The 115,343-nt window shown below is 37.4% G+C and carries 103 protein-coding genes and 1 tRNA gene (1 of these 104 only partly in view); 67 read left to right on the plus strand and 37 right to left on the minus strand.

Going from position 1 to position 115,343, the window contains the following annotated elements:
• Both A3EE_RS21995 and A3EE_RS21495 read left to right on the plus strand, forming a co-directional pair.
• On the plus strand, window positions 1-1,104 hold a 1,104-nt coding region (locus A3EE_RS21995), incomplete at its 5' end, for a choice-of-anchor D domain-containing protein (protein ID WP_018344290.1).
• Between the two features lie 239 nt (window positions 1,105-1,343).
• Window positions 1,344-4,217, plus strand: a complete 2,874-nt coding sequence (locus A3EE_RS21495; RefSeq protein WP_018344291.1) for a glycoside hydrolase family 9 protein — start codon at window positions 1,344-1,346, stop codon at window positions 4,215-4,217.
• 83 nt (window positions 4,218-4,300) lie between these two features.
• Here A3EE_RS21495 and A3EE_RS0115175 read toward each other — a convergent pair whose 3' ends face one another.
• The 7 genes from A3EE_RS0115175 to A3EE_RS21500 all read right to left on the minus strand — a co-directional run bounded on the left by A3EE_RS0115175 (window position 4,301) and on the right by A3EE_RS21500 (window position 10,300).
• Window positions 4,301-5,329 (minus strand): DUF2931 family protein, encoded by a 1,029-nt coding sequence (locus A3EE_RS0115175; protein ID WP_033418154.1) that lies wholly within the window; start codon window positions 5,327-5,329, stop codon window positions 4,301-4,303.
• Window positions 5,329-7,407, minus strand: coding sequence for a PAAR-like protein (locus A3EE_RS0115180; RefSeq protein WP_018344293.1), 2,079 nt, complete (start codon window positions 7,405-7,407; stop codon window positions 5,329-5,331). The genes A3EE_RS0115175 and A3EE_RS0115180 overlap by 1 nt, the downstream gene beginning before the upstream one ends.
• A complete protein-coding gene (locus A3EE_RS0115185; RefSeq protein ID WP_018344294.1) occupies window positions 7,374-8,168 on the minus strand; it encodes a hypothetical protein in 795 nt (264 codons plus the stop codon). The genes A3EE_RS0115180 and A3EE_RS0115185 overlap by 34 nt, the downstream gene beginning before the upstream one ends.
• Before the next feature lie 220 nt (window positions 8,169-8,388).
• The gene (locus A3EE_RS0115190; RefSeq protein WP_018344295.1) at window positions 8,389-8,862 is read right to left on the minus strand and encodes an OsmC family protein; all 474 of its coding nucleotides are present in this window, start codon (window positions 8,860-8,862) and stop codon (window positions 8,389-8,391) included.
• Window positions 8,863-9,038: 176 nt separating this feature from the next.
• Window positions 9,039-9,272: a hypothetical protein gene (locus A3EE_RS0115195; RefSeq protein ID WP_018344296.1), complete on the minus strand. Its 234-nt coding sequence runs from the start codon at window positions 9,270-9,272 to the stop codon at window positions 9,039-9,041.
• Window positions 9,273-9,286: 14 nt separating this feature from the next.
• Entirely contained in the window at window positions 9,287-9,697 is a 411-nt protein-coding gene (locus A3EE_RS0115200; protein WP_018344297.1) for an acyl-CoA thioesterase, read from the minus strand.
• Window positions 9,698-9,715: 18 nt separating this feature from the next.
• Window positions 9,716-10,300 carry a hypothetical protein gene (locus tag A3EE_RS21500; RefSeq protein ID WP_018344298.1) on the minus strand — a complete coding sequence of 195 codons (585 nt, stop codon included), beginning with the start codon at window positions 10,298-10,300 and terminating at the stop codon, window positions 9,716-9,718.
• 88 nt (window positions 10,301-10,388) lie between these two features.
• Here A3EE_RS21500 and A3EE_RS0115210 point away from each other — a divergent pair, with 88 nt between their 5' ends.
• Window positions 10,389-11,210: a hypothetical protein gene (locus tag A3EE_RS0115210; RefSeq protein WP_018344299.1), complete on the plus strand. Its 822-nt coding sequence runs from the start codon at window positions 10,389-10,391 to the stop codon at window positions 11,208-11,210.
• A gap of 180 nt (window positions 11,211-11,390) precedes the next feature.
• Here the strand turns inward: A3EE_RS0115210 and A3EE_RS0115215 are convergent, their stop codons facing one another.
• From A3EE_RS0115215 to A3EE_RS0115225, 3 genes are all read right to left on the minus strand, one after another.
• Window positions 11,391-12,638, minus strand: a complete 1,248-nt coding sequence (locus A3EE_RS0115215) for a 3-phosphoshikimate 1-carboxyvinyltransferase (protein ID WP_018344300.1) — start codon at window positions 12,636-12,638, stop codon at window positions 11,391-11,393.
• Window positions 12,625-13,674 carry a 3-dehydroquinate synthase gene (gene aroB, locus A3EE_RS0115220; protein ID WP_018344301.1) on the minus strand — a complete coding sequence of 350 codons (1,050 nt, stop codon included), beginning with the start codon at window positions 13,672-13,674 and terminating at the stop codon, window positions 12,625-12,627. The genes A3EE_RS0115215 and aroB overlap by 14 nt, the downstream gene beginning before the upstream one ends.
• 86 nt (window positions 13,675-13,760) lie before the next feature.
• Entirely contained in the window at window positions 13,761-14,867 is a 1,107-nt protein-coding gene (locus A3EE_RS0115225; protein WP_018344302.1) for a chorismate mutase, read from the minus strand.
• Between the two features lie 60 nt (window positions 14,868-14,927).
• Here A3EE_RS0115225 and A3EE_RS0115230 point away from each other — a divergent pair, with 60 nt between their 5' ends.
• The 15 genes from A3EE_RS0115230 to A3EE_RS0115300 all read left to right on the plus strand — a co-directional run bounded on the left by A3EE_RS0115230 (window position 14,928) and on the right by A3EE_RS0115300 (window position 27,192).
• The gene (locus tag A3EE_RS0115230; RefSeq protein WP_018344303.1) at window positions 14,928-16,103 is read left to right on the plus strand and encodes a proline dehydrogenase family protein; all 1,176 of its coding nucleotides are present in this window, start codon (window positions 14,928-14,930) and stop codon (window positions 16,101-16,103) included.
• Between the two features lie 218 nt (window positions 16,104-16,321).
• Window positions 16,322-17,524: an SGNH/GDSL hydrolase family protein gene (locus A3EE_RS0115235; RefSeq protein ID WP_157447051.1), complete on the plus strand. Its 1,203-nt coding sequence runs from the start codon at window positions 16,322-16,324 to the stop codon at window positions 17,522-17,524.
• 2 nt (window positions 17,525-17,526) lie between these two features.
• A complete protein-coding gene (locus A3EE_RS0115240) occupies window positions 17,527-17,865 on the plus strand; it encodes a hypothetical protein (RefSeq protein ID WP_018344306.1) in 339 nt (112 codons plus the stop codon).
• A 19-nt stretch (window positions 17,866-17,884) separates the two neighbouring features.
• A complete protein-coding gene (locus A3EE_RS0115245) occupies window positions 17,885-19,228 on the plus strand; it encodes an MATE family efflux transporter (RefSeq protein WP_018344307.1) in 1,344 nt (447 codons plus the stop codon).
• A 202-nt stretch (window positions 19,229-19,430) separates the two neighbouring features.
• Window positions 19,431-20,210 carry a hypothetical protein gene (locus A3EE_RS0115250; protein ID WP_018344308.1) on the plus strand — a complete coding sequence of 260 codons (780 nt, stop codon included), beginning with the start codon at window positions 19,431-19,433 and terminating at the stop codon, window positions 20,208-20,210.
• 161 nt (window positions 20,211-20,371) lie between these two features.
• On the plus strand, window positions 20,372-21,139 hold the full coding sequence (locus tag A3EE_RS0115255; RefSeq protein WP_018344309.1) for a YHYH protein: 768 nt from the start codon (window positions 20,372-20,374) through the stop codon (window positions 21,137-21,139).
• Complete coding sequence (locus A3EE_RS20825; RefSeq protein ID WP_018344310.1) at window positions 21,140-21,736, plus strand: toxin-antitoxin system YwqK family antitoxin; 597 nt, start codon at window positions 21,140-21,142, stop codon at window positions 21,734-21,736.
• Window positions 21,705-22,352 (plus strand): SCO family protein, encoded by a 648-nt coding sequence (locus A3EE_RS0115265; protein WP_018344311.1) that lies wholly within the window; start codon window positions 21,705-21,707, stop codon window positions 22,350-22,352. The genes A3EE_RS20825 and A3EE_RS0115265 overlap by 32 nt, the downstream gene beginning before the upstream one ends.
• Window positions 22,353-22,376: 24 nt before the next feature.
• The gene (locus tag A3EE_RS0115270; RefSeq protein ID WP_157447052.1) at window positions 22,377-22,814 is read left to right on the plus strand and encodes a hypothetical protein; all 438 of its coding nucleotides are present in this window, start codon (window positions 22,377-22,379) and stop codon (window positions 22,812-22,814) included.
• 31 nt (window positions 22,815-22,845) lie between these two features.
• Window positions 22,846-23,580, plus strand: a complete 735-nt coding sequence (locus tag A3EE_RS0115275; protein ID WP_026209806.1) for a phosphodiester glycosidase family protein — start codon at window positions 22,846-22,848, stop codon at window positions 23,578-23,580.
• A gap of 140 nt (window positions 23,581-23,720) precedes the next feature.
• Complete coding sequence (locus A3EE_RS0115280) at window positions 23,721-24,833, plus strand: lipase family protein (RefSeq protein ID WP_018344314.1); 1,113 nt, start codon at window positions 23,721-23,723, stop codon at window positions 24,831-24,833.
• Window positions 24,834-24,966: 133 nt separating this feature from the next.
• Entirely contained in the window at window positions 24,967-25,287 is a 321-nt protein-coding gene (locus tag A3EE_RS0115285; RefSeq protein WP_018344315.1) for an ArsR/SmtB family transcription factor, read from the plus strand.
• Complete coding sequence (locus A3EE_RS0115290) at window positions 25,284-25,787, plus strand: SRPBCC family protein (protein ID WP_018344316.1); 504 nt, start codon at window positions 25,284-25,286, stop codon at window positions 25,785-25,787. Before A3EE_RS0115285 ends, A3EE_RS0115290 begins: the two co-directional genes overlap by 4 nt.
• Before the next feature lie 30 nt (window positions 25,788-25,817).
• Window positions 25,818-26,198, plus strand: a complete 381-nt coding sequence (locus A3EE_RS0115295) for a DoxX family protein (RefSeq protein WP_026209807.1) — start codon at window positions 25,818-25,820, stop codon at window positions 26,196-26,198.
• 28 nt (window positions 26,199-26,226) lie between these two features.
• Window positions 26,227-27,192 carry an SRPBCC domain-containing protein gene (locus tag A3EE_RS0115300; protein WP_018344318.1) on the plus strand — a complete coding sequence of 322 codons (966 nt, stop codon included), beginning with the start codon at window positions 26,227-26,229 and terminating at the stop codon, window positions 27,190-27,192.
• A 58-nt stretch (window positions 27,193-27,250) separates the two neighbouring features.
• On the opposite strand, the gene A3EE_RS0115305 is transcribed toward A3EE_RS0115300, so the two are convergent.
• Both A3EE_RS0115305 and A3EE_RS0115310 read right to left on the minus strand, forming a co-directional pair.
• On the minus strand, window positions 27,251-27,673 hold the full coding sequence (locus tag A3EE_RS0115305) for a c-type cytochrome (RefSeq protein WP_018344319.1): 423 nt from the start codon (window positions 27,671-27,673) through the stop codon (window positions 27,251-27,253).
• 64 nt (window positions 27,674-27,737) lie between these two features.
• On the minus strand, window positions 27,738-29,015 hold the full coding sequence (locus tag A3EE_RS0115310) for a PQQ-dependent sugar dehydrogenase (RefSeq protein ID WP_018344320.1): 1,278 nt from the start codon (window positions 29,013-29,015) through the stop codon (window positions 27,738-27,740).
• A 181-nt stretch (window positions 29,016-29,196) separates the two neighbouring features.
• Here A3EE_RS0115310 and A3EE_RS0115315 point away from each other — a divergent pair, with 181 nt between their 5' ends.
• From A3EE_RS0115315 to A3EE_RS0115325, 3 genes are all read left to right on the plus strand, one after another.
• Window positions 29,197-31,245, plus strand: coding sequence for a TonB-dependent receptor (locus A3EE_RS0115315; protein ID WP_157447053.1), 2,049 nt, complete (start codon window positions 29,197-29,199; stop codon window positions 31,243-31,245).
• Between the two features lie 8 nt (window positions 31,246-31,253).
• Window positions 31,254-32,108, plus strand: a complete 855-nt coding sequence (locus tag A3EE_RS0115320) for a hypothetical protein (RefSeq protein WP_018344322.1) — start codon at window positions 31,254-31,256, stop codon at window positions 32,106-32,108.
• A gap of 99 nt (window positions 32,109-32,207) precedes the next feature.
• A complete protein-coding gene (locus A3EE_RS0115325) occupies window positions 32,208-34,550 on the plus strand; it encodes a transglycosylase domain-containing protein (RefSeq protein WP_018344323.1) in 2,343 nt (780 codons plus the stop codon).
• A gap of 477 nt (window positions 34,551-35,027) precedes the next feature.
• On the opposite strand, the gene A3EE_RS0115335 is transcribed toward A3EE_RS0115325, so the two are convergent.
• The 5 genes from A3EE_RS0115335 to A3EE_RS0115355 form a co-directional block, all read right to left on the minus strand.
• A complete protein-coding gene (locus A3EE_RS0115335; RefSeq protein ID WP_018344325.1) occupies window positions 35,028-38,129 on the minus strand; it encodes an efflux RND transporter permease subunit in 3,102 nt (1,033 codons plus the stop codon).
• A 3-nt stretch (window positions 38,130-38,132) separates the two neighbouring features.
• Entirely contained in the window at window positions 38,133-39,212 is a 1,080-nt protein-coding gene (locus A3EE_RS0115340) for an efflux RND transporter periplasmic adaptor subunit (protein WP_018344326.1), read from the minus strand.
• 2 nt (window positions 39,213-39,214) lie between these two features.
• Window positions 39,215-40,459 carry a TolC family protein gene (locus A3EE_RS0115345; RefSeq protein WP_157447054.1) on the minus strand — a complete coding sequence of 415 codons (1,245 nt, stop codon included), beginning with the start codon at window positions 40,457-40,459 and terminating at the stop codon, window positions 39,215-39,217.
• A 79-nt stretch (window positions 40,460-40,538) separates the two neighbouring features.
• Window positions 40,539-41,903, minus strand: coding sequence for a sensor histidine kinase (locus A3EE_RS0115350; protein WP_018344328.1), 1,365 nt, complete (start codon window positions 41,901-41,903; stop codon window positions 40,539-40,541).
• 3 nt (window positions 41,904-41,906) lie between these two features.
• A complete protein-coding gene (locus A3EE_RS0115355; RefSeq protein WP_018344329.1) occupies window positions 41,907-42,590 on the minus strand; it encodes a response regulator transcription factor in 684 nt (227 codons plus the stop codon).
• Window positions 42,591-42,811: 221 nt separating this feature from the next.
• Here A3EE_RS0115355 and A3EE_RS0115360 point away from each other — a divergent pair, with 221 nt between their 5' ends.
• From A3EE_RS0115360 to A3EE_RS0115385, 6 genes are all read left to right on the plus strand, one after another.
• Window positions 42,812-43,243: a hypothetical protein gene (locus tag A3EE_RS0115360; protein ID WP_157447055.1), complete on the plus strand. Its 432-nt coding sequence runs from the start codon at window positions 42,812-42,814 to the stop codon at window positions 43,241-43,243.
• Between the two features lie 250 nt (window positions 43,244-43,493).
• Window positions 43,494-45,221 carry a lysine--tRNA ligase gene (gene lysS / locus A3EE_RS0115365; RefSeq protein ID WP_018344331.1) on the plus strand — a complete coding sequence of 576 codons (1,728 nt, stop codon included), beginning with the start codon at window positions 43,494-43,496 and terminating at the stop codon, window positions 45,219-45,221.
• Between the two features lie 258 nt (window positions 45,222-45,479).
• Window positions 45,480-46,799: a TolC family protein gene (locus A3EE_RS0115370; RefSeq protein WP_018344332.1), complete on the plus strand. Its 1,320-nt coding sequence runs from the start codon at window positions 45,480-45,482 to the stop codon at window positions 46,797-46,799.
• A 19-nt stretch (window positions 46,800-46,818) separates the two neighbouring features.
• Window positions 46,819-47,883: an efflux RND transporter periplasmic adaptor subunit gene (locus tag A3EE_RS0115375; RefSeq protein ID WP_018344333.1), complete on the plus strand. Its 1,065-nt coding sequence runs from the start codon at window positions 46,819-46,821 to the stop codon at window positions 47,881-47,883.
• Between the two features lie 15 nt (window positions 47,884-47,898).
• A complete protein-coding gene (locus A3EE_RS0115380; RefSeq protein ID WP_026209811.1) occupies window positions 47,899-51,087 on the plus strand; it encodes an efflux RND transporter permease subunit in 3,189 nt (1,062 codons plus the stop codon).
• Between the two features lie 41 nt (window positions 51,088-51,128).
• A complete protein-coding gene (locus A3EE_RS0115385; RefSeq protein ID WP_018344335.1) occupies window positions 51,129-51,317 on the plus strand; it encodes a YgaP family membrane protein in 189 nt (62 codons plus the stop codon).
• Between the two features lie 86 nt (window positions 51,318-51,403).
• On the opposite strand, the gene A3EE_RS0115390 is transcribed toward A3EE_RS0115385, so the two are convergent.
• The 4 genes from A3EE_RS0115390 to A3EE_RS0115405 form a co-directional block, all read right to left on the minus strand.
• Entirely contained in the window at window positions 51,404-52,447 is a 1,044-nt protein-coding gene (locus A3EE_RS0115390) for a TQO small subunit DoxD (RefSeq protein ID WP_018344336.1), read from the minus strand.
• Window positions 52,448-52,471: 24 nt separating this feature from the next.
• Window positions 52,472-52,951 carry a DsrE family protein gene (locus A3EE_RS20830; RefSeq protein WP_018344337.1) on the minus strand — a complete coding sequence of 160 codons (480 nt, stop codon included), beginning with the start codon at window positions 52,949-52,951 and terminating at the stop codon, window positions 52,472-52,474.
• Window positions 52,952-53,073: 122 nt separating this feature from the next.
• The gene (locus A3EE_RS22000; protein WP_018344338.1) at window positions 53,074-53,439 is read right to left on the minus strand and encodes a hypothetical protein; all 366 of its coding nucleotides are present in this window, start codon (window positions 53,437-53,439) and stop codon (window positions 53,074-53,076) included.
• Window positions 53,440-53,627: 188 nt separating this feature from the next.
• Window positions 53,628-54,074, minus strand: a complete 447-nt coding sequence (locus A3EE_RS0115405) for a hypothetical protein (protein ID WP_018344339.1) — start codon at window positions 54,072-54,074, stop codon at window positions 53,628-53,630.
• A gap of 169 nt (window positions 54,075-54,243) precedes the next feature.
• On the opposite strand from A3EE_RS0115405, the gene A3EE_RS0115410 reads away from it, so the two are divergent.
• The 15 genes from A3EE_RS0115410 (at window position 54,244) to A3EE_RS0115490 (ending at window position 67,936) form a co-directional block, all read left to right on the plus strand.
• Window positions 54,244-55,125 (plus strand): class I SAM-dependent methyltransferase, encoded by an 882-nt coding sequence (locus A3EE_RS0115410; protein WP_026209813.1) that lies wholly within the window; start codon window positions 54,244-54,246, stop codon window positions 55,123-55,125.
• A gap of 213 nt (window positions 55,126-55,338) precedes the next feature.
• On the plus strand, window positions 55,339-56,376 hold the full coding sequence (locus tag A3EE_RS0115415) for a hypothetical protein (RefSeq protein ID WP_018344341.1): 1,038 nt from the start codon (window positions 55,339-55,341) through the stop codon (window positions 56,374-56,376).
• A gap of 70 nt (window positions 56,377-56,446) precedes the next feature.
• Window positions 56,447-56,520: transfer RNA gene (locus A3EE_RS0115420), tRNA-Arg, on the plus strand.
• A gap of 626 nt (window positions 56,521-57,146) precedes the next feature.
• Window positions 57,147-58,481, plus strand: a complete 1,335-nt coding sequence (locus tag A3EE_RS0115430) for a sugar MFS transporter (RefSeq protein ID WP_018344343.1) — start codon at window positions 57,147-57,149, stop codon at window positions 58,479-58,481.
• 114 nt (window positions 58,482-58,595) lie between these two features.
• Entirely contained in the window at window positions 58,596-59,027 is a 432-nt protein-coding gene (locus A3EE_RS0115435; RefSeq protein WP_018344344.1) for a hypothetical protein, read from the plus strand.
• Between the two features lie 58 nt (window positions 59,028-59,085).
• A complete protein-coding gene (locus A3EE_RS0115440) occupies window positions 59,086-60,057 on the plus strand; it encodes an RHS repeat domain-containing protein (protein ID WP_018344345.1) in 972 nt (323 codons plus the stop codon).
• A gap of 110 nt (window positions 60,058-60,167) precedes the next feature.
• Window positions 60,168-60,881 carry a DUF4328 domain-containing protein gene (locus A3EE_RS0115450; RefSeq protein ID WP_018344346.1) on the plus strand — a complete coding sequence of 238 codons (714 nt, stop codon included), beginning with the start codon at window positions 60,168-60,170 and terminating at the stop codon, window positions 60,879-60,881.
• A gap of 163 nt (window positions 60,882-61,044) precedes the next feature.
• On the plus strand, window positions 61,045-61,641 hold the full coding sequence (locus A3EE_RS0115455; RefSeq protein WP_018344347.1) for a hypothetical protein: 597 nt from the start codon (window positions 61,045-61,047) through the stop codon (window positions 61,639-61,641).
• A gap of 107 nt (window positions 61,642-61,748) precedes the next feature.
• Window positions 61,749-62,783, plus strand: coding sequence for a uroporphyrinogen decarboxylase (hemE, locus tag A3EE_RS0115460; protein WP_018344348.1), 1,035 nt, complete (start codon window positions 61,749-61,751; stop codon window positions 62,781-62,783).
• Between the two features lie 8 nt (window positions 62,784-62,791).
• Window positions 62,792-63,727, plus strand: a complete 936-nt coding sequence (locus A3EE_RS0115465; protein ID WP_018344349.1) for a CPBP family intramembrane glutamic endopeptidase — start codon at window positions 62,792-62,794, stop codon at window positions 63,725-63,727.
• Between the two features lie 10 nt (window positions 63,728-63,737).
• Entirely contained in the window at window positions 63,738-64,595 is an 858-nt protein-coding gene (locus A3EE_RS0115470) for a DMT family transporter (RefSeq protein ID WP_157447056.1), read from the plus strand.
• Between the two features lie 78 nt (window positions 64,596-64,673).
• Window positions 64,674-65,753 carry an NHL repeat-containing protein gene (locus tag A3EE_RS0115475; protein ID WP_018344351.1) on the plus strand — a complete coding sequence of 360 codons (1,080 nt, stop codon included), beginning with the start codon at window positions 64,674-64,676 and terminating at the stop codon, window positions 65,751-65,753.
• A gap of 57 nt (window positions 65,754-65,810) precedes the next feature.
• Window positions 65,811-66,644 carry a formylglycine-generating enzyme family protein gene (locus A3EE_RS0115480; protein ID WP_026209815.1) on the plus strand — a complete coding sequence of 278 codons (834 nt, stop codon included), beginning with the start codon at window positions 65,811-65,813 and terminating at the stop codon, window positions 66,642-66,644.
• Between the two features lie 80 nt (window positions 66,645-66,724).
• Window positions 66,725-67,555, plus strand: coding sequence for a formylglycine-generating enzyme family protein (locus tag A3EE_RS0115485; RefSeq protein ID WP_157447057.1), 831 nt, complete (start codon window positions 66,725-66,727; stop codon window positions 67,553-67,555).
• Window positions 67,556-67,603: 48 nt separating this feature from the next.
• Entirely contained in the window at window positions 67,604-67,936 is a 333-nt protein-coding gene (locus A3EE_RS0115490; RefSeq protein WP_018344354.1) for a DUF6984 family protein, read from the plus strand.
• A gap of 190 nt (window positions 67,937-68,126) precedes the next feature.
• On the opposite strand, the gene A3EE_RS0115495 is transcribed toward A3EE_RS0115490, so the two are convergent.
• Window positions 68,127-70,319, minus strand: a complete 2,193-nt coding sequence (locus A3EE_RS0115495) for a glycoside hydrolase family 9 protein (RefSeq protein WP_018344355.1) — start codon at window positions 70,317-70,319, stop codon at window positions 68,127-68,129.
• 172 nt (window positions 70,320-70,491) lie between these two features.
• Window positions 70,492-71,340: a type IX secretion system membrane protein PorP/SprF gene (locus A3EE_RS0115500; RefSeq protein WP_245553851.1), complete on the minus strand. Its 849-nt coding sequence runs from the start codon at window positions 71,338-71,340 to the stop codon at window positions 70,492-70,494.
• A 115-nt stretch (window positions 71,341-71,455) separates the two neighbouring features.
• Between A3EE_RS0115500 and A3EE_RS0115505 the strand changes: the two genes are divergently transcribed.
• From A3EE_RS0115505 to A3EE_RS0115515, 3 genes are read left to right on the plus strand one after another with little or no spacing between them, the layout of a single operon-like run.
• Window positions 71,456-72,034: an RNA polymerase sigma factor gene (locus tag A3EE_RS0115505; protein ID WP_018344357.1), complete on the plus strand. Its 579-nt coding sequence runs from the start codon at window positions 71,456-71,458 to the stop codon at window positions 72,032-72,034.
• The gene (locus tag A3EE_RS0115510; protein WP_018344358.1) at window positions 72,034-73,143 is read left to right on the plus strand and encodes an anti-sigma factor; all 1,110 of its coding nucleotides are present in this window, start codon (window positions 72,034-72,036) and stop codon (window positions 73,141-73,143) included. The genes A3EE_RS0115505 and A3EE_RS0115510 overlap by 1 nt, the downstream gene beginning before the upstream one ends.
• The gene (locus A3EE_RS0115515; protein ID WP_018344359.1) at window positions 73,144-74,760 is read left to right on the plus strand and encodes a leucine-rich repeat domain-containing protein; all 1,617 of its coding nucleotides are present in this window, start codon (window positions 73,144-73,146) and stop codon (window positions 74,758-74,760) included.
• A 74-nt stretch (window positions 74,761-74,834) separates the two neighbouring features.
• On the opposite strand, the gene A3EE_RS0115520 is transcribed toward A3EE_RS0115515, so the two are convergent.
• The gene (locus A3EE_RS0115520) at window positions 74,835-75,851 is read right to left on the minus strand and encodes a bifunctional heptose 7-phosphate kinase/heptose 1-phosphate adenyltransferase (protein WP_018344360.1); all 1,017 of its coding nucleotides are present in this window, start codon (window positions 75,849-75,851) and stop codon (window positions 74,835-74,837) included.
• Entirely contained in the window at window positions 75,830-77,041 is a 1,212-nt protein-coding gene (locus A3EE_RS0115525; RefSeq protein ID WP_018344361.1) for a pyridoxal phosphate-dependent aminotransferase, read from the minus strand. The genes A3EE_RS0115520 and A3EE_RS0115525 overlap by 22 nt, the downstream gene beginning before the upstream one ends.
• A 365-nt stretch (window positions 77,042-77,406) precedes the next feature.
• On the opposite strand from A3EE_RS0115525, the gene A3EE_RS0115530 reads away from it, so the two are divergent.
• The 6 genes from A3EE_RS0115530 (at window position 77,407) to A3EE_RS0115555 (ending at window position 83,002) form a co-directional block, all read left to right on the plus strand.
• Window positions 77,407-78,282: an ROK family protein gene (locus tag A3EE_RS0115530; RefSeq protein WP_026209816.1), complete on the plus strand. Its 876-nt coding sequence runs from the start codon at window positions 77,407-77,409 to the stop codon at window positions 78,280-78,282.
• A 94-nt stretch (window positions 78,283-78,376) separates the two neighbouring features.
• Window positions 78,377-79,939: a hypothetical protein gene (locus A3EE_RS0115535; protein ID WP_018344363.1), complete on the plus strand. Its 1,563-nt coding sequence runs from the start codon at window positions 78,377-78,379 to the stop codon at window positions 79,937-79,939.
• A 105-nt stretch (window positions 79,940-80,044) separates the two neighbouring features.
• Window positions 80,045-80,668 carry an LURP-one-related/scramblase family protein gene (locus tag A3EE_RS0115540; RefSeq protein WP_018344364.1) on the plus strand — a complete coding sequence of 208 codons (624 nt, stop codon included), beginning with the start codon at window positions 80,045-80,047 and terminating at the stop codon, window positions 80,666-80,668.
• Window positions 80,669-80,697: 29 nt separating this feature from the next.
• Window positions 80,698-81,198 (plus strand): META domain-containing protein, encoded by a 501-nt coding sequence (locus A3EE_RS0115545; RefSeq protein ID WP_018344365.1) that lies wholly within the window; start codon window positions 80,698-80,700, stop codon window positions 81,196-81,198.
• A 193-nt stretch (window positions 81,199-81,391) separates the two neighbouring features.
• Window positions 81,392-82,465 carry an acyltransferase gene (locus tag A3EE_RS0115550; protein WP_018344366.1) on the plus strand — a complete coding sequence of 358 codons (1,074 nt, stop codon included), beginning with the start codon at window positions 81,392-81,394 and terminating at the stop codon, window positions 82,463-82,465.
• Between the two features lie 27 nt (window positions 82,466-82,492).
• Window positions 82,493-83,002: a hypothetical protein gene (locus tag A3EE_RS0115555; RefSeq protein ID WP_018344367.1), complete on the plus strand. Its 510-nt coding sequence runs from the start codon at window positions 82,493-82,495 to the stop codon at window positions 83,000-83,002.
• 54 nt (window positions 83,003-83,056) lie between these two features.
• On the opposite strand, the gene A3EE_RS0115560 is transcribed toward A3EE_RS0115555, so the two are convergent.
• A complete protein-coding gene (locus tag A3EE_RS0115560) occupies window positions 83,057-83,881 on the minus strand; it encodes a phosphodiester glycosidase family protein (RefSeq protein ID WP_018344368.1) in 825 nt (274 codons plus the stop codon).
• A 187-nt stretch (window positions 83,882-84,068) separates the two neighbouring features.
• Here A3EE_RS0115560 and A3EE_RS0115565 point away from each other — a divergent pair, with 187 nt between their 5' ends.
• The 3 genes from A3EE_RS0115565 to A3EE_RS0115575 all read left to right on the plus strand — a co-directional run bounded on the left by A3EE_RS0115565 (window position 84,069) and on the right by A3EE_RS0115575 (window position 85,725).
• Entirely contained in the window at window positions 84,069-84,875 is an 807-nt protein-coding gene (locus tag A3EE_RS0115565; RefSeq protein ID WP_018344369.1) for a hypothetical protein, read from the plus strand.
• A 129-nt stretch (window positions 84,876-85,004) separates the two neighbouring features.
• Complete coding sequence (locus A3EE_RS0115570) at window positions 85,005-85,376, plus strand: acyl-CoA thioesterase (protein ID WP_018344370.1); 372 nt, start codon at window positions 85,005-85,007, stop codon at window positions 85,374-85,376.
• A gap of 94 nt (window positions 85,377-85,470) precedes the next feature.
• Window positions 85,471-85,725, plus strand: coding sequence for a (2Fe-2S) ferredoxin domain-containing protein (locus A3EE_RS0115575; protein WP_026209817.1), 255 nt, complete (start codon window positions 85,471-85,473; stop codon window positions 85,723-85,725).
• Window positions 85,726-85,918: 193 nt separating this feature from the next.
• Here the strand turns inward: A3EE_RS0115575 and A3EE_RS0115580 are convergent, their stop codons facing one another.
• From A3EE_RS0115580 to A3EE_RS0115600, 5 genes are all read right to left on the minus strand, one after another.
• Complete coding sequence (locus A3EE_RS0115580) at window positions 85,919-86,446, minus strand: ferritin (RefSeq protein ID WP_018344372.1); 528 nt, start codon at window positions 86,444-86,446, stop codon at window positions 85,919-85,921.
• Window positions 86,447-86,568: 122 nt separating this feature from the next.
• Window positions 86,569-86,904 carry a hypothetical protein gene (locus A3EE_RS0115585; protein ID WP_018344373.1) on the minus strand — a complete coding sequence of 112 codons (336 nt, stop codon included), beginning with the start codon at window positions 86,902-86,904 and terminating at the stop codon, window positions 86,569-86,571.
• A 371-nt stretch (window positions 86,905-87,275) separates the two neighbouring features.
• Window positions 87,276-89,141: a ribosomal protection-like ABC-F family protein gene (gene abc-f / locus A3EE_RS0115590; protein WP_018344374.1), complete on the minus strand. Its 1,866-nt coding sequence runs from the start codon at window positions 89,139-89,141 to the stop codon at window positions 87,276-87,278.
• A gap of 517 nt (window positions 89,142-89,658) precedes the next feature.
• Window positions 89,659-90,852 (minus strand): glycoside hydrolase family 57 protein, encoded by a 1,194-nt coding sequence (locus A3EE_RS0115595; protein ID WP_018344375.1) that lies wholly within the window; start codon window positions 90,850-90,852, stop codon window positions 89,659-89,661.
• A 4-nt stretch (window positions 90,853-90,856) separates the two neighbouring features.
• A complete protein-coding gene (locus A3EE_RS0115600) occupies window positions 90,857-92,146 on the minus strand; it encodes a glycosyltransferase (RefSeq protein ID WP_018344376.1) in 1,290 nt (429 codons plus the stop codon).
• A 235-nt stretch (window positions 92,147-92,381) separates the two neighbouring features.
• Between A3EE_RS0115600 and A3EE_RS0115605 the strand changes: the two genes are divergently transcribed.
• From A3EE_RS0115605 to A3EE_RS0115650, 8 genes are all read left to right on the plus strand, one after another.
• Window positions 92,382-94,778, plus strand: a complete 2,397-nt coding sequence (locus tag A3EE_RS0115605; RefSeq protein ID WP_018344377.1) for a glycoside hydrolase family 31 protein — start codon at window positions 92,382-92,384, stop codon at window positions 94,776-94,778.
• A 391-nt stretch (window positions 94,779-95,169) separates the two neighbouring features.
• A complete protein-coding gene (locus A3EE_RS0115620; RefSeq protein ID WP_083921285.1) occupies window positions 95,170-95,919 on the plus strand; it encodes a GH25 family lysozyme in 750 nt (249 codons plus the stop codon).
• A gap of 15 nt (window positions 95,920-95,934) precedes the next feature.
• Entirely contained in the window at window positions 95,935-96,396 is a 462-nt protein-coding gene (locus A3EE_RS0115625; RefSeq protein ID WP_018344381.1) for a hypothetical protein, read from the plus strand.
• Window positions 96,397-96,481: 85 nt separating this feature from the next.
• Window positions 96,482-96,988 carry an SH3 domain-containing protein gene (locus A3EE_RS0115630; RefSeq protein ID WP_018344382.1) on the plus strand — a complete coding sequence of 169 codons (507 nt, stop codon included), beginning with the start codon at window positions 96,482-96,484 and terminating at the stop codon, window positions 96,986-96,988.
• A gap of 71 nt (window positions 96,989-97,059) precedes the next feature.
• On the plus strand, window positions 97,060-97,356 hold the full coding sequence (locus A3EE_RS0115635) for a hypothetical protein (RefSeq protein ID WP_018344383.1): 297 nt from the start codon (window positions 97,060-97,062) through the stop codon (window positions 97,354-97,356).
• 280 nt (window positions 97,357-97,636) lie between these two features.
• Window positions 97,637-98,047, plus strand: a complete 411-nt coding sequence (locus tag A3EE_RS0115640; RefSeq protein WP_018344384.1) for an SRPBCC family protein — start codon at window positions 97,637-97,639, stop codon at window positions 98,045-98,047.
• 91 nt (window positions 98,048-98,138) lie between these two features.
• Entirely contained in the window at window positions 98,139-98,882 is a 744-nt protein-coding gene (locus A3EE_RS0115645) for an isocitrate lyase/PEP mutase family protein (protein ID WP_018344385.1), read from the plus strand.
• 52 nt (window positions 98,883-98,934) lie between these two features.
• Window positions 98,935-99,414 carry a group II truncated hemoglobin gene (locus tag A3EE_RS0115650; RefSeq protein WP_018344386.1) on the plus strand — a complete coding sequence of 160 codons (480 nt, stop codon included), beginning with the start codon at window positions 98,935-98,937 and terminating at the stop codon, window positions 99,412-99,414.
• 76 nt (window positions 99,415-99,490) lie between these two features.
• Here the strand turns inward: A3EE_RS0115650 and A3EE_RS0115655 are convergent, their stop codons facing one another.
• From A3EE_RS0115655 to A3EE_RS0115665, 3 genes are all read right to left on the minus strand, one after another.
• The gene (locus tag A3EE_RS0115655; protein ID WP_245553852.1) at window positions 99,491-101,107 is read right to left on the minus strand and encodes a leucine-rich repeat domain-containing protein; all 1,617 of its coding nucleotides are present in this window, start codon (window positions 101,105-101,107) and stop codon (window positions 99,491-99,493) included.
• A 22-nt stretch (window positions 101,108-101,129) separates the two neighbouring features.
• On the minus strand, window positions 101,130-102,053 hold the full coding sequence (locus tag A3EE_RS0115660; RefSeq protein ID WP_425386839.1) for a T9SS type B sorting domain-containing protein: 924 nt from the start codon (window positions 102,051-102,053) through the stop codon (window positions 101,130-101,132).
• A gap of 182 nt (window positions 102,054-102,235) precedes the next feature.
• The gene (locus A3EE_RS0115665; RefSeq protein ID WP_018344389.1) at window positions 102,236-102,814 is read right to left on the minus strand and encodes an RNA polymerase sigma factor; all 579 of its coding nucleotides are present in this window, start codon (window positions 102,812-102,814) and stop codon (window positions 102,236-102,238) included.
• Between the two features lie 109 nt (window positions 102,815-102,923).
• On the opposite strand from A3EE_RS0115665, the gene A3EE_RS0115670 reads away from it, so the two are divergent.
• A complete protein-coding gene (locus A3EE_RS0115670) occupies window positions 102,924-103,811 on the plus strand; it encodes a type IX secretion system membrane protein PorP/SprF (RefSeq protein WP_018344390.1) in 888 nt (295 codons plus the stop codon).
• Window positions 103,812-104,156: 345 nt separating this feature from the next.
• Here the strand turns inward: A3EE_RS0115670 and A3EE_RS0115675 are convergent, their stop codons facing one another.
• Together A3EE_RS0115675 and A3EE_RS0115680 are read right to left on the minus strand one after the other, a co-directional pair.
• A complete protein-coding gene (locus A3EE_RS0115675) occupies window positions 104,157-105,125 on the minus strand; it encodes a YitT family protein (protein ID WP_018344391.1) in 969 nt (322 codons plus the stop codon).
• Window positions 105,126-105,227: 102 nt separating this feature from the next.
• Window positions 105,228-106,271, minus strand: a complete 1,044-nt coding sequence (locus tag A3EE_RS0115680; RefSeq protein ID WP_018344392.1) for an agmatine deiminase family protein — start codon at window positions 106,269-106,271, stop codon at window positions 105,228-105,230.
• Window positions 106,272-106,595: 324 nt separating this feature from the next.
• On the opposite strand from A3EE_RS0115680, the gene A3EE_RS0115690 reads away from it, so the two are divergent.
• On the plus strand, window positions 106,596-107,846 hold the full coding sequence (locus tag A3EE_RS0115690) for a metallophosphoesterase (protein WP_018344394.1): 1,251 nt from the start codon (window positions 106,596-106,598) through the stop codon (window positions 107,844-107,846).
• A 124-nt stretch (window positions 107,847-107,970) separates the two neighbouring features.
• On the opposite strand, the gene A3EE_RS0115695 is transcribed toward A3EE_RS0115690, so the two are convergent.
• Window positions 107,971-108,357: a hypothetical protein gene (locus A3EE_RS0115695; RefSeq protein WP_018344395.1), complete on the minus strand. Its 387-nt coding sequence runs from the start codon at window positions 108,355-108,357 to the stop codon at window positions 107,971-107,973.
• Between the two features lie 232 nt (window positions 108,358-108,589).
• Here A3EE_RS0115695 and A3EE_RS0115700 point away from each other — a divergent pair, with 232 nt between their 5' ends.
• The 3 genes from A3EE_RS0115700 to A3EE_RS22300 form a co-directional block, all read left to right on the plus strand.
• On the plus strand, window positions 108,590-109,546 hold the full coding sequence (locus tag A3EE_RS0115700; protein ID WP_018344396.1) for an SDR family oxidoreductase: 957 nt from the start codon (window positions 108,590-108,592) through the stop codon (window positions 109,544-109,546).
• A 285-nt stretch (window positions 109,547-109,831) separates the two neighbouring features.
• On the plus strand, window positions 109,832-112,597 hold the full coding sequence (locus tag A3EE_RS0115705; protein WP_018344397.1) for a beta strand repeat-containing protein: 2,766 nt from the start codon (window positions 109,832-109,834) through the stop codon (window positions 112,595-112,597).
• Between the two features lie 1,322 nt (window positions 112,598-113,919).
• Window positions 113,920-115,343, plus strand: part of the annotated coding region (locus A3EE_RS22300; protein ID WP_483782819.1) for a beta strand repeat-containing protein (this coding region is incomplete at its 3' end). 843 nt of the annotated region lie beyond the right edge of the window; 1,424 of its 2,267 annotated nt are in view.

Below are 115,343 nucleotides of genomic sequence, written 5' to 3' on the forward strand. Positions count from 1 at the left end.
CAATTAACAGCGCCTGCTTCAACTTCGATAGCAGCCGGTGCTTCAACAACGTTCTCTGTAGTATTTGCACCAACAGCAGCCGGTGCGTTTACAGGTACAGTAACAATACCGAACAATGCAACAGGTTCTCCTTTTGTATTGAATCTCTCCGGCACGGGCACTGCTCCTGCAATCGCAGTGAGTCAGGGAGCAACAGCGTATACAAGTAATGGAACAGCGTATGCGTTTCCTGCAACGGTACAAGGAAGTCAAAGTGCATCGGTTGTATTCACGATAAAAAATACAGGCACCGCAACACTTACACTTGGTACTGCAACACTCACTGGTGCGTTCCAATTAACAGCACCTGCTTCAACTTCGATAGCAGCCGGTGCTTCAACAACGTTCTCTGTACTATTTGCACCAACAGCTGCCGGTGCGTTCACAGGTACAGTAACGCTACCGAACAATGCTGTCGGTTCTCCTTTTGTATTGAATCTTTCCGGAACGAGTACTGCTCCAGCAATTGCTGTGAGTCAGGGTGCTACAGCATATACAAGCAGCGGAACAGCGTATGCATTTCCTGCAACTCTACAGGGAGGTCAGAGCACATCGGTTGTATTTACGATAAACAATACGGGTACTTCAACTCTTACCCTTGGTATAGCAGCAATTACTGGTCCGTTCCAATTAACAGCACCTGCTTCAACTTCAATAGCAGCGGGTAGTTCAACAACATTCTCTGTGGTATTTGCACCAACCACTACAGGCACTTTCTCAGGTACAGTAACGCTACCGAATAATGCAGCAGGTTCTCCGTTTGTATTGAATCTTTCCGGAACAGGAACATTAGCAACAGGTACGACCGGTACATTAGATGCATCAGCAATTACCATCAGTCCGAATCCGTCTAACGGAAATGCATTGCTTAAGATGAACGGTATATTTAGTAATGTGTCTATCAATGTATATAATGCTCTGGGCGAACGTGTGGCTGCAGATAAATTGGGCAATGCGAATGATACCTCCTTCCCGATAGTGCTGACAGATGCAGCATCGGGAATGTACATCGTCGAAATTATTACCGATCAGGGAAGCAGCATGAAACGACTGATTAAAGAGTAGAGGTAAATTAAAAATCTTATAAACACAAAAGGAGAGGCTGAATAACTTCTCCTTTTGTGTTTATAAGAAGATTGAGTTTATGATTCGCTGTAGTTTTCGTATCTTTCAGGAATTGTTTGAACAGTCTTTTGCAAACGTTTATATTCAGTTATTTTAATAACATATATTTTATACCCATGTTACATTCCTCTTTATTGTCCACATCAAATCATTGTCGAATATTTTTGATCCGTTGTTTTTTGATACTCTGTATTTCATTCCTGTCTGTACGTGCATACACGCAAACGATCAATTATGATATACGTTTGAATCAGATTGGGTATTATCCGAATTTAGATAAAAAGGTTGCTGTTGTAGGGAATTATACACTGAGTAATTTCTCCGTACAATCACTGGATCATGCAACCACATTTTATACGGGCACATTTGGTACTTCATATATTGCGGACTTTAGTTCGTTTACAACACCAGGTAATTATGTATTGTATGTACCCGGTGTTGGTTACTCTGCTCCATTTAAAATCAATGCAGAAGTATTCAAAGAACTTTCAGCTGCTTCGATGAAAGGATATTATTACAAGCGTGCATCAACAGCTATAACTGCTGCAAATGGCGGTGTGTATGCACGGGCCGCCGGTCATCCGGATACACAGGTGATGATTCATGCATCTGCTGCAAGTGCCGGTAGACCTGCAGGTACAATCGTATCGTCGCCTAAGGGTTGGTACGATGCAGGCGATTACAATTGTTATGTTGTAAATTCGAATATTTCAACCTACACCTTATTAGCAGCATACGAACATTTCTCTTCATACTACGATACGTTAAACTTAAACATTCCGGAAAGCGGCAATGGCATGCCCGATATTCTGAATGAAATTAAATGGAATCTGGATTGGATGTTAACCATGCAGGACCCATATGATGGCCGTGTGTATGATAAAAAGACTACAGCAGCATTCAGTGAATTTATAATGCCGGAAGCAGATCAGGCACAGCGCTATCTGGTTGGGAAATCTGCTGGAGCAACCTATGGTTTTGCAGCGGTAATGGCTGTGGCATATAGAGTGTATCTTCCTTATGATGCAGCTTATGCAAATCAATGTTTAGCAGCTTCAATAAAAGCGTATTCAAGTGGAGCCTCGGGTGGATCTAGCAATCCCTCGGATATATCTACAGGAGTGTATAATAGTCAGTCTAATGAAAGTGCATGGGCTGGAGTAGAATTATATATATCTACAAAAAATGATGCGTATTATGTGACCAACTATCAAAACTTTTGTCAATATGTTCCGAAATGGTATCAGGTAAATACGGTAGGACTGATGTCATTGGTGCATCACAGAAAAAACCTTACAGCAATTGGTTTTGCAGATACCACAACGATAAAAAATAGTTTACTTGCATTTGCGAATCCTGCCCGATCAAGTATGGGGTTGACATCTGTCTTTTCAGGAGAATGGGGCGACAATTCATTTGCTTTGAATGCAGGTATGATGGATATGTGCGCTTATTTAACAACGAAAGATCAAAGATATTTAAATTCAGCTATTTATATATTGGATTTTGTATTGGGTAAAAATGGATCAGGTTATTGTTATGTAACCTCATTTGGAAGTAAAAAAGTAATGCATCCACACGACCGTATTTCAAGTGCCGATGGCATTGCAGATCCTATACCAGGATGGGTTGTAGGAGGCGGTAATTCTTACGTCGACGTTGAAGAACGATATGATCTGAATGAAGTTGCAATTAATTGGAATGCACCGCTGGTGTTTTTAACAGGAGCAGTACAATATGTAAACCGAAATGATATTCATGCAAATATAGAAGTGTCAAATGGTACGACGTCTCTTTCTTCAGATAATACGTATGCAATATCATTAGGCGCTGCTAAGATAAATGAATCCGCGGATGTAGTATTTATCACAGTGAAAAACTCAGGAGGGATTGCATTAACAATTACCTCAATAACTGGAACATCGGGATTTGACGTGGATGCAACGAATGCTTTGGGTTCTCTTGCTCCCGGAGCGAGTGCTGTATTTACAATTCAGGCAACTCCGATTCAGGCAGGATTGAATACCGGAACAATAAAAATTATGTCAAATGATCTTGTGCATCCTGTGTTTACCTTGAATGTAAGTGTGAAGGGAAAAGTAGACGGACAATCTTTATTGGAAGTTTTAAAGGGTACAGATGAATTATCTTCAGATAACGATCCGTTTCTTTTATTGGGATCGGCGAATACAAATGTTTCTGCAGCTCCAGTTACAATTACACTTAGGAATGCAGGTGATGCACCCTTAGTAATTAATTCGATAACAGCTACAACAGGATTTGATGTGAGTGCATTAAGTCCTGTTGGATCTATTGCAGTTGGTTCTTCTTCAACCTTTACCATTACTGCTACTCCGAAGAATGTAGGTAGTAATACCGGAACAATTACTATTCAAACAAATGATCCTGTAAATCAAACATTCCTGTTGAATGTAAACGCGACAGGAATTGGTCCGTTGCTAAAAATTTATCAAAATGGAATACTTTACAATGACGGTTCAGAGTATGTGTTTTCTTCTTCAACAACGATAGGAGCTCAGGATGCAGTTGCATTTACAATCAAGAATGAAGGGACTGCTGTACTTACACTTGATCCGATTCTTTTTCAAGAACCTTTTGAAGGCGTTGGATATATCCCGGCTTCTTTGAATATAAATCAAGAAGCAAGTTTTACACTTGTATTTAAACCTGTAACGCCTGGTTTGAATCAGGGCACAATTAGTTTCTCCGGTAATGCAGACAAAGTGACTGTGTTACATCTTTCCGGTACAGGAGTATTGGCAACAGGCACTGTAGGGAAATTGGCAGCAGACGCTATTCTGATTAGTCCGAATCCAACGAAGCAGGATATTGCCATTAAAATGAATGGCTCGTTTAATAATGTATCGGTAAATGTGTACAATACATTAGGAGAGCAGATCTATTCAACTGCATTAGGAGATGTGAATGATACATCATTTCCGTTATTGCTTGCAGATGCTGCATCGGGAATGTACATCGTTGAGGTCATTACCGATCAGGGGAGCAGCATGAAACGGGTGATCAAAGAATAGATGTACATTTAAATTTATATAATAAAAAAGAGCGGCTTAATTGAGCCGCTTTTTTTATTTTCTGTATTGTTGTGTATTAAATATTAATCACTCGATCTGTTAATCTTTCCTCTGCACTTTAATAGTTCAATCTGTTCAGTAGCATTTTTTAGATAAATAATAAATTTTGTTTTGTCTGCACTTAATTCAAACACAAATTCCACTTCCTGATCCGGATTATTTTTATAAATCTCTTTATAAGCATTAAAGATTTCTTTTTCATCAAAAAAATATTCGCCGGCGAATTTATTTCCTGCTGCATCGTAATATCTAAAAAGAATATCATGCGGAATAGCTCTTTTTAGAAATGCATTTATGCTTAATTTTTCTTTTGTTATATGTTCGAATTCTGCATTGAATTGGATAAGAAACACTTCATGCAAACGTGAGTTTTCTTTTAATTCAATCTTAGGTCTCCAGTTGTATTTTATACGATAGCTATCCCATAAACCAAATTCAACACCTTCTTTTTTGTGTTTCAATGTTTCTGGTCTTCTTTCCAATACACCATTTACATATTTATTTCTATCTTCTTCTCCTTGTGGATTAAAAAACTCCCAGTCCATATCTGTTTTTGTTGCCTGATATCTGCCAATTTCAATTTGTCTTTCAGATGATCTAAGCCAAATAACAATCATTCCTCCAGGTGCAAATCCTAAAACAATAGATCGAAACGATTCCTTAGGATTGTAAGGACTGTTGTTAAATTCTTCTTTAAACAATGCAACTACACTATCATGAGGAAATGCGAACTCGCCTGTGTAAAACTGATTCTCTATAAAAGAGAGGTAAGTGATTTTAAAACGCTCAGGTATAGGTTTGAAATCTTCGCCTACAGCCATGGTCATACCATCTGCGCCCCAGCCTTCTTCTAAAATTCCGCCGTTGGGAATACTAACCCAGGTATTGCCGTTATAAAAATCTCCGCTGTATATTTCTACGGGATATCCTTTAGGCGCACCTACACCTGGCAGCCATTCAAATTTTTCTGTTTCCATTGTTGTTGTCTGACATGAAGTAATGGTTATTTGTAAAAAGATAAATAACCCTGTTAATGCAATAGTTTTTTTCATTATCCTGGATAGTTGACTCTTCTTCGTTTTCCTGATTGTATGCTTGGGTCCATTCCAATGCCATCGTAATTGGCCGACCAGTGTAAATACTTATTCCGTAATTCCACTAACATGTAATGATCCTCAATTCGCTGTTTTAAAACCGGATGATCGTTAAACTCTTCGGCATTCATTGGCATACGTATAGTTGGTTGTATTCTAGGTGATACGGATGTAGAATATCCTTGAGAACCAGAGCGCATCGGAGTAGTATCAAATGTTTTTGGTTTAAAATCCGGTCGTGCTACTTTTATTTGTCTATCCAATTCATCACGTGTGTAAAACTCCAAAGCAGTAGCACTATTTAGCCTTGTTGAAACCTTGTTTAAAAAATCCCCTTTGATTTCGAATTTCGTTTTAAAGTCTTCTTTAAAACGTAGATAAACAGGTTTTTGGGAAGCATGATTTCGCATAACGTGTAAGGCTATAAAACTATACATATTACTTAAGTTGCGTGTTCCAGACAATTTGCCAACTACATTATGTACTTCCAGTTCGCTGTGTAGGTACCAGCCTTGTTCAATCAATTGTTTTTTTCCTGCTTTGAGTTTATCTTCATCACCAACAACCAATTCATCTACATATTCGGTAGCATTGTCAACATAACAACCACCAATGTCGCTATGCGCACCGGGCAGGTATTTGGTTACTCCTTTGATGCCTGCGCTTTGGATCTGGATCAATGGAAAATTCTCCCGATGTTCATCCGCAGCAACTAGGTGCAGGCTTGATTTAGAAAGGCTCACTGCAGTAAGATGTAAATCTGTAACGTCGTTTGATTTATTTGTACCATGCGATGAAACGGTGTCAAACAAACCTGCAAAACGGATTTCTAATATCTCAAATTCGATACCGTATTTCTGCATGTATTTTCCTAATGCGCCATTAGCCGGTTCTGCAGCTACTTCATATGATCCCGTTACTCCATAGCCGGTATTGTAATAGCATGTATAAGCTGGTTTGCCAGGTTTATTTATTTCATAGATAAAATTGCGGGCCGCGGCAGCGCCTCGACTAAAACCAAATACATCAATGGTAAGTTTAGGAATTTTTTTCCCCTTTAAATTTATTGAATTGATTTTCTCAGCAGCTTGTTTGCAACCCCTCTCTACCTTAGCAAGAATCCCTGTTTTACCTTCGCCCAATGCAGCACCAGGAAATATATCGTCTGATTTATAATCAAGTGTACCAATACCTTCAACATATACAGAGCCTCGTCTGTTTGTAGCATGTGTTGTGTCTTCTTCGTAATACTTAAATAAGCGGGCAACATTGGATAAATCATTTTCATAGCTGTCATTGGTCTTATTGCTGCTTGCTTCGTAGTAGCTCGCCTTCGTTGCATCATAAGGCCAGACCTTATCGTTATATGGCTTGTGCCGCATTTTCTTGTCGTATTCCAAACGGGCTTCGGTATTGTTTTTATTATTACCTGTTCCATCAAAAAATACGCTGATCGCAATGGATACTTTTTCTTCTATATCTTCTTCTACTTGAGTAGGAAGATCGTATGCAAAATTATTCCGTTGTCCGCTATCGGTTATTTTAATATCTACACCACCATACAAGCATTTGATAGTACTTTTATATAATAATGGAGATTCATTTTGTATTTTAAGACTACCCGTATTTTGCCATTTATCTAACTGTATTACCGAAGCACATGCCGAAGAGGAATTGAAGCTTTTAGAACAGGTGCCAGCAAAAAGTAAATTTGGTTTGCCTTTATCTTTCACTGTTGCTGCCAGTTTGCCTTGTATGCTTGGTGTATCATATGTTACCTTTAATAATCCTTGTTGATTGCTACATAATTTGCACTGCAATTTTGCGCCATCTACAACAAGCTTTTGTTTTTGATCTGATTTACGTGCCTCTTTTTTTGCTTCAACTTTTTTTGCTTGTTCTGCTACAATTGCTTTTTCTTCAGATAAAGCATCGGGCCCAGCGGGAGCATATGCATTACCAACCGGTTTTGTTTTCGTATCTGAGAACATCAAAAGGGAAACTATTGAAGAAAGGATTTTTTCAAACCAACCCATTTTGCTGAATAGTTAAAAGTTGAAAATTCTGTTTTGATTTCTTTGGAACAAATATCAAGCTGTCCGTCTAAATACACGCAGCTACCTCTGTAGTACATGTATTCATCTGTTGTTGATCCTGTGATTTGAAATGTTACAAGCTGTTGCGTTTTTGTTTTAGTTACTTCAATATTTATTTGTTCTTCAACGTTCATGTTTGAAAGTTCTTCGCCATATGCCACATTAAAAGAATGTATTGGTTCATCTAAATTGGAATTTTTGTACCCATTAAAGTACAATCCATAATTGGACGGCAGCGATAAGTACTTAACGACGCTTTCATGATTTTGCATCAATACATCCATTTCATAAACAAGCATGAGATACGATGCGTCATCATAATCCTGTAGAATTTCAGTACGAAGACTCTTCCATACTTCTTGCAAATAACCAAAATTATGAATCTGAATAAGCGTTTCTGTTTTGTTTGTACTTACAACCAATAAATCAAACACTTCTAAAATGAGTAGTTGTAATCTCATTGAAGGATCCGGCTGGCGTATATGTGAAAAATCGGCTTCAAGACAGGTGAAACAGTATTTGTGTCTCCCTGCAACTTCTCCAAGGGAAATTATTTCAACGGTTTTTTGAAAAGTAGTTGAAGTAGGTTTGCCTTTTTTATCAATTTTTTCTTTCGTATTCGTAAAAATAATCGTTTGTGCATTGCCAAACGGTAAAGATTGTATGTGTGTTTTTTCCTGAATTACTGGCTGGAGAATCATGAATTTTGTTAATCTAAAAAAGCAATGAAAAATAATTCTTGTAAAGAAGTTGATCAAACCTCAATAGTGCAAGATAAGATGAATGAAATAAAAACGAATTACTTGAATGCAATAAAAAACTTTAATCGACTGAATATTAACTTATGTTAACAAAACCGAATGTTGTAACAACGAATGCATTTTACTTAGCGCATTCTTAAAACATAATACTTAAAACGTATTACCCATTACTTGTACAGCTCGGTTGATGCTTCACTTCAAAATTGCAGGAGTTTGCAATGAAACACATTTTATTTGCTTCGTGATGTAAGGCATTTGCTTTGTCGATCTGTGTTGTATCTGTAATCAGTACTGCAGGGTGTAACGTTACTTCTGTGAACTTTCCGCTCCCGTTATAAGACTCTTCCATAATACCGACGGGATTATCTTCGTAGGATAAAACGTTTATGCCGGCTGTTGTACATAAGTGTAAATACCACAACATATGGCAGGAAGAAAGAGCAGATAAAAATAAATCTTCCGGATTGTGTTTTGTTTTATCACCTCTGAATGCAGGATCAGACGTAGCTTGTATGTCTGCTTTGTTTTGTATTGAAATAATATGACTGCGTTCATACGTTTTATAATCTGCAGTACCTGTTCCTGTATTGCCCGTCCAGGTGATTTTTGATTTGTATGTGTGAAGGGTAGACATAGAATATATTTTATGTTCTAAGAAGTATGTAACTATTGAGATTATTGGTTGTTGGTGGTCCGCGTTACCCTTTGTTTTCTATACTATTATTCGTACTGGCGGAAACACCAACAACAGCGAGGAAAAATTTCACGTCTAGAAGCTAGCACCTAGAAACTCGAAACTAAGTTTACTTACTACTTAATTGCAGCATATCGATTACTCAAGTACTGAATGATCTCTTCATCCCATTTGGTGCGATGCGAAAAGTATTTTATTAAGCGGTCGTACGCGGCTATCTTCTTTGCTTTTGTTTCCGCTTCTTCATTGATGATAAACAGATCTCCGAGCAAGGGAGCTTTGTCTTTTACATCTCGGTCTTTTTTGATCTCGTCGAAGAGAATATCGTATAGGTCGTCTTGTTGTGGCATGGTATAGTTAATAATTATAAACCGATTGCTTTAAGCCATTCGGGAGTGGGTAATACAAGTTTGCGTTCTTTTACACTAAACAATGCTACAGTAAATTCAGCAATGCAGCATTCCTCGACGTTGCGAAGCATCTTCTGTTCGATCTTTCCTATTTTTCCTTCATAAGAAATCATACGCGATTCAATAACGATCTCCTGGCGCAGACGAAGTTCTTTTAAGAATTTAATATTGATCTCCAGAATGGTTGGACCTAGTCCTGTTTCACGGATATAAGATAATCCATAACCATTTTGTGTGATCAGCTCCCAACGTGCTTCTTCAAACAAGGTTAAATACGTAGCATTGTTTACATGCCCGAATGTATCCAGATGTTGTTCGCGAATGGTAAGCGCGTAGTTGAAGATAACTGCGTTGTCTATGTTCATAATAATAAATGATTGAGATTACTTCCAGTTTATTTTGATCATTTCACGTTCTTCCGGTTCATGGGCGTTTGGGTCAGAAAGATTTATGAAAACAAAATATAATGGCTTCGTTATTTTTTCGATTAAAATAGGCTCTTGTTTATCTATAATATAAACCTGTTTAATTGTTCGTGTACATACTAAACTATCTCTGGATTTAATAATTGTATTAAAGCGATGTTCTTTATCCGTATCATAAAACCAATAGGACGGAGCTTCATCACTGATCATAACTTCATTGTCTTTATTAAAAAGACCTTCTGCCATTCCTGTATTTTGGTAGCATGGAAGCTTCGATAAGGCTTCTTTCTTTAACGCTTTTTCATACGTTATTTTATTAAAGGATGAACTGACTAGAACACCATCGGGTTTCTTGAGTACGAAGACAATGTTAAATGTTTTTTTATCCAGTGTAACTTCATTATTTGTTATTGTCTGTCGGATTCCATTCTGTTCAATATAAAATTTGAGCGGAACTTGTTTTTCAGTTGCGCGCTGATCAGAGAAAATTGCGCTGCTAAATAAAAGCGTACAGGCGAAAATAGGCAGAAGAATGATTTTCATAAAATTACAGATATTGTATAATATTAGTATAAATCGATGTTACTTCAAAAGATATTTAGGTATATAGCATATAGAAAATATAGAAATTATGCGCCGGATTATTCTTTTATTCGTATTCGTTCTTTCAGCAGCATTTGCATTAAAAGCAGAACGTATTATTGTTCGGGAAAGGTATACAATTACAATTCCTTATGATACCGTTTTTGCTTCAGAAGCGTATGATTTATATGTAAAAATCAAATCAAAAGATTCTGTAAAAATTTATTTTGATAAGTTAGATACCTATACTTCTACCTATCAGAGAGAAGAACCACCAATGAATAATGGTGTAACGTATTTCAAAACAAGAACGAAAGGGGATATGTATTCGAGTAATAATCATACAGAGTATATAAAAATTCAGATTTCATTTTCTGACACAATGTTCATAGAAAATATGGAATGTTATGTTAAAGAGTTTAACATGAGAAAATTCGGAATTCAAAATGTTATTGACTCGCTGCATAGATTTACTTCTACAGATCCAAGATTTAATTCTTTAGGTGATTTGAATGCATCTAGGGGTCACAATAAAAAATACGGAAGAATTTCGGATTATATAAGCGATAAGTTTCATTTGAGGGATAGTCTTGGTCAGCTTTCTATTGCTTTAATTGTTGATCCGGAAGGGCGGGTAGTTACCATTGAAGTAATTACCAATACCTATAAGGCTGTTGATATAGCTGAATTAAATGCGGCTATAAAAGCGTATCGTTTTAGCAAGAAGCATCCACAAAGTCCCTTTCAAAGAAACGTTTATGTAAAGGATAAAAATAATGTAGAGTTTAGTATGTATTTTAAAACAGTTCAGCTTATACGTGGTAAAGCGCTCCGCGGTCAATCCTTTGTGGGATATAATGACTGGTTATAATTTTGTATAAACTTTATGATCTAAAATAAAAATGCTCCTTACATTTCTGCGAGGAGCATTTCGTAGAGACGCAATTTATTGCGTCTGGAATGAATTCAATGATTATTCAAGACGTAATAAATTGCGTCTGAATATGGGATCAATTATAAGACGCAATAAATTGCGTCTCTACCGTTAGAATTAGAATACAAATCCTACCTTTTTCAAATCTTCCCAATACAACGGATACGATTTATTGACTACAGATGGTTCTTCGATTGTTACTTTACCTAATAAAGCAAGCGGCGCGAACGCCATTGCCATGCGGTGATCTTCGTAGGTATGTACCGATTGTCCGTCTACCTTAAATGTTCCCGGAACAACTTTGTATGTAATGTCTTTTTCGATCTCGATCATGTCTGCACCAAACTTGCGTAGCTCATTTTGGATTGCAGCAATACGATCTGTTTCTTTGATACGTAAGCTTTGTAAACCGCTTAATGTTCCTTCCACGCCTTTGGCAGCAAGGATTACAGCAACCGTTTGTGCCAAGTCCGGACAGTCGGTAAAATCCCAAACAAGATTTCCTTTAACAGGCTGCTTGGTTAATTTTAACCCGTCTGAAGTGAATTCAGTTTTTACACCCAATTGGTCCATGATGTCAACGATCACGTGATCACCCTGAAGTGACTCTTTTACGTAGCCTTTTAATTCAATTGTAGCTTCTTTTGCAAGCGCTGCAATGCTGAACCAGTAGCTTGAACCAGACCAATCCGATTCAACGGTATACTGTGCAGGTTTATATGTCTGATGTGAAATTTTAATAATGTTGTCTTTCCATTCCGATGTTACACCGAAGCGTTCCATCAAACGTAACGTCATTTCAATATAAGGCTTCGAACCTACGTGCCCTAACAATTCGATCGTTAAACCTTTAGGCAGCACAGGCGCAATCATCAACAACGCGGTGATGTATTGAGAACTCACATCCCCTTTGATCTTGATGTAATCTGTTTTTGCTAATTCGGGTTTGAATGGATGAATCAAGATAGGAGGGTAGCCGTCTTTTTCTTTGTATTCAATCACTGCACCCAATTCACGCAAGGCATCAACCAATAATTTAATCGGACGTTCTTTCATGCGTGGTGAACCTGTCATTTCACGAGGCTTACCGTTGAATGAACTGAAGGCTGTTAAGAAACGCATTGTTGTACCGGCATCCAATACATCCCAAACCGGATTGCTATCAGAGTCTAGTAAACGGATCATCGTTTGTGTATCGCGCGCGTTGGATAAATTATCTAACTGAGATTTTCTTCCGGTAAGTGCATCAATTACCAACACACGATTGCTCTCGCTTTTAGAAGCAGGAGGTGTGATGGTATGATTAATAATACCCGAGGTATGTGTCAGATGAAATGCTTGTGCAGTTGTATCAGAGGCTTGCATAATAGTGTAAAGATGCGGTGATCTCTTCTTTGGTTAAGGATATATTGAAATTTGCTGTGCCAACTTTTTCTAATAAAGAAAATTGTATGGCACCGCTTTCGTTTTTCTTGTCTTGTAATGTAAGCGGAACAATCAGATCGATCTCTGTAAACAAGATGTGTGTATGTCCGTAAATCGAAAGAATATAATTTTCGATTTCTTTGTGTTCTGCTTCAGTAATAAATCCTTTTTGTACAGACAACCAGGATTCGCAGATCATACCGGCAGCAATGGCTTCGCCGTGTAGCAGACGTTTGTGTGGAATAAATAAGAAATGACTTTCGATGGCATGTCCTACGGTATGTCCGAAGTTTAATATTTTTCGAAGACCTTTTTCTAACGGATCTTCAATGGTAATTTTTTCTTTGATCGCTACAGAATGTTTTGCCAAGGCCATCCAATCTAATTGTGTCAGATCGGTTACCGTTTTTATTTCATTCCATTTTGCTTTATCAGCAATCAGACAATGTTTGATGATCTCTGCATAACCCGAACGCAATTCTTTTTCATCAAGCGTATTCAAAAACGTTGGATCAATAATTACTGCAAGGGGTACATTAAATACACCAATGTGATTTTTGAAAACGTTTTCGTGTGCATCGGTAAAGTCGATCCCCAGCTTGCCGCCAACACTTGCATCAACTTGCGATAATAAGGTTGTAGGGATTTGTATGAAATCGATTCCTCTTTTATACGTAGACGCACAGAAGCCACCCATGTCACCAATTACACCACCGCCAAGATTTACAAGCAATGCTTTGCGATCCAGCGCAAGCTCAGTCATCTGTGACCATATTGCAGAGCACGTCTCTAATGTTTTTTCTTTTTCACCGCTGTTAATCTCAATGATATGCTCTGTTGAGAATAGGTCAGCGATAAGCGGAAGGCAATGTTTTTTTGTATTCTCGTCCACCAACACACACACCGTTGAGTACTTTCCAAGGAAAGGCTGCAGCGTTTGTTTTGTATTGGTTGTAAAAAGTATTTCAGAAGCCATATTCAGCAGTCGCTTTAAAATCCAAACCCCCAACGTATAGCTGAGGGTTTGGGTATTGTATGATTGTGAATGTATTAAGAATCAAATTATGCTTTTGATTCAACCGCTTTCATAATTTCTGTTTGTCTGCGGATAGATTCTTCGTGAACCAATTTGAATACGTCAACAACGAATTCTTCATTGATACCTAATTTCTTCGCTAACTCAGAACGGTTTTTCATAATATCATCCCAACGTTTCACTTGAAGTGTAGTAACGTTGTTGTCTCTTTTGTATTCGCCGATCTTCTCAACAACAGCCATACGTGTAGCAAGTGTTTCCACTAATTCACGGTCAATGTTGTCAATTTTCTCACGCAACTCTTCTAAGTGATCGTTGAAGTCAACATTTGTTGTAGACTGCGTACGGATCTTAAGATCGTTTAAGATTTCGCCTAAACGTTCAGGAGTTACTTGTTGGTCTGCATCAGACCATGCTTTGTCCGGATCGATGTGTGTTTCAATCATCAAACCATCAAAACCAAGATCCATTGCTTTTTGAGATATTTCAAATATCAAATCTCTCTTACCACCGATGTGACTTGGATCACAGATGATTGGAATTTGAGGAGCGATACGTTTTAATTCAATTGGAATAGACCAGGTAGGTACGTTACGGAACTTAGATTTATCGATCGTAGAGAAACCACGGTGGATAGCAGCAAGATCACGAACACCTGCGCGATAGAAACGCTCAAATGCACCGATCCATAAGCCAAGCTCAGGGTGCGTAGGGTTTTTAATTAATACAGCTTTGTCTTTAACGCCTTGCATAGCATCTGCCATCTCTTGAATAGCAAATGGACTCACTGTTGTACGAGCACCTACCCATAGAACGTCAACGCCATATTTCAACGCTAGTTCAATGTGTTCCGGGTTCGCAACTTCAGTACCGATCTGGATACCTAGTTCTTTTTTAACTTCTGCCAACCATTTCAAACCTTCTTCTCCTGATCCTTCAAAAGCGTTTGGTCTTGTTCTTGGTTTCCAGATACCGGCACGTAATACATCAACTTTACCTAAGTCTTTTAAAAGCTTAGCTGTTGACATCAACTGCTCAGGTGTTTCGGCGCTACAAGGGCCTGCGATGATCAAAGGCTTGTGGTTAGTTTTTGCCCAAGATTCAATCGGATTTACGTTTAATTCTACTTTCATATTCTACGCTTTTATCATCTTCCTAACAAAAACAGATTGCTTTCCGTTCTATATTGTAAGATGAAAACCTTACACTCTATTAATTTCAGCGATACTGCTATCGCATTTGCTTCAAAATCAACGAAAGAATTGAAACACATGAGGTTTCTTTTCCGCACAATGGCTTGGAGCAAGATGACAAATATAAGTGTTTCTTTCCTAAAATTCGCATTAAAGTACCATTTTCCCATCAAAAATATTGTCCGAAAAACGCTCTTTAACCAGTTTTGCGGAGGCGAAACCTATTGGGAATGTGGTACAACGATGGATAAGCTTCATGAAAAAGGCATTTTTTCGATACCGGATTACAGCGTGGAAGGCAAGGAAGATGAAGTATCTTTTAATCAGACAGTCAAAGAGTTACTGAAAGGAATTGAACTGGCAGCTGGCTTGCCGATGGTGTCTTTTTCGGTCTTTAAAATGACCGGAATTGCACGTTTTGCCTTGCTTGAAAAGATCCAGCGCGGCGATGAACTTTCTTCTGAAGAGAAGAAAGAATTTGGTCGCGTGAAAGAGCGTGTAACCCGTTTGTGTTTTGAAGCCGAAACGCACAATGTTCGCCTTATGGTAGATGCAGAAGAAACGTGGATACAGACTGCAATCGATGAGTTGTGTATTGAATTTATGAAACGTTTTAATACACAGAAACCGATTCTTTTTTTTACGATTCAATTGTATCGCAAAGATGGTTTGGAACGCTTGAAGAAGATGTATGCAGATGCGCAGCGCGATGGCTATTTCACAGGCTTTAAACTGGTGCGCGGTGCCTATATGGAAAAAGAACGAGAGCGTGCAAAGACATTAAATTATCCATCGCCGATTCATGATACAAAAGAAAATACCGATGCGATGTACAACGAAGCCGTATCGTTTTGTTTGCACGAAGACATTGCAACTTGCGTCGCTACACACAATCAGTTCAGTATTGAAAAAGCCGTTCGCGAAATGGATCCGAAAGACATGCAGATCTCGGGCTTTGCACAGCTATATGGGATGGGCGATTTCTTAAGCTACAACCTGGCACATGCAGGTTATAAAGTTTCGAAGTATTTACCCTACGGACCGCTGCGTGAAGTAATGCCGTATCTGTTCCGAAGAGCAGAAGAAAATAAATCCATCACGGGTGAAACAACACGTGAGTTATCTTTTATTGAGAAGGAATTGAAACGCAGGAAAGCTGCGTTAAATTCCAAATGACTGGTATGAAATTCCAAATAATAAAAAACAAATCTCAAACGGATAGAATAGCTTTCTTATCTTGGGGCGATGCCCCAAGTTTAAATATGTCAGGCTTACAGCCTGAACATTCGACATGAAACGAATAAGCCTGTAAGGCTTTAATAAACTAGCTTGGGGTATCGCCCCAACACTGGACAGGTTAACTATACTGACCACGATTTTAAGTATATTTGAATATGAAATCCGTTTATTACTTTTTATCAATACCGGTCATCGTACTGTTATGTACTGCTATGGCTTATCGATACTGCTCTTCGGAGGAGAAAAAATTTATAATGTTTTCAGGAAGAAATCATTATGTGTATGGAAGATATGAATACAAAGACGATTATGTTTCGTTTTCAAACTCAGGGTCGAGTATCACATTTGGTACCAGCACACCGGATGTTTCAGTTCTTATTGAAAGCCTGTCAGAACCCACAAATCCAAATCTAAACTGGTTATTAGTTCTTGTTAATGATTCGTGCCATACAAAATTCTCTTTAAAGCCCGGCAAACATTCATATGCGCTGGATCTGCCGTCTACCAAATCAAATACGTGGACGATTACTTTGGTTAAAATTACTGAAAGCCATATTGGACGAGTTAATTGCTATGGATTTGAAATACCGGAAAAGGAAAGTGGCATGGAATTTCGTCCGATGGTTACTTATTGGGGGAAAGAGTATTATGATAAAAATACGATTATTCAGTTTATAGGTAATTCAATTACGTGTGGGTATGGGAACATGCTTTCTATTGCACCACCGCCTAATGGAACCCCACTTACCGGATTTCATTCTGAAAATGAAAATGCATACATGTCTTATGCCATGCAAACTGCGCGAAACCTGAGGGCAATTCCCATGCTTGTATCATTTTCAGGAAAAGGAATGTATCGAAATTTTGATAGCGATACGAATGAAACCATGCCTAAGATCTATGATCGTATTCACTTGCAAGACAGTGTAAGTGCAATTTGGGAAGGCGATCCGGTAAGAGAAACAGCTACCAGTTTAATTGTTATTAATCTGGGAACGAATGATTATTTTGGTGAATCAAGGAACGAACATTTAAATGATGCTGTTTTCGTTAAGACATACATAAAATTTGTATCCAAGATTATAAATTTGTATCCGGATTCGAAGATTATTTGTGTCAATGGTCCGATGTTAAATAATAATTTTCCGGCAGGGAAAAAGTGCTGGACGAGGATTCAGGCAAGCATAATAAAAGTGCAGGAACACTTTTATGCAATGGGAGACAAGCGAGTCTATACGTTTTTCTTTACACCTCAATCCGCTCCGTATGGAGAAGATTATCACCCTTCTTTGGCAACACATACAAAAATGGCCGAAGAACTTACTACCTTTATAAGAACCGTAGTTTATAAAAAATAACCGTGAGAAAAGAAATTAATATTGCTGTCATCGGATTGATCATTGCATCGATCCTTATTCAAATGTTTAGCCTTGGTAATTTTTATATATACAGAACCTTGTTGGGTTTGTACTCGCTTACCTGTTTGTATTTGCTGTATGCATTTTATATTGAAGGTAAAAAGAAAAGCGGAAGCGGTATGCTTAATTCGCTTTCTCTGATCTTTACCTGTCTGGTTATTTGTATACAGATCATGTCTATAACCGTAGACTTATCAGGTGTTGAATATGTACTGCTTTCAGTAGCCTTTACAGGTATCTCACTTTCCTTGTTGTTCATGAACGACTTGCTGAAAGATTAATTTTAGAACAGATACCTGCGTGCTGAATAAAAAACACATTAAAGAAACATTGGTTTTAGCTGGTCCCGTTGCATTAAGTCAATTGGGACATATCTCTGTGGGCGTAGTCGATACGCTTATGGCCGGACAGATCGATAAAGATGCCCTGGCTGCAGCGACGGTTGCATTGAGTGCCTTTTATCCGATCTTCATGCTGTACATGGGTTTTAGCTATGGCTTTACACCACTTATTTCACAGGCAGATGGAGAGGGAGACGAATTAAAAATTGCTCGTATCTTAAAACATGCATTGGTGTTAAATATCGTAGTCGGTTTATTTTTGACCGCAATTTTATGTTCCTGTATTTATGCCATTCCATATCTCAAACAGCCTGCACACATTGTACAGCCTGCCATTGAATTCTTTGCGATCATTGCCTTATCACTTGTTCCGGTTATTATTTTTCAGGTATTCAAACAATTCATCGAAGGACTTGGCAATACCAGACAAGCAATGGTGGTGAGTATTCTGGGGAATGTTGTGAATATTATACTCATCCTGGTATTGGTGTATGGCTGGTATGGTCTGCCAAAATTGGGATTGAATGGTATTGCCTATGCAACGCTTATTGCTCGTGTATTTATGGCAGTAACGATGTTGTTATTCTTTTTATTTAATAAAGATTATGCGCACTACCGCAGTGCATACAAACAAATAAAGATTGAATGGGAACAGCTTGTTGAAGTATTTAAGAAAAGTTATCCTGTTGGTTTGCAGATGTCGTTTGAAGCCGGAGCGTTCAGCCTGGCTGCTATTTTTGTCGGCACCTTTGGTACGGCACAAATTTCTGCGCATCAGATCGCATTGAATCTTGCTTCGGTAACGTATATGATCGCGACAGGTATTGCCGCAGCTGCAACGGTACGTGTAGGTTTTGAATACGGAAGAAAAGAAAAAACAGAACTGCAGCTTGCCGGAAGAACGGCTATTATTTTGGCGGTTGCTTTTATGAGTACAACGGCAGTGATGTTTGCCTTGCTGCATAAAGTCTTACCTTCGTTTTACACCGGTGATCTGGAAGTGATCCACATCGCAGGTTTGCTGTTGTGGATGGTTGCCTTCTTCCAATTATCGGATGGTGTGCAGGTGGTGAGCATGGGTTCGCTGCGCGGTATGGGGGATGTGGTGATTCCGTCAAGCGTTGCTTTTACAGCGTATTGGGTATTGGGTTTGCCGTTGGGTTGGTTTTTAGCATTTGTTGTCGGCTGGGAAGTTTACGGTATCTGGGTTGGCTTAACGGTCGGACTAGTATTCGCTTCGATAGTGCTGTTGGTACGTTTTTTAAGAAAATCGAAGAGTGTTGTTTTTGAGGAAGAAGCGTAGGGCCTAAAGCTGAATGCTTAAAGTTTTTTCGTAGGATATAGTTCGTGTAAGTGACAGTTAATATTGCATAGTCGTTGGACCACTTTTTTCAGTGGTCCAACGACTTGTTGAATAAAGAATAACATTCAAAAAAAATAATTATCATAATTATCATAATTCATAATTCATAATTCATAACTCATAACTCATAATTTTAAAACGTATGTCATACAGATCCTCCGGTTCTCTTCCTGCATTAGTTGCGATCAGCGTTATACTGATCGGTGTATATGTTGTTTTAACCATGCTGCAGATTCCTGCCGGCACCATGATCGATTGGATCACAGGTATCGTTGCTTTCTGGTGGCTTACGGGTATTACCACCTTGCCATGGAACATGTATTTTACGGCAAAAGATTTACTGGACGATGCAGAAATTTCTCAGAAGAAAGGCATTACCGTTGATCAGGAAGATATAAGCTATGCACAAAAGAAAGCAAAACTGTTTTTGCGTATTGCAATAGCATTGCATGTTGTATCTGCGGCAGCATTGTATCTACTTGCCTTTTTCGGGATCAGCTCCATCGGTTATTTTGCTGCAATCATTGCGGTTGTATTAACCTTCGTTCGTCCTTCTTATCGTTTGTATGATTACATCATTGCACGTTTGCAAAACATGCAGCGTAAAATTTTGTATCCGAGAGAAGATGTACAGGAATTGCGCACTGATATTCTAGTAGAGAAAAAACGTATAGACGAACTTGTTGCCTTGCTGAATCTGAAAGAAGAAGATTCATGGGCGGCTCAAACGATACGTGAATTAAGAAAAACAACGGCACAAAGTAAAAAACTTGAACAGGATCTGGAACAATTAATCGTTGCAAACGATAAAGCGCATGCAGATCTTTCTACCAAAACACAACAGGAAATTTCAAAATTATCGGAAGATGCACAATTCCTGAATCAGGCAAGAGAGGTGATTAAATTCTTTAAGAATGCTTGAGTGTGAGAAGCTATTGTTTCTGAAATACAATAATGTGTAAATAACTCCGAATCAAAAAGTGATTTTTGTTAGCATGTGAAATATTTATAAACAGCACATCCAACAAATTCCCCTTTCGGCCGTTGTATGTTAAAGTTCTGAACCATTAAAACCCCTCTGAAATGATTCACCTTAAAAAACATGTATCGATTGCAGCTGTGATTGCTCTTAGCAGCAGCATTTTCTTTTCCTGCAAGAAAGACGATACAACACCTGCCGGTTCGAATACTTCCGTTCCGGCTATATATACTAAAATATATGGTGCAACCAGTATTACCAATGATGGCACGTATATCACCATTAAAACACAAGGGCTGCCGGATCATAAAAGTGTGTATTATCCAACAACCAATGCCTTGTATGAAAGCTATTCAGGTACCACATTTGGTGGCAATACATTTGCAAAGAATCCAAATACCATTTCAACTCAAAGTTTAACATTTAAAATCCCTGTAAATCCAACTGTGGCATCAACCCATGCAGCAACAGCTCTGGGGCCTATAGGTGTGGCTTTAAACGGTGTTCCATTATACAACCAATATGCCGGTCCGAATAACCAGGCATTGACGGGAGAAGTTGCAAGTTTTGATAAATATTACGGTCACCCACAGATGACAGGACAATACCATTACCATGTTGAACCTTTGTATTTAACTACTGTTGTCTCAACGAAGTCGGGCTTGATGGGTTTTTTACTGGATGGTTTTCCGGTATACGGTCCTGAAGAATCCGGAACGACTCTTGTAAGCAGTGATCTGGATGCATATCATGGACACACACATGCTACAGCAGATTATCCTTCCGGCATCTATCATTATCATTTCACAGCGGATGCTCCCTACATGAATGGCAATGGGTATTACGGAACTGCAGGAACGGTTACACAATAAATGCGGATTCCTGTACTGATATCTCTTAGCCTGTTATTGCTCGGATGTGACGTTTCGTCGGTTCATGATGAAGCTTGCGAAGAACGTGATATTCCTGTTGTTTATACTTTATACAATGAGGGAGATGATATCTTTCATGGAGATACATTGTATCATCAGAATAAAAAATATTCAGGGTATCTTTATGCACTGTATCCATCGACTTCTGATACGGCCGCACTCATTGCTTATTACAATGGCTTGCAATCGGGTATATCAAAAAAATGGTATTCTGCTAAAAAGCTTATGGAAGTACGGTATTATTGTGCGGGTCAAAAAAATGGTAAGCAGATCTCTTATTGGGAAAACGGAAATAAGCGATTCGAATTTACTGCGGTGAATGATGCTTATGAAGGTAAAATGGAAGAGTGGGATGTAAACGGACACTTATTTCATCTTGCTCATTTTGTAAACGGACAGGAAGAAGGCGAACAGAAATTGTGGTACGACAATGGCAAGATCCGCGCGAATTATGTGGTTAGAAAAGGTAAAAGATATGGTTTGCTGGGAACAAAAAATTGTACAAATGTTTCGGATAGTATCTTTACTGTTAAGTAGCAGTGTTCTTTTTTCCTGTATACAAAAGCAGGAAGAAGTTCTGAAGCTGCCGTATTATAATACGGCAGACTTTACTCCATTATTTATGTCTGAAGAGGAAGCGGCTCAGAAAATAACTCATACCATTTCTGATTTTCGTTTTTTGAATCAGGATAGTGTATGGATTTCCAATACATCCATTGAAGGGAAAATACATGCAGCCAATTTTATATTCACCCGCTGTGGAAGTATTTGTCCGGTTATGACAAATAATTTTAAATTTGTCGCAAATGAATTTAACCACGATTCAACGGTTGCATTGCTTTCCTATTCTGTAACACCGTGGATTGATGAACCACATGTATTAAAAAAATATAGAAGGGATAATAGTATTCAGAATCCAAATTGGCATTTTCTGACAGGCGATAAAGCTGCAATATACACGCTTGCCCGTACCTCGTATTTTGCTGAAGAAGATATAGGTTTCAGCAAAGACAGCAATCAGTTTTTACATACCGAACACGTGATATTGGTTGATAAGAATAAACGAATCCGTGGCGTATACAATGGTACACTTGAGCTTGAGATGCAACAACTGATGGATGATATCAATGCATTAAAGCGGGAAGAAGATTAATAGTTGGTTCCAGAAAATATGAATGTGAAAAAGTTATTTGCAATAGGAGTGCTGATTAGTTTTATCGTCGGACTTGTTTTAGTAAAAGCATTGCCGGTTTATAAAATGGGAATCTTTCTGAGTACACAAACGCATCAGGTAGTTGATACTATTTTTTTATATGCAACGATTGTGTATTATGCTTCTATACTTTGGGTTTACATGCACCATAGATTTTGGATTAAATTAATGGTGATTCCGCTGATTTTGTTCCTTTCCTATTTCTTTGGCATGATGCTTAATTACTGGGTGTTTAAACCGGTTGTAATATCCATACCTGCATTGTATGCAGTAATTGATCATTGGGAGTATAATATGGATTGGTTTAGAGCATTTAGTATTGCTATAATGACGATCATTATTTATTATATAGAACAATATTTTTTTTACTGGGTGCGTTCAGGTAGCAAGACACAATCGTAATTAGAAATAAGTGATTTTGTATATTCAACACATGGGGTTCAAAAGAAAGTTATTTTGTAGTGTCGCTTCGATCTTATTGTTAATGGGATTGGCTGCATTTACAATTCAATTAAACGCAGACGACGACACGATTATCTCCTACACGGTTGACCCTGCCAAACAAGACATACAACTGTATTGGAAGAATGATCAGGGGCAAACTCTTAAAAGCATTCAGAATTTAAAAACATTTGTTGAAAGTAAGAATAGCAAATTGATATTTGCTGCAAATGCCGGAATGTATAAAGAAGATAATACACCTCTGGGACTTTTTATTCAGAATGGAAAAATACTTGCGCCTTTAAATACGAAGAATGCCAGCGGAAATTTTTATTTAAAACCCAATGGCGTATTTTATATTACCACAGATAAGAAAGCAGTTGTTTGTGAAACGGATAATTTTTCAAATACCGGTAATGTAAAATTTGCAACGCAGTCAGGGCCTATGTTGCTTTTAGATGGGCACATTCATTCTGCTTTTGTAAAAGGATCAAACAATCTAAATATTCGCAACGGTGTTGGCATTCTTCCGAATGGGAATATTGTTTTTGCGATGACTAAAACTCAAATTAATTTCTATGATTTTGCTTCCTACTTTCAACGCTTGGGTTGTAAAAATGCCTTGTATCTGGATGGCTTTGTATCACGCACCTATTTACCTGAAAAACATTGGATGCAGACCGATGGAAATTTTGGGGTGATGGTTGGAGTGACAGAAAAAAAGTAACAGACTTCTGATTTTTAAATAGACCAATTGCATCTTATTAATATAGTGTTATCAGTCAGTTGCAATTTTAAGTACTTTGGACGATATTTAATAAAGGCATAATATCTAAGGGTATTTTATTAATTCATCTGTTACATAGTATGAGAACATCTATCTTCATTCTTTTTTTAGCGAGTACATTTTTAGTATCCAATAATATAAAAGCCCAGGAGTTAAAACCGGGTTTTAGCAAAGAAGAATACATCGAAACATTAAAGATCAATTACAAAGCGCATATAGCAGTTAATAAATGGATGGATCATACAGGGGTTTCAGATCCCCAGGATTTTAATTTTGTCTATCGTTCACCGCTTGTTGCGTTTGATAATATCTGGGATCTGTGGAAGCACAAAAGTAAATCCATTGCATTGATCGCTGTGCAGGGAAGTGTTCAAACAGACGCAAGTTTTCTTGCAAACCTATACGCAGCTATGATTCCTGCAAAAGGTACATTGCAGCTTGATAAAGATTTTTCTTTTACGTACAATCTTGCTGACAATCCAAATGCTGCTGTTCATGTAGGCTGGTTTGTAGCCATGGCATATATGTCAAAAACAATTGTTCCTAAAATTGATTCCTGTTACAAAGCAGGTGTTAAAGATTTTATATTGACCGGGCATAGTCAGGGTGGAGGCATTACATTTTTATTGAATTCCTATTTAGAAAATTTGAAAAAACAAGGTAAGCTTCCTGCTGACATTCGCTTTAAAACTTACTGCAGTGCCGGACCTAAGCCTGGTAATCTGGCCTATGCATATGAATATGAAAACATGACTGCAGGCGGCTGGGCATACAATGTAGTCAATACCGCAGATTGGGTTCCGGATGTCCCGTTCTCTGTGCAAACAGTAAATGATTTCACAGCAGTTAATCCCTTTCGTGGTGCAAAAAAAGCAATCAAAAGAATGGGCTTCCCGCAAAATATTGCTTTGAAGCACATCTATAATAAGATGAGTAAACCAAGTTTGCGTGCGCAGAAAAATTACCAGAAGTATTTGGGAAAGATGGTTTCACATGCTGTAGAAAACCAAATCCCGAATTTCATTACACCGGAATATTACAACAGTAATTATTATGTGCGCACAGGCAACACGATCATTTTGTTTCCCGACGAAGCATATTATAACGTATACAGCAATGATTCAACGAATCCGAATATCTGGACACACCATTTCCCTGAACCGTATATGATGCTTGCGGAGAAACTTAAGTAACACCTATTAATCTTAACCCCCTTTTTTTAGCTATGGGAGGTTTTTTTTAAAATAAATCGAAATAAATTTGCGCAACTAAATGGTTGCGTATATATTTGCAATTGATTGGTTGCGCAACTAAAGAAATTAAAAAATGAAAAGAGATGTATTTCAGGCCATAGCCGACCCTACACGAAGAGCTATTATATTACTTATAGCATTTCAGGCGATGACTCCAAATGCCATTGCGGAACACTTTGACACAAGCAGGCAAGCGGTTTCCAAGCATCTTCAAATCTTAACAGAATGCCAGCTTGTAAAACAAGAGCAATCCGGCAGAGAAATTTACTATACGCTTGATGGTACCAAAATGAAAGAAATCGACAAATGGCTCGAACAATTCAAGAAGATTTGGGAAAGCCGCTTTAATGAACTGGATAAAGTATTATTGAAACTTAAAAGCACAAAAAAATGAAACATATTTTAGAAAATGATTTTATTGTTGACAAGGTAAATAATAAGATCACAATCAAAAGAGAATTTGCAGCAAATCAGGATCTGGTTTGGGATGCATTTACAAAAAAAGAAATCCTGGATCAGTGGTGGGCACCCAAGCCATGGCAAACAAAAACAAAATCAATGAATCTGAAAAGCGGAGGAACCTGGCTATATGCAATGGTTAGTCCGGATGGAGACGAACATTGGGCTTATATAGAATATATTCTTGTTGAACCAACAACACGTTTCACAGGAAAGGATGCTTTCTCCGATTCAGACGGAAACATAAATAAGAATATGCCCCGATCAAAATGGGAAGTAACCTTTACAGGCAAAGGAGAAACGACTCATGTTGAATTACACATTTCCTATGATGATCTGGCGCAGCTGGAAGCAACAATTCAAATGGGCTTCAAAGAAGGTATCACAATGACATTAGATTATTTGAATGAATTATTACCTTCATTAAAAAAATAAAAACTAAACTATAACTAAACTATACAGATCATGAAAAACAAAATTTTATTTGTCCTATGCTTACTTGTTGGATTGTTATTTATTAACGGAGGTCTGAACAAGTTTTTTAATTACATGCCTGCACCGAAAGATATGCCGGAAGATATGGTAAAGATTATGACCGCATTTATGACGATCACCTGGCTGATGCCGTTGGTAGCGACTGCGGAACTTATCGGTGGTGTACTTTTCATTATTCCAAAATACAGAGCTCTTGGCGCGATCATTCTTTTTCCGATAACAATCGGAATCGTCTTGCTGCATAGTATAAACGCTCCAGATATGTTGCCAATGGCGCTTGTAATATTTGCAATCATTCTTTGGGCGATCTATGAAAACCGTGCTAAGTATCTGCCAATGATAGAAAAATAATCTATAGAGTTTCATTTGAACAATTGACATGAAAAATATTGAAAATATGCAGATTGAAAAAGATCTGCCAAATAAAAAACTTATTGTTACACGCTTGTTTGATGCAGAGCCTGGACTTGTTTGGAGAACATGGACAGAATCAGAATTGCTTGATCTGTGGTGGGCACCGAAGCCCTACAAAGCTCAAACAAAAGCAATGAACTTTAAGGAAGGTGGTACCTGGTTGTATGCAATGGTTGGTCCGGATGGCTCCAAGCACTGGTGTAAAGCAAACTACAGCAAGATTGATCCGATTAAAAGCTATCAGGTAGACGATTGTTTTTGTGATGAGAACGGAACGCCTAATCCGGATTTTCCAAGTACGCACTGGACAAATTCATTTTATAAAACGGAAACAGGAACCAAAGTTGTTATAGAACTTTCTTATAAGACTATTGAAGACCTTGAAAAAATAGTTGAGTTAGGCTTTGAAGTTGGTTTTACAGCTGCACTTACAAATCTGGAAGAGTATTTACGTGCACAGTTTCAATTGCGTAAGGAGATGAAAACATCTAATAAGGTACGTGTTACGTCGTATCTGAATTTTCCGGGTAATACAGAAGACGCATTCATCTTTTATCAAAAGGTATTTAAAGGAACCTTTACAGGTTATGGCTTACAGAGATTCGAAGATGTCACTATGCCGGAAGGTGCGCCGCCGATGGATGCAGCAACAAAAAAACTGATCCTTCATGCGGAGCTTACGATCCTAGGTGGGTATGTATTGATGGCCACAGATGCTCCGGAGAGTATGGGCTTCAAGCTGGATCATGGTAATAATATGCACATCAATCTGGAGCCGGAATCAAGAGAAGAAACAAAAAGATTGTTTGATGAATTGTCTGAAGGTGGCAAAATTACAATGCCTTTAGAAGATATGTTTTTTGGAGCATACTATGGCAGCTGTACAGATAAGTATGGTATTAACTGGATGCTGCATTTCCAAACTGCTTAATAAGGAGATGGCTGTAGAATACTACCTACGAGGTTTTTTTTAACCTCGTAGGTAGTATTTATTTTGCTGCTCGAACGGTCTGTACTTCTGCAGTCGTTATCGCTGAAGCTTTATTTCCGAAATTCGAACGCACGTATGTCAATACGTTTGCGATCTCCACATCCGTTAAAAATGCATGCGAAGGCATGGGATTCCGATACGTTTGTCCGTTGACGTTGATCGGCGTATTTAATCCTTTTAATACAATGTTTATCAATCGATTTTTATCCCCCAGCACCCATTCTGTTTTTACAATCGGTGGATTTAATCCCGGAACGCCATACCCATCTGCCTGATGGCATGTTAAACAATAGGTTTCGTAAACAACTTTTCCGGGATGTACACCGGTAATTATGTTTGAAGAAACTGTTTCAGCATTCAGACTTTGATAACTAATTATAAGAATAAGGCAAGTTGTTATAACTATTAACGATTTATACATATTCGTTTTTTTTAATCCTGAAAATCTTTGAATCCTTTAATCCTGATTCAGACAAAAGGAATAATTATTTATTTACGTAAATGATTCTATAAATCGTTCCTGCTACCGAATCTGAAATATACAACGAACCGTCCGGGCCTTCTGCAAGTCCCATCGGGCGGTGTTTCGCATCATTCGGACTTGTTATTTCTTTTCCTCCCGCAAAACCTTCTGCAAAGACTTCCCACGTTCCTGTTGGCTTACCATCTTTCATTGGAACAAATGCAACAAAATAACCACCTTGCTTTAACGGTGCGCGGTTCCATGATCCGTGGAAGGCAATGAAAACACCATGCTTATATTTCTCCGGAAACATATTTCCATGATAGAATAACAGATCGTTCGGAGCCCAGTGTCCGGGGAAAGCAATAATGGGCTTAGGCATGGTATCGCAGCGACCGGTGATCTTGCTGTCTCCACCATATTCCGGAGATAATAATTTTTTATTCTGTAAATGATCGAAATAACAATATGGCCAGCCGTACGAAGTTCCTTTAGTAATTTGAAACAACTCTTCGGAAGGAAGTTCTGCATTTTGTTCGTTGCTGTAAAATTCCGGATACAATGTATTTAATTGATCGCGGCCATGTGGTAAGGCATACAAATGTTTGGTTAAAATATCCCAGTCCATTGCTACGCAGTTACGTAAGCCTGATGCATAGCGTATTCCATCGGATTGTTTTTGATTCAGTTTGTTCGCATCAAATTGCCAGATGCCGCCATAGGTTTCTAACAGCGGACATGGATCCATTCCTTTTGAACCTTTTGTTCGATCTACTTCCTGACAGGCATTGGATGGTGCACCGATGTTTACATACAATTTTCCATCCGGAGCAATCACAATATTCTTTGATCCATGCTGAGGATTGTAGGGAAGTCCGTTGACAATAGTATCTAATTTTGATGCATCAATGCCCGTTGCAGTTAGCGGAAATCTGTATACAACCGAATCGGAAGAAGCGTATAAATAATTTTTATAGAGTGCAATACCTGTTCCGGTGAAATCGCCGAAAGAATTTATGATGTCTGCTCTGCCGTCGCCATCAGTGTCTTTTAGTACCACAATCCCTTTTCCATCGATATTGTATTCATTCATTCGAACATAGATCGTTCCGTTGGAATCAACGGTGATATGTCTGGCGCGGCCTAAGGAGGGAACTATCGTTATCACATCAAAACCTTTCTGGACAATAATCGTTTTTTTTGCATCTGGTTTTAAAGACTGCGCAGCGTTTGGTAACGCATAGAGCATCAGGTATAACGAGAATATTCTGAATCCGATGGAATAGATTGTTTTTGTCATGTTGGATGAAGGATATTTTATGGATGAAGATACAATTTGAAAGCACAATAATGAATTTTAATACGAAGAAATTTATTCAATATTATGAGTAAATATCTGTGTTTTAGTCTGTGGAACATAATCCAAATGCATTGTAAATTAATTGAATGTGACCGTTATTTTTTTTGTATTTTTAGATTCTATGTCCCAATTCAAAAAAAATATTTTCTTTTTTATTTTTTGTCTGCTATGTAGCACCATGCCTGCTGTTGCACAGGTGGATACGTCTTTTGATGTTCCGGCCAGAGAGATTGTTGTTGTCGGTTATTCGTTACAGAAATCTCCGGCATCGGTTGATACAATTCAGCCAATGTTGCATCAGCCTTCTTTTACATTGGTATCCGGACTGAATACCTTGCCCGGTGTGCGTATGGAAGAGCGTTCTCCCGGAAGTTATCGTTTGTCTATCCGTGGAAGTTTGCTGCGTTCGCCATTTGGTGTTCGGAATATTAAGATCTATATCGATGATTATTTTCCGTTAACAGATGCGGGTGGAAATACGTATCTAAATGCCCTGGATCCTTCTGGTATCCGAAGTATAGAGATCTGGCGTGGTCCATACGGCAGTTTGTATGGTGCAAATACAGGAGGGGTGGTTCGCATTCGAACGTATGAGCCGCAGGATACAAACAATGTAAAGGTTTCCGTAGATGGAGGTTCGTATGGTTTGTTTCATCAAACATTACGTATTCAAAGAAAAGTTAAAAAACATTTTTTTACATTGAATCAAGGATATCAGCAATCAGATGGGTATCGCGACCAAAGTGCACTTAAGCGACAATATTATCAGGCATCTTATCATATCAACTATCATAAAGCATTGCAATTAAAGGCACTTGCATTTTATTCGGATCTGTATTATCAAACTCCCGGAGGCTTAACGTTGCAGGAATATCAATCCAATCCCCGGGCAGCTCGTCCGGCTGCAGGTTCGATGCCTGGAGCTGTACAACAGAATACGTATGTTCAAAATAAAATGATCTATGGCGGTATTGCACATGAAGCACGACTGGCAAAACATTGGCGTCACGTGATTTCAATTTTTGGAACACAGAATAATTTTGTAAATCCTGCAATTGCTACTTACGAAATTCGTAAAGAGGCTACATACGGAACACGTACGTATATTGAAACATCCAGAGCAAAATCTTATAAGTGCATATGGAATTGGAATCTTGGACTTGAATGGCAAAAGACACATTCCGACATTTCAAATTATCGGAACAATGCAGGGAATAAGGATACGTTGCAAATGCAAACGGATCTGAATGCGCGACAGTATTTTTTGTTCACGCAGTTTTCTTCTACTATTTTGAACAGACTTATTGTTGAAGCCGGTTTAAGTTTAAATAATTATAGATATACATATCTCTCCGCAAGCATAGATCAAGCTCAGAAGACTCACCAGTTCAAAGTTCAGCTTCTGCCTCGCATAGCATTAACGTATAAGATCCGTGAACAGTTGTTTTGGCGCGCATCTATAAGTAAAGGTTATTCTTCACCTACTGTTGCTGAGATTCGTCCGAATGACAATCTTGTTCATGAAGATCTTCAACCCGAATATGGATGGAATTATGAAACAGGTTTACGTTTTCAGAATAAACGATTGCAGGCAGATGCTGCCGTTTTTTATTATGAACTGAAGCATGCAATTGTAAGCCGCAGCGATGTAAGCGGCGTACAGTATTTTGTAAATTCCGGAGGTACAAAGCAGCCTGGCTTGGAAACGAAACTGTCGTACCAATTAATAAAGAAACGTGCGCAGGGAATTGTTCGTGCGCTGGAATTGAAAAACAGTTTTACCTGGTATGTATTTTCATTTAAGAATTATACTATGAATGTGGCTGATTATTCAGGCAATAGGGTAACAGGTGTACCTCGTACAACTGTTGTATCCAGTATGTATATTGAATTTTTGAAATCACTGTATCTATATATTCAATACAATCATACCTCAAAAATTCCTTTGAACGATGCAAATACAGCGTATGCTTCCGCATATCATTTGTTACAGGCAAAAGCAGGATGGAATATTCAAATGAAAAAAAACACGTTGAATGTATATATTGGTGCAGACAATTTATTAAACGAACAGTATAGTTTGGGAAATGATTTGAATGCGTTTGGCGGAAGGTATTATAATGCAGCAGCACTTCGAAATTTTTATGCGGGGGTAGCGTATCAGTTTTGAAATGATAAATGATAATAAAAAATATTTTGAAAAATAATTGTGTAATGGGCATGTCGAAGAGATATTTAATATTGGGTGTTTTTATTTGGGTAATTTTTTCAGGCTTCACCGATCCTGAATTTCCTGTATTACCAAGGCTTAAATCTGTTTTAGAATATAAAGAATGGGCAAATACAAATGGTAATTATGAAAAAAGTAAATGGTTGAAAACTAAAACGGAATATTATTTAAATGGAATGATAAAGTCAGAACTTCATCTTAATTCAAAAGGAGATAGTACAGCATTGATTATACATAATTTGAATAAAGATTCTTTTATTTTTGAAGATGAAAACTATAAAAAATCTATGGCAACAAAGCTTAGAGAAGAAACATATTTTTATAAAAACAATCAAAATTTGCCTTATATGGTAAGGATTGGTGGTGGTAACTATAAATATTATTATACATATGACAGTGATCAAAGAATTATTGAGATGAAATATATTGCTAAAAAGTATGATAATTATGAAACAACGACATATACCTATGACACTTCAGGTTTGCTGATTCATCAATATAAAAATATATTTTTGGGTACAATAAATACGATATATGAGTATGAATATAGATATACAAAAAATGAAAATAATATAATTGTAAAACGAGAAATGTTTTCTGTGCCTAGAATATCTATAAAAAAAGAAATACTTATAAATGAAAAGGGTGAACAGATATCTAAATATTTTGCAGATCCAATAGCAGATAAAGTATGTTTTGAAACTATATTTTTTAATGAAAAAGGAGAACGTCTTAAGAAGGAAACATATAATGAAAAAGGTAATGTAGATTTTATCTATACCTATGTATATCAATATTATTAAAAGTTGAATAGTTTTTAATTTACATTAACAAGATAAATTTGTATCTTAAGTAAGAGAGGAAATAATACTCTGAATTACTTAAAACTTACAACAGCTTATATGAATCGTTTTTTTAAATGGGTAGGCAGCATATTGAAAACCATTTTTGTGCGCCCGTTTGCCTGGTACTTTAGTTTAAAAACAGGGAAAAAGATCTGGGTGGGTTTACTTTCTTTTGTATTGTTGTGCATAACAGTTGCGCTTCTTCCTGTACTTTTATTTTACAGTGTGTCTACGGGCATGATTGGTAAAATGCCCAGCGATGAAGATTTGCTTGCTATTAAAAATTATCAGGCTTCTGAAGTCTATTCATCAGATAGTATTTTATTAGGACGATATTTTGTCCAAAACCGCTCGGATGCAACCTACGATGAAGTAACGCATTATTTATTTGATGCCATTATTGCTACTGAAGATGCACGTTTTTATCAGCACAAAGGAGTAGATACAAAAAGTTTACTGAGAGTGATTTTCAAATCTGTATTGCTTGGGAAGAACACAGGCGGCGGCAGTACGATCACGCAACAGCTTGCTAAAAATATTTTCGGCCGAAAAAAGTACGGATGGCTTACGATGCCTGTAATTAAAATCCGTGAAGCAATTATTGCCAATCAACTGGAGCGCTTGTATTCCAAAAAAGAAATTTTGATGCTGTATGTAAATACAGTTTCTTTTGGCGAAGATACATACGGTGTTACTACAGCATCGCAACGGTTCTTTAATAAAACACCGGATAAACTTGCGTTGGAGGAAGCTGCTGTGTTGGCAGGAGCATTAAAATCTCCTACCTATTACAATCCACGTACAAAACCTGAAAATGCGCTGGCTCGGAGAAATGTGGTATTAACTCAATTGAAAAAATATAAATACATCACAGCAGAAGAATTTACTGAATCAAGCCATAGGCCTTTGCTTCTTCGATATACCAAGCTGGATAATAGTGATGGCGCAGCACCATACTTCAGAGAATATGTAAGAAAAGAAGTAGAGAAAATACTAATGACTTACAAGAAGGCGGATGGCTCTGCATATAGCATCTATACAGACGGATTGCAGATTTATACTACCATTCATTCTCGTATACAACAGTATGCAGAAGACGCAGCAGTAAGTCAATTGAAACGTATTCAGCCCTTATTAGATCGGGATCTGAAACAGCAGGCGTTTTTCAAAATTCATAAAAAAATAGTGTCTCAGGAAATTCAAGCATCGAATCGATATAAAGCACTCGAGGCAAATGGACTTTCAGAAAAGGAAATTCTTTTAAATTTTCAGAAGCAGGATAGTCTGCAGATAAATACATTAAACGGTCCAAAGAATTTATACATTTCTCCGATGGATTCTGTAAAGCTTATGCTAAGCAGTTTACAGGCTGGCGTATTGGTTGTTGATCCGCATACAGGTGGAGTGTTGGCCTGGGTTGGCGGAGCAAATTTTAAGCAGGTTCAGTACGATCATATTTTAGCTCAACGACAAGCAGGTTCTGTTTTTAAACCGATTGTGTATGCACAGGCGTTACGATCCGGTGTGCAGCCTTGTGATTTTATTGCCAATCAGGAAATAACCTATACGCAGTATGATGACTGGACTCCTGAAAATTCAAGCGAACGCGAGAATGGTCGGTATTCCATGGCGGGTGCTTTGGCAAATTCCATCAACACCATCAGTGTAAATCTCTGTATGCAATCCGGAATTTCAAATGTGATTGCGTTGGCCAGATCGTTGGGTATTGAAAGTCCATTACCTGCCAAACCTTCTATTGCGCTTGGTACAGCAGAGATGAGTTTGTGGGAATTGACAGGTGCCTACACCGCTTTTGCAAACAATGGCAATAAAGCAACATTGAGATTTATAACCTCGATCGTTAATGAGAAAGGTGAAGAGATTATGAAAACAAAATCATCCTATAAAAACATCTTCACTGCCGAGCAGGCACATACCTTAACAAATATGTTGTGTAATGTGGCTGATAAAGGCACAGCACATGAATTACGCGATGTTTATGGATTAAGAGGAGCAATTGCTGCAAAGACGGGAACCACACAGGATCACAAAGATGGCTGGTTTATGGGATATACTTCAGGCTTATTAGCAGGTGTGTGGGTTGGTGCAGATAATCCGGCGATTCATTTCAGCGGAATGAATCAGGGGAGAGGTGCTGCTACAGCGATGCCCATTTGGGCAGGCTTATACAGACGTATTGCAGCGGATCCCCAGTTAAGATATCTTGTGACAAAATCCTTTCCGTATCCGAATGATATAACATGTGAAATGTATAAGGATGATACATTCATTCAGAAAATATTTCAACGGAAGAATAAAAAGAACAACGATAGTGGTTTGGATGAAAAGAATACAAGTCGTGTAAAGAAAAATAAAAAGGAGAGAAAGAAGGATAAATAAAATAAGTATTGAATAGGAAAGGCGTTGAAGTGATTTACTTCAACGCCTTTCCTATTTTTTTATCCCCCCGACAAATATTATGGTTTGTGTAATCTTATGCATTTAAATATGAATTGCATTCATTGAAAATTGTTTTTTTTAGACGAGACCCCAGCGGGGTCTCATGTTTATAGCACGTTATATCATAATCGTTTTTACGCACAATACCGAAGGTATTTTATCAGAAAATAATACCTTCGGTATTGTGCGTATTTTATTTTAATCTGAGATTCTATAAACATATGACCCCGACTGGGGTCATAACCCAGTTTTGGCAGTATCCGCTTTATGCAATGAATTTATTTTTAGTGTGTTTTTAATAACAGTATTTTTAAAAAGTGGTCGGAGGAATGTTGTTAACCACAAGTGGTCAGACGGCTTTTTTGTCCGTCCGACCACTTTGTATTTTAGAATAAATGACTCTTAATTTAATTGAAATTAATCGATCTCAATATTTTTGTTTCTATTGAAGATCCAGAAGATGATTGGAAAAACTAGTAACGTCAATACAGTTGCAGTGATCAGTCCGCCTATAATTACAATGGCTAAAGGCTTTTGAGATTCGGATCCAATTCCTGTACTCAAGGCTGCCGGCATCAATCCGATCGATGCCATTAAAGCTGTCATCACAACCGGACGTGTACGTACTTTGACAGCTTCCATGATAGAAGTATCTAAAGACATTTTTAAAGCAAGGTTGGCATGAAATTCTGAAATCAGGATCACACCATTTTGTATACAAATACCAAACAGAGCAATAAACCCAACGCCGCCGGATATCCCGAAGTTTGTGCCTGTAACATACAGTGCTATGATGCCGCCTATGATAGCAAAAGGTACGTTTACCAGTACCAATAAAGAATCTTTTATGTTACCAAATAAAATGAACAGTAAAACAAAAATGCCTATTAAACTCAATGGCACCATTTCACCTAAGCGGGCAGTTGCACGAACCTGATTCTCGAATTCACCTGTCCATCCAATGTTATAGCCTTGAGGAAGTTCGATCGTTTGTTTTATTTTTTTCTGTGCTTCTGCAATCGTACTTCCCAAATCGCGATCGCGTACAGAGAATTTAACACCAATGAATCGTTTTGTATTGTCTCTGTAAATAAATGCAGGCCCGGTAATTTTTTTGATCGTAGCAATTTCCTTCAATGGAATTTTATTTCCATGCAGAGTCGGTACTTTTAGGTTGCTGATATCCTGTTCATTTTTACGATATTCTTTTTGATAACGTACCCGGATATCAAATTTTTTCTCCCCTTCGTATTTCTGTGTTGCCGTTTTACCGCCAAAGGCCATTTCCAGTACTGCTTGTGCGTCGGCTACACGTACACCATAAGCCGCCATTTTTTCTCTGTCAAGAATAACGCTTACTTCCGGTTGTCCGATGTTTCTTAATATACCTACATCTTTGATACCTTCAATATTTTCAATCTGCTTCAATACTTTATTGGCGATCTCATCCAGTTTGTCCAGATCGTCGCCATATATTTTTACAGCATTGGATGCATTGATGCCGGCAACACTTTCGGCAACGTTATCAATGATTGGCTGCGAGTAGTTATAGCCGATTCCTTGATATTTTGAAAGAGAGTCATCCATTTCGCGCACCAGATCATCCATGGAGATCTTTCGTTTCCAATCATCTTTGTACTTTAAATTCACCTGCATCTGGACATAATAGAAGCCACTAGGATCGGTACCGTCATTGCTTCGGCCAACCTGGCTCAATACGCCATTTACTTCAGGGAATTTCTGCAGTTCTTTTCGTAACAATGCTGTTTGCTTAACTGTTTCCGGTAAGCTCTGGCTCATCGGAAATTTTGCTTCAACCCACAAGGCACCTTCATTGAGCTGAGGTAAAAACTCTGTTCCTAAAAAACGCGCTGAAAAGAATGTAACAACGATCACAGCAATTGTAACAGTTACAGTAATACGTTTATTCTTGAACGTCCAGTTAAAACCTTTTTCTACTATCCGATTCCAGAAATTTACAAATGGATTATTTTTCTCCCGTACATTTTTATTCAATAGTAAATGACATAAAACCGGTACAAGAGTAAGAGTGAAAATAAGCGCACCCATTAATGCAAAGCCTAGAGTATAGGCTAAGGGGGAAAACATTTTCCCTTCTACTTTTTGAAATGCGAAGATGGGTAGTAGGGCAGTGATGATGATCAGTTTTGAGAAGAAGATGGATTTTCCTAAATGCGTACCGGTCTTTTTAATCACGCCACCAATAGCAAGCTTGTTGTATTTCTCCATCCCGTTTTTATGGGCAATGTGATCGAGGGTTACAAATATGCCTTCAACCATTACCACGGCACCATCTATAATGATACCAAAGTCTACCGCACCCAGTGATAGCAGGTTGGCACTCATGCCCATTAATTTAAGGCAAAGGAATGCGAAGAGTAAAGAGAGTGGTATGATGATCGAAACGGTAAGGGTTGTGCGCCAATCCGCCATAAATAAAAACACAATAACTGTTACAAATAATATACCTTCCAGCATATTGTGCATAACGGTAGTCGTCGTGTAGTTCATTAAATTATCGCGATCGTAAAACGTTTCCATTTTTACATCTGCAGGTAAGATGCGATCATTTAATTCTGCTATTTTATCTTTTACACGGTGTAATACTTCCTTCGGATTTTCTCCTTTACGCATTACAACAATACCTTCAACTACATCGTCGTTTTCATTTAAGCCTACTTGACCCACACGTGGCATGGAGCTTTCGTGAATGTCTGCAACGTTCTTAACTAAGATTGGATTGTCGCCGGTTTCATCAATAATTATGTTTTCAATATCACTGATGCTGCCGATCAAACCTACACCGCGAACGACATACGCTTGTCCGTTTTTTTCAATAACATCGCCACCAATGTTTATGTTACTTTGGTTTACGGCTTCAAATACACGCAATGGGGTAATGTCGTATTTTGAAAGCCTGCTTGGATCAACATTTATTTCATATGTTTTTTCCTGTCCGCCGAAAGCTACAAGATCTGCCACACCCGGTACAGACCGAAGCTGTCGATCAATTACCCAGTTTTGTATCGTTAACAGATCGCGGGAATCCCGTTTATCACTTTTTAATGTATATCTGAAAACTTCACCTGTAGGTCCATACGGCGGCTGTACATCCGGAGATACGCCATCAGGCAATGAAACATTTCGTAATTGGTTGTTTACTTGTTGTCTTGCAAAAAAATCTTCAACGTCGTCATCAAAGATGATTTTGATAACAGATAAACCAAACATGGTAATACTTCTGACACTTGTCTTTTTCTGCACCGAGTTCATGGAGATCTCTATCGGTGTTGTAACAAAGCGTTCGATCTCTTCAGCACTACGGCCGTTCCATTCTGTAACAATAATGATCTGCGTGTTGGTTACATCCGGGAACGCTTCAATAGGCATGTTTTTAAATGCTATGACTCCTGAAATAACCAATACACCGATCCAGAAAAACGTGAACGGTTTATGAACTAAAGAAAAGGCGATGATATTTTTGATAAACTTGTTCATTGCTTAATCATTTAGTGCATCGTAGATCAATAATTGATTTTCAGTGATTACTTTTTCTCCGATTTCAATACCCGAAGAAATGTAGGTAATGTCGCCCACTTGTCTGAAAAATTCTACCTGTCTTGTTTCAATATTATTTCTGTCTTTGAAGATGAGAACGAAGCTTTTACTCTTATCGAAAATCACAGCGCTGGAAGGTACTGCGATCATCGTGTCTGGCTCGAAATAGGATAAATTAATTGTTGCACGCATTTCAGGTTTCAATAGATAATCGTGGTTCTCTAATTTTATCAATACTTTCATTGCTTTCGTTTCCGGGTCAATGATGTTGAAGATTTTATCTACCTTTCCGTAGAATTTTTTATCCGGATAGCTTAACGTACTTACGGCAGCGTCAATTCCTAATTTTACCAGATTGATATCGCTTTCGTTTACATTTGCAATTGCCCACACGTTATCAATTTCTGCAATATCAAAAATGTTATCGCTTCGGTCGTTACGTAACAACATGTTTTGATTTATTTTCTTCTGAATAATAAATCCATCTAAAGGAGAACGAACATCAAATGTTGCTCCGTCTTTTATATTATAGATGTTGTATGTTTCCTGAATACGGTGCAACTGCGATTGAGCCTTGTCCAACTGGCTTTTTGCTTCAAGTACTTCACGTTCCGTACTTAGTTTTCCTTCGTATAGTTCCTGCGCTACCTTTACATTATTTTTAGCAACAACAACATCGTTCTTCGCATCTTCTAATTCTTTTTCAAATCCAGCAACTTCAGTGCTTCGGATGCTGGCAAGCAGTTGACCTTTTTTTACATAGTCACCTAATTCTACATATACCTTTGTTACGTTCCCACCTACAATAGGAAACACCTCGATCATTTTATTATTATCGGCAGTTATTTTTCCATAGAAACTCAGTTCCATTTTTAATGGAAGTTCTTTAGCAAATTCTGTTTTTGTTGAAGCATACATTTTATCACTTAAAACGAATGTTTCTTTGAATTCTTCTGCAGGTTTTTCGCTTTTGCAAGCAGCGGCACATGCTGTAATAAGAAGAGATATGATTAACGGGCGCATACTTAGAAAATTTCTTTGTTTGTTATATAGTTCAAGCGAATACTTGCCATGATCCATGATTTTTTTACTTCACTCACATAAATATGTGTTTGATTAAAGCTTTCCATAAAATCGGTAAACTCCAGCAACGAAATATTTCTTCGTTCGAAATTGTGCAGCATACCAACATAGACAATGTCCATGTTTTCACTTACAGATTTGTTGATCGTTTCTAATTGATTTTTTTGATGCAGCCACAATCTCCACAACATATCTACTTTGCTTTCCAGCTGCATGCGTTCATATTCTTTATGCACACTTGCCTGCCTGGCTTGTGCAGTTGCAAGCTGAATATTTCCCCTGTTTTTATTCCATAAGGGAAGAGGTATACCTAATGTAAAATCGATTTGATTTTGAAATGCTCCACCACGCTGATCATACGCTACGCCGGCTGTTAAGTCCGGCACAGCAAGAGACTTTTGCCATTTCAGATAAATCTCCTGACTTTGGGAAACTTTCAATGCTGTTAGGTATTCTAAGTTGTTTGCTAACGCAACAGTTACTAAACTATCTTTTGTAATGGTTTTATTTTCATACTTCAAGATCAGTTGTTCTTCATTTACAAGCGGAATGATCGGTTCAAGTATTCCCGTAATAAGTGCAATGGTTTGTTGCTCCTCAATAATATTGGCATCCAGTATATTTTTTTCTTTTTTTAGATTCAATACCAACGACTGAAGACGAACAACATCCTTTAGCGGCACGTTTCCTTTCTCAGCCTGAATTTCATAGTTGCTAAGCAACGTGTCCAACTTATTAATCTGACCTTCGATAGTCGCAGCTTTTTCTTGGTCGTAGTAAATTGTGTAGAAAGTTTGCGCCAGTTCGAATCGTAAGTTTCGGATTAGTTGTTCAAATTGCAGTTCTGCAATTGCTACGTTCGTTTTTGCAAAATCTACTTCGTTTCTTTTTTTACCACCCATATAAATGAGTTGTTGAATGGAAGCTGCTTTTTGACCGGCAGTTCCCATATCAAAAAAGTTCTTGTCTTGCGGGTTATAGGCATTCGCTTCAACAAGCAAATACGGTTGATCCCATATTTTAGCTTGAATGACCGCAGCCTGTGATGCCGAGATATTGTATTGTTCTGCAATCAGGAGCAGGTTATTCTTTTGCATTTGCTGCTCGGCTTCAGCAAGCGTTGTGGGCTTCTGAGCTATAGCAATCATGCAATTCACGAACAACAAAAAGAAAGCTGAATACTTCATTTTGGTTATGAGTTATTAATTGGACGTAAATATGTAATAAGGGTCTTTAATACACCTTAAGTTCGACCTTAAAAATACCTTAAAGCGGAAAAGTAATGCTGAAAATGTTGATGTTAGAGTCGATTGCCTGATAGCTTATTGCGGCATTGTGTTGTGCTAAAATTCGTTGTACAATTTTTAGTCCCAAACCCAAACCGGATTTATTTTTTGAGTTTTCACCTCGCATGAACGACTCAAATAAATTTACCTGCTCGTTCTCAAGCACCGTCTGTCCGGTATTTGAGAACGATGCAATCAATGTATGTTCGGCAGAAGTAATAGTAATAGAAACTGTTTTATTGTCGGAGTATTTGTAAGCGTTTTTGATCAGATTGGTAAAGGCAATCTCAAGCAATGATTTATTGCCTTTGATCTCTAATGTATTGTCTTCTGAATCTGAATGTATAATATCCAGTTGCAATTTAATATCCGGATATACAACGCTTAATTTTTCTGCAGACTCAAATATCAATTCGTCTATGCGGCAGAGTTCGTTTCCAACCGAAGTAGAACTTTCGATTTTGGAAAGTAGTAGGAGAGAGGATATCAGATCGGATATCTGATTGACATCTGTTAAAATATTTTTTAAATAAGCATTTTCAATGCCTGCTGCATCGGTGTCGATGATCTTATTTTCAACCTGAGACATGATACGTGCTATAGGTGTACGCAATTCATGCGAGGCATGTGCAGTAAATTCTTTTTGTTTTTGATAAGAGATATCGATTCGTTGCAGCATTTGATTGAATTCATTTGCCAACAGGTCAATTTCGTCTTTTTTATTTTTTACCGGAATTCGTGTATTTAAATTGTTCTCGTTAATACCTTTGAGTGTTTGATAAAAAACATCTACCGGCAATAATAAGCGTTGAACTACATAGGTTGTAATGAACCAGCAGAGGACTGTAAAAACAACATACGTACCTATTAAGATATATAACAAATATTTTAGCTTTCTCTTTCCTACTGTATCTGATGCGGAGATCAACGCATAATAATCACGGGCATTGGTGTCATCATAAAAAATCCCAAAGACTTCCTGTTCTTGTTCTTTTCTATAAAAATGTTTGTGGGTTTTTAAATAGGTAAGATCTGTTTTGTCCCATTGAATCTTTGTGTCATCCAGACTGCTGTATATCAGATTCGAATTGGAATCAAAAATCAAAACCTTTTCATTGTATAATTTATGAATGCTGTTCTGGTCAATGATCTTTAATAAATGCTGATCAATTTCTTCCACTTCAACCAAAAGCTTTATCGTTGAAACTGCTTTTTCTTCAAGGCGTGTTTCAAATTCTTCCTGTCTGAAATCTGCAAATAAAATATAGACTACTGTTCCCGAGATCGCAAAGATTCCCGTGAAAAGGAGCGAAACAATAAACGATATTTTATTTTTTAAATTCATATTCTATACTTCTACTTTTAAGTAATAGCCGTAACCTACTTTTGTATGAATTAATTTTACTTCGTGGTTTTTATCTATTTTTTTGCGTAAAAAATTAATATAAACTTCTATCGTATTTTGATTTGTTTCAATGTGATAATCCCAGAGATCGTCTGCTATTTTATTTTTGGATATCACTTTGCCATCTGCTTGTGCAAGCAAGGTCAAGAGTTTAAACTCTTTTGGACTCAAATTAATTTCTGTTTCATTGCGGAAGACTTTCATTTCTGATACATTGATCACCAGATCTGCAATGGATATTTCTGTATTTTTTGATTGCGGAATTTCTTTTCGTCTCAGCAGTGATTTTATACGCACCAGCATTTCATCGAAATGGAATGGTTTAACTAAATAGTCATCCGCACCATTATTAAATGCAGTTACTTTGTCGTCTACTTCACTGAATGCAGTAAGCATAAGAATTGGAACCATGGTATCCGTTTCTCTTAAGTTCTTGCAGACTTCCAATCCGTTTATGCCCGGCACATTGATATCTAAGATCACCAGGTCTGGCTTGTTCAATTTGAATTGCTTTAATACCAGCGAACCATCGTAGACACAATTACATTCAAAATCATGTTTGCTAAGGAAGTTTTTAATTTCCTTAGAGAGAATGGGATCGTCTTCTAAGATAAGTATGTTGGACATACTGGATAAGTCAATATAGTTAGCGGATTAAAAGTACCTAAATATACATTATATTCTATGGATATTTCAAAATGCCAGTTTATAGCTATTTTCGAATGTCGTTTATTGATGATTCTTCAATTCAAAACGAATTTTCTGTGTCTATAGATATTCAGGAGAAAAAAACCATTAGAATAAAATAAAGATTATATTTCCGAAATAAAATTAAAATGTATCAGATTATGAAACACCTATTAATAATAACGCTATTATGTTTTATTAGCTTTAACCTATTTGCTCAAAATAAAGTATTAAAAGATGTTGCTGAAACACAAGAGATGTCAAAAAAAATTGTGCAACTTTTTAAAGAAGATAAAATTTCTAAACTTTTTTCAGAAATGAAGCCTTATTGGCCTATGCCTCAAAATGAAATGGATGTCACGGAACAGAAAACAATAAGCCAACTTAATTTAATTAAAGATAGATTTGGAAAAGCTTTTGGTTATACCAAGGTTAAAAATGAAGTCATTGGAGATTTTGCAATTAGAGAAACATATATTGTTCAATATGAAAACTCAGCAATCAGAGTCATTCTAACGTATTATAAAAATGAGTCAGGCTGGATTATTAATGCGTTTAAATGGGATGATTCTTTTCCGTTGGAATTTCGCTAATGTTTTTTCGCGTCGCATTTATACAGAAAGGATGTTAATTCTTGTCCTTTCTGTATATCTATAAAGCTTCTGAAGCTAATATTTTTTCTTTTTCTAAATTAAAATCAGCTCAACCGTATTTATTAGATTTATAAAGTGGATTGGAATGTTTTGCAACTATCTCATTTTTAATTCATTCACTTGCATTAATCAAAATTCATATTTCCCTTAAAAATGCTTAATTTTAAGATTCTATTATAATACGAAAGACATGCAATTGAGTGAACAAGAGCTGGTACGTCGCCAGGAACGTGAAGAGTTATTGAAAATGGGTATAGAACCGTACCCTGCTGAACTTTTTCCTATTAATGTTTCAACAAAAGATATTCATCAGAATTACGAAAAGACGAAGACAGATTATAAAGATATTTCCATTGCCGGTCGTGTGATGAGCCGCCGTATCATGGGGAATGCATCTTTCGTTGAGATACAGGATTCAAGCGGAAGAATTCAGGCATACTTCAGAAGAGATGACCTTTGTCCGGATGAAGACAAAACGCTATACAATACCGTATTTAAAAAATTAGTTGGTATTGGAGACATTATTGGTATTCAGGGCTACGTGTTTACAACACAAACCGGTGAAATTACGATACATGTTACTTCATTTAAAATATTAACTAAAGCACTGCGTCCATTGCCAATGCCTAAAGAGGCGGTTGATGAAAACGGAGAGAAAAAAATATTTGATGCATTCACCGATCCGGAACAACGTTACCGTATGCGTTACGTGGATCTGATCGTAAACCCGCATGTGCGTGAAGCATTCATCAAACGTACACGTTTGGTGAACACGATGCGCGACTATTTGAACAACAAAGGATATTTAGAAGTAGAGACTCCGATCCTGCAACCTTTGTATGGTGGTGCAGCAGCACGTCCGTTCAAGACACACCACAACACATTAGACATGCCGTTGTATTTGCGTATCGCAAATGAATTGTATCTGAAACGTTTGATCGTTGGTGGTTTTGATGGAGTATATGAATTCTCAAAAGATTTCCGTAACGAAGGTATGTCTCGTTTCCACAATCCGGAATTTACACAAGTAGAATTGTATGTTGCATACAAAGATTACTACTGGATGATGGATCTGGTAGAAGAAATGGTAGAAAAAGTTGCTATTGCATTACACGGAACTACAGAAGTACAGGTTGGTCAGAACACGATCAGCTTCCAGAGACCATGGAAACGTTTCACCATGTTTGAAGCAATCGAACATTATACAGGCATTAACATTGGTGAAATGGATGAAACGCAATTGCGTGCAACGTGTAAGTCATTGAATGTAGATGTAGACGATTCAATGGGTAAAGGTAAATTGATTGATGAGATCTTTGGTGCGAAGTGTGAGCCTTTATTGATACAGCCTACATTCATTACAGATTATCCGGTTGAGATGTCGCCGTTGGCGAAGAAGCATAGAGATAAGCCAGGTCTGGTTGAACGTTTTGAAGCAATTTGCAACGGTAAAGAAATATGTAATTCATTCTCTGAATTGAACGATCCGATCGATCAACGTCAGCGTTTTGAAGAGCAATTGGAATTGGGCAAACGCGGCGATAGCGAAAGTATGGTATTGGACGAAGATTTTCTTCGTGCACTTGAATACGGTATGCCGCCTACAGCGGGCCTTGGTATTGGTATAGATCGTTTGGCAATGGTTATGACGAACTCTGCATCCATTCAGGATGTATTGTTCTTCCCGCAAATGAGACCGGAAGTAGGTTCAGGAGGAACTTCTTCAAATGGCTTTGAAGGCGTTGATATCCGTGAAGAACTCGTTCCGTTGATCGAGAAGTTAGGTATCTCCAGCGTGGAACAACTTAAAAAAGCAAACCCGAATAAATTGTTTAACGACTTATGCGGCTTACGTAAAAAAATGAAACTTGAGATTGCAAATCCTACAGCCGATGAAGTGAAGGGCTGGCTGAACTAGTGGTCAGTAGACAATAAAAAGGAATTAAAAAGCGAAAGGCTTCAGATAGATATCTGAAGCCTTTCGCTTTTTAATTCCTGTAAAATATAATTAATTTTTATCGACTATGTATGTAAGCCTCTCTTTACATAGTACTCTTAAATTTATAGTTTTCATTTCTATCGTATAGAACCTAGTAACTAATTTTTTCCTATGTAACTCTTGTTACAAACTTTGGCAATCGGGTAGTATACTTTTGTATGGTAAAACAAATATACTATGTCAAAGAAATATTTATTACTTGTCTTATTGCTTGTACAGATGAGCGACATTTTGGCTCAACAGCGACCTGTTGAGCCTCTTCAATTAGCTGACGCGCTAGCCGATGCTTTAGAATACAATCAATCTATTGCTCAGGCTTCATTAGACCAAGATATTGCCAAGTCGCAATATGGTTCGAGTACAGCAGCATTTCTACCTCAAGTAAATCTATCCTATACCTCAACGCTTACCAATAACCCATTAATGGTCTTTGGTAATAAGATGGTGCAAGGAGTTGTTACTCAAAATGATTTTAATCCAGTGTTATTAAATAACCCTAGTGATTATCAAAATCATAATGCCATGGTTTCGATCGTTCAGCCAATTTTAAATCCTGATATTTTATTTCAACGCAGAGCTGCTCAAATGCAACAAGAAGTGTATGGCTTTAAAAAAGAACATACGAAGGCTTATGTAAGCTTTGAAGTTAAGAAAACATATTACCAATTGCTGTTGAATTATAATGCATTAGGAGTGTTGCAAAATGTTTTAAAAACTACCGAAGAAGCATATAAAACAGTCTCCAATTTTTACCAACAAGGTTTGGTATCGAAGGCAGATGTTTTAAATGCACAGGTCTTTAAATCAAGCATTGAAAGTCAGCTTCTAGAAACACAGAACTCTATCGATGGGCTTTCGGATCAATTAAGCTTATTAATGAATAAAGAACCTAAAACAAATTATACTGTTCAAGTTGATAGCAGTTATACAACTACATTGGATTTAAATTCTTTTCAATACAATGAAAAACGTGCAGATTTTATGGCATACAACAAAGCTGTTGAATCCTATAATAAAATGATACAGGCTAGCAAATTCGGAATCAGTCCGCGTTTAAATGCATTTGGAAATTATCAAGCCAACTCCAACACATTTGGATTTGGCAATGGGTCATACTTTATCGGTTTGCAAGTTTCTATGGATGTATTTAAAGGCTTAACCAATTATCATCAGGTTGCTACTCAAACCTATCAACGAAATAAAATGATGCTGGAATTGAAAACGCAGCAGATACAAACACAAGTAGATATTGAAAAATCTAAACGTGACTTACATGATATACAGTTGCGTATGCAGCAAACCAATACCTCCATTGAGCAAGCTAAAGAAGCATTGAAGCTTACCCAGGAAAGGTATAATGAGGGATTGGTAAAGACAACAGATTTACTTACGAGTCAAAATTTGCTTGCTCAACAGGAACTAGCACTTTCCAAACTTTACTTTGAATACAATGTCACGATTTCTTATCTGACATTCTTAACCAATCAAAATCAATAATTTCTTAACTACATACGAAATGAAAAAGATATTTTATTTGGCACTTTCATTAAGCATTCTATTTGCCTCTTGCCATTCACCAGAAAGTCCGCAAGCAACAAATGTGACGGCAGTACCTGTAACAATTTCAACTGTTATATCTAATAGTCAACACGTGCTAAGCTTATCTGGAAAAGTTGAATCAACAAATTCAGCAACCATTAGTACCCGTATGATGGGCTATGTTGAGCAAGTGTTGGTTGATGTTGGAGACAATGTTAAAAAGGGACAATTATTGGTTCGGATAAATAGTGCTGAATTAACGGCGAAGAAAGCTCAAGTAGATGCTATGATTGCTGAAACGAGTGCTGCATTAAAAAGTGCTCAAAAAGATGTTGATCGCTTCACTCGCTTACACGATCAAAAAAGTGCAACCGATAAAGAATATGAACAAGTTATGTTGCAATTCGAATCCATTAAAGCAAAAAACGAAGCTGCTATTCAAATGCGTAACGAAGTAGAAGCAATGCAACAATTTACATCCATCAAAGCACCATACGATGGACAAATTACACAGAAAATTACCCATGTTGGTGATCTAGCAAACCCTGGAATGCCTTTATTAATGATGGAGCAGCAAGGTGCATTATCTATTGTTACCATGATTCCGGAAAAAAATAGAATGTCTGTAAAAGAAGGAACTAAAGCACTTATTGAAATAATTTCTACTCATCAAACTTTTGAAACAGAAATAGAAAATGTGAGTTTGTCTTCAACAAATTCCGGTGGACAATATATCGCTAAACTTTCTATACCGGCAGCTTTTTCTAAAAGTGTATTTCCTGGCATGTATAGTATAATAACATTAAATAATGCAGAGACTGCCGAAGCAGGATTGTTTGTGCCAACAAAATGTATAATTCAAAAAGATCAATTAGCAGGAGTATATGTGTATTCAAATCATAAGGCGTATTTGCGTTGGTTGAAAATAGGAGAAGAGAAAGAAGAATATACAGAAGTGTTGACTGGTGTTAAGGTAAACGATACCATTATACTTTCAAGTGAAGCACCTTTGTTAAATGGTTCAATTGTACAAATCAAATAAGAAACAATCATGAATATGAACGAAGGATTATCAGGCAACATTGCTAAGATGTTCATCAATTCAAAATTGACAATTTTGTTGATGATTGCATTCTTATTGATTGGTGGATATAGCACGTACTTAATGCCACGTGAAGAAGAGCCACAGATAAAAGTACCCATGGCAGATATTTTCTTTTCGTATCCTGGGGCATCCCCTCAAGAGGTAGAAACGAAAGTTGCTATGCCAATTGAGAAAATGATTTCAAATATTAAAGGGGTAGAATATGTTTACAGTACATCCATGCAAGGTCAGGCTATGGTGATTGTTCAATTTTACGTGGGTGAGGATATTGAACGATCTATCGTTAAACTCTACAATGAAGTACAAAAGAACATGGATAAGATGCCTCAGGGTGTTTCAATGCCTTTGATTAAAACACGGGCAATTGAAGATGTTCCTGTATTAGGTCTTACTGTGTGGAGCGAACAATACGACGATATTCAATTAAAGGCAATTGGCGAAGTGTTAGTAAATGAAATTGAAAAGGTGCCAAATGTTACTGAAGTGAAATTAATAGGAGGGCGACGTTCAGAAATTAAAGTAGTTTTGGACAAAGCGAAGATGAGTCAAAAGCATATCGACTTCAATACAATCTCAAATTATTTGCGCGGTAATAATAATCAAAGTGCAGTAGGTAGTTTTTATAATAACGACACTGCCTTTACAGTTCAAACGAATGCTTATTTTACATCTATTGCAGATTTGTCGGAAGCAGTAGTTGGTGTGTATCAAAACGCACCAATCTATTTAAAAGATGTTGCAACAATTTCAGATAGTGGCGAGCAGGCTTCCCAATACGTATTTTATGGCAGTGGAAAAGCAACTAAGGATTCAATAAAAACCTCAAGTGCGCAAGCAGTAACGATTTCAATATCTAAAAAGAATGGCGCCGATGCGATGCATTTGGCTGAAGCAGTGTTAGCGAAAGTAGAACATACTAAAGGTTCGTTGATTCCAAACGAAGTTCATATTTCAACAACACGAAACTACGGAGAAACGGCTTCACATAAAGTATCTGAATTATTGTTACACTTAGTTGTTGCAGTTATCGTAGTGACATTGTTTGTTATGTTAGCCATGGGTTGGAGAGGAGGATTGGTTGTTTTTCTTTCTGTACCAGTAACATTTGCATTAACATTGTTTAGCTACTATATGATGGACTATACCTTGAATCGAATTACCTTATTTGCGTTGGTATTCATTACGGGTATTGTAGTAGATGATAGTATCATCATTGCAGAAAATATGCACCGACATTTTAAAATGAAGAAAATGTCGTTTATGGATGCAGCTATATTTTCAATCAATGAAGTAGGTAACCCTACCATCTTGGCAACCTTCACTGTTATCGCTGCAGTATTACCAATGGCTTTTGTTTCTGGTTTAATGGGGCCATATATGAGTCCGATGCCAATCGGTGCTTCCATTGCAATGATACTTTCATTAATTGTAGCCTTAACACTTACGCCTTACTTAGGCTTTATGTTCTTGCGAGAAAAAGAAAAAGCTGGAGACGACAAGCATTCACATGAAGTTGAAGATTCTAAAATCTATAAAATATACAAGGGATTTATTGAACCCATGTTAGAGAATAGAATGAAACGTTATGTCTTTATTTTCGGCACATTGGTGGTATTGTTAGCATCTTTGGTATTGTTCTATACAAAAAGTGTTGCTGTAAAGATGTTGCCGTTCGATAATAAAAATGAATTCCAAGTGGTGATTGATATGCCTGAAGGGACAAGTTTAGAAACGACCAATGCGTTGACACAAGAAGTAGCAAATTATATTTCCAGTAATCCTTTGGTGAAAGATTATCAAGGATATGTTGGTACTTCAGCACCAATTAGTTTTAATGGGTTGGTTCGTCATTATGATTTACGTAGAGGCGAAAATGTTGCGGATATTCAAGTGAACTTAATTGACAAAGGCGAACGTTCTGAGCAGAGTCATGACATAGCTAAGAGTATGCGAACAGATATTCAAAAAATAGGCAAAAAGTTTAATGCGAATATTAAAGTAGTTGAAGTACCACCTGGACCACCTGTATTGTCTACAATTGTTGCTGAAGTTTATGGTCCAAACTACGAAGAACAAATCAAGGTTGCCAATCAAGTTGAAACGCTTTTGAGAAATGAAAAGGATGTGGTTGACGTAGATTGGTTTGTTGAATCAAAACAACCTGAATATATATTTGAAATTGATCATAAAAAATCAATGGAATATGGAGTAATGCCTGTTCAAATTAATTCAATCTTAGCAACGGCACTAAGTAATTCAAGTGTTGGAGTGATGCATGACAGTCGTTCTTTCAATCAAAAGAATATAGTATTGCAAGTAGAAGATAAAAACAAAGCATCTATAACTGCAATAGAAAATATTCCTGTAACCAATCAGCGTGGCGAGGTATATACACTAGGTACTTTTGTGAAAGTTAAAAAAGGAACAACTGTACCAAATATCTATCGCAAAAATCAAAAGCGTGTTGTGTATGTAACGGCCGATATGGCCGGCGAATTGGAAAGCCCGTTTTATGCAATCTCATCTGTTTCTGAAAAATTGAATACCATCAAATTGCCTAATGGTTATACATTGAAAGAAGAGTATACACATCAACCTGTTAATGAAGATACCTATAGTATTAAGTGGGATGGTGAATGGCAAATTACGTTCGAAGTATTTAGAGATTTAGGTATTGCATTTGGTGTTGTATTGATAGTTATCTACTTATTAATTGTTGGTTGGTTCCAAAACTTTACAGTGCCTTTAATTATGTTGGCTGCTATTCCTTTGTCATTGATTGGAATAGTTTTAGGTCATTGGATGTTGAATGCATATTTTACTGCTACGTCAATGATAGGTTTTATCGCACTTGCCGGTGTAATGGTTCGTAATTCGGTTTTGTTAATTGACTTTATTGATATTCGATTGAAAGAAGGAATACCTTTGAAGCAAGCAATTATTGAAGCCGGTGCGGTACGTACCACGCCAATTTTATTGACTGCCGGTGCGGTTGTATTGGGTGCAGTAATTATTTTATTCGATCCAATCTTCCAAGGTTTAGCCATTTCATTGATGGGTGGAACCATTACATCTACTTTCTTGACGTTGTTGGTTGTACCATTACTTTACTTTAAAATGCTTAAAAAGAAAACAGTTTAATGCTTTCGAATTCAATTTTGAAATAAATTAATTTATCTAATATGAAAAATAGAATAATATTTGGAGTTGCTGGGACAATGATTTTGTTGAGTTTGTTGTTATTCAATCTTACAGGTCAAGAGAATTGGTTGTGGTTGGGAGTGTTTGTAGGAGCTAATTTAGTACAATCTGCTTTTACCAAATGGTGCTTACTTGCTACTATCCTTGATAAATTTGAGATTAAAAATTGATGTTGATTTAAATAAACGTAATTGATTGCTTAATTAGTAGGCCTTACTTATTGTACAATAAGTAAGGCCCATTTTTGTAGTATAAATTATATCTCAAACGGAGTGTTCCAAACCTTCCCACTTATATCTTCAACTTCCATGGAGTATTTTCCAATTGTAAGATTATGTAATGAGAAAACCACTTGTGCTTTTGCTCCTAATGGAACAACAAGACTATTTTTACCACTTGTTATTTTAGAGATATAATAGTTATGAATAGCATTTTTAGGTATGTTGGAAAGTGTTTCATGGTTAAAATTCTGTACGATTTCACCAGTACTGTCTTTAATTGTTATTCGGATAATAAAAGCACCATAAGTGTCAATACCTTGATCTCTGTAAAGTGAAAACAGTAAGGTGTTATTATTCTTATATGAAATATCCGAAACTACAATGTTGGGCTTTAATGATAGGTTGTGCAATTTGCCCCAAACACCTCCATGGAATGCCTGATTGGTATACAAAGTTAGAATAAGTGAAAATCCAGCGATGGATAAGGCAGTCCATTTGAAATAGTTCGAATTTGGAAATTCAATATTTCCTGAGCCAATATATTGAAACCATTTTTTAGTTTGCAGCAATGGGAACTTAGTAAGCAGCAATCGATCCAATGAATAGGTGTCAGATCCTGCTATTAGCATTGTCAATCCAGAAACAACTCCAAATACGCCAATCTGCCACTCATCTAGACAAGTACTTCCTAGCCAGCCTGCTCCAAATAAAATACCAATGGAAAGTATAAATACGCCTAAAGATGCCAATCGAGTTAATAGACCAAATAATAATCCTAACCCAACCAACGCTTCTATGATTGTAAAAAAAACGAGAAAGGGCTGCAGTGTTTCAGGATGTGTAATTAAATAGTGAATCGTATCCTTAATGAAAATTGCATTCGGATAAAAGTGATTAAATTTTTCTCCAGCATATCCCAAACTATCTGGATCTAATTTGTTTTCAAGTATGAGCCTACGCCAAAAGGCTGAAAAGAAAAGCCATCCCGTAACCCATCTCATACCAGTAAGTAAAAGTGCTGTTTGATTGAAGCCTGTACTTAAATCAGTTGTATGTTGTGCTGCTTTATATGAATTCATGTCGATCAATTTTAAATATGTGAATTATAGTTCAACTGTTTTATAACCGTTTGATTGAACATCAAACATATAAGTAAGTCCGTTCGGGACAATGTCAACTCCATCAACAAGGCTGTCGGGATGGATATTAAATTGCTTTAATGACATACCGCATATTTTATAGGTGATACCTGCTTTCTTACCTGTTTCAATCTGTTCGTTTTGATCACTACTTTTCACAAATGCCTCAACAGATTTTCCACATGCCATAACAACAAAGTTATCGCTATTATATTTACTGGTTTTGCTTAGGGTTTCAGCCGTGTTTACTGCTGCCTTTAAATGGTTCGGCTGACTAATTAACACTGCATAGTTGTTTTTTGTAAAGACAATTTGTGAAACAACTTTTTTGTTAGTAGTTGCTTGGGTTGCTTGTATATATGCAAAGAGTAACAAGACTGAAAATACAAGTATGTATTTATTTATACGTAGATTTTTGTACGTACTATAAGTTAGGAATTCCATATAGAATGAAGTTAGAGAATGGAAATATTATAATGTGTAATTATTAGGCATAGCATATCTATTATAAGTATATTTTGGAAATACACTATGCTCGTATAATTAGAATAAATTATTAAATAAAATTAAGCCCAAAGGCTTATACAGGGAGGGGGAGAGTTGATATTGCTAAAACGTACATAGGTTATTATTTTGTATGTAGTTTTCAGTGATTCATTCGTAGGAATAAAAAATAGTATCGAATAGTGATTGCTTATGTGCGCATCCGCAAAACAGAATGAGACAATTTTCTTTACTGATTTTTGGTGGCTTGATAGTTGTGTTTTTGAATCGGAGGATGTTTTATATTTTAATAACGTTTCCTTTCTTCCAAATTTACATTTCTTTTTAAATTCAATTGTATTAAACATGTTATTTAAGCCAGGAAGCGCATAGGCCGACTGATTCATCAAATAGATGCATAAAAACAAAAAAGAAAGAAATCGTGTCATGTACGGTTGAAGTATATATACAATATAACGATAATATTTTTATATAAGTATGAATTATGATTCGACGCGGATAAATGAATTATGTTACTTTTGGATATTTTAAAAAGGAGAGCCTATCGATTAAATGTCGAATGACTCTCCTTTTTTACTGACTACTGTCCGTTGCGGCGGAACTATCTACTGACCACTTACTCTGGCACCAACACATACTCGTAATGCGACTCTACCGTGCGTTTGCCAAAACGTAATTTGTCTTCTTTGATTTCATATACAACGTCGATGTCTTTAAGTGATTCGTCGTCTTCTTTAATTAATTTACTTCCATCATCAGACACCCAAATACGCATTGTTAAAGTATTGTCTGGGCGAATCCATTCTGCACTACTGTCTTTGTTGATACGCAAACGTAAGTTTTCAAACTTCTTATCGTTTACAACCATTTTTCCGTTTTGATAAAAACGCAATACCTTCCATGTTTTATAAAAGTTGTCTTTATTTATCAAAGAAGTGCTGGTAGCTGTATCAAGCGAAAAGAAAACTCCAATCGAAAAGAAAAGGAGAAACAACAATACGAGTAAGAATACAATTCTGAATCGTAACAGTTTTTCAACGTATGGATTTGGTTCTTTGCTCATATTTTGAATGAATCATCCACCCGATAAATGTAAAGTGGAATTATTATAGTAATTTTAAAGCTACCTGCTTTGGAGTAAATACGGAAAAGAGGAGAATTATGTTAACGAATGTTAAAGTATATTACTATTCTAAGGTACGATTTTAAATAACCTTTAAGAAATTAGACGCATGAAAATACTAGGTCCCGACCATTTTAGCGATTATGAAATGATAGATTCAGGCAATTATAAAAAGCTTGAACGCTTTGGATCATTTATTTTGTCTCGCCCTGAACCCCAGGCTGTATGGGATACGCAGCTGCCTGAGAAGGAATGGGACAAGCGTTTGCATGCCGAATTTGTGCGGGATAAAGCCAATCCGGAAAAAGGTGTTTGGAGCTTAAAAGATTCCATGAAAGAACAATGGTTTGTAAAATATAAATTCAATAGTTTGAATTTAAAATTCCGATTAGGCCTATCTTCGTTTAAGCATGTAGGCCTATTTCCGGAGCAAGCGCCCAACTGGAACTACATCTATGAAAAGGTGTCGCAAATGAAGACACCGAAACCAAAAGTTTTGAATTTATTTGCCTACACCGGTGGAGCTTCTATTGCAGCACGTGCAGCTGGAGCAGAGGTGGTGCATGTAGATTCAGTAAAGCAGGTGATCAGCTGGGCACGCGAAAACATGGAAGCAAGTGAATTGACAGATGTGCGTTGGGTAGTTGAAGATGCATTGAAATTTGTAAAACGCGAAGTGAAACGCGGCAATAAATACAACGGGATTATTCTGGATCCGCCTGCGTATGGCCGCGGACCGGACGGCGAGCGTTGGATCATTGAAGAACACTTAAATGAAATATTGAAATTGTGTGCGGAATTATTGGATCCGCAGGAACACTTTTATATTTTGAATTTATATGCGATCGGTTTTTCAGCAGTGATCGTTGAAACCTTGATCCACCGCATCTACGGAGATGTAAAGAATCTGGAAATAGGAGAGCTGGTGGTGGAAGATTCATTCCATAAAAAATTACCGCTGAGTATTTATGGTAGATTTAGTAATATCTAAGTTGGCAGTGGTCAGTTAACAGTGGTCACTGGCTGCTGTTTCGAGTTTTAACTGATATAGGATAGCACAGCCTACGGTTTTAACCGTGGGAATAATCGTCATCAGCAATAATATTTAAAAGTTGGCGCAAACATTTGCTTGCGCTTCTTACTAATTACCAACAAAATTAAACATTAATTACTGACCACTGTCTACTGTTTACTGTCCACTAGCATGGAGATTTCGAAAAAGAAAATCGTATATAAAATTGGTAAGCCGCTGCGTAAGTATCTTACACAGTTTGATCGCGAGCAAAAGGTGCCTCTTTCCTACACGGATCTGACGCGCTTTACAAGTCGGGTATCGCAGAAGGATCGGTATGGAAAAGATACCTTGTGGGACAGCGTGTATTATAGCAATGACGATATGGTTGAGATCTATGATGGATTAAAACGCATCTATGCATTTTTAAAAATCGGTGGTGACTTAAGTGTGACCGAACATTTATTTATCGATCGGATTGATCTGTGCGTGTATGGAAATACCAAACCTTTCCGCGTGCGTGTGGTTAATCGTATCAACGACAACTACGATTATTTTTATGTGAAGGTCGCGGACGCCTCTCGTATCTACGGCTTGGAGCTGGAACATATTTTATCTCCCAACAACATCAGTTACATTGTGGACGGAGATACGTTGATTGAAGATCACATTGTTGGGATACCTGGAGACATGTTCATCAAACAATATTTAAAGCTGATGAGTTTGAATCGCATTCGTTTGGCGAAAGAATTTGTGAAATTTAACGAACGCTGTTTCATTCGTTTGCTGGGAGATATGCATTCAAGCAATTATGTAATTGAGATGACACCCGATTTTGAAGAGTTTCATTACCGCATCCGTGCCATTGATTTTGACCAGCAATGCTACGAAGGACAGAAGTGGGTGTATTTACCACAGTTCTTCAAACAGAACAATGAGCTGATAAATATTGTTAAAGATGTATTAAGCGAAGAAAGTATTCAGCAATATCAATTTGAAGAACGCGCGATGATGGCGTCTCGGTTACGCGCCAATAAATATAGAATAAAAGGATTATGGGATGCCGTGATTCGGGATACAATTGCTCCTCAGGATCATGTAGAAAAGCTTAAAAATGAGTTGGCAAAACATTACAATGATCCTGATTTTCTGAAGTGTAAGCAAATGGGGGCCATTATCCGGACAAGCTTATATCGATTACTGAAAGATACGCGTGTGCGTAAAAAATAGGTTTTTTTTATTGCAATGCTTGTTTCAAAACTTAAAGATATGTACTTTTGCACTCCCCAATAAGGGAATTGGCTTCGTAGCTCAATTGAATAGAGCACCTGATTACGGCTCAGGAGGTTTTAGGTTTGAATCCTAACGAGGTCACGAAAAGCTTCACAGAAATGTGAGGCTTTTTTTATGTCTTTACTTCATTTTTGCCTCGATCTCTGGCACTCAGATCGAATCTATTATATAATTCAGCGTCTCGTCTCTTCGCTTAACAATGGATAATCTAAAAGCCGCTTAATTTCCTCATAATTCAAAATATGTGATTTTTATTTATGGCCTGAGACAGTCAAAACAGGCACTTTTAAAAGTTTTTTTTGCTGAAAAAGGTTCTATTGAGCTTCGAACTATTGTATCAAAACGGGTTTGCATTATGATGCATATTTCTTTTGAAGGTTCTTACTGCCAAACGATGTACACGATACATATACGAAAAAAAAATGATTGCATGTGGTTCATTATTTAGATCATACTTGGTAATCAGTTGTTTATTCAGTTTTGTTTTTTGAGAAATAGAATTAAACAAATAAGATTGTTTTGATGTAATCAAATACTGTGAAGATTAATCCAGTTCTATTCGATTGGATTAATCTTAGATTAAACGAAACTAAGTAAAAGCCGCAGAACCCTTAATTTTAAAGGGATTGTACAATATTTTCTTTCTTTCTTTTCATAATTTGTGTTATCTTTGAAATTACTAACCTAAATTTTAAATAGTATATAATATGGCTATAGGAGCTTCTTCAGCGAGAGTGAGCAATGTGTCTAGCGGTTCAAACCAAAATTATGGCACTGCATTGTATTCGTTAATGGTGTTGTTTTTCATGATGGGCTTCATTACTAGCTTTAATGATATTTTAATTCCGTATTTAAAAGTAATGTTCAAACTGAACTTTGTTCAGGCGAACTTAATTAACTTATGTTTTTTTGGTGCTTATTTTGTCATGTCGATTCCTGCCGGAAAGCTTGTGGTAAAATACGGTTATAAAGCCATTATGATTTTAGGTTTTGTGATTGCAGCCGTGGGTGCATTTTTATTTTTCCCTGCAGCAGATTACAAAGTATACGGCCTTTTCTTAGCTGCATTATTTATTCTTGCAACGGGTATTACCTTATTACAAGTTGCAGGTAATCCATATGTAGCTGTTTTGGGTACACCTGAAACGTCTTCAGCACGTTTAACATTAACACAGGCATTAAATGCATTGGGTACTACGGTTGCACCAATGATTGGTACAAGCATAATTTTAAAGCACTTGCCAGAGTTGCCAAAGGAAATTAAAGATCAAAAAGATTTATCTGCATTAACACCGGAGTTGGATAAACTGTTAGACTCTATTTTAGCAAAAACAGATTTATCGTATTTAGAAAATATGTATTTGTTTATTGGTGGTACGTTATTGGTAATCGGTGCTGCATTGTTCCTGATGAAATTACCGTCTATCGGTCATGGTGATGGAGAAGTAAGTACTGAAGGTTTAGTGGAAAAGTCAAGCATCTGGGGATATCGTCATTTGGTATTGGGTATTGCAAGTATCTTTGCTTATGTAGGTGCTGAAGTAGCAATTGGTAGCCACATCGTGAGTTACCTATCTATGGAAAATGTTATGGGCTATACGGAATCTGTTGCAGGTGACTATGTTAAATATTATTGGGGTGGTGCAATGGTTGGCCGTTTCGCCGGTACATACATTTTGAGTAAAGTAAATCCCGGTAAACTATTAGGTTTCTATGCGATCGCTGCTATTTCGTTGGTATTAATTTCTATAGCATCTTCAGGTTACATTTCTATGTGGTCTCTATTAGCGGTAGGTTTATGTAACTCATTGATGTTCTCTACCATCTTTACCTTATCCATCCGTGGCTTGGGTAAATTTACAGAACAGGCTTCAGGCTTGCTTTGTACAGCGATTGTGGGTGGTGCGGTCTTGCCTTTATTATTCGCAGCAATTGCAGATGGTACACATGGCAATCTTAAACTTGCATTGATCGTTCCGATCGTATGTTATGCATACATTTCGTTCTTCGGATTTAAAGGACACGTTCCTGAAAATAAGTAATTCGTATTGATATGAATTTTGAAAGTCTCCCTACTCCGATAGCTATCGGAGTAGGGAGACTTTTTTTATGAACTGTTTTTCTTATAAATTAAAGAGTAAAATAAAACTACATCCATGAATACATTCAAAAAGTTAATTCCAGCATTGGTAATTTTTATCTTCGTTTTAATCTCGTGTAACGATACAAAAAAATCTCAGGAGGAGACCACTGAAATTACAAAAGAGGTAATTCAAACAGATCCCGTTGCAACAGCAGAAGTACCTATAGTTATAGATACAACGGGCATATATAAATTGAACAACGCCGAAGCAGAGACATATATCTTAGGAATGGATCGGGTACTATCTAATATAAATAAATCAATAGACGAAGATGATGTAAGTAAACAATTTGAGTTTACGAGAGAAATGGAAGCGCTCCAGGAGAAGCAAATCCCTATTCAATCTTCATTTAACAAAAAGGATCGTGCTTTATTCGACACATATGTGCAACAAATTCTGGATAGAATGGCTGCTATTTTGAAAAGAATAAAACCCGTAGAGTAATCAAACAAATACCATTAAATAAGTACATTCATAAAGAATATAAAGTCATAGATACTCAATGAAACAAATAATTTTAATCTTAGCCATTCTTCTCATTTCTTTTTCATCTTTTTCTCAAGAATGGCCGGATCTGTATAACAATGTTCGTAGCAAATTTAAATTTAAAAGTATTTCTGTCAGGGTTCATAGTATTGAGGAGCTTAAAGAATACGACTCATTAGAAGTTTCACGGATTGAATATGATAAAAATGGGAAGGTGATTTATCAGAAAGAATTTATGTTATTTGATGTGATGTTGTATTCAGAAGAATCTAAAAATAAATTCAATGATAAAGGACAATTGATCGAGCGAATTGAAATTAAGACAGACTATCCACAAACAAAAGAGGATTCGTCGCTTCTAAGCTTCTCAGAAATGAAGAATCCTTCAACAAAAAAATATACCTATGAATATGATATCAAGGGGAATCTTATAAAAGTGCTGGAGTTTCTTAGTGCAGAAGATAAGGCACCTGCTTTGATCTCAGTTTATACATACAACGAAGATGGTAAAAGAATTAAAGGAGTCTTTAGCCATATTAAATTCCCGAAACAAACAAGTTCGTCTAATAGAATTGAAATGTATGAATATGATGCAAAAGGCCTATTGATACAGGTGAAGATGAATTGGACAACTTCTGACGTAAGTTCTCTAAAGACGATAGAGTATGATTCAATTGGAAATAAAGTGTTTGAATTAATACGACATAATAATGGAAGCGGTAATGTTATGCAGTATCAGTATCATAATGGCCGGCTAATGTCAATTGAAAGATTTAATCTCGGTCAAAAAAAATGGTTTAGTAAAACCTTGTATGAATACTCTGAAGCAGGATACAAAATAAAAGAAATAACAAAAAATAATTCAGGAAATGAGTCAATGGAAACATTTGAATATAACAAACAAGGTCTCTTGACAAAAGAATATTGGTATACCGATACAGGTAAGAAGTCTTTTTCATTTGAAACGTCTTATCAATTTTATGAATAGTCTGCTCTTAACTATAAGTATAGTGCAGCAAAAGGAGACGAAGAAAATTAAATTTGATATCGTAGAAGTATATTGACAATAGGTATTTTTAAATAAACCAACCAAGAGAAATGGAAAAATTAAAACCAAATGATAAAAGAGCGACTACTGCTATAACACTAATATGGATCATATTAGGATTGGAAATTGTGATGCTGATTTCAGGATATTTTCAACACGAGTTGCTGATGACAATTCAAAATGGGGGCGAGGTTTCAGAGGAAGCAACAAGTGCAAATGATGACAGAGAAATGCTGATTGCGGTTGTCTATTTGATCGTAAACATTATTTCTGTTGTTACATTTATTCAATGGTTCAGACGTGCATACTACAATCTTCATTTAAAAGTGAAGACATTATCTCATACAGAAGGGTGGGCAGCAGGCGCTTGGTTTGTGCCGGTTATTTGCTTGTTTAGACCTTATCAAATTATGCAGGAATTATATAAAAAAACCCAAAAGTACCTTAGCAAAAAAGGTGTGGCTATACATACAAATTTCTCTACGGCTTATTTAGGTGTGTGGTGGGCGCTTTGGATTATAGCTAATCTCATTGGACATATCGCGTTTCGTTTATCAATGAGTGCAGCAACAATTGATGAATTTGTAAGCAGTTCACGGATTAGTATGGTTGGGAATGTTGTAGGTATTCCGCTTGCTTTGCTTGCTATAAAAGTGATTCAAGATTACTCTAAAGTAGAACCGCTGCTTAGTCAAATAAAAGAAGAAGCGCCGAATATTGCAGAGGATAATGCTGCAACTACAGAAGGTGATGAGATCGTATAAGAATGAAAATATCAATCACAAAGACATCGCATAAGTGGATTTCTGTTTGACGGTGTTGGAGTTCATTAAAACAGTAGATCGTATTGTGTGTGGCCTTTACGTAGTTTCATGTGGCAGGTGTCAATAGATTATTTTAAACAATAAAAAAGTCAATAGTAGAAATATGAAAAAGTATGTATTTATTTCAATTGTATTAAGTGCATTAACACTTGTTTCATGTTACCATCCCATAACAGAAGCCGAACGACTGGAATATGAACAGAATATATCTAAGGCAAAAGCATTTGTTGAGAGTTTAGATCAAAAGGATATATATCCTGAGAGTAAAAAGAAATATAAAGATGCTCTTCAGAAGTTGCAGGAGACAGATGCAGATGATCTGGAGCGTATGTTTTTAGATGAACAGGAACTTGTTTTACAGTCATCGCAGCAAGCAGGTTTACGATTGGATTCTATCAAAGCTTTTGTGCTCTCAGATGCACAAACTGCACGTTATGATACCGTGCGTACAATGCTTATAAAGATTTCGCAACAAACAATAGATCGTTTTACACAGGAAGCATGCCCTACGGTAAATGAACGGGAAGCATTTATCTTTGAAATTAATAAAATCAAGAAGTATACAGCAGCACAATACGTTGCGAATTCTGTTTATACAACTGCTACTTTTGACGAAGAGATAGATGTATTTAATAAATTTGGTTTAATGATGTCTATCAATGAATCCGTCGATCAGTTGAATACGATGATCAATAAATAATGCTTTAATAAAATATTAAAAATCAGTCTGTTCTGGTTCTTTGTACACAACAACAGAATCAAGTATAAATACGTTGCAAATCGTCTTTCATACTCGTAACTTGCACCATGCAATATCAGAATGATTTAATATTAAGAGCTGCACGCGGAGAAGCGGTTGAACGTACTCCCGTTTGGTTGATGCGTCAGGCAGGTAGAATTCTTCCGGAATACCGTGCTGTACGTGAAAAATTAAGTGGCTTTATAGAATTGTGTACAACACCGGCATTGGCTGCAGAAGTGACCATTCAGCCGGTTGATATATTGGGTGTAGATGCAGCCATTATTTTTTCAGACATTCTTGTGATCCCGGAAGCAATGGGTTTACCCTATGAAATGCAGGAAAGTAAAGGACCTTTCTTTCCAAAGGTAATTACCTCTTCAGCCGACATTGATAAACTGCTTGCAACCGATGCCGCAGATCATTTGAAATACGTATACGATGCCATCGAACTTTCTGTAAAGCAATTAAACGGCCGTGTGCCCTTGATCGGTTTTGCAGGTGCTCCATTTACCATTCTTGCGTACATGATCGAAGGACAAGGTTCTAAGACGTTCTCTAAAGCGCGTCGTTTCTTATATACAGAACCTGTACTTGCACATCGTCTGCTGGAAAAAATTACCTTAGCTACGATAGAATATTTAAAACGTCAGGTAAAGGCAGGTGCTGCCATGTACCAGATATTTGATTCCTGGGCAGGCGTATTACCTCCGGATCAGTATAGAGAATTTTCGTTGCGTTATATCAAACAAATTTGCGAAGCAGTACCGCAAGTGCCACGTACGGTGTTTTCAAAAGGAGCATTTTTTGTGCGCGAAGATTTTACTGATTTTCCGTGCGAGACCGTTGGCTTAGACTGGAACATGGATATTGCTGAATCCAGAAAAATTATTGGTCCAGGCAAAACCTTGCAAGGTAACATGGATCCGTGTGCTTTATATTTATCGGAAGATCAGATTCGAGTGAAGACTAAAGAAATGCTGGATGCCTTTGCTGGCAGCAGACACATTGCCAACCTCGGACATGGTTTGTATCCAGATACAGATAAAACAAAAGTGAAATGTTTTGTAGATGCTGTGAAAGAATTGAGCGTTAAAGCATAATTTTTTAAATGAAAAAAATATACAATCTCTTATTGAATTACGTTCGATACGAGTTAAAAGCAACATATTTAATATATCTGTTGCTTTTTTTAATTCCGGCAACAGCGCTCAATTATTATTTCAATTTCGAAAGTGGAATTTTAAAAAGCTATAGAGGCGAGTGGTATTATTTTATACTATGTTTTTTTTATTATGCTATACCTTTATTTTATGCGGTAGGGATCTATGTGTTTCAGTTTAAGAAAACACACTTGTTTTCAGATAAACGTTTTTTGCTTTTACTTGTAGTGTTTCCATCGATATTGGCTTTCGACGAATCGTTTAATATACATACAAAATTATTAAATGAAGTAAACGATGAAATACTCAAGTATTACCTGAAGAAAACGGTGAATCAAAGCATTCGCTTTATTACCTATTTTCTGCCTGTTTTATTTTATTACATTTATTTTGAAAAGGAAAACAATAATTTTTACGGATTGAAATTAAAACGATCAGATCTGAAACCTTATCTGTTTATGATGTTTGGTGTGATGATGCCGCTAATCATCTTAATATCGTTTACAAAAGATTTTCAGGAAGCGTATCCGGTTTATAATATGTCGCAATACAAAGATCAGCTACCTGGCACTTACGTACAGCAGGTGTTGGTATTTGAAACCTTATACCTGTTTGATTTCTCCTACATCGAATTATTATTTCGTGGAATGATGATCCATACACTCTATAAATACATGGGTGTAGAATGTGTGCTTGCAATTGCAACCTTGTATTGTACGTTTCATTTCGGTAAACCTGTTGTTGAAACAGCAAGTTCGTTTTTAGGCGGAACGATTTTGGGCTTGCTATCGTTACGTACACAGTCGCTTTATGGCGGTATTATGATTCATGCAGGAATTGCATTGATGATGGAAGCCGCTAGCTTTGCACAACAACTCTATTGATTGAATGCGTATGAATATACCTCTTGTTAAACCATATATTGCTGCTGTAATTGTTGTTTGTATCTGGTCGGGTTGGATCACCTTATCGCGCATGGGCGTGCAGACGGCGCTTACACCATATGATCTTACCTTACTTCGATTCGGCACAGCTGCACTTATAACCTTGCCCTTTAGTTTACGATACGATTGGCGTTCGGTAAAGTGGAATCAGATCTTATTGGTTGCTCTGGGATGTGGATTTCCATATACCATGTTTTCATTTATTGGGTTAAAAACTATTAAAGCGGCAAATGCAGGAGTATTGGTAAATGGGATGCTTCCTGTGATTGGATTGTTCTTTACTTTATATTGGTTTAAAGAAAAAGTTTCCTGGATCAAATATGTTGCGATCTTCATTTTGTTGATTGCGAATTTAATGATGATGAATATCTTCGGATCATTCTCTGCCTCGAGTCTATTAGGCATAGGTTCTCTTGTGAGTGCAGCCATTGCATTCTCTACTTACATGGCGGCTACAAAGCGCTGGGGATATGGAATGAAAGATGTGATTGCGTTTGTTCCTTTAGTGAATGCTGTATTATTTTTACCGATCTGGTTGTGTTTTCCCTCCAGTATTTTAGCTACCCCATTATCGGATGTACTTATTCAGGTTGCCTATCAAGGGCTATTGGTAAGTGTGCTGGCCCTGGTTTTGATAACGTATGCCGTGAGTAAGTTGGGTTCGGGTACCATGTCTGTATTTTTGTCGTATGTGCCTGCTGTAACAGCTTTGCTGGCTTTTATTTTTCTACATGAATCTTTATCCATACCAGAACAGCTGGGTATTGCGTTATGTTCTATAGGACTGATTGTTTACACGAAAGGATGAAAATAATTATGAATTTTAAATTATGAATTTTAACTTAATGGCAGTATTCAACTTTTACATTAAATATTTTAACCTATTATGAAACACCGTAACTTTTCAATCGCTGTTCTTTTTATTTTGTTATTAAGTGCATGTCACAAGAAAGCCAATGAGGTTGCTCCTCCGATTATTCCTCCGGGCGATCCGCAAAATGTCACCACTTTCGCTGGCTCCGGAACAGCAGGCTCTGCTGATGGGACTGGTATAGCCGCATCTTTTAGTGGGCCGCGTGGCTTAGCTATGGATGGTTCAGGAAATATATATGTTGCAGATTTTGGGAATCATTTGATTCGTAAAATAACATCCGCAGGAGTGGTTAGTACATTTGCAGGTACGGGTAGTGCCGGATTTGTTGACGGTACAGGTACTGCTGCGTCCTTTAACTCTCCCCGTGGCTTAGCTGTAGATGCATTCGGTAATGTTTTTGTAGCAGATTGGGGGAATCATACTATCCGAAAAATCACTCCTGCTGGAGTTGTAACAAAGTATGCAGGTACCGGTAGTTACGGGTCTGTGAATGCTAAAGGTACATCGGCGTCTTTTAATAGTCCGGCTGCTGTTGCGTTTGATCGTGATGGGAATTTATATGTAGCGGATACGGGTAATGATTTGATTCGCAAGATAAGTCCGGCACGTGTTGTAACAACATTAGCGGGTTCGGGTAGTTCCGGAAATAGTAACGGAAACGGCACAGCTGCAACTTTTAACGAGCCTTTTGGAATTACAGTACAATCTTCGGGTAATATTATTGTTGCAGATAGATCAAATCACCTCATTCGTAAAATTACACCTGCTGGAATTGTTACTACCTTAGCCGGTTCTGGTACAATAGGATCAGCAGATGGCGTGGGTACTGCGGCGAGCTTCTATAATCCATACTGCATTACTGCAGATTCCTATGGAAATCTGTATGTAACGGATTGGGCAAATAATCTTATTCGAAGAATTACTGATGCCGGAAAGGTAACAACGTTAGCTGGTGGCAGTAGCCAAAATGCAGCAGATGGGAAAGGTGCAAATGCGAGTTTCAATTTTCCTACCGGTATTGTTGTTGATTCGCAAGGGAATCTATATGTGTCCGATTCAAATAATAATACGATACGTAAAATTTCATATTGAAACTATTTATCAAGCTGAATGCGATATGTTGTTTTAATAGTTATTAGTTTCTCCTGTGTGCAGAAATTTCACACAAAGCATCTAATCCCGCAGCATCTGCCGAACGAGGTTCCGGAACTTGTGGTAACACAATATTCAGATGACAGAAGTGGGTTTGAAATAGACAGCGTTTCCTATGGATCGATGAGTTGTGTAATATCCAGTATTCTGGTGAGTAAACATGAGATCACGAATAAATATTTTTGTTACTTTTTGAATGTAGATTCTATTCGTACAAATTCATTCCTGATAAAAAGTATTATCGATCTTTCTCATCCGGAAAGTAAGATCGTATTAACCGATGGCATATATTATCCTGTTAAGGGATATGAAGATTATCCTGTTGTATTGGTTAGCTGGTGGGGAGCAAAGAAATACTGCACATGGCTCACGGAGCATGTAAATAAACAAAGAGAAGAAAAAGGTTTGTATCGTCTTGCTAATTATCGGTTGCCTGCTGAGTTTGAATGGATGGTTGCAAGTAATGCAAATGGTACATGTAGATATCCTGTTGAAGCAATCTGTGATAGTGCAGGTTCAGAAAACGCAATATCACAGGTTGCACACAACGTAACACAGGATGCTGTAAATGCCAGCGGTGTCGCAGGTATCAATGAAAATGTATACGAATGGACAGACGATGATTTCTATAAAATGGAATACATTATGGATTTTAGTATGGCTGTTACCTATTATTCGGAAGAAATTGATGATGCTGTAGTACGCAAGCATGGCTATATGGGTGAAAGTAGCTGTGGAAGATTTTCACGAAATAAAGATGGTTTTTATTCCGATACAGGTTTCAGAATTGTACAAACATATATAGGAAGAAGTTCGGGCGTAGAATTCTGATTATGAGAAAAGGTATTTTTGTTTTAGTTTATGTTCTGTTCTTACTTAGTTCCTGTACACGGCAACCAGTCAATAGTTCAATGTATAGGCACGTACCGGGCGTAGTTCCTGAGCTGGTTTTTATTGAGGGCATGAATTTTCTAATGGGTAATAATTGCGAAGGTACCTCTTCCAATCCGGATTCAACCAGTGTATATATAGGTTCATTTTATATGAGCAAACACGAAATTACCAATAAGGAATTTTGCGATTTTTTGAATGAAGATTCTATTCGTACTAATGCGGATCTGATAAAAGAATCCGTTGCAATTGGAGCGGGGCAAAATAAAATTAGTTACAACGGTGAAAAGTATATGCCTGTTAAAGGATTTGAAAATTATCCTGTTGTGATGGTGAGCTGGTGGGGAGCCAGAAAATACTGTCAATGGCTTACGTTATTTGTAAATGCACGCAACGCAGAAAAAAATAAACCCTATGTTCCATTCTATCGTGTGCCCTCAGAGTTTGAATGGGTATATGCAACTGCTCTCAGTAAAAAGCAAAAAGACTTTGTTGTACGTATGTGTGATGAGGCAGCAGATATGCCAATTGATTCTGTAACTCTTGTACACAATATCAAACAGGATTCCTTAATACACACGGGTGTTACAGGCATGAATGAAAATGTATATGAGTGGACGGACGATAATTTTTATGCTAAACAATCTGTTACAGATTATAGCATGCAGTCTTTTGACAGCCGGCTGGATTATACAGAGGATGCAGTAGTTCGTAAATATGGTTTAGGCGTTTCAAATAATGGAACTAAATCATGTGGACGAATATCAAGACTGCGTAGCGGTTTTTATTCCGATACCGGTTTTAGAATCGTGCAAACATATCTGGGTAGAAGTTCTGGCTTTGAATTTTGATTTGAATATTTTTTATAATTTGCAGTATAATTGAAATGAAAGTTAAGCATGAACATAAAACGAACGATTCGAGAAGAAGAAAAAGAGATTGTAAAATTTCTGTTAGTGAAAATAAATTCAAATGAAGCAGAATACCCCATTTCTGATACGGTTGAAGAGTACGAAGGAAGCCACATGGGCAGTATCAATTTGAATAATCCAAACACAGATCAATACGATAGCGATCTAATCCAGGCAGAATATACAGATGCAGATAAAATTCCTGTAGTACTTTCTCTTACTAAAGATAAAAATGGAAAGCTACTGGATCTGGATTTCTGGAAATCTGATTTTTCAGCATTGGTGAAATATCCGAAACCGGAAGAGTTGATGTTTGTTTAAAAAAGTGGGCAGTTGTCAGTGGTCAGTAAGAAATTGTTAATGCAATGTATGTGTTACACAGTAACGGTAAGAATATTCGTCAGACTACTTTTTTGCTGTCCGACGCATTGTTGATTTCATAAATAGATTAAATAAGAAAGGCCTTGAATGATCGATCATTCAAGGCCTTTCTTATTTATATCAGATATTTTTATTGAATTTTAACCACACGCTGTGTGAACACCAATCCTCCTTGGCTTACTTTAAGAATGTATACCCCATTCTCTAATGCACCGATTGAAATGGTTGAACTGTTCTGTATTTTTTTAGAAAGAACAACATTACCCACAACATTATATACGTCTACTTGAATTTCATCTGATACCGAAACCGATGCAGGGAAATCAATGCTTAATTGATCCTGTGTTGGATTTGGTTTTACATTCAGGCTCGGAGTGCTTTGTGAAGAAAGTACGCCTGTGGTGATCGATGTATTCTTAACATACTTTGATAACAAACGAATGTATGCAGTTTGATAACCCAAACTTGTTTCGGTTATCTGCCATGAGTTTAATGGCCAGCCTGAGTTAAAATCTTTATATGATTTTTGTTGAGGTTGTCCTTTGGGCGGAGTAAGAGACATGGATGTGCAAAGAGCTGTATTGCTAGTAGATCCGCAGTTTGAGTTGCAGCAATTGTCCCAGGCATAATTATTATTGGCACCTCCCATTAAAAAGCCCGGAGGAGGTCCGTATGTGGATGTTCCTACGCGATCCCATAATGTACTTCCATCTGCAAACCAGGTGTGATACATTTCATTTGCACTTTGCTCTGCGCCATATGTAGCCATGTTGGTAAGATATACAAGCTGCAGTGGATTTACTCCATGTATGTAATGCAGATATTCTTCAGATGCTTTTAAATAAAGATCGTTGTTACTTGCATTGTCAACAGTGTGCGCATTCAATTCCCAAAATAAATTTCCATAATTCGATTTATATTGGTTCGAACCCCAGTTGTAATCTTTTATAAATGATCTGTAGGGGTCGGATTGATTTGTAAGTGCATTTGCAAAATCGCCTGACTTATTAATTGCAGTTACCGTCTTTGTACGAATGTTATTTGCAATCGTAGTATTGATGCCTGGCAGTGATAGATAGTACATCAGCAAACTTTGGGACTCCAAAAAATACTGACTAATAGCACTGCTCCATGCTACTAAAGGCATGTCGGTGTAATTGCTTTCAAAGTATGTTAAATAGGTTGCTTGACCGGTCAGATCATATAAATAGAGAGCAGCACCTAACTTAGAAGTTTTTCTTCCGAGATCATCTGTTTCCTGATTACCTGCTGCAACAGTAGGGGAGCTCGTTGAATTATTGAATTGCACATTTGTATTTGCATTTGCCCAGGTCCACGCAGCAATGGCTTGTGTTTGTAGCGTTGCAGCGTATGCAGTATAAAGAGTAGGATTAGCCTGTTTGTATATTTTTGAAGCTAATGCAAACGCTTCGGCACATTTCAATGTAGCCTGTGTTGTGGCAGGTCCATATTTACTTTGTCCGGTTGCCGCAGATGGGGGAGTTCCACTTGCAGAGCCTAATACAGACAAGCATGATCCATCACTTTGCTGCATACGTAATAAATGATCTATACCCCATTTTACTTCATCAAGAATATCGGGTACTCCATTGCCTGATTCAGGAATATTAAAGTCGTCTGTAAATACCGTTGGGTTTTCTTGGTAGGCAGTTAATAATGTGATTACATAATTCGCTGTCCATGGAGTATATTTATTCAGATCACCGGCATCATACCAACCACCATGGAGATCTTTTTCGGTTGCAGCAGATGTTAAATTATTATACAAGCGTGCATTTTTATCCTGCAATGCACCTGTGTGACTTGCTGCATCTGTCCAGCCCGTTCCTGCATAAGGTGCCGCCTTTGCAAAACTCGAACGTTGATAATACAACATACGCATTGCAGCTTTTAATACGTTTTTATAAACTGTATCTGCAATTACAAATTCAGCCGAACGCACATTTTGTGTAACATCCTTCACATAATATTTTCCGGGAGTTGCATAAGAAGTAAAATCAAACCACCATGCTTTGTCGCCGGAGCTTACGTCTGTTGTACCACTTTTCCATTGAACAGGACTTGCTGTAAATACAGCAGCACTCGTAGTTGCATTGATCAATGCATAATTTGAACTGGGAGTAAATGCATCTGACGCATCGTAACCAGTTTGTGGATCTCTGATAACAGCGACTTTATTCGCTTCCGGTAAATAACCAAATTGGTCAACTACAATGTACGGACTGAAAGATTGCGCGGTGGAAAGCAGGCTGAGCATAGTGAATGCAGTACCTGCGGTAAGTTTGGTAATTAGTTTGATCATATTTTATAATTAAGGTATCTGTAAAGAGATTCGGGTGCTCCTTAAGAATATCTATACGGAGAAATATATTAATTGGATTTTATAAATTATTTATATGATAAAAATAGGTGTATTTATCTGTAAAAATCGAAAATGTGTACTATTATACGGGGTTTTGAATTAAATAAGGCAATCAATAAAACGAATAATTACCATTGAGTTCAACAGAGTCGGTCCAGGCGGGCAGCTTACTGAAAAAAGGAGTATTGTAAATAAAAGATAATAGGATGCTTTCTTTGCCCACATGAAGTTTAGCCGATACAATAAAACTTAAACTTTTATTGTATTTATAACAGCTTCCCATCGAAAAGACGTCTCTGTATTCCAGCATTCCAAAGACATTAATATCATCACTGTAGGTTGGTAAATATCTCCAGAGCATTCCGGATTTAAGATTTATAAAAGGGGAAAGTTTGAATGTATATTGAATGTAACTGTTATAGTATCGTTCGTATTTGACCGGTGCTGCAACAGGATTGACAATGGAATTTAAAAGTTGATTTACCGCAATTCCTGCTTCTATTTTTTTAAAATTCACAGACAAACCAATGGCAGCATCCGGAGCCATAGAGTTGCCATTGGCAGTAGAGGAAGGCGCTGTAAAGCCGGTTTGTGCAAAACCAATAGCCAAGCCGGATGAAAGGAACAAGTCCTCACCTAACTTTATTTTATATGCATAGTTTGCATATGCTCTTGTCCGGTGAATATAGGGGCCATCTTTTTCATTGTAAAAATACAACCGTATTACATGATTGTTCGGTTTTGTATAATTCAATACACGTGTAGCAGCAAAATTGAATGTAGATATTTTGTTTAATGCACCGGTACGTGTTTTGTATGCGAAATTCAGATCCATTTTTGTATCTGCAGGAACATAGGCCGGAGAGACCAGATACATATTATTAAAATAAGCACCAAACTGATCCGGATATACCGCATTGTTCTGCCCGAAAACAGGTAGATTCAAAAGCAGGATAAACAAAAAGAGGCAGTTTGTATAAATTAAATTCATTGATAGCCGTACACTTATCTCAAAAATATATTAATTTATTGAAATTTCGTTACTTATTTAATTCAGGAAGGTATTTTAAATTAGAGTGGACATACAGGACGAGAATAATATAGTTGCCTTGATAAAAAAAGGCAAAGACAGAGAGGTTGTGCCGCTTTTGTATAAAAAGGTGTATCCTCTTGTGGAACGTTTTATTGTTCGCAACTCCGGAAATAAGGAAGATGCTTCCGATATTTTTCAGGACGCGCTCTTGCTCTTTTATAAACAGATCATGCACAATCTATATGATGAAAAATATAAAGTGTATGGCTATCTATATAAAGTTTGTCTGCATAAGTGGATCAACAGAGCAAAAAAAAATAGTAAGATCTCTTTTGTAGATGAAATCGAATCGCTGGATATTCCGGTGTTTGAAGAATTTTCTGAAGAAATAATAGCCAATCCGGATGAAAATATCATTCGTAAACTGTTTAGTCCGATTGGCGAAAAATGCATTGAATTGTTAACCTTTACTACCTATACCAGCTTGCTGCTGGAAGATATTATGTTGCGGATGGAAATGAATTCTGTAAGTGCAGTGAAGATGCAGCTGAAACGTTGTAAAGAAAAATTGCTGAAACAGATCGATGAGAATCCGGCTTTAATAAATCAATTAAGAAGATAATGAGCTTTCAAGAAGAAATATTTGATAAAATTGAAGCTTATCTGAGCGGGGAACTGGATGCAGGTGAAAAGACTGCATTCGAGAATCAAGTCGCAGCAGACGATTTATTAAAGGCAGAGGTTGAGAAACATAAAGTTGCAAACGCCCTGATCATGGAGCAGCGCTTGCTCTCTGTCAAAAATATTTTTCAGGAAGAACGGATTAAAGATTCCGGTTCAAATGGTTTATCTAAACCATTTGGTTTTATTTTATTGGCTGTTGCTGCAATTGGGATTGGTACTTCTGTATATCTGTTGAATAAAAAGGACGATGTGATATCCTCTAAAAAAGATGAAAATCAAAGTAATCAAATTGTTTCAACAACAATAACTCCGGATAATAAAAACGTATCAGGGAATAAAGAATTAACTACGAAAGATGCCTCACAGTCTGTTGCAACAACAACTGACAATGGTTTTCATAAGCAGCAGATTCAGCAGATGGAAGAACAGTTGCGTGTAGATGAAAAAGGAACGTTGTATATCGATTCTTCTTCTATTCAAAAAACGGATGTACGTCCAGTTACACATGCTGTTAAAACTATAGATGAAATAAAAACCGCTCCAGACCCTTGTGCACATGTAACTATACAGGCAAACATTAAGCCGAGCCCTAGCTGCGATTATAAATCCACAGGTAATATTCTGGTGTCGAATATCAATGGAGGTACAAAACCATATTCGGTTTCTATATCTTCAAGCAGTGATGAATCGGTTGTAAATGGGGAGTTGGAGAAAGGTGTATATCAGGCTATCGTACGGGATGCAAATGGATGTACACATAAATATTCAAACATAGTTGTTGCTGAAAAAGATTGTCCGGTTGATTATTCATTCAATCCGTTTTATGGAGATGAAGAAATATATATTGGTCCAAGTGGTGTAGAAGGACAAATAGAAATATATGATAAAGCAGGCGTATTGTATTATCAGCGTGCGATTCATGCAATGGTAGCATTTAAATGGTCGGGAATGGGAAATGGCAATCAAATTATACCAGGTTATTATATCTTTGTGATTAACTATGCAGATGGAACTTCTAAAAGAGGTTCTATTACAATTGTTCAATAAATGAAAAAGTGGATCTTACATATTGTATTTATACTTATATCCTTTGCAGGGTATGGAAAATTAGTGCCTATACCGGATCCAGTATTTTTAACTTTTCTGAAAGGCAATTTTGGTACAGTAATGAATGGCGACAATCTTGATAGCAATCTTGCTGCTCAGATTACGAGCAATATTACCTGCACCACCACGGGTATCACAAATTTAGAAGGCATTCAATATTTTTCTAATGTAACAAAGATCAACTTCGCGAATAATACGATTGTTTCAATACCATCTTTATTACCAATGACTGCATTGGAAACAGTTCATCTGTATGGAAATCAGATTTCCGCGGCACCAGATTTTAGAGGTATGCTGAATTTGAAAACAGTATTGATGTATAGTAATCAATTAACACAAATGCCGCTGTTCGGTAACAATCCAATCATAGAGGAGATTATTATTTACAAAAATAACATCTCAAAAATTACAAGTCTGTCTGGTGTGCCTTCATTATTAAAATTGGATGTAGGGGAGAATCAATTAACAGAACTTCCGGATCTATCTGCAAATGTTAATCTGGATCAATTGATTTGCTGGTCTAATCAACTTACAACCTTACCTTCCTTAACAAAACTTACAAAGCTTACGCGTTTAAATGCAGGTAAAAATAAATTAACACAATTTCCCGATCTGTCAGCGAATACACAGCTTTCCATTTTTGCAATTGACAATAATTTATTGACATCTATTCCTGCAAATTTTATTGGGTCCCCCAATTTAACCAGCGTAAAAATATATAATAATTATTTTACGTTTAAAGATCTAGGTCCATATGCAGGTATATTAACTGCTTCAAATATATACACGTATACACCCATGCTTTCACCGGTAGGGGATACACTGGATGCGTATTATAATGAATCGGTAGCAGTGCATTCAAATGTTGACAATATAGTAGCAAACGTCACTTATACATGGTACGAAGGTACTACAAGTATTGCTGGTACTGGTACAACAGATGATGCTGTTACCATATCACAAACAAGTGGCAGCGGTGTTACGAAACGTTATGTGTATGCGCAGATTACGCATCCATCTCTCACAAGCTTAACGCTTACAACAGATACCTTTCTTGTTCGATTCAATCCATGTCCGGCCTGGTCCGATATTTCGTACAAAGCAAGCAAAACAGATTGCGGCAATTCAGGATCTCTTGACATCGAAGTGCAAGGATTCGTTGCTCCTGGTACTACATATGAATTAACAAGCACGTCATTTGGTACGACTGAATATTATAATGTAAATAAAATGACAGGCTTGATTGATACGGCATATAACTTACAGATCAATTTTTCTACTGCATGTATTGCCAATTATCCTCTACCTTTAGAAATGCCGGTTGTTGATTGCAACGAAGCATTCATGACGCCAAATAACGACGGCGATATGGATACCTATTTATTTACAGGTAAAGGCAGTCTGGTTATTTATGATAAATATGGAAAAGAAGTGAAGCGCGCAAATCTTCCGTATGAATGGGATGGATACGGTCAGCGCGGATTGGTGCAGCCTGGATATTATATTGTTATTATAAACGGAGGCAAAGAACAGATTCACATAAGCGTATTGTATTAATTAAATTGTTGTAAATAAAAAGGGTTGAATTCATTATTTGAATTCAACCCTTTTTATTTTATGAATGAATCAGACTAACTGATAATTTTTAATTTCTCCGCTTCCAGCTGCAACAATTTTTTATCGATCGGTACTACACCAACCTGCTCACATACCAATCCGCCTGAAAGGTTTGATAATGCTGCAAGTACAGATGGCTTCGTATGTGCAGCAGCACACAATGCAGCTACACTGATTACGGTATCACCCGCACCCGATACATCGGCAATTTCTCTATGATGTGCAGGGATGTGTAAGTGTTCGGATTTGTTGGTCCAGTAAACTCCTTTTTCTGATAAGGTGATCAACACACTGTCACAGGTTAACAAACGCATCAATTCCTGAACTGTTAGTTCAAGCTGTTTGCTGTCGTTTAAGTTGGCATCTGTTTTAACACCTTCTTTTAATTCTTTTCTGTTCGGCTTAAATAAGCTGCAGTTTTTATAATGTAAAAAGTTGCGTTTTTTTGGATCAACTACGGTTGGTATTCCTTTTGCATTTGCTTTATCGGTTACATACGCAATCAGTTCTTCGCTTAACACACCTTTGTCGTAATCTTCAAAAATAATAACATGTGCTTTATCAAGAAGTGAGTCAATGCGTGCTTTTAATAAGCTGAGTTCAGATGCATTTGTTATACGATCATCTTCTTGGTCTACACGCAGCATGTGGTGCGCATTGGAGATGATACGGTGTTTGATGGTTGTTACACGGTCTTTGCTTGAAACAATTCCTTCCGTTGGAAGATCATTGTCTTGCAGGATTTTAAAAAAGTCAGAACCATCTTTATCATCGCCTACTAAACCGCATAGCAAGGGAGTAGCGCCTAATGATTTAATGTTCAATGCTACGTTAGCGGCACCGCCTGGTCTGATTTCTCTTTTTTCTACATGAAGGATGGGTACAGGAGCTTCGGGTGAGATACGTTCTACTTTGCCCCATAAATAAGAATCGATCATCACATCGCCGATGATCAACACATTAAAAGTACGGAAGACCTTAAAAAGGTCTTCCGCTGTATGGTATTCAATTACTTTAGTTTTGCTAAGCATTCTTTAATGCGTTTGATTGCTTCAATGATGTTTTCGTCAGACGCTGCAAAAGAGATACGAATGTTATTTGGAGAACCAAATGAATCGCCGCCTACAGTAGAAACAAATACATCATTCAAGATAAACATAGATAAGTCGCTAGACGTTTTGATAACTTGTCCGTTAACAGATTTACCTAAGTACGCGCTCACATCCGGGAAGATGTAGAATGCACCTGCAGGTTTGTTGATTTTCAAACCCGGAATTTCTTTTAATAAACCAATGATCAAATCACGTCTTCTTAAGTACGCTTCTTTCATTTTCAATGGTGCAGATAAATCACCTTGTAAGGCAGCTAAGCCCGCACGTTGAGTGATAGAACATGTACCTGAAGTAACTTGTCCCTGAAGTTTTTCAGTTGCAGCAGCAATGTATTTTGGAGCAGCAATGTAACCCAATCTCCAGCCAGTCATTGCGAAGCCTTTAGAGAAACCGTTTACAGTTACTACCTGATCTTTGATTTCGTCGATAGAACCAAGACTGAAGTTTTTGCCTTCGAAGTTAATATATTCATAGATCTCATCTGCAATCGCTACGATCTGAGGATTCTTTTGTAACAATGCACCAATTTCACGTAATTCTTTTTCTGTGTATACAGAACCAGATGGATTACATGGAGAAGAATACATGATCGCACGTGTTTTTGATGTGATCGCTTTTTCAATCTCTGCAGCAGTTACTTTGAAATCGTTTTCGATTGTTCCTGTTAAAATAACAGATTTACCTTCTGCTAATTTTACCATTTCAGAATAACTAACCCAGTATGGCGCAAGGATGATAACTTCCTGACCTTTATCAACGATTGCCTGAATTACGTTTGCCAATGATTGTTTTGCACCTGTAGATACAACAATGTTTTCAGCTGTAACCTTGATGTTATTTTCTTTTACTAATTTTTCAGCAATTGCAGCACGTAGATCTGCGAAACCTGCAACCGGGCTATAGGAGTGGTATCCTTCGTCAATAGCTTTCTTAGCTGCATCCATAACATGCTGAGGAGTCTTGAAGTCTGGTTCTCCAACACTTAAGCTTATTACTTTATTGCCTTGAGAAGCCAGTTCTCTTGCCTTTTTTGTCATCGCTAAGGTTTCAGATTCTGCTAAAGAATTTACAACCGTTGAAAGCGTTTGAGGATTCGTAATTGTTGTCATGAGTTATGTTTAACTATTTTTTAAAGCGGTTGTAAAATTAATACATTTTGTTGGTTTATCTGCTAAGAACCACAGAAAGTTTTACCCCATTGTTTGAAGTGAGTATGTATTTAACTTTCTTAATTACAATATTTTAACTTTTATTTTCCTTGAATTATAAGGGCACTTTTCAGTAAATACCACAATATTGGCAGGAACACATAAAATTGAAATCAATTATAGATCCATTCGGTGAAAGCATATCCGAAACGGCTGATTCAAATTTGATTTCGCTTACATACAACGAATCCAAAATTCTACTATCTTGTCAAATAATTTTTAACCGAATAATCGTAAACAAAAGCGTTAACCGTCAGCCAACTTCAATGTTTAAAATAGGTATAGATCTAGGTGGAACGAAAATAGAAACCGTTATACTGAATTCCGAAGGGGCAGAAGTATATCGCAATCGTGTATTGACATTACAGGAACGTGGCTATGCAGCGATCATCAACACACTTGCAGAATGTTATTCGAACGCGGTAACAGTTATTGACAACAAGCCACATACATTTGGAATCGGTACACCAGGCTCTATTTCTCATAAAACAGGTCTGATGAAAAATTCCAACACACTTTGTTTGAATGGCAAGCCGATCCTCAAAGATCTGCAGCGTTTAATAAATCGTCCGGTTGCAATTGAAAACGATGCCAACTGTTTTGCGATGGCTGAAGCTGCTGTTGGTGCAGGCAAAGGGCATACAGTGGTTTTTGGTGTCATTATGGGCACGGGCTGTGGAGGAGGAGTTGTTATTCATAATAACGTATTAAATGGCTTACAATCGCTGGGCGGAGAATGGGGGCATATGACCATTGATCCGCAGGGACCGCAGTGTTATTGCGGAAAGAGAGGTTGTGTGGAAACGTATATTTCCGGAACCGGGATCTCGGATCGCTACTATGAATTAACAGGCAAACGCTTGCCCGCTATACATGTCTTAGAAGCTGAAACTGCAGAAGCATTACAGGTAAAAGAATTGTTTTTTGAACAATATGGACGTGCACTGTCAAATGTCATTTCAATAATTGATCCGGATATCGTTGTATTGGGCGGCGGTTTATCTAATTATTTGCCTTTATATGCAATAGGAGCGGAACGGGTAGGGAAATTTATTTTTGGCGCAGAATTGGATACGCCTATTGTGAAGAATAAAACGGGCGATAGTGCAGGTGTACTTGGAGCCGCATGGATTGGTATTTAGTTGTTTTAGAACCCAAATGGCATTTTTGCGGAATTATATCTTTAAACTTTGTTTATTCTTCATTAACTTGAACTTGTATTGAATGATCACTTTTATGAAAAAAATAGTTACCACTGCACTTTTACTCTGTTTGTCTTGGATTGCTTTTTCTCAGTCTATAGAGTTATCAAATGATTTTAGATTGGCAAGCCCCTATCACGAACCGGATGGTGCCAATGATGTAGTTCGGTTGAAAGACGGAGATTTTGTAACCATTGCAAAATTAAAAGGCGGAATTTCCGGCAAATCGGATTTTGCTATTGAACGCAATAATGGTTCGTCTTTTAAAGTAGTCTGGTCTACACTGATCAGTGTGTCTGCTTCAGAAGATTTTAAAGATTTATATTTTAATGGAAAAGATCTTGTATTGCTTTCTGTTATCCATCTTGAATTAGAAAAGAAGACACAATTAGTAGCTTATGGTTATGATGTGAAAACAGGTTCAATGATCTGGACAAAGGAACTGGAATCTTACACCATTGCCCCTTATATAGAAGTTGAACACAGAGGCTCAGTAAAAGAATCATTTATTGATGTGATCTGCGAACATACCAGTCCGAGTTTTGTAACACCGTTTGAATACAAGCACAATGTTCGTTTTTCTCCGGATGAAAGTAAGTTTGTTTCATATGTATTTGATTTTTCTCAGCACACACTTGTAGCCAGCGTAGCGGTTTATGATAATGCAGGAACTGTATTGAAAAAAGGTAAAGTTACGATTGATGCAGGGTATGTAAATCATGGCATCTTTGTAAACAACAGAGGTGAATTGTTTATTGTGAATGTAAATGGTTCCGGGAAAATAAATATCATCCGATTGAATTTAGATACGCATGAATTTCAAATTGTAGAAATCGCAGGATCCAATTATAAAAAAGATGAATTGATCACGCAGTTGATTAGCGATGATAAAGTTATTGTAGGTGCAGTAGAACTGTTTGAAGAAAAACTTGTAGGTGTAACGTATGCCATTGCTAATTTTGTTACACTGACATTAGATAAACATGTTACAGACAAATTTGATGCAGCTGTTTTTTCAAAAGTGTCAGAAGCAAGAAAGGCATTAAAATACAAAGGTGAAGAAAACTGGGTAGATTATGATTTGTCGCATATGTTTGTTTCAGAAACAGAAGGTGTAATTCTTGTTCTGGAAAAGAGATCGCTTTATGCAGATGGGTATCCGCACATTTCTCCAACAGCATTTGATAAGAAACATCAGGTTGAAGTAAACGGACATGTTCATGCAGAAGGCATCCTGTTATTTTCGTATGGAAAAGATGATGTACGCAAGTGGGTACAATACGTTGCTAAAAATCAAGTATATCCTTCTACCGATGGATTGAATACGATTTCATACGTAATCGACAATTCACATCATACAAACATCCGGATTATGTACGCTACTTCGGAGTCTATGGATGGATCGGTTACTACAATTAACCTAACTCATATTGATCGAGCTTCAGGAAAAGTTGTTGAACAATCAGTTTTGCCGAATGAGTCCAAATTGATGATCGTTCGTGATTATACGATGTGGGAAGAAAATGACAAATTAATTGTTGTAGGCCGCAAAGGAATAACCGGAAAGGCGAGTGCAATTGTTCGCTATAAATTATAATATAAATGGTATTCGTCGGACCGCTTTTTTGTAGTCCGATGAATAAACTATTTTTACTATATCTTTAATTAAATGAATTACTTTTAACAAACTGTTTTTAAATATATGTCACAAACAACTCAATCGGTAAGCGAAGACGTAGCTGTTTTTTTTCAATCAAATAATTATTTTATTGATGAAAAAGTAAACATGTTCAAATTCGAAAATGCCTACAATATCTATAATGAAACAGGTGATCACATCGGCGCAGTAACTCAGCGTTTGTCTACCGGTGAAAAATTGCTTCGCCTTCTTTTAGATAAAAAAATGCTTCCATTTAAATTGGTTGTGCAGAGTCATAATGGCAATGTACTTACTACCATACAACGTGGATGGACTTTCTGGATGTCTAAAATTGAAGTATTGAATTCGGATAATGAAGTAATCGGATATGTAAAACAAAAGTTTAAATTTTTTAAACCTGAATTTCAGATCTTAAATTCTTCGGAGCAATTGATCGGTACAATCACAGGCGATTGGAAAGCATGGAACTTCGATATCAAAGATGCGTCGCAAAAGCAGGTTGGTACGGTAAGTAAAAAATGGGCTGGGGCTGTGAAAGAAATTTTCACTACGGCAGATAAATACAACGTTGCCATTGACCCTGCATTTTCATCATCTCTTGAACACAAACAAGCAATTGTATCGTGTGCAATTACAATCGATATGGTTTTAAAAGAAAGCAAATAAATAATCCTTCAATCAAATAATTTTAGTTTATGAAAAAGTTAATCGTATTTTCTACTGCCTTAGCACTAATTTTTGCTTCGTGTAATACATCTAAATCACCAAGTACATCTACAGCAAAAAATGTAGATCAAGCTTCCGTTCCGGTAACATCCAACACATCTGCAGAAGAATCTGATCTTGGTGGTACATGGGAATTGGTTTCCACGATCAGTGAACCTACTCCTTTTAAAGACCTGTATCCATCTGTAAAGCCAACCATTGCATTTGATGCAAGACCAAAACAAGTATCCGGTACCACAAGCTGCAATACCTATACAGGCTCTTATAGTTTAGATGGCAAAACAATTTCATTCGGAAATGGATTTGCATTGACTAAAATGGCGTGCCCGGGTAACGGCGAATCAGTATTTATTGATCGCATCCGTAAAGTGAATAAATTCTTTATCAAAGATCAAACAACATTGATGCTTTTACAGGACGATGTTGCTTTGTTGGAGTTTAAGAAAATATTAGGTCCAAAAAGTTATTAATAATAACATAGTTTATTTTAAGGTCTTTTATATTGCATGAACATGATCCTTAAAATCAATTGAACGTATAAAAAAGAAAAGGCTTTTGGTTTTAAAATCAAAAGCCTTTCTTTTTTTGATAACCGAACCATACGATCGTTGGAGTTAATCAAATGTCTTCAATGTTATATATAGGAAATGGATCAACTGCAATATGACGGAAACAAAAAAAGATTGGTTTTTATCACACCTGCATAGTTTCAGAGCTTTTGCGATTATATGTATTGTTTCCGGGCATGCAGTATCTGCAATGTATGCAGCGGTTTATCGCAGGTATAATTGGTCGGATCCGATACTCATTGTAAATGAATTAATTTTCAATCACTGTACATTATATTTCGCGCTAATTTCCGGCTTGTTGTTTTCGGCTATTCTAAGCGAAAAAGGTTATAAAAAAATTTATACCGGCAGGATCTTATATGTTTTTCTGCCTTATTTATTTTTTACACTTTTATATAGTTTTGTAAAATTTCATCCGTACAATCTTATTTATGTTGATGCAAACCGAATAGATCTTGATTATCAAAATCTTTTTACGAATCTCATGTTTGGAGGTGCAAATTTTGTATTGTGGTATATGCCTGTTTTGTTCGGCTTATATCTACTCACTCCGCTTTTTAATTTGTTATTTAAAAAGCGAGCAAACATAGTTATCTGGATCATTATATTATTTCCATTAATCAGCTCTTCTATAAAAATTCCATTTATATATGGAGTGGTCATGAGTAAAATAATTTATTTTTCCGGAGCATATGTGTTTGGAATGTATGTGGGTACTAATATGGAAGCCTGTTTGGACTGGATGAAAAAAAACATGAGCTACATTTTACTAATTGCTGGAATAAGCACTGTTGTATTGTGGTTTCTACATGATTATGGGATCAATAAGGTCAAAGGTATTTATGTGCAGGATGCTGTTTATTACATTCAAAAAAATTGTTTGGCTGTTGCACTGATTGTGTTCTTCAAGAGTTTCGGAGAAAAACAGCCTGTCTGGTTAATGAAAGTTGCGGCCTATTCAACTCCGATTTATTTTATACATGGCGCAATTGTGTTTAGTTGCGCTTCCCTGTTTTTATTTATTGGCACAGATAGAACGTATGCTTCTGTATGCATTGTGGGAGGCGCAATTTTGTTATCGCTTTTTACAATTATCTTAAGTATGTTGATTGCCGCTATTATTAAAAAGGTATTCGGTAAAACATCCCGGATGATCATTGGTGCGTGATATTAAAGTTTAATCAATCAATAATATATGAAGCTTCCTAAAGATTTTAAGGTATTTATTACTGCAGATAAAAGCGTGCATGTTATTCTGAATAACTATGACGGTAATTTTTTATCCTTTTTAATTATTGTTTGTGCTGCACCTTTGTTTATAGCTACAGTACTTCTGGCTTTAAATATGAATATCCTTTTTCTTATTACATTCATTTTGTTGGCTGCAGTAATTTATTGGTGTGTGTATCATTACAAAGACAGGACAAAATTCATTTTTACTAAAGAAGAATTTATTGTTATTGAAGGGATGTATCAAATAGAAACCTGTCGTGTGAGATATAAGGATATTATACGTACAGAAAAAATTGTTATAGCCGGTTCTAGCTATCAAGGTTCCAGGACAGGAAGTACGACTATTAATCATCCCAATTATGAATTATATCTTCATACAAATGATGAACGTTTACTTGTTACCAAACATGTTGGTCCCAATGGACAAGCATATCTTGATCATCTGATCCATGAACGGATGGCAGCACGTTGAAACAGCTGATTCAATAAATAGAGTTTAAATTTTTATGAAGCAGAATCAAGTTTGTTACTTTCGTTTAATTCCAATCACATTAGGTATTTCCCAGTATACAGTGTTGTTGTCGTTTTCATTAAAACCTGTTTCATAGCTTCCCATTTTCTGAACCATTTTTTTTGGATGATTTAAATAGAACGATGCTTCAGGTCCACCTTCCAGGTACATCAAACGCTTGATATGTAAGTCCGAATGTAAAAGCATGTTTGTATAATCTAATACTTTATAGGGTGAACGGCAGAAGATAAATAAAATATTTCCTGAAACATCTTCTCCCAAAAGAACCATGCTCCATTTCTTTTCAGAAGCCTGCCACGTAGCTTTGCCTTCACAGTTTACCATACGTATTCCCTGACTGAATGAAGTGTAGTTGCTTTTTGCAGCAGCCCAATCTTCACATGTTAGATCTATAAGTGTTGCTTTGGGTTTGGATGTATCTTTAGAGTTGAATGCAAAAGCGGTTTTATAACTTGAATTTAATGATGGGTTATTGATATAACTTCCGTTTTTCATATAGCCTGTACCGGTTTGGAAATTCCCTTCCAGCTTAAACATACCGGCATTCACTGCTGCGATTAGATTATTCTCTTTACAGATCTGATCTATCTTTTTATTTCCGGTTTTTTTCTGCTCCATGCATTGAAGTTCAAAAGCAAAATACTTCGGATTAATTTTTAATACATCAATTCTTGAATCCGCACAAATCGATTTTACAGGAGCTTCCATCGATGTATAATCCAGACCGGTTTCGAGATTCTGCCATTCAATAATTTGCTTTTCAGAAGATGTTGCAGAGATGCAAATCAAGGAAAGGAGGATAAAGTAAGCGTTTTTCATACAATGTGTTTGGTACATAATGGCGAGGTTCGAAAAAGTTACATTAAAAAATCAATAATCTTTTTAATGGATAGATAGGTTTTTAGGCAATTTTCCTTGCAGCCTTCGTGATTTATTTTTCATATAATCTGTATCTTTTGGTGTAATTTTCATTATTGTGGTATCAATCTACTAAACGATACGTGGTATGTCAAAATACTTAATTGTAAATCGGAAAATTAATTTTGCTTTATTTTTACTTATAGTGAGTACAATACTTTTTTCCTGCACGGATAAAAAAGAATACAATATGGAGCTGACATTTCAGCGGGAAATGACGGCTCAATCGTTATATGAAAATGATCGGATTGTGATTCGTATTGAAAAGGAGATAGTAGATAATGGCAGACGTCCAATAGAAGTTGCGATTCTTGATCATGTGCAGCATATTACAAATGTTCGGAATAAATATATTGATTCGATGAAGCGTGTTGATGTATTAATGGAGAATATAAAACCAATTGTACAACTGGCTGCTAATGAAGATAAGAATACACTCGCATTATTGAATTTTTATCAAAAGGCATTAGAAGAGAAAAACGATTCGCTTATTTTTCAGAAGCTTATAAATGTGTATTTAATTCTTGAAAAGAAAGCGTTAAATGACGAGTTGATCAAAGTTTCGGGATCCTGCCATTGGGGATTCCCGGCACCTCATGTGATTAAAACAACAGATACTGTTTCCGCAGGGCAATCGTATGAATTTACAGTAGTGCCTGATAGGTATGATCATAATGAGACCTATACAAACGACGATTGTCAGATTACTGTATTCAGGAATGATGTACCGGTAGAAATAAAGCCTGTAATCAATAAAAAAGGTTTTTTATATACGATTGCATTTACTCCTGCAGAAACCGGTACATATAAAGTCAAAGGATTATTTACACAACGTTCGTATCATCATTCCTATGTTTTTATGAATGTATTTACAGATAGCTTTGTAGTAAAGTAAGAGGGGATAGTACTTTATACTTTTCGATTATTGGTGTGGTGGTTGGCGTAAACTGCAAACCACTTACAATAACCTGCTCAAAGAGTATTAAAATCCAAGGGAATTGAATATCTTCATTAAAAAATATATATGATTTTCAATACAAGACAATGGGTGAAGCCCGAAGATCTGAATCCCAACGGAAGTTTGTTCGGTGGTAAATTGTTAGCCTGGATCGATGAAGAATTAGCCTTGTTTGCTATTGTTGAATTAAACAATCCGCGGATTGTTACAAAGTTCTTATCTGAAATTGATTTCAAAAGTTCGGCGAAGCAAGGCGATATTATCGAGATCGGAATTGATATTGTAAAATTCGGAAGAACATCTATTACGCTGACCTGTGAAGCACGAAACATCATGACAAAGGAAATTATTCTTTCGATTGCTAAAATAACAATGGTAAGTCTGGATGAAAATGGTGTGCCGACTCCGCATGGTAAGACTGCACACCAAGGCGTTTGATAAAGATCTTTCGTCAGACCACTTTTTTTGTGGTCCGACGAATTGTAGTTCTCTAACAAAACGATAACAATTAAAAAGATAAAAACCTTTAGCTATGTCTATACACTTTCCCGAAAAATCTATTTTTATGTGCGATGGCAGCAAATGCGGGCGACATAAGGAAGTGCGTAGATACATTAAAGATGCCATTAAAGAACATCACGCAAAAGACAGAATAGAGATCTTTAAAATGGAATGTTCCGATCGTTGCAAACATGCACCTGTGATGTTTGTACAGCCAACGAATCAATGGCATTCGGATGTGACGATTGAGGATGCTGAAAAAATTGTAAAGGATCTGCTGTTATAGAAATGCTTGGTTCTGATTGGTCAGACCACTGAGCAAGCAAACAATTGGTCAGACCACTTAGATTCGCTCAAATCTATTGATTTAATGTACTCGAGTGGTCAGACCAATAATCCGAGAGCAATCATGGTACATAAAAAATCCCGTCACACTAATTAGCGTAACGGGATTTTTAATTTTTTATCAGAGTCGTGGCTTATTCTTTACCACCGATCTTAGCGATCTCTTTATCAAGTAAGAATTTACCCGCAGAACTATTTACATCAATAACTTCGAATAATTCTAATGCTCTTCTTGCATTTTCTTCTTCTTCACGTTGTTCTTTTACAAACCACATGATGAATTCTTCTGTAGCAAAATCGCTTACTTCGCGGCATTTCGCTACGATCTTGTTGATCGAAAGAGATACAGCAATTTCACTTTGCAACGCTGTTTCAAATACGCTTTTCAGATCGCTGTATTCCTGTGTTACTTCACCAATAACAGGAGTGATCGCTGTTCCGCCTACATCGTTGATGTATTTGAAGATCTTAAGGAAATGTGTACGTTCTTCTTCTGCTTGTCCGTATAGATAGTCAGAAGATTGTTTGTAGCCATTTCTTTCAAGCCATGAAGCCATAGCCAAATATTTATTTGAAGCTTCGGCTTCCATTTTACACTGTGCGTTCAAGATAATTTCGATCTCTTCTTTTAAAGAAGTACGAAGTCTAACTAAATCTTTCATCTTAGTTCTAAGTTAAAATTCAACACTGATTGTATTGTATATACAAGTATACTAACAATATTGATTTTAAGTTCAATATTGCTGATAACCAACAGGAATTTGTAACAAATCTAAATTAGAAACTAGCGTATTACAAGTGTGCCAAGCGTTTCGTGCAGAACAGAATTAAGTTCTAAAGAGAATTTTGTACCGTCCAATAAGTCACGAAGCTGAACGATTTCACACAACGTAAGCTTTTGTGCAATTCCGCTTTTAGGCGACTCGATCCATTCAAAATCGTAATCATCTGAAAGGTTAAAAATCATTTCGTGAATGTTTATTGTCTTAACAGTACGACGGAAAATAAAAAAATCTTTGATCTTAAACGAAGCACTGATATCGCCAAATTGCAAACAGATACGGTCTGTAACATCGCATTGGAAAGTAGTTCCTTTGCTTGTTTTGTATAATTCTGTCATTTGGGCATTAAAATGGTTCGTCATGATGATTTGGATCGTTTTCTTATGTAAAAATAACAAGAAATGTACTGAATACCTATACTTATTTATTATTAGTCTAAATAAGTATAGTGAGGTGTATTTATTTGAAAATAAGTATTTTAAAGGTGTTTTGAGAAACTTTTAGGTGGTATTAAAACGAATAATTAGCGCTCATTGCGGTTAAAATAAACCTAAAACAAAAGGCCGGTCTTTAAATCAGCCTTTCTTAAAAATTTCTCATTCGTCAGACCACTTTTTTGTGGTCCGACGAATTGACAATAAATAACAAAAGGCCAGTCTCTCAACCGGCCTTCTATCTTAAAACTTAAAACGTATTACTTAAAACCTAATTAATTCTTCTCAGACAACTCCAGCCATCTTAGCGTTTTATTCTCTAATTGATTCTCCAACTGTTCCAGTTCCTTCGACCATTGTGCAATGTTTGCTCCTGAATCCGGTGTAGAAAGCTTTTCGATCAATTCGGTTTTCTTTGCTTCACTCGCTTCGATTTCTTTTTCAAGATCTTCAAACTCCTTTTGTTCTTTGAAAGAACGCTTGGTAGATAGCTTCGATTCTTTCTGCGCCGCTACTTTCGCCGCCTCTTTTACTTCAGGCTTGCGCGACGTTTCAATCGCTTCTTCCACTTCGTAACGGTAATCGGTATAGTTGCCATTGTATTCACGCATGACACCTTCGCCCTCAAAAATCAGCAAGTGATCAACCAACTTATCCATGAAGTAACGATCGTGAGAAACGATGATCAGACAGCCTTTGTAGTTCTCTAAATAATCTTCCAATACACTTAATGTAGAAAGATCCATATCGTTGGTAGGCTCATCTAAGATTAAGAAGTTCGGCTGACGAACTAAGATGGTAAGCAAGTGCAAACGTTTTTTCTCACCACCACTTAACTTTTCAATAAATTCATATTGACGGGAAGGTTCAAACAGGAAACGTTTCAACAGCATGGATGCCGTTAAGTCTTCGCCGTTACCGGTCTGGAACTGTTCTGCAATTTCTGTTACCAGTTCAATTACTTTTTGTCTTGGTTTAAATGTTAAGCCTTTCTGCGTATAATAACCTAAGTGAATGGTTTCACCTGTAATGATCTCTCCGGAGTCGGGCTGTATCGCACGGTTGATCAGCTGCAGCAAAGTTGTTTTACCGCTGCCGTTTTTACCAATGATCCCAAGCTTTTCATTTTTTCTAAAAATGTAATTGAAATCAGTAAGAATTTTTTTCTCGCCGAATGCTTTGTTTACATGATGCAGCTCAAGGATCTTATTTCCCATTCTTCGGCTGCTGAAATCCAATTGTACATCACCTTGTCCGGCTTCTTTCAATTGATCTCTGTTGCCTTCCATCGAGTGAAATGCTTCGATTCTGTATTTTGCTTTTGTGCCACGCGCCTTTGGCTGACGACGCATCCATTCAGCTTCCTTGCGCAAGGTGTTCGTTACTTTTTCTAAGGATGCTGTACGGATCAATTCCTCTTCCGCTTTGCGATCTAAATATTCCGGATACTTGGTGCGGTACATTTGAATTTTACCACCTTCCAATTCAAGAATTCCATTCGCTACTTCATCTAAGAAATATCTATCGTGGGTAATAAATAATAATGTCTGTTGTGAAGCTTTCAATAATTCTTCCAGCCATTCGATCATGTCCAGATCCAAATGGTTGGTAGGCTCATCCATCAACAATACATCCGGTTCCTGTAACAATACACGTGCTAATGCAACACGACGTTGTTGTCCGCCCGAAAGATTTTGCACTTCCAGATTTGAATCCTGTAAACCTAATTTTGAAAGAATGCGTTTTGCTTTGTCTTCAAACTCCCACGCCTGTAAGGCATCCATCATCGTGATGGCTTTTTCCATGTCGTCGCTGTCAAGCGTCTCCATAGATTTTTCGTAGAGCATGATCGCGTCGCAAATATCTTTACGACTTTCAAGCGCAACTTCTATAATTTTTTTGCCCGTAGGTAAAATCGGATCCTGTTCTAAATATCCAACCGTAGCACTTTTATGAATGGCAATCACACCCGCATCTGCATGCTCAATGCCCATCACGATTTTAAGCAGAGTTGATTTGCCTGCGCCGTTTCTACCAACGATGGCAACTTTTTCACCCTTACTTAAGCCAAGCGTAACGCTATCAATAAGTTTTTTATCTGTAAATGTTTTAGAAAGATTGTCAATGGAAAGGATATTCATAATTAGTAAACAGTGGTCAGTATTCAGTTGTCAGTAGCTCTGGCGCCAGTCTTAGCGATAGCGGGACTGGTGCCGTTTATTTTGTAGTCTTTGACTACGTTTTGTTTTTAATAATATATGCAGTCAAAGACTGCCGAATGTTAAGCACTAGTCCCGCTGCGCTAAGACTAGCGCTAGGAAAGATCAGTAAACAGTGGTCAGTAGTCAGTATTGTTTATTTGTTGTAATGAATGTAATTTTTATTGCGCCGTGGTTGTGCCTTTTCGGCCAACCACTTGTTTGATTATTCTCTGCTGCTCTGGCGCCAGTCTTAGCGATAGCGGGACTGGTGCCGTTTATTTTTGTAGTCTTTGACTACAGTATTCATTTAATTAAATCTGTCACATAAATGTGACAGCAATGAAAGCAAAGTCTTTGTCATTTTAAAGTATGAATTCGTTTTCATTGCCGTTGGCTTTAGCCAACGTTTTTTAATTGTTTTACACTGGCGCAAGCATTAGGCATTAAGCCTTTTGCTTTACTTGAAGAGTTTCTTCTTCCGTATCTCCAGCTCAAAGTCCGCTACCACATTCATGTAATGAATGTATGCATCGTGCGGACTGTTAAACGGACTGAAGTAGGAATGCACTTCGCCGTCGCTCATTCCTTTCGTGCTCATATAATAGAAATGATCCGAGGTCTGAAGTTTGTTCCATTTATCGGTATGCTTTCGGATCTGCATTTTCCGGATCAATGGTTCCAGACTATAAATCTTTTCTATTGCTTCTTTCTGCATGCTATTTAAATACCAGGCCGAAAGATCTTTTTCAACATCTGCCCAGGAAATCGTTTCGTGGGCATCGTACACATCGTGAATTTCCATCGTGTCGATCACTTCGGAAGGATTCATAAATTCGAGTCCATAGTCATCAATCAACACACCCGGCAGTTTACGCAGGAATGTAAAGATACCGCTATTCTTCTTCTGATGCTCACCAAATGTTTCATAGTCGACATAAATAGTCGCATTTTCATTCTTTTTCAGCGAACGTTTGATCCAGGAAGCATATTTTTCGACCGTTAGCGGATATCCTTTCCAGTTTTTATCGGAAAAGCGAAAGGCAAGGTCGTCAGATAAAATGCAGTTTCGAAGGATAACAGGGAAGGAGGTATGTGCCGGACTATATACTTTGTTCGTACTCATCGAGCCCAGCAGCTTCGGAATGCCTTCCGTGATCATTCCTTTTAAGCCAAGTTCTTTAACTGTCGCGGCAATTTCGTTGTTGTGTATGAGTTCTGTATTGCGGAATACTTCCGTTTGATAACCAAACGTTGCACGGATTAATTTGCGCTGCGCATCCACCTGTTCAATAAACGATTTTTTAGAAAAGATGCTGCTTAAACTATGATTGTATGTTTCGGCAAGAAACTCTACACAATCCGTCTTTGCTAATTCGATGAACGAATCAATAACATCCGGTCTATATAATTTGAACTGCTCGACCGTAATGCCGCTGATGGAAAAGGCAACACGAAATAAGCCTTTGTGTTTCTTTATTTGCTGAAGAAGAATTTTATTTGTTGGCAGATAACAGTTGTCAGCAACACGGTCAACAACTAATTGATTGTGCCCTTCGTCTTCGTAGAAATGATTTTTACCAATATCAAAAAATGTATAAGGTTTGATTCGAAAAGGCTGGTGTACCTGAAAACACAGCGTAACAGAACGCATATCTCTAAGCTAAAAGTTCGTTATAGACTTCCTGAATTTCTACCGCTGCATGTTCCCACGTGCAATGTTCCAGATCGAAATGTGCATTGTCTGAAATCGTTTTTGCAAAGGCAGGATCTTTTAACAGCATTAAAATATAATGCGCCATTTTATCTACGTCCCAGAAATCTACTTTTAATGCGCCGATCAATACTTCCGATACACCCGATTGTTTTGATACCACACAGGGAACACCAAACTGTGCTGCTTCCAATGCGGATAAACCAAAAGGTTCAGATACCGAAGGCATGCAGTATACATCGGCCATAGCAAGCAGATCGTGAATTTTTTCTTTGCTTAAGAAACCGGTGAAATGAATGTTTAAGCCTAAATGCTTATGTGCACCTGTTTCGATCAGTTCTTTTAATTTATCTCCTGTACCTGCAACAACAAAACGTGCAAGAGGATATTCTTTTAATACTTTTGAAGCGACTTCAATAAAATACTCCGGGCCTTTTTGATGCGTGACCCGACCGATAAATAAAACTATTTTTTCAGGGAAAGGCTTTTCAACTTTATACGATGTTATTTTTTCAACACCGTTGTGTACCGAATGAATCTTACGGGGATTGATTCCGTAATGCTGCACGGCAATGTTGCCTGTGTAATTACTTACAGGTAAGATAGCATCTGCCATTTCCATCGCGTGCTTTTCAACCTGATACACCCAGTTGTTTGAATTGCCCTGGTTACGGTCATACTCAAGCGAGTGTATATGCAATACTAAGGGTTTGCCTGTACGTTGTTTGATCTCAACGCCCGCAAGCATGGTCATCCAGTCGTGACAATGGATAACATCGAAGTCCCATTCCATGCACATGTCGGCACTTACAGATGCATACTCAATTACTTTTTGTATGGTATCGTCGCCGTATAAATGATCAATCTGAAAGGGTTTATAGAATTCAGAACGTGTAACTTTTTTAGTCTTGGATTTTTTAACCTGCTTCGTTTCTGTTACAGGTTCAGCAATTGTTTGATAGGGAGCAATGTTTGCAGGAAGTGTGTATACATTTTCAAGTTCTGCATAAAAATCGGTCTGAAAATCTTCCCGGATGCGAATCCGTTCTTGTTGATTTAATCCAATAATATCAACCTGTTTGAGTGCGATATTCGGATCGCTTTTAGGCAGGATCAGGGTCAGTTCTACGTGTTTTGATAAGGCTTTACTTAACCCGAGGCAGGCAACGCCCAGACCTCCGTTAATTATAGGAGGAAATTCCCAACCCAACATCAAAACCTTTGTTTTTTTCATAGCAACCCCAAAAGAACTCCAAAGCAAAATGTATTCTAATACTTAAAAATACATTGGACAGAGCTAAAAACCTATCAATATGCGTTAAACTTCCAAAAACTAACGGATTCTATAAAGTTCTTGAAACATTCGTCTGCGATTGTAAGAAAAATGCAATTATTTGCTTCGCAATAGCCTTTTTTTTATCCTATTTTAGGGAATAGAAATAGACGCATGTTTTAGAAATAAGTATCGTATGGAAAGTTACATGAATATTAACCACGACAAGCAGTCCTCTCAACAGGATGCGGGAGTGGTAGAAAGATGGGAGAAGATTGATAATCGGTTTTATTTTTATGGACAACAAACGGTGCTGGAGGTAAAAGTATTTTCAGATGTAGTTGTACGATTTAGGTTTGCAGCATTGGGTCAGTTCGCCAGAGATTTCTCCTATTCACATGCGTATACATATCAGGGAACGATCCAGCAATTGGAGATCAGCGAAGAGGAAGAATACTTTACCATCAAAACATCCAAGATCGATATTGAAATTCAGAAGGTGCGCATGCTCATAAAAATTCTGGATAAAAAAGGATTGGTAATTTCTGAAGACGAAAAAGGTTTCCACTGGGAAGAACATAAAAAGCACGGCGGCGAAATTGTTTTCAATACGCGCAAAGGTCAGCCAAGCGAGCATTTCTATGGCTTAGGCGATAAGTCAACCGATACCGATATTCGTGAAAAGCGTTTTGAGAACTGGGGAAAAGATACCTATGCCTATGGCAAAGACTCTGACCCATTATATAAAAACATTCCATTCTTTATTGGCTTGCATCGCAAAGTAGCCTACGGTATTTTCTTTGATAACTCCTTCCGTACGTATTTTGATTTTGGTTTCGAACGTAAGAACGCAACATCGTTTTGGGCACAAGGCGGTGAAATGAATTATTATTTCATTTATGGTCCGGAGTTATTGTCGGTTGTTGAAACCTACACAAACATGACCGGTAAGCCGGAGCTTCCGCCATTATGGGCGCTGGGCTTTCATCAATGCAAGTGGAGTTATTATCCGGAAAAACAAGTACGTGAAATTACAAGCGAATTCAGAACACGTAAAATTCCATGCGATGCATTTTATTTAGACATCGATTACATGGATGGCTTCAGATGCTTTACCTGGCATCCGGAACATTTTCCCACGCCGAAAAAAATGATCGCGGATTTAGAGAAGCAAGGCTTCAAAACCGTTGTGATCATCGATCCGGGTATTAAGATTGATCCGAACTATTGGGTATACAAAGAAGGTTTAGAGAAAGGCTATTTCTGTAAACGTATGGATGGCCCGTTGATGAAGGGATCTGTATGGCCGGGCGAATGCAACTTTCCGGACTTTACACGTGCAGAAGTACGTGAATGGTGGGCAGGTTTATTTGGCGACTTAATGGATACAGGTGTGCGTGGGGTATGGAACGACATGAACGAGCCGGCAGTATTTGAAATCGAAACATTCCCGGATGATGTGCGTCACGACTACGACGGCGATCCATGCTCTCATAGAAAAGCACACAACGTGTATGGCATGCAGATGGCGCGCGCAACGTATGAAGGTGTGAAACGATTTGACGATAATAAACGTCCGTTTGTGATCACACGTTCCGGTTATTCGGGCTTGCAAAAATATTCGTCTGCGTGGACGGGCGACAACGTTGCGTCTTGGGAACACTTATCCATTGCGAACAATCAATGTCAACGCTTGAGTGTATCGGGCGTTTCGTATTGCGGTTCGGATATCGGTGGATTCATCGGTTCTCCATCCGGAGAATTGTTTGTGCGCTGGATTCAGTTGGGAATCTTTCACATGTTCTGCAGAGTACACTCTTCCGGTGATCACGGAGATCAGGAACCATGGTCCTTTGGCGTGGAGTATGAATTGCTGACAAAGAAATTTATTGAATTGCGTTATCAATTGTTGCCATACATTTATACAACATTTTACCAGCACGTAGCAACAGGAATGCCTACGCTACGTCCGCTGCCGTTTGTAGCGCAGGAAGATTCTGAGACCTACAACAGACAGGATGAATTCTGCATGGGTGATAATTTATTGGTATGCCCGATCCTTGCAGAAAAAGTAGACGGTCGCTGGTTGTATTTGCCGGAAGGTAAGTGGTATTACTATTGGGATGATCAGGTGTATGATGGAAACCAGGAAGTATGGGCCGAAGCAGCATTGGATCGGATTCCATTGTTTGTAAAAGCAGGTGCAGTAATCCCGATGGCACCAATCATGCAGTATGTAGGAGAGTTTGATCCCGATCAATTGTTCCTGCATGTATATGTGGATGCAGCAGAACATACAAGCAATCTCTACGAAGACAAAGGCGATGGCTACGAATACACAGAAGGTGTAAGCGCATACAAAACATTTGTTACATCATCAGATAAGAAAACATTTACGATCACGCAAGCTATTGAAGGAGCATACAGTCCGGTATACAACAGTTATGAATTAACCATTCACGGCTTAGGCTTCAAACCAAAAAGCGTTGAAGTAGACGGCGAAGCGGTACACATCGATGTGATCAATCCGGACAACAACTTCATTCGTTTTGATGCGAGTAAAACGTTTGCGAAGATTGTGATTAAAGGGTAATTCCTATTTATTAATATTGTTTTCAGGCGACTTTTATTGCCGCTTGTTAAACCTCATTCGTCAGACCACTTTTTTGTGGTCCGACGAATTTTTATAATACTCACATAGGCATAACTGGAATGAATATATTAGGTGGAATATTATGGTTTGCTATGTTAACACCATTCATAATAATCCCCTTGGTTTGGCACTTATCAGATGCCAATAAAATTATTAAGATGATTGTAGGGGTCGTGTTAACGTTAATAATATTAGCCGCATTTTATAATATTAGTTTGTGGTTAATTTTTGGAGACGGGATGGGACCGGAGCAATAAAGGCAAGCTCTGTAATATAATCTATCATGATAATCATCTAAATCACAAGAATCATAATTCAGACAATTAAGAATATGAAACCGCACTTCTTACTTTTATTTTTTTTCGTCAGTAGAATAAACTGTTGGTCCCAAACTGAATTTGTCAAACCCTGGCTTGATACCACGCGTCCAATCATACTTGATGTCTATGAAGGCAATGAGTATGATATACAGCATGTAAAAAAAGATAGTAGAATAAAAGCTATTATTCATAAGATGTCCGAAGAGAGTGAAGCTTCATTCAATAAAAGACGAAAGGAAGCTTATGACAACAATTTGTTGTTCGGTTCTTATTGGCTTCCAAAGTATGATACAAACGGAACGAAACAAGCAGACGCGTATTTAAAAATGATTGGCGATTCAGCCTGGAAGAAAGAGTTTATTGCATTGGATTTTGAACAGCATAAAAAAACGAAGCAATTTATTTCCCCCTATAATTCGTATTTGTTTGTAAAACGGATTTTTGAACAAACAGGCCGCTATCCGCATATCTATTGTGGTTTAAATAATATTGACAAGCTTATCAATTCGGAATACTGGGAAACATTTAAGCTGTGTAAACTCTGGCTGATCGCATTGCCCGCAGATGGAAGTATTGCGCATGTTTTCAAAAAAGAGAAGATGTGGGCAAGCTATTCTCTATGGCAATTCAGTTGTGAGATCAATTGTTGTAAAGGTGCAACCAAACCATGTTATTATAAGGCTGAAGGTATAGACTGCTATATGGATTATGATGTGTATAATGGAACGCTGGAAGAATTGATCAATAATTGGGGGAAATAAAAAGAAACAGTGAAAATGAATAATAATCCAGAATTTGAAAAAGCATTTGCTGATCTAAAACAAATAGGGACACGAGTTCCATCTGCTAAAAAGACGTATGGGTTATTAAAAGAATTAAATGCCAATACATTAGATGCTCAAAGCGATCTTCTAATTAAAGAGCTTCATAACATCAACTATTCTTCCAATACGAATGATTATTTTTATTTCTATTTTCCGCTGGTTAGTTATATTCTCTATTATAAACCCCAATACGAATCCGATTTATTGAAATATGTAATCGGCCCGAACTTTGCAAATGGTACAACGGAAACGAAAGGCATGATTGCAATGATTACCGGAGCGATGAACTATAAACTTTCTCAGGATGAAAATTATTTGACTCAAGAAAGTCGGGATTGGGTTATGAATGAATTGCCAAAACTAGAAGAACAAATAGATCGGGAAATAAAGGTTTGTTGGAAAGAATTAGAATAAATAAAAGAAGTGAAAGGTTTTAAGCTCTTCAGAAGCAGTATATTCGTATCGTCGTAGTTATAACAGTACCTAAACAACACATACAATGACACATTTTATTCTTACGTTGCTTACATCCATATTTCTTTTAAGCAATCACACAGTTGACGATGACTGTAAATGTTCGCTGAAATGGGCTTGGTTGGGTATTGATACCGAGGTAGGTCTTAAAGATGCGCCGCAGGGGAAGGTTATTAAAACGATCAAGAACAACCCTAAGAAAGAATATGCTGTCATGTTTGAAATATTGGAAAATAAAGGGGATTGGCTAAAAGTAAAGATGCTGGCACCGGATGAACCAGTTATAGGGTGGATCCTGTCTTCCTACACGGCTGCTCATACAACAAATTATTCCGGTGCATTATATCAGGTATATCAGCAACCGACAGTGGATTCCAAATTGTCGGGTATCATAAGAGAAGAGACTAAGGTAACTATTTTAAAATGCTGTGGTGAGTGGACGAAGATCCGATATACCTCCGAGGGAGAAACATTGGAAGGGTATATAAAAACGAATTTATTGTGCGGCAATTTTTATAGTACCTGCGGATGATCTGTAGAACATACGTTTTAATCTGTAGATGAAATTGGTGGTACACAACCCATGATGAGTATCTGTAACAAATGAGATTCAAAGAAGACATAACAGCGAGGATACATGCAGACTTTGGAGAAGATTTCAACAATGCATTTGAAATCCTTAGAAGTGCAATTGAAAAAACAGACGATCTCAATTCAGATAGAATTATTCGCTGCATTATTTTTTTAGCTAAGGGAAATATAGACGCATTGCATAAATATATAAAAGTTGCAACCGTTGACCCAAGAGATATAATGCTATGGGCAGAGTATGAGGCGTCAAATAGTTCTGCAGATCACAAAAGACTCAGAGATTTTGATAAAACGTTTGAAGAAAATTAATTGGCCCAATTATCTTCGCGGCTCTTCGGAATTTGTAATTCCGAAGCCCGATAAAAAGGATTTGTAATCCATGTTATAATACAGCGATTATATACAGATGTTCGGTTTTGCAAACGATAGCGATTCATGTTGTCTATATCAACCCCTTGTATTGTCTATTTAGCACCCTTTTAAAGTAGTACTGAGTCGATACATTTGTATCATATATTTTATGAGAACATTTCAGACCTGAATTAAAATCTATAAACGGACTGGATGTATTTAATAGATCTATAAAACTATGGTTGATATAAAACACAAACTGGTCATAAAGACATCGCCTGAGGTTGTTTACGATGCCGTTACTACACAGCAGGGCTTAGAAAGCTGGTGGGCAAAAGCAACTGAAGCAAAGCCGGAAATCGGTTCTGTAAATGTTTTTATTTTTGGCACACTCAGAAACGAAATGCTTGTAACTGAACTTGTGAAAAATGAATTCGTTGACTGGAAAGTCATTGTTTCAATTGATGAGTGGGTAGGTACTAGGCTCACATTTGATCTGGAAGAAAAAGACGGAAAAACAATTCTTCGCTTTACACATGCCGGATGGGAAGCTTCAACAGATACGTATGCTGAATGCAATTACGCCTGGGCGCGTTTTATGAACAGCCTGAAATCCTATTGTGAAACAGGAACTGGAACGCCGTCTTAAACCGATCATTTAATATCGCTGCTATTTTCGATTTTATAAAAAAAATAATCGGAACTAAACTCGAATACACGGCGTGTAAAATAGATACATTATGAATAACTACGAAAAATTTTATCAGTTGCACCATTCTGAAAAACCTTTTGTACTTGCCAATGCCTGGAATGCTAAGAGTGCTCAGGTAATTGAACAGAATGGATTTGATGCGATTGTTACATCCAGTGGTGCCATCTCAAATTCTATGGGTTATGAGGATGGAGAAAAGATGCCTTTCGGCGAACTGCTTTACATTGTGAAAAGAATTACTGCGTCCACAAAAATTCCGGTGTCTGTTGATCTGGAAAGAGGATATACAGATGATGTGAATGTATTAACAGATAATATTCAGCGATTGATTGATGCGGGTGTTGTTGGGATCAATTTAGAAGATGCGCAAGGAGAAGAGGTATATTTAAAAAAACTTGCTGCTGTTAAAAATTACCTTGAAAGAAACAATCAGAAGCTTTTTATTAATGCACGGACAGATGGCTTTTTACAAAAAATGGATTCTCCGCTTGAGCTTACCATAAAAAGAGCAAAGTTATACCAGGATGCAGGAGCAAATGGATTGTTTGTACCTGCTGTATCTGATCCAGATACAATCAAACAAATTGTGTCCTCTACAACACTACCCTTGAATATTGTGGGCACACCTAAGCTTTCATCTTTTGAAACATTAGCAGAATGTGGTGTTAAGAGAATAAGTATGGCTGTTTTTCTTTATAAAGCTACGTATAATCAAATGAACAAACTTGCGTTTGAAGTTAAGTCGCAACAATCCTTTGAGCCCTTGTTTTAGTTCGAATCTTTTATTGGTTATATTTAAATGACCAATATACACATTCAAACAGATGAAGAATATTCCGACATTATACGAATGGGCAGGAGACATGCCAACATTTGAAAATTTATTTGCAAAATTTTACACCAAAGTTTTAAAAGATGATTTATTGGGAGAAGTTTTTAAAAATATGTCGCCTGATCATGTAAAACATGTGGCGCACTTTGTAGCAGAAGTTTTCGGTGGCGATAAATTATATACGACTGAAGATGGCGGAAGTCATGCACATATGATCGGCAAACACATCGGTAAGATGTTGACCGAAGAAAAACGTCAGCGTTGGGTACATTTACTTTTACAGACTGCTGATGAAGTCGGACTTAAAAGTGATCCGGAATTCCGTTCCGCTTTTGTAGGATATATTGAATGGGGAACAAGACTTGCAGTTATTAATTCGACGCTCACAGATAATCCAATGCACACCAATGAACCCATGCCAAAGTGGGGTTGGGGTGAAACAGGTGGTCCGTATTTGTCTGATAAAAATTAAAATAAAAAAACAGTCCCACAAATTTGCGGGACTGTTTTTTTATTTACGATTGACAATATAAGAAGTGTGATTATTTTTATCGGATCACCGTAATGTTCGTTACTTTTTTGTTGTTAACAACGATCACATAATATCCGGCATCAGCCAATGTGCCATCCGCTTGTGTGCCATACCACACCGCAGGTGTAGTTAGCTGCAGAATAGTTTTGCCTTCGATATCAATAATTTTTGCCGTGCCGGTTTGTTCAATAAAATACGAACTCATTTGCAGATCACCATTTGGAGTAATTACAGGGTCGCATTTTGCAGGTTTTTGTATCACGGCTGTCGTATCTATGCCGCAACCATTCGCATCTTTGATGCTGTATGTATATTGTCCGGGCGCAACCTGTGTAAAGTCGCCGTTAGAGCTGGATAAGGCAGGTTGTGAATTTAATGGTGTCAATACATATTGATACGGAGCAACGCCTCCCTCAAGCACTACGGTTGAATTAACAGTAGCACCATTGCTGCATTCGTTCATTGGTATGCTGAAACTATAGGAAATAAGATCTATACAACTAATAACCGATACATCCCACATACGATGTGTTAATGTTAATGCCGGAAGAGCAGTATTGGTGATCGAAACATAATAGATTCCTGCATCGGTTGTTTGTGCTGCAGTCGTAATTGTTTTTTGATTCGTTGTTGTAGTTGGGATAATAGCTACACCATTTTTATACCAGGTATAGGTACTGCCTGTGACACCTGCATCTTCTGTAACGCTTAAAGAGAGTGGATGCAACAGACGTGTAGGTACTTTTGTATACACACCAATACTATCCTGCGGACTGTAAGAAAAGTCGAACAAGCCCATTGAAGAAAGTGGCAATAAGTCTTCGAAGGTAAGTTGATTGTCAGCGATTTCTAAAGCGAACAATGGCTTATTGGTTAATGTTGGCAATACAGACAGATTGTTTTGGAATGCATATAAAAGATTCAGTGTGTTAATGTTTTCTAAAGCAGAAAGGTCTGAAATGGAATTTCCCCAGCAGAATAGTTTTTTCAATTGATGCAGGTTTGCCAATCCCGGAATGGTGCTGATGCCGGTTTGATGGCAGTGAAGTTCATTCAGATTATAATTTGGACTTAAATCAGGTAAACTGCCTAAGGATGGATTTATACCAATATTTAATATTTTTAAACCAACCAGGTTGTTGATGGGAGGCAAGCTTGTTAATTTATTGTTTGTTGCAATTAATGTATTTAACGAACCAAGCGAGTTTAATGCAGGTAAGCTTGTTAATTTATTATTTTGTACTTGTAGCTCAATAAGATTTGTCAATGCAGAAAGATTTGGCAACGACGTTAATTGATTGTTGTACGCATATAGGTATTTTATTGAAGTAGTGGAGATATTTGGTATGCTGGTAACATTATTACCGGACACATCAATTTTGTATGTAGCAGAAAAATATTGAAGTCCTGTCAGATCAGATATGTTCGCGCCGCTAAGAAGCAAATCACCTGTGAAATTTTGTGCAACACCAATATTTAATTGATTCCCCGAAATAAGAGATGGGTTGATGCTTTGTAATCTATTTTTGAAGTTGGCATCCGGAAGAGTAACAAACGGTTGAGCAACTGTTTGAATAGAAACAGCTATCATAAGCAGTACAATGCTTGCGATCTTATAATGTAAATGTTTCAATATGTGCGTAAGTTGTTTCACGTTATCTGACAATAGTTACTTGTCCGTTTTCTTTTTGTCCGTTTGTGTATTCGATNAGGTAAATATACAAACCTGCTGACAAATATTCTCCATGCTGACCGATTCCCTGCCATTCAAATTCTCCGCTCATGATCTGAGATTTATATACCTGCGTTCCGGCCATATTCAGGATGGTAATGGTATAATCTGCATTGTCGTTTCCTGAAATCTTCCAGGTTTCACCTTTTTCAGGGGCAAATACATACGACGTTTTCTTACAATTCTTTTCAGTAATCGAAACATGGAATTCTTTCGAACAGCCATTTTTATCTGTGATCAGAATGGTATGTGTACCTGCAGATAGATAGGAGTAGGATTCTTTTAATGCTTTAGCCGCTGTATGATCCAATGAAAGTGTATATGGGGTTGCACCACCACGTACCTGAGGAATAAGAATGCTTCCCGTGCTTTCATTTGTACACGTAGGTTTCGAACTGATGTCTGCGGAAATCTGTGTAGTCAAACATGGATTAGCAGGCGTAGCTTTTTCTTCAGGCTGTATTGATTTAACATCCGGCGTTGTTTTCTCTGCAGGAGTATGCTGTTGTATGTGTGTTGCAGGTGCACCAGTTGTTTGCGGTTCGGTCTGTACGGTTGCAGATTCTTTTGCAGCAGAAGGATTCGCAGCCTGTATTTCTTTTTGAGCGGTATATGGTTTTGAATTCTGTGTGATAGGCGATTCAGTTGTTTTGTCTGTTGCAGATACAGCAGATGGACTCGTTGAAAGAATCTCTTTTGTATCTGTTGGTTTTGGTGTAACTGAATCGTTACGTGTATAGCTATAGATAACTGCAGAGCCGGTTATTAAAACAACTGCAGCAACGGTGTATAACGACCATTTCTTTATTGAGTCAGCCGTATCGATCTTGTCAATATCCTTTGTCATCTGTGTACGCAGATTGTCGTACGAAGCACCAACAACAACTTGGTTGGTTAATTGTTGAAAGGAAACTTCTTCAGCGAATGCAGGATCGGAATGAACCTGAGCTTCAAAAGCGCGCAGAGCTTCACCTTCCAACTTGCCGTTCAAGTAGGAGTCTATCAGGTGATATGTTTCTAACTCTGGTCTCAATTTCGTAATAATTTAATGAGTGATGGATCACTCTTTACTAATTTGGTTAAATATCCTTTGCATCGGTAATGGTTGGTCTTTGCAACATCGTCGCTGTTGTAGCCCATCAATTCAGCAATTTCTTTCATCGATCGTTTTTCATAGATCACATACGACAATATTTTTTGACACTTCTCATCCAGTTTGTCAAACACTTCTTTCATCGCTGTGCTTTTCTCCTTTTTGATCAGATCGTCAAGCATGTTCTGATGGTCTGATAAGGAAGCGAATTCATCCGGTGAATCGTAGTGGGTCATCTTTTTATCCCGTCGTACTTTATCGATCCACAGATTGCGTGCTACCGAATACATAAAAGCATCGATAGAACTGGCTGCATTAAATTTATCCGATCGGATCTGATTGAATAAAATGATCACCGTATCCTGAAAGATGTCGTTTGCATCTTCTTTACTGCCGTTATTACTGGTGATATAATGCCGTACTTTTTTCAAACTGACATCATAAAGGTATTGAAGAGCAACAGATTGCGCCCCCGTTCGAATACTTTCGATGATGATTGCTTCTTTTTCGTTCACTATACTAAAATTACTACGATATCATTTTCAAAAGGTAAACACTTTTTATATTTTAAAATACACAATTATAAAAATATAGTAACTTGTACAGGAATTTTAGGACAAAAAAGTGAGAAAAAATATTTTCTTCTGTTTTAGTACGGTCTTTTTATTGAATCTTGCATTCAAATCGCATGCTCAAACGGGTGATGATAACCCCATTATTTTTGATCAGTTTTTTCAAAATTACTATTTATTGAATCCTGCCAGCAGCGACAGTTCAGACAGGGTTCAGGTCTCTATCGGTAATCGTTCGTTGGTTGGTTTATTCGAAGGGGTGAACCGCTTGTATGTAGATGGAAGTCTGCGCTTAAAACACAATGAAGCAAGTTCACAATTCAGTCGCATCGGAATCCTGGTGATTGCATACAACGATGGAGCATTTATAAAACGTACTCGTGCCTATGCCCGTTATTCCTGGTCTACACGATTAGGTGCTCGATCTTCTCTTTCAGGTGGTATAGCAGCAGGGGCGGTTAATTATTCTTTTCTGGGTTCTCAAGCAGGTGGCGGCGGTGCATCCACTGCTTTTGATGTGAACATTGGTATGTGGTATATAAGAAGGAAACTTAAAATCGGTGCTTCGTATCAGCAAATGACGGGTTCGGCGATCGCTCCGGTAAATCAAAAGTTTGAACTGAAACCCTATATAAATTTAAACGCGATCTATACTACGTACATAAGTCCACATGTTGCCTTATCCACGCATGCCTATGTTCGGCTGCAGTCAAAAGAAAAATATGACGTACAGCTGGCGCCGGTATTTTTGATAAATGAACTGTTTGAGACCGGCGTAAATCTGAGATACAAAAGAGGAGTAGCAGTTTTATTTGGTCTTAAATCGATCTCGATCGGACAGGGGAACCTGAGGTTTATGGGTTCATTTTTATTCAGTACGCGTAAGCTGGCAAACAATTTTGACAATGCATTTGAATTGTCTGCAGGCTATACATTTTAGTTTTTTTAGTCCTGTTAGGGACATTAATATCTGTAGTAAAAATCAAACCGGATCCAATACGTGCAAGTCCCATCGGGACGATATATTATAAGCATTTATTAGTCGCTCCTAGACGGAGCTCCGTGCATGAAATAATTATGTGAGATAGATTTTCTACAGATATTTTATCCCTACGGGATAGACTTCATCAATTGCTCGTACACCTGTTGATACGCTTCCGGTGAAATGGATAACGCACCCTAAAAAAGATAGAACCATTGGCAGGTCGTATATCCAAAAGAAGTCCATATAGGTATAGGATTAAATAAAAATATATCTGTGAGTTAAAAAATAATGCGATAAAAATCAATGTTTTAGTCGCCTTTTCTTAACCATTCCGCCTCGCGTATCTTTTACATTTGTCATGATTACAAATGCATTCGGATCAATTTTTTCAATTTCAGTATTGATCTTACTAATCTCTAATCGTGTGATGATGGTATAAATAATGTCCAGATCATCTACATGACCGTGTTTACCAAAACCTCTTTTTCCTTTATATACCGTAACACCTTTATGCATGTTTGTTGTGATCATTTCTCTGATCTCTTCGCTGTGTGCTGATATTACGGTTATACCTATATATTCATCAATCCCTTCTATCACAAAATCAATTGTTTTGGATGCAGCTAAATAGGTGATCATTGAATACAATGCAGTTTCAATAGAAAGCGTATAAGCGGCAACTGAAAAGATCAATACATTAAAACTGATGATAACATCGCCCATCGTAACACCAAATTTTCGGCTTAAATAAATAGCCAGAACTTCTGTACCATCAATAACAGCACCTCCACGCACAGAGAATCCAATACCCGCACCTAAGAAGAAACCGCCAAAAACACTTACAAGTAGCTTGTCGTTTGTTATTGGTGGAAAGGTAAAGAAATGTGTAACAAGAGCTAAAATAGAAATGGCTATTCCGGTTTTGATAGCGAATTTTTTTCCTACAACATTGTAACCGAGAATAACAAAAGGAAGATTTATAATAATAAGTAAACTGGATAATTCAAGCTTGGTTAATTCTGTTAAAAGCAACGCAATGCCTGTTGCACCGCCATCAATAAATTGAGTCGGCAATAAAAAACTTTTCAAACCGATTGCAGCAGAAGTTATACCCAGTGAAATAAGTACAATGTCTTTGATTACTCTGTTGAGGTCAATTTTAAAAATGCGGAACCCTTTGGCCTTTTCAAAAGAAGAATAAGATTCCTTTGATTCGTACTTGTTTTTTAAAACAGAGTTCTCAATTATTTTTGAAAGAAATTTATTCAAGGAAGTAATAAGTTTTATGTAATAAGTTTTAAGAATTCCGTTTCAAGTTTTGGAAGTAGCTTATTATAGCTTTCTTAATACTTAAAACTTTAAACCTAAAACTTAAATCGGTTCCTGCTGACTCAAACAGTGAAAGCTTCCCAAGCCCCAGATAATATCTGTAGAATTTAAACCGGTAACTTTTCTATCTGTAAATAACTGTTGTAGGGTCTCCAATGCAATGTCGTCGTTCTTATCCTTAAACGTAGGTACGATCACATGGTTGTTGCTGATATAGAAATTCGCATAAGACGCTGGTAAGCGTTGGTCGTCATAAACGACCGCAGAAGGCATGGGTAATTCTACAATGTTTAACTGCTTGCCATTTTCAAGACGCATTTTATGCAGATCTTTTAAATTATCTTTTAGAATATAATAATTGTCGTCGCTTTTGTTTTCTTCAACAACCGTTACAACCGTATCTTCATTTACAAAACGTGTGATGTCGTCAATGTGTCCATCGGTATCATCACCAACAATACCTTCTCCAAGCCACAGGATATTTTCAACGCCATAATATTCTTCCAGATATTCTTCGATCTGTTCACGGCTTTTACTAGGATTACGGTTTGTATTTAATAAGCAGGAAGTAGAAGTTAATACTGTTCCCCGCCCGTTGAATTCAACAGAGCCCCCTTCCATTACAATGCCGGGATGATGAACCGGAATGTTATACATTTCAGCGATCTTGGTCGGAATAACGTCATCCAAATCAAACGGAGGATACTTACCACCCCAGGCATTATAGCCCCAGTCAACAATTATTTTTTTTATATCGGCATCCGGATTTATAAGGAAGGCCGGACCGTGATCCCTGCACCAGGCATCATTGGTAGGGAAATGATGAAAGAAGATCTTCGACATATCTGCACCTGCTTTTTCAATAAAACCTCTTGCAAAAGATTCCATTGCTGCATTGGTAACATTGATCCGAACTTCTTCTCCTTCAGAAATTAATTTAATGAATTTTGCATACTGAGGGAAAATGCTGTCGAGCTTTCCTGGCCAGGAAGCTTCTTTATGAGGCCAGCTCAACCACGTAGCTTTGTGTTTATACCATTCGGCAGGAAAAAAATAGCCATCTTTAGCGGGAGTATGAGTATTCATAATGTGTTAATGTTATTTGTAATGAGGATTTATCTCAGTGAATTTCGTAAAACTAGATCTAACAAATATACAAAAGTACGGTAAGTTTCCACCTTCTATTTTAGCAGGAATCGTGTTCAAATTGTTAAATAAAAAACAAAAAATAGGAGATGTTAAAATATGGTTGCCGTGGTTGTGTCTTTTCGACCAACCACCAGCTAGTTAGTGGTTGGTCGAAAAGACACAACCACGGTAAAGTGAGTTGTTAAAAATAAAAAGCATAAAAAGAAGGTGAGTTAAAATATTTAGAAGACCTTTGCGTCTACAGAGAATAAATAGGAATTTATGAGAGGTAATTTAAATTTAGTGTTAATACTCTTAGGCGTTTTTTTGCTTATAGATTGGTACGTGTTTTCAGGTGTAAAAGCATTGACAGAGCTGTTGCAGCCTTCAACCCGAAAAATCATTCATCTTGTCTATTGGGGATTCACTGCATGGTCCATCCTTACATTGTTCCTGATGTTTTCGGGTGCTTATACGATTTTGCCTGCCTGGTTAAGAACGGCAACGCTGGTTGTAACCTTTATCTTATTCCTGACAAAAATATTTTTTACTCTTTTCTTATTGATAGATGATTTTCAACGTCTTATACAGTGGGTGTACAGTTTGTTTCAAAATAATTCTGCTGCTCAGGCTGCCGGTAAAACAATTTCACGCTCAGATTTTTTATTGAAAGTAGGCTTAGCTGTTTCTGCTATTCCGCTTGCAGGGATGGCTTATGGAATCTTTTTTGGCGCACATGATTATACCGTTCGCAGAAGAAAAGTAGTGCTAAAGAATTTGCCGAAAGCATGGAATGGCTTGAAGATTGTACAGCTATCGGATATTCACTCAGGCAGTTTTTATAATAAAGCTGCTGTTGAAAGAGGCGTTGCGCTTGCGATGAAACAAAAACCGGATATTATATTCTTTACGGGTGATCTGGTGAATAACGTTGCTACAGAAATGGATGATTACATAGATGTATTTGCAAAGCTGAAAGCACCACTAGGCGTCTATTCAACTTTGGGTAATCACGATTACGGGGATTATGCTTCATGGGAAACACCGGAAGCGAAACGTGCAAATTTGAATAAGCTCATTGGTATACATAAACAAATGGGTTGGGATATTCTGATGAATGAACATCGCATATTAAAAAAAGATGGCGCTGAAATAGCTATTTTAGGTATTGAAAATTGGGGCGCGAAAGGAAACTTTCCGAAATATGGAAAAATGCAGGAAGCATATCCAGGCACAGAACAGGTGCCTGTAAAGCTTTTGTTATCGCACGATCCAAGTCATTGGGATGCTGAAGTACTAAAAAAATACAAAGACATTGATGTTATGTTTGCCGGACATACACACGGTATGCAGTTTGGTATTGAGAAAGGTGGACTTAAATGGAGTCCTGTTCAATGGATGTACGAACAATGGGCAGGCTTATATGAAAAGCAAGGGCAATACTTATATGTAAACAGAGGCTTTGGATATATTGGTTTCCCCGGTAGAGTAGGAATGGCACCGGAGATAACAGTGATGGAACTTGTTAGTTGACAGTTGTCAGTGGTCAGTAAAAAGGGAGAGGCTTCAGATGTTTAATCTGAAGCCTCTCCCTTTTTATGTTCATCGAAATGGTAAAAAAAAAATTACTGAATGTTGACTGACCACTGACCACTGTTTACTGACCACTGACTACTTTAATTATTAGCGCCATCAATTTGGTTTTTGTTTCAGTCTGAAAGCGTAATACATGTAAATCGTATTTTTCGTCTTCGCCTTCAGGCTTATCCATAGATTCTACTTCATCGTGATATACATTGATTAAATATGTTGCCCAAATTTTAAAATCTTCCACAGAATTTACTTTAGGGAAACGTTCGTTGTCGTCAAACACATATTGTATGTGACCGTTTTCATACATAGAAAAAAATGGTCCGGCCAATACGTCGTTTATACGCTCAAGCTCTTCCCACATGCCTGAATACTTTGTAGTCTTAAACTTCGGACGGTGAAATGCGTCCCAAAAAAGTTTTCTGTATTCTTCTATGTCTGCTGAAGTATGCATGTTAAATTATTGTTATTAGAATGTGCAAGTTACTGTTTTATAAATAAATATTTTTCTAAAATTAACCGCAAAGGCCTCAAAGTTTTTTCGCAAAGAACGCAAAGTTGAAAAATAAATGACAATGTAAATTCCGGGGTCTTTGTACTAAGTACGCTGTACTTCATACTTTTTCTCTAGAACCTAGCACCTAGTAACTGGAAACTAGTATCTTTACGCTTTATGCATAAATGATATGAAACGAATTTTAATTACAGGCGGTGCGGGCTTTATAGGTTCTAATTTAGCGGAGGCATTGTTGAATAGATCAGATGTAGAACTGGTTCGTGTATTGGATAATTTTTCTACCGGATACCAGCATAACATAGATGAGTTTTTAAAGCATCCGAAATACGAATTTGTGGAAGGCGATATTCGCAATTACGAGGATGTATTAAAGGCGGTAAAAGATATTGAAGTGATCAGTCATCAGGCTGCACTCGGTTCTGTACCGCGCTCATTGAAAGATCCCATGACCAGTAACAATGTGAATGTATTGGGTTCCATGAATGTGTTTCATGCAGCAAAAGAATCCGGCATCGATCGGGTAGTGTATGCATCTTCATCGTCTGTGTATGGCGACGATCCTTTATCACCTAAAGAAGAAGATCGTTTGGGAAATGTATTGTCGCCTTATGCGGCAAGCAAGCGCAGCATTGAGATGTATGCACGGGCATTCAGTAATGTGTATCCATTTCGTTTTATCGGCATGCGTTATTTTAACGTATTTGGTCCGAGACAAAATGCACAAGGTGCTTATGCAGCTGTGATTCCACAATTTATTACGGCAATTTTAAAAGGCGAACAGCCAACTATTTTTGGGGACGGCACGCAGACCCGTGATTTTACCTACATCGACAACGTGTTGCAAATGAATATTAAAGCCTTGTCTACAGATAATAAAGATGCATTTAATAAATTTTACAACGTTGCATGTGGTTCAACTACATCATTAAACAGGGTGTATGAAATTTTAGCAGGATGTGCACAGTCAACGATCAAACCTATATATGCAGAGCCAAGACAAGGTGATATCAAAGACAGTTTGGCAAACATTTCTTTAGCGCAGCAACATATTGGTTATAAACCGGAGATTCAAATCGAAGAAGGTTTGGTGAAAACATTTGAGTGGTTTAAAAAACACAACCACTAACAGATAATTTTGGGGATGTTATATAGTGTGTTTGAACATATAATATTCAAATAAGAGGAATATCCTTACATTAGTTAACATATGTTAATTTATCTTGTGTATTCATATAGTTGAATATTGCAATATGAATATTTGAATAATTTAAATTGTTTTTAGAAGAATTTTTAGGGAAGTAGCCCACTAAATGGTTAATGTAGTTAATAGTTTATATTTTTAGGGTATTAATAATTAGAAGATTATATCAATTACTACTCCCAACATAAATTTATTAAACTCTTTCATACTATGCTGTCATACAACTTTTCTAACTTTTATATTCTAAAAAATGTAAAAAGTGTATTTTCTATAACAGTCATTTTAGGGCTAATTTTATGTTTTTTATTACAGGCTCAAAATGCTGAAGCCAAAACAACTTCTACTATAGGTTCTGGTACCTGGGGAGATGTTACTAAATGGTCAAATGGTCTACCTGCTGATGGGGATATTATCAATATCAACAATGTAATGGATTTCACGAATGTGAACGTTAATATCGCAGCAAATACCACATTTAATTTTAATGCCGGAGCGAGCGGATCATCTATTCCGCTTTCGTTGGGAATGTCCAGTTCAACTTCTGTGTTAAATATTTATTCAAATGTTTCCTTTGCAGGAGGTATAAACTTGAATGCCGGTACGATCCATGTATATGGTGGTGCAACACTTACCGTTACCAATCAAATCAATCAGGCAGGTACTCTTATTATCATTGATTCAGGATCTAACTTTAATGTTACAGGGAATTATACAAATAATGGAGGGAATATTAACGTTGATGGTTTGTTAGCAATTACCGGAAATTATGATGGACAGAACTCTGCCGCAGTTGTTATAGGAAATGGAGATATTACAACTACCGGCCATATGATTGGTATTAACAACAGTTCAATTTTTGGAGTATTAAATCCAACATGTTCCGGTGTTCCCGATGGTTGTGACGGTAGAAATCTTTCAGGTTCCGGATGTTCAAAAACAGCTACGGTGACTCCAAATACAACTTCAGCGTGTAGTGGTGCTACGATTAGTTTTACATCAACAATTGATAACGTAGGAGGTTACAATTCTGTTGTATATCAATGGCAATCAAGATCGATTGGAGACAACTTTTCAGATATATCCGGAGCAACGTTAAGTACATATTCTGCTGTTCCAACTATTTCAACATTTTATAGAATAGTAGTAAAAACGAAGCAAAATGGTGGAGACCCGTATTGTTATACATATAGTTCAGGCGTTCTGATTAATATAAGTTCTTGTAATAATACCTGGGTTGGAGGAGCAACAGGGAATCAGACGAATTGGTTAACGGCGGCTAACTGGTCATTAAATTCAGTACCTACTTCAACACAAGATGTTGTAATACCAGCTGGCAGATCCTACTATCCAATTATAACGGGTGCTGTAAATGCGAAAGCTGTTGTAATCGATTTAGGTGCTGTTGTTACTATAACGGGAAGCGGAACATTGAATGCATATGGAAACATACTAGCGAATGGTACATTAACAGCAAATGCGAACAGTACGATTGTTATGAATCAAGGGGCAGCTCAGAGTGTGTGGGGGGCTGGAATAACGTATCTGTATAATCTGACTATTAATAATTCAAGCGGAGTTTCTATATTATCAGCTATGAAAATAAAAGGCACCTTAAGTTTAACTAAAGGACAGTTAACAACTTATTCGTATTTGACTATAGATATTGATAGTGGAGGAAATATCGGTTATGCATCTACGGATGTAGGTTCTATTGATGGTGTAGTTACTGTATACAGAGCAGTCAATAACATTACTTCTCATTATATATCCTGTCCGTTAAATGGTGTAACTGCAAATGATATAGTAGACGATATTCAGGTTATCAACCCTGCAAGTGGCAATACCCGTCTGTTTCAATTTAATAATACTTCTTATAAATGGGTTGGAGTTACAGATATGAATACTACTTTGTCTCCATCTAGTGCGTATAGCTTGTGGTTTGGTAATGCTACATCTCTTGATTTTACAGGAACGTACACACACACTGCGAGCTATTCGTATACAGGACCAAATGTAGCAACTCAATTCATGCTTGTATCCAATCCGTACCCAAGCACTTTGGATTGGGAGGCAGCTTCAGGCTGGACAAAAAGCGGAGTAAATAACGCTATTTATTTCTGGAACCCAACAACAAACTCCTACACCAGTTATATACACGGACAGGGCACAAATTCAGCAACACAATACATTCCTGCAATGAATTCGTTTTTTGTAGCATACAATGGAACTACTCCGTCAACAGCAACAGTTGTAATGAATGGCTTAGTTCGTACGCCAACGTCTGCGTCTATGTGGCGTGCAGCTTCAGATGAAACAGTGCGTCTGACATTGAAGAGTACTACTGCAGCAGACGAAACATTGATCCGTTTTAATGAAGATGCAACGAATGAATTTGACAGTGATCTGGATGCCTTTAAAATGACAAATCCAAGTACTGTTCCTTCGATCTATACGGAGTTTGGTTCAACGAAATATTCGATCAATTCGATTGCAGATCCATCTGCAAAAGATACAATCGCCGTATATACAAAAGTGCCTGCAGATGGAGATTATGTGTTGAGCATAACGAGCAGCAATCCTTCTATTGAATATGTTTTGGTAGATAAGAAATTAGGAACTGAAACGGTTGTAACTACACGTGATTATTCTTTTACGGCATTAAAAACAGACGATCTGAATCGTTTCGATCTTCAGTTGCGTCAATCAATCACAACGGGTGTGAAGAATGGTACAGGAACTTCCAGCATTGGTATCTTATCCAGTCCGAACGGTTTTTTGGTTAAGAGCACACTTTCAGGAACAGGTACTATTGAAATATTGGATGTAACCGGAAATGTTGTGAAAGTATTGTCGAATGTATCGCTTTCAAATGGCAACAATTTCTTTACTCCGGAAGTAGCAGCAGGTTTTTATCTGATCAAAGTTACTATGGATAACACGAGCTATATAGATCATGTGAGCGTCATTAAACAATAACATGATAATCGGTTTTTAATTTAATTAAGTATATATAAATAAAGACACCCGCTGCTTAAGAGCAGCGGGTGTCTTTATTTATACCATCTTCTGAATATTGATCGAATAATTCAGACGTTTTTAATAAGCGTTTTTATTGATTTTTATTTTTATTTATACATATATTATAAGTCATTTTTTTAGGTTTTTTTTTATTAAGTTGTTGGTTTTTAATAAAATAACAAATTTGATGTTTGCACATCTAATATAAACCTTCTAATTCCCTCTATAACATACATTTTGATACAGAAACAGCGAATTTTTTGAAAACCGAAGTTAAATTCAAAACGTTCATATTTGCAACTTAACACATGTTAAGTGTTTAAAGTGACAATAATTGAGAATAAAATCAATTGATTATGGAATCAAGAAGAGGCGGTTTATCGAATTTAGTGAGAGTAGGAAGAGTAGTTTTAATGGTATTCTTTACAAGTTTAGCATTTAATTCGTTTGCCCAGTTAACATCTACAACAACACAAACAATTTCAACAACTCAAACCTATACAGGGGCAAGTACCATTATATCAGGAAAGGTGACTGTTGCTTCGGGTACAACCCTTACTTTTAACGGTTCGTTGACTATTGGTACAGGTGGTACTTTAGAGATCCAAAACAATGCAAAAGTTATTGTGAATGGAACTGTAAGTATTGGGACGAGTGTAACAGGAGTGTTAACTGTACTGAATGGCGGTCTTTTAACAGTAAATCCAGGTGCTTCAAGTGGAACAGCTGCTATAAGCCTTAATACTACGTCTGCAACCGGTTTAGATATTCAATCAGGAGGAACGGTAATTGTAAATAAAGGTACAACTTCGATAATAGGTCTCTATGAAACAAGTTCTTCGAATGTGAATGTTGCTGGTGCGCTGCAAATCCGCGGAGGTGGGCTTAAAATGGATAACACGGCGAAGTTAACTTATTCCGGCAGCGGTAACGACACCATCATTGGTGATCCGAATGCTACTGCAGTATATTTTTCAAACTCCACTATATTAACGGTAGGAGCTAATGTGAACTTATACATTAAGGGAGATGCTAAAAATGATTCGAATGCGAATTTTGCGATCAATGGCAATGTAGCTGTGAATGGGAATTACCAATCCGGTAATAATACAGCAAACGTAACAGGTACAGGTACCTTAACAACTACCGGATCTCTTGATGCGGATAGTTATCAAGGTACTGTTTTTGGACAGCATTACAGTTGTGCAACAGGACCATGTGCCGGTAATAATCTTATTTCATCGAGCAATACAACTACATGTAATGGTGGTACTGTTGCCATGACCGGAGTAGCTTATGGCGGAGCTACATACCAATGGTTTGTAAGTACAACGAGCGCTACCTCAGGATTTTCAGCAATTTCAGGTGCGACGGCACAAAATTATAGTACTACAGGTTCTTCTACTGTTCAGTACAGTTATTATAAAAGACAATATACGCTTAGCGGTCAGACTTATAATAGCAATACGCTTACAATCACATCCAGCTATTGGCAGAGTTCTTCAACAGTTCCTGCAATAGGAGGTTCAAGTTCGGTTTGTTCCGGAAATACAATAACACTTACAAATACATTAAGTGGAGGAACTTGGAGCAGTAGCAATACCAGTGTTGCAACCATTAGTTCATCCGGTGTGGTTACAGGTATTTCAGGAGGCACATCTGTTATTACGTATGCGGGCCCGTCAAGTGGCTGTTATACGGCAGCCACAAAAAACATTACAGTAAATGAAGCTGCTACGGTAACAAGTATTTCTTCATCGGGTACGTATACTGTACCGGCAAATGCAAAGGTTGTATCTATTCAGGTATGGGGCGGCGGCGGCGGCGGTTCAAAAGGATATACAAATTTGAAAGGAACAGGCGGCGGCGGCGGCGGATATTCTCAGCAAATCGTTGCAGTGAATCCGGGTGATGCGATTGCTGTAACTGTTGGTGCAGGCGGCCTTGGAGCAACAACTTCAGGTAACGGAAACACAGGCGGAACTTCCAGTGCAACGGTGAATGGTTCAACAATATCTGCTACGGGTGGTTTTTACGCAGTATCTACAGCTACACCTTCCGGTGTAGGAGGTCTGGGTGGTTCAGGTTCAAACGGAGCATACAACTATACTGGTGGTGGTGGTGCGGATATTAACTTACCATACCAAAGTAATCCCGGTGGTGGCGGTGGCGGTAGTGCCGGAACAGGAAGTAATGGTGGTAATGCCGGAGGTACAACTCCAGGCACAGGTACACCTGGTGCTGCAGCTGTTACAGGTGGTGGTGCTGGTGGTAATGGATCATCAGCAACGAATGGCGATGGTGCTGTTGGTGGCTTCCCTGGCGGCGGCGGCGGCGGAAGTGCCGGATCCGGAAATGGTGGAAATGGTGCTAACGGCCAAGTTATTATAACTGTATATTATACAAAAATTGCATACAGCGCACCATCTTTCTGTAAATCGTCAGGTACTGTATCTCCAACTGTAACAGGAGCAACCGGCGGAACTTATTCTGCTGCATCCGGATTGATCATTAATTCTACTACAGGTGTAATCACTCCGAGCACTAGTACTGCCGGTACATATACCGTTTCTTATTCTACTGCTTGTGGTGTTATTTCATCTACAGTCGTTAAAATTTTAGCTACGCCGACTGCTTCAGCGGGCGGAAGTCAAACAATATGTCAGGGAGCTACGGCAACTGTTACAGGTGCAAGCTCCAGCAA

This window comes from Cytophaga aurantiaca DSM 3654, assembly GCF_000379725.1.
GTDB lineage: Bacteria > Bacteroidota > Bacteroidia > Cytophagales > Cytophagaceae > Cytophaga > Cytophaga aurantiaca.

What these genes read in the sequence shown, in the direction of transcription:
- A3EE_RS0115550 (WP_018344366.1), top strand. Translation starts at nt 81,392, where the DNA reads ATGACGGAAACAAAAAAAGATTGGTTTTTATCACACCTGCATAGTTTC.
- A3EE_RS0115450 (WP_018344346.1), top strand. Translation starts at nt 60,168, where the DNA reads ATGGAAAAATTAAAACCAAATGATAAAAGAGCGACTACTGCTATAACA.
- A3EE_RS0115250 (WP_018344308.1), top strand. Translation starts at nt 19,431, where the DNA reads ATGTCATACAGATCCTCCGGTTCTCTTCCTGCATTAGTTGCGATCAGC.
- A3EE_RS0115510 (WP_018344358.1), top strand. Translation starts at nt 72,034, where the DNA reads ATGAGCTTTCAAGAAGAAATATTTGATAAAATTGAAGCTTATCTGAGC.
- A3EE_RS0115560 (WP_018344368.1), bottom strand. Translation starts at nt 83,881, where the DNA reads ATGAAAAACGCTTACTTTATCCTCCTTTCCTTGATTTGCATCTCTGCA.
- A3EE_RS0115545 (WP_018344365.1), top strand. Translation starts at nt 80,698, where the DNA reads ATGAAAAAGTTAATCGTATTTTCTACTGCCTTAGCACTAATTTTTGCT.
- A3EE_RS0115305 (WP_018344319.1), bottom strand. Translation starts at nt 27,673, where the DNA reads ATGTATAAATCGTTAATAGTTATAACAACTTGCCTTATTCTTATAATT.
- A3EE_RS0115200 (WP_018344297.1), bottom strand. Translation starts at nt 9,697, where the DNA reads ATGAACATAGACAACGCAGTTATCTTCAACTACGCGCTTACCATTCGC.
- A3EE_RS0115640 (WP_018344384.1), top strand. Translation starts at nt 97,637, where the DNA reads ATGGTTGATATAAAACACAAACTGGTCATAAAGACATCGCCTGAGGTT.
- A3EE_RS0115325 (WP_018344323.1), top strand. Translation starts at nt 32,208, where the DNA reads ATGAATCGTTTTTTTAAATGGGTAGGCAGCATATTGAAAACCATTTTT.
- A3EE_RS0115585 (WP_018344373.1), bottom strand. Translation starts at nt 86,904, where the DNA reads ATGACAGAATTATACAAAACAAGCAAAGGAACTACTTTCCAATGCGAT.
- aroB (WP_018344301.1), bottom strand. Translation starts at nt 13,674, where the DNA reads ATGGCTTCTGAAATACTTTTTACAACCAATACAAAACAAACGCTGCAG.
- A3EE_RS0115295 (WP_026209807.1), top strand. Translation starts at nt 25,818, where the DNA reads ATGAAAAACAAAATTTTATTTGTCCTATGCTTACTTGTTGGATTGTTA.
- A3EE_RS0115700 (WP_018344396.1), top strand. Translation starts at nt 108,590, where the DNA reads ATGAAACGAATTTTAATTACAGGCGGTGCGGGCTTTATAGGTTCTAAT.
- A3EE_RS0115255 (WP_018344309.1), top strand. Translation starts at nt 20,372, where the DNA reads ATGATTCACCTTAAAAAACATGTATCGATTGCAGCTGTGATTGCTCTT.
- A3EE_RS0115345 (WP_157447054.1), bottom strand. Translation starts at nt 40,459, where the DNA reads ATGAAGTATTCAGCTTTCTTTTTGTTGTTCGTGAATTGCATGATTGCT.
- A3EE_RS0115575 (WP_026209817.1), top strand. Translation starts at nt 85,471, where the DNA reads ATGTCTATACACTTTCCCGAAAAATCTATTTTTATGTGCGATGGCAGC.
- A3EE_RS0115390 (WP_018344336.1), bottom strand. Translation starts at nt 52,447, where the DNA reads ATGAATTCATATAAAGCAGCACAACATACAACTGATTTAAGTACAGGC.
- A3EE_RS0115285 (WP_018344315.1), top strand. Translation starts at nt 24,967, where the DNA reads ATGAAAAGAGATGTATTTCAGGCCATAGCCGACCCTACACGAAGAGCT.
- A3EE_RS0115360 (WP_157447055.1), top strand. Translation starts at nt 42,812, where the DNA reads ATGAAACACCTATTAATAATAACGCTATTATGTTTTATTAGCTTTAAC.
- A3EE_RS0115635 (WP_018344383.1), top strand. Translation starts at nt 97,060, where the DNA reads ATGAGATTCAAAGAAGACATAACAGCGAGGATACATGCAGACTTTGGA.
- A3EE_RS0115340 (WP_018344326.1), bottom strand. Translation starts at nt 39,212, where the DNA reads ATGCGCCCGTTAATCATATCTCTTCTTATTACAGCATGTGCCGCTGCT.
- A3EE_RS0115680 (WP_018344392.1), bottom strand. Translation starts at nt 106,271, where the DNA reads ATGAATACTCATACTCCCGCTAAAGATGGCTATTTTTTTCCTGCCGAA.
- A3EE_RS0115650 (WP_018344386.1), top strand. Translation starts at nt 98,935, where the DNA reads ATGAAGAATATTCCGACATTATACGAATGGGCAGGAGACATGCCAACA.
- A3EE_RS0115335 (WP_018344325.1), bottom strand. Translation starts at nt 38,129, where the DNA reads ATGAACAAGTTTATCAAAAATATCATCGCCTTTTCTTTAGTTCATAAA.
- A3EE_RS0115185 (WP_018344294.1), bottom strand. Translation starts at nt 8,168, where the DNA reads ATGATTCTCCAGCCAGTAATTCAGGAAAAAACACACATACAATCTTTA.
- A3EE_RS0115555 (WP_018344367.1), top strand. Translation starts at nt 82,493, where the DNA reads ATGAAGCTTCCTAAAGATTTTAAGGTATTTATTACTGCAGATAAAAGC.
- A3EE_RS20830 (WP_018344337.1), bottom strand. Translation starts at nt 52,951, where the DNA reads ATGGAATTCCTAACTTATAGTACGTACAAAAATCTACGTATAAATAAA.
- A3EE_RS0115415 (WP_018344341.1), top strand. Translation starts at nt 55,339, where the DNA reads ATGGAGATTTCGAAAAAGAAAATCGTATATAAAATTGGTAAGCCGCTG.
- A3EE_RS0115320 (WP_018344322.1), top strand. Translation starts at nt 31,254, where the DNA reads ATGATAATAAAAAATATTTTGAAAAATAATTGTGTAATGGGCATGTCG.
- A3EE_RS0115310 (WP_018344320.1), bottom strand. Translation starts at nt 29,015, where the DNA reads ATGACAAAAACAATCTATTCCATCGGATTCAGAATATTCTCGTTATAC.
- A3EE_RS0115540 (WP_018344364.1), top strand. Translation starts at nt 80,045, where the DNA reads ATGTCACAAACAACTCAATCGGTAAGCGAAGACGTAGCTGTTTTTTTT.
- A3EE_RS0115175 (WP_033418154.1), bottom strand. Translation starts at nt 5,329, where the DNA reads ATGAAAAAAACTATTGCATTAACAGGGTTATTTATCTTTTTACAAATA.
- A3EE_RS0115225 (WP_018344302.1), bottom strand. Translation starts at nt 14,867, where the DNA reads ATGAAAGTAGAATTAAACGTAAATCCGATTGAATCTTGGGCAAAAACT.
- A3EE_RS22000 (WP_018344338.1), bottom strand. Translation starts at nt 53,439, where the DNA reads ATGACACGATTTCTTTCTTTTTTGTTTTTATGCATCTATTTGATGAAT.
- A3EE_RS0115235 (WP_157447051.1), top strand. Translation starts at nt 16,322, where the DNA reads ATGAAATCCGTTTATTACTTTTTATCAATACCGGTCATCGTACTGTTA.
- A3EE_RS0115580 (WP_018344372.1), bottom strand. Translation starts at nt 86,446, where the DNA reads ATGAAAGATTTAGTTAGACTTCGTACTTCTTTAAAAGAAGAGATCGAA.
- A3EE_RS0115380 (WP_026209811.1), top strand. Translation starts at nt 47,899, where the DNA reads ATGAACGAAGGATTATCAGGCAACATTGCTAAGATGTTCATCAATTCA.
- A3EE_RS0115230 (WP_018344303.1), top strand. Translation starts at nt 14,928, where the DNA reads ATGAAAACCTTACACTCTATTAATTTCAGCGATACTGCTATCGCATTT.
- A3EE_RS0115525 (WP_018344361.1), bottom strand. Translation starts at nt 77,041, where the DNA reads ATGACAACAATTACGAATCCTCAAACGCTTTCAACGGTTGTAAATTCT.
- A3EE_RS0115370 (WP_018344332.1), top strand. Translation starts at nt 45,480, where the DNA reads ATGTCAAAGAAATATTTATTACTTGTCTTATTGCTTGTACAGATGAGC.
- A3EE_RS0115530 (WP_026209816.1), top strand. Translation starts at nt 77,407, where the DNA reads ATGTTTAAAATAGGTATAGATCTAGGTGGAACGAAAATAGAAACCGTT.
- A3EE_RS0115405 (WP_018344339.1), bottom strand. Translation starts at nt 54,074, where the DNA reads ATGAGCAAAGAACCAAATCCATACGTTGAAAAACTGTTACGATTCAGA.
- A3EE_RS0115595 (WP_018344375.1), bottom strand. Translation starts at nt 90,852, where the DNA reads ATGCGTTCTGTTACGCTGTGTTTTCAGGTACACCAGCCTTTTCGAATC.
- A3EE_RS0115350 (WP_018344328.1), bottom strand. Translation starts at nt 41,903, where the DNA reads ATGAATTTAAAAAATAAAATATCGTTTATTGTTTCGCTCCTTTTCACG.
- A3EE_RS0115565 (WP_018344369.1), top strand. Translation starts at nt 84,069, where the DNA reads ATGTCAAAATACTTAATTGTAAATCGGAAAATTAATTTTGCTTTATTT.
- A3EE_RS0115475 (WP_018344351.1), top strand. Translation starts at nt 64,674, where the DNA reads ATGAAACACCGTAACTTTTCAATCGCTGTTCTTTTTATTTTGTTATTA.
- A3EE_RS0115375 (WP_018344333.1), top strand. Translation starts at nt 46,819, where the DNA reads ATGAAAAAGATATTTTATTTGGCACTTTCATTAAGCATTCTATTTGCC.
- A3EE_RS0115430 (WP_018344343.1), top strand. Translation starts at nt 57,147, where the DNA reads ATGGCTATAGGAGCTTCTTCAGCGAGAGTGAGCAATGTGTCTAGCGGT.
- A3EE_RS0115275 (WP_026209806.1), top strand. Translation starts at nt 22,846, where the DNA reads ATGGGGTTCAAAAGAAAGTTATTTTGTAGTGTCGCTTCGATCTTATTG.
- A3EE_RS0115215 (WP_018344300.1), bottom strand. Translation starts at nt 12,638, where the DNA reads ATGCAAGCCTCTGATACAACTGCACAAGCATTTCATCTGACACATACC.
- A3EE_RS0115630 (WP_018344382.1), top strand. Translation starts at nt 96,482, where the DNA reads ATGACACATTTTATTCTTACGTTGCTTACATCCATATTTCTTTTAAGC.
- A3EE_RS0115315 (WP_157447053.1), top strand. Translation starts at nt 29,197, where the DNA reads ATGTCCCAATTCAAAAAAAATATTTTCTTTTTTATTTTTTGTCTGCTA.
- A3EE_RS0115455 (WP_018344347.1), top strand. Translation starts at nt 61,045, where the DNA reads ATGAAAAAGTATGTATTTATTTCAATTGTATTAAGTGCATTAACACTT.
- A3EE_RS0115625 (WP_018344381.1), top strand. Translation starts at nt 95,935, where the DNA reads ATGAATAATAATCCAGAATTTGAAAAAGCATTTGCTGATCTAAAACAA.
- A3EE_RS0115690 (WP_018344394.1), top strand. Translation starts at nt 106,596, where the DNA reads ATGAGAGGTAATTTAAATTTAGTGTTAATACTCTTAGGCGTTTTTTTG.
- A3EE_RS0115520 (WP_018344360.1), bottom strand. Translation starts at nt 75,851, where the DNA reads ATGCTTAGCAAAACTAAAGTAATTGAATACCATACAGCGGAAGACCTT.
- A3EE_RS0115490 (WP_018344354.1), top strand. Translation starts at nt 67,604, where the DNA reads ATGAACATAAAACGAACGATTCGAGAAGAAGAAAAAGAGATTGTAAAA.
- A3EE_RS0115535 (WP_018344363.1), top strand. Translation starts at nt 78,377, where the DNA reads ATGAAAAAAATAGTTACCACTGCACTTTTACTCTGTTTGTCTTGGATT.
- A3EE_RS0115210 (WP_018344299.1), top strand. Translation starts at nt 10,389, where the DNA reads ATGCGCCGGATTATTCTTTTATTCGTATTCGTTCTTTCAGCAGCATTT.
- A3EE_RS0115515 (WP_018344359.1), top strand. Translation starts at nt 73,144, where the DNA reads ATGAAAAAGTGGATCTTACATATTGTATTTATACTTATATCCTTTGCA.
- A3EE_RS0115385 (WP_018344335.1), top strand. Translation starts at nt 51,129, where the DNA reads ATGAAAAATAGAATAATATTTGGAGTTGCTGGGACAATGATTTTGTTG.
- A3EE_RS0115435 (WP_018344344.1), top strand. Translation starts at nt 58,596, where the DNA reads ATGAATACATTCAAAAAGTTAATTCCAGCATTGGTAATTTTTATCTTC.
- lysS (WP_018344331.1), top strand. Translation starts at nt 43,494, where the DNA reads ATGCAATTGAGTGAACAAGAGCTGGTACGTCGCCAGGAACGTGAAGAG.
- A3EE_RS0115190 (WP_018344295.1), bottom strand. Translation starts at nt 8,862, where the DNA reads ATGTCTACCCTTCACACATACAAATCAAAAATCACCTGGACGGGCAAT.
- A3EE_RS0115180 (WP_018344293.1), bottom strand. Translation starts at nt 7,407, where the DNA reads ATGGGTTGGTTTGAAAAAATCCTTTCTTCAATAGTTTCCCTTTTGATG.
- A3EE_RS0115280 (WP_018344314.1), top strand. Translation starts at nt 23,721, where the DNA reads ATGAGAACATCTATCTTCATTCTTTTTTTAGCGAGTACATTTTTAGTA.
- A3EE_RS0115300 (WP_018344318.1), top strand. Translation starts at nt 26,227, where the DNA reads ATGAAAAATATTGAAAATATGCAGATTGAAAAAGATCTGCCAAATAAA.
- A3EE_RS0115410 (WP_026209813.1), top strand. Translation starts at nt 54,244, where the DNA reads ATGAAAATACTAGGTCCCGACCATTTTAGCGATTATGAAATGATAGAT.
- A3EE_RS0115265 (WP_018344311.1), top strand. Translation starts at nt 21,705, where the DNA reads ATGTTTCGGATAGTATCTTTACTGTTAAGTAGCAGTGTTCTTTTTTCC.
- A3EE_RS0115620 (WP_083921285.1), top strand. Translation starts at nt 95,170, where the DNA reads ATGAAACCGCACTTCTTACTTTTATTTTTTTTCGTCAGTAGAATAAAC.
- A3EE_RS0115705 (WP_018344397.1), top strand. Translation starts at nt 109,832, where the DNA reads ATGCTGTCATACAACTTTTCTAACTTTTATATTCTAAAAAATGTAAAA.
- A3EE_RS0115355 (WP_018344329.1), bottom strand. Translation starts at nt 42,590, where the DNA reads ATGTCCAACATACTTATCTTAGAAGACGATCCCATTCTCTCTAAGGAA.
- A3EE_RS0115570 (WP_018344370.1), top strand. Translation starts at nt 85,005, where the DNA reads ATGATTTTCAATACAAGACAATGGGTGAAGCCCGAAGATCTGAATCCC.
- A3EE_RS21500 (WP_018344298.1), bottom strand. Translation starts at nt 10,300, where the DNA reads ATGAAAATCATTCTTCTGCCTATTTTCGCCTGTACGCTTTTATTTAGC.
- A3EE_RS0115605 (WP_018344377.1), top strand. Translation starts at nt 92,382, where the DNA reads ATGGAAAGTTACATGAATATTAACCACGACAAGCAGTCCTCTCAACAG.
- A3EE_RS0115465 (WP_018344349.1), top strand. Translation starts at nt 62,792, where the DNA reads ATGAAAAAAATATACAATCTCTTATTGAATTACGTTCGATACGAGTTA.
- A3EE_RS0115290 (WP_018344316.1), top strand. Translation starts at nt 25,284, where the DNA reads ATGAAACATATTTTAGAAAATGATTTTATTGTTGACAAGGTAAATAAT.
- abc-f (WP_018344374.1), bottom strand. Translation starts at nt 89,141, where the DNA reads ATGAATATCCTTTCCATTGACAATCTTTCTAAAACATTTACAGATAAA.
- A3EE_RS20825 (WP_018344310.1), top strand. Translation starts at nt 21,140, where the DNA reads ATGCGGATTCCTGTACTGATATCTCTTAGCCTGTTATTGCTCGGATGT.
- A3EE_RS0115470 (WP_157447056.1), top strand. Translation starts at nt 63,738, where the DNA reads ATGAATATACCTCTTGTTAAACCATATATTGCTGCTGTAATTGTTGTT.
- A3EE_RS0115645 (WP_018344385.1), top strand. Translation starts at nt 98,139, where the DNA reads ATGAATAACTACGAAAAATTTTATCAGTTGCACCATTCTGAAAAACCT.
- A3EE_RS0115600 (WP_018344376.1), bottom strand. Translation starts at nt 92,146, where the DNA reads ATGAAAAAAACAAAGGTTTTGATGTTGGGTTGGGAATTTCCTCCTATA.
- hemE (WP_018344348.1), top strand. Translation starts at nt 61,749, where the DNA reads ATGCAATATCAGAATGATTTAATATTAAGAGCTGCACGCGGAGAAGCG.
- A3EE_RS0115695 (WP_018344395.1), bottom strand. Translation starts at nt 108,357, where the DNA reads ATGCATACTTCAGCAGACATAGAAGAATACAGAAAACTTTTTTGGGAC.
- A3EE_RS0115195 (WP_018344296.1), bottom strand. Translation starts at nt 9,272, where the DNA reads ATGCCACAACAAGACGACCTATACGATATTCTCTTCGACGAGATCAAA.
- A3EE_RS0115485 (WP_157447057.1), top strand. Translation starts at nt 66,725, where the DNA reads ATGTATAGGCACGTACCGGGCGTAGTTCCTGAGCTGGTTTTTATTGAG.
- A3EE_RS0115495 (WP_018344355.1), bottom strand. Translation starts at nt 70,319, where the DNA reads ATGATCAAACTAATTACCAAACTTACCGCAGGTACTGCATTCACTATG.
- A3EE_RS0115440 (WP_018344345.1), top strand. Translation starts at nt 59,086, where the DNA reads ATGAAACAAATAATTTTAATCTTAGCCATTCTTCTCATTTCTTTTTCA.